Source organism: Roseovarius sp. MBR-154, from assembly GCF_053628595.1.
The window spans coordinates 1-113,010 of the sequence record NZ_JBRJGR010000001.1 but is presented as its reverse complement, the minus strand read 5'-3'; the positions used below and the strand labels follow the sequence as shown (position 1 = coordinate 113,010).

The following is a 113,010-nucleotide window of genomic DNA, read 5'->3' as shown; positions in this document are numbered from 1 at the left end:
CTCCCAATCCTCGATGGCGATCTGGTCGGTGATCCTCAGCATGGGGCGGTCCCGTTGATGACGTGTTGATCAGTGATAAGCGTGGCAATTCAAAAGGGCCGCCCCGGTTGGGAACGGCCCTCTAGAAGCTACGGAGGTGTGCCGGTTAGGCGCACCAATCCGGGTGGCTTTCGCCTCGGGGCTGCCCTAGACGGCGGCCTCCCGAACTGTTCCGACACCTCGCTCCAATACCTCTATAGACACTGGACCACCTCCTTTCGCTTTGTTGAACCTGAGCCAAGCCTGCCATATTTTTGCTTGTTGTCAAAACAAAATAATGTGGCGCATGAAGATTTTGACGCAGGATGCTGATTTATTGATCTTGCAGCACGGCCACGCATTGGCGTGGCAGGTCCTCCATCGTCAGCTCGCGGCGGGGCTTGGGCTTTGGTGCATCCGGGACGGGCGGCGGTGGGTTGAGGATGTTTCGCACCCACTGCTCCGCCTCGGCGCAGCCATCGCCGGGCGGGGGGGCGGCCTGCTCCACGCAGGCCCGGGCGTTGTCGGGGCAGTTCAGACGGACGTGGAAATGGTAGTGATGCCCCCACCATGGCCGGATCTTACGCAGCCATGTGCGGTCACCGGTCTCATCGCGGCACATCTGGGTCTTGGCCCCGGGAAAGATGAAGATGCGCGCGGTGCGCGGGTCTTGCGCGGCGGCCTTGACGATCTCGTGATGCGCGCGGGTCCAGTTGCCGTTGATATAGGCACCATTGGCCCGGCGCATGGAAATCGACGAGATATTCTCGCGCGCCGTGCGGCTGAGGGCGAGGTTATCGGCGGGGCGCAGCCAGATATCGGCGTCGAGGCCCATCTGGTGGCTGCGATGCCCCGACAGCATCGGGCCGCCGCGCGGCTGGCTGATATCGCCCACATAGATGCCGTTCCAGCCCGGTTGCGCTGCGGCCTTGCGCGAGAGTTTTTGCAGCAGGTCGATGGTCTCGGGGTGGCCCCAGTTGCGGTTGCGGCTGAGGCGCATGGCCTGCCATGTGGGCCCGGTCTCGGGCAGGGCCACGGCCCCCGCGATGCAGCCATTTGCATAGCTGCCAAAGGCGGCGGGCGCGTGTTCGGAGCCTTGCCCTTGCGCGCCGAAAAGCTGTTTGGCCTGCACGCCCTGCATCGCGGCAGGGATGCTCTGGCTGGAGACGATGCCGGTTGCCTCGGCCTCGGGCTTGGGTTGCATGCAGGCCCCGAGGCCCAGGCAAAGTGCGGCTGTTATGACGATCCGGCCCATTGATCCCTGTCCCCTTCCGTCTTGACCCAGCGTAGCAGCACAATGCCGATCAGGAAAAGGAAAATCACCGGTGAGATGCCGATCCGCGCGCTGCCCGAGAGCGAGGTCACAAGCCCGATAAGGGCCGGTGCAAGAAAAGCCGTGGCCCGCCCCGAGAGGCCGTAGAGGCCGAAGTTCTCTGTGGGGGTTTCGGGGTCGGTGTGGCGCACCATGAGCGTGCGGCTAGCGGCCTGAAGCGTGCCGCCAAGGCCCCCGATCAGCACGCCGCAGCCGAAGAAGATGGCGTCGGGAAGGGTGGAGCCGGGCGCCAGCGGGATGCCGAAGATCTGGCTGCGGTCCATGCCGACGACCATGATGCAGACCGCGATCAGACCCCAGATCGCCGTGATGATCACCGGCTTGGGGCCGAATCGGGTGTCGAGCCTGCCGCCGACCCAGCTGAACAGTGCCGCCGAGATCGCGCCGATGATGCCGAAGATCCCGACTGAGGTGATCGACCAGTTGAGCACGAGGATCGCATAGGTGCCGCCAAAGCCGTAAAGCCCATTGAGCGCATCGCGGTAGAACATCGAGGAGCCGAGATAGGTGGTGAGGCTGAGGCGGTGGCGCAGCCCCTTGACCGTCTTGACCAGCAGCCCGAGCGCATCGCCGATACCGCGCCCCGTGCCCGCAGGCCCGGTATCACGCACCCAGAGGAAATAGGGGATCATGAACACGGCGAACCAGAGGGCGGTGAACGGCCCGACAAAGCGCGTGCCCTCACGCGCGGCCGCGTCAAGGCCAAAGGCCGGGTCGAGACCGATCAGGGTCTTGCCGCTTGGCTGTTCGACAAAGAGCGCCAGCATGATGAGCAGCGACAGCACCCCGCCCGCATATCCGAAGGCAAAGCCCGAGCCGGAGAGCGCACCGACCTCATCGGCGGTGCCGAGCGAGGGCAGTTGCGAGTTGATGAAGATCAACGCGTATTCCGCCCCGATGAAGCCTATGCCGAAGGCCACCAGCCCGAACCACAGGTTCGCGCCGTCCGGTGTCATCCCCCAGATCGCCGCGGCCCCGGTCACATACATCAGTGAAAACACGATGATCCACGGCAGCCGCCGCCCGGTGGTGTCGGCAAAGGCCCCCATGATCGGCGCGCCGAGGCCGATGATCAGGCCGCTGATGGTCAGGCCGGTGGACCAGAGGGTCTGCGCGCGGGCGTCGGCGACGCCTTCGCTTAGCCCGGTGGAGATGAAGTGATCGGAAGCGACGGAGGCGAAATAGGGGCCGAAGATGAAGGTGATCAGCAGGGTGTGGTAGGGTTGGCTGGCCCAGTCGAAAAAGAACCAGCCCCAGATGCGTTTGCGTTTGGAAATGCCCTTCATACCTGCCTCGCTCAACCTTTGGGGGATATGAGCGCGGCAGGCGCGTGGGTGCAAGCTATTCCTGCACGACGTCCTGTACCGGGTCTTGCATCGGGGGCCAGGGGCGCGTGGCATCGGCCTCGATCCAGGCGCGAACCCAGTCGGGGTGTGGCGGCTGGGCGGCGTCGTGCCCGAGTTCCGCCAGCACAGTCGCGGGGGGCACGATCCCGCCCTTGCCGGTCACCGCCGCGCGGTAGAGGATGTGGTTGGCGCATTGGCCATCGGGCGTCCACATGGATTGTTCGAGATAGAGGAATTTCTCGTCCCAGCAGACCAGCCGTGAGCGCATCTCGATCCGTTCGAACATGCGGATGCGGCGGCGGTAGCGCACGCTTGCGCCTGCGATGGTCAGGCCCCAACGCTTGCGGCGCAGCACCTTGATCAGCCCGATGCGCCCGGCAAGCGGAATGCGCCCCAGATCGTAGAGCGTGAGCGTGCGCCCGTTGTTGAGTTCCATCCACAGGTCGATATCCCAGGGCAGGCAATAATGCTGCGACACATGCAGACCGGTGACCGGCAGGGCGGGGGAGTTGCGGTGTTTGTAAAGCTGCCAGATCAGGCGCAGGACGGGATACATGGCGGGTCTCCTTTGGCCCGCGCCTGCCACCCCTGACCGTCGCGGTCAACTGCGACTGCGCGTCAGGCTTGCGCTCGGGTACGGGCTTGCTTAGGTGGAAAGACGTTTCAGACCCAGAGGACCACTGCCCATGCAATCGCTTTTCCAGATCCTGATGCTGCTGCTCGACATCCTGTGGTTCTTCATCCTTGCGCATGTGATCATGTCTTGGCTGATCAATTTCCAGGTGCTGAACCTGCAACAGCAATTCGTGGCGCAGATCTGGTACGGGCTCAACCGCCTGTTGGAGCCGATCTATTCCCGCGTGCGTCAATTCCTGCCGCCGATGTCGGGCATCGACCTGGCGCCGCTGGTGGTGCTGGTGGCGGTCTATGCGCTACAGATCATTCTGCGAAACAACGCGGCGGCGTTTTACTGATCCGGGGTCTTGTTCACCGAATCTTGGTGTGAAACACTGACTGTAAGAGCAGATAAATAAAATCTTACAGGACTGCCATGCCGAGCGCTGCCACGCTTTTGCGCGATGTCTTCGGGTTCGATGCGTTTCGGCCCGGACAGGAAGAGATCGTGCACACTGTCGCCACCGGGTGCAACACGCTTGCGATCATGCCCACGGGGGGCGGTAAATCCCTGTGTTTCCAATTGCCTGCGCTCCTGCGGGATGGGGTGACGGTGGTCATCTCGCCGCTGATTGCGCTGATGCGCGATCAGGTGCGGGGGTTGCGTGCGGCGGGGGTCGAGGCGGGGGCGCTGACCTCGGGCAATACCGAAGAGGAAACGGCAGAGGTCTGGGCGGCGCTGGAGGCTGGGCGGCTCAAGCTGCTTTACATGGCACCCGAACGGTTGGCCTCGGGGGCCGCCCTCGGGATGCTGCGGCGGATCGGTGTGAGCCTGATTGCCGTGGACGAGGCACATTGCGTGAGCCAGTGGGGCCATGACTTTCGCCCCGATTACCTGCGCATCGGAGAGTTGCGCCGCGCGCTCAACGTGCCGCTCGCCGCCTTCACCGCCACTGCCGATGCGGAGACGCAGCAAGAGATCGTGGACAAGCTCTTTGACGGGCAGCCGCCGCAGATCTTCCTGCATGGGTTCGACCGGCCCAACATCCACCTCGCCTTTGCCGCCAAGGACGGGCCGCGCCAGCAGATCATGGGCTTTGCCGGGGCGCGCAAGGGGCAGTCGGGCATCGTCTATTGCGGCACCCGCGCCAAGACCGAGGGCCTCGCGCAGGCGCTTGATCAGGCGGGGCACAATGCCTGCGCCTATCATGGCGGCATGGAGGCAGAGGCGCGCCGTCAGGTGGAGCATCGCTTCAACAGTGAGGACGGGCTGATCGTTGTGGCGACGGTGGCCTTTGGCATGGGGGTGGACAAGCCCGATATCCGCTGGGTGGCGCATGCTGATCTGCCCAAGAGCATCGAGGCCTATTATCAGGAAATCGGCCGCGCGGGGCGCGATGGCGCGCCTGCCGAGACGCTGACCCTCTTTGGCCCAGACGATATCCGCCTGCGCCGTTCCCAGATCGACGAGGGGCTGGCCCCGCCGGAACGGCGGATGGCCGATCACGGGCGGCTTAACGCGCTGTTGGGTCTGGCCGAGGCGCTGGAGTGCCGCAGGGTGGCGCTGCTGCGCTATTTCGGCGAGGCGGCAGAGCCTTGCGGGAATTGCGATCTGTGCGAGATGCCGCCCGAAACCTTTGACGGGACGGAGGCGGTGCAAAAGGCGCTGTCGGCGATCCTGCGGACCGAGGAACGGTTTGGCGCGGGACATCTGATCGACATCCTGATGGGCAATGCGACCGAGAAAGTGCGCGCGCGCGGGCATGACAACCTGCCGACCTTTGGCGTGGGCCGCGACATGGACAAGCGCGGCTGGCAGGGCGTGTTCCGGCAGATGATGGGGCATGATCTGGTGCGCCCCGATCCTGAACGGCATGGTGCATTGGTGATGACCGAGGCCGCCCGCCCGATCCTGCGGGCGGAAACCCCGATCCGCCTGCGCCGCGAGGTGGCGCAGCGCACGCCGCGCCCTGCCGTCAAGGCACTGGTGTCGGAGGAGGACGCGCCACTGCTGTCGGCGCTCAAGGCCAAGCGTCGCGCGCTGGCCGAGGCGGCGGGGGTGCCTGCCTATATCGTCTTCAACGACCGCACTCTCATCGAGATGGCCGAGACGCGGCCCGCCAATCTGGATGCGATGGCGCGGGTCGGGGGAGTGGGGGCCACCAAGCTGGAACGCTATGGCGCGGATTTTCTGGAGGTGATCAACGGCGAGGCAGAGCAGCTCCATCCCACTCGGCGCAAGTTGGCGGGACGCGCGGCGGGCGAGGTCTATGACCAGCTGATCGAGGCGCAGGCGCGGCTCTCGCGCGGGCCCGAGGGCATCGACAAGCCGCTGAGTTGTTCGGCCTCGCTGCTGGCGCGGGTGGCGAGCCAGCGGCCGTGCGACAGTGATGCGCTGGCCCGGCTGATCGGCGAGAAATATGCCGAACGCTTTGGCCCGGCCTTTCTGGACGTTCTGCGCATGGCGGACTAAGTCTGCCGCAACGCTGTCACACAGGGATTTCGCGCATGCTGGTTGTCGTCTCGCCCGCCAAGAAGATGGATATGAGCCCGGTCGAGGGTATTGCGCCGACGCGGCCAGCCTTTCGCGCCGAGGCGGAGGATCTGGCGCAGGTGGCGCGGGGCCTCGATGTGGGCGATCTGCAAAAGCTGATGAAGATCAGTGAGAACCTTGCCCGGCTGAATGCCGACCGCTTTGCGGATTTCGGCACGATGGAGGAAAAGCCCGCCGCGCTCGCCTTTGCGGGGGACACCTATCAGGGGCTGGAGGCGGGGTCATTGGACGCGGAGGAAATGGCCTGGGCGCAGGATCATTTCCGCATTCTGTCGGGGCTTTACGGGCTGCTGCGCCCGCTTGATGCGATCGAGCCTTACCGGCTGGAAATGGGCAGTCGGCTGGCGACCGGCCGGGGCCGCACGCTCTATGACTATTGGGGCGACCGGATTTCCAAGGCGCTGAATGCACAGGCGCGCAAGATCGGCACCGAGACGTTGGTGAACTGCGCGAGCCAGGAATACTTCGGCGCGGTGGACCGCGCGGCGCTCGATCTGCGGGTGATCACGCCGGTTTTCATGGAGGAAAAGGCGGGCACGCCGAAGATCGTGAGCTTTTACGCCAAGAAGGCGCGCGGTGCGATGGCGCGGTTCGTGATTCAGAACCGGCTGACCGATCCGCAGGCGCTGAAAGACTTCGACACCGGCGGTTACCGCTACAGCGCCGAGATGTCGGAGGGTGACAGAATGGTGTTCCTGCGCGACTATCCGGCCTGAGCCGTTGTCGCCGCTGGCTGTGGCGCGCGGGCGTCGGGCGGGCAGGCATCTTGAATGCGGGCGAGGATGACATCCTTGCGCAAGGGTTTGGTCAGATAGTGATCCAGCCCTGCCGCGAGGATCTCGGTATCGTCGCCGGTCATCGCATGGGCGGTCAGGGCGACGATGGGCACGCGCCGCCCGGTTCCGGCTTCGAGCGCGCGGATCGCGCGCGTGGCCTCCTTGCCATCCATCTCCGGCATCGAGATGTCCATGAAGACCAGATCGGGCGCGAAGCTCTGGTAGAGTTCCACGGCCTCGCGGCCATTCTCGGCAAAGACCAACTCGATCTCCAGCGTCTGCACCATCTTGGAGAACACCAGCCGGTTGGTCTTGTTGTCCTCGGCGGCCAGAACCCGCATCAGACGATCCGGCGGTTCGTAAGCCCCTGACCCGCCCGAGCAAATCTCCGCGACGCTGCGCAGGAACTCCTGCCGGGCGACCGGCTTTTGCAGCACCGCATGAAGATACCTGCGGCCCGGCTCGGCCTCGGCCTGACCGGCAGTCTGGCTGAGCAGGAGGATGGGCATGTCATGACCGGCCTCGCGCAGCGCCTCGGCCAGTTCCAGCCCGTCCATTCCGGTCATTGAGTGCTCGGTCACGACGAGGCCGACGCCGTCCCCGGCGCGGTCGAGCGCCTCTGCCGGACTGCGGCAGGCGATCACGTCAAAGCCCAGTTGTCCAAGCTGGCGTTGCAAGAGCGCGCGACAGGCGTCCTGCGGCTCGACGATCAGGGCGCGGCCGGGGCTGCCCGGCAGGCGCGGTAACTCGCCTTCCGTCGGCTCCACGATGGGCAAGCGGAGCGAAAACCCGAACACCGAGCCTTCGCCCGGGGTCGATTCGACCCAGATCGTGCCGCCCATCAGGCGCACCAGCTTTTGCGAGATCGCAAGGCCGAGGCCGGTGCCCTCGAACTTGCGATTGCGCGCATCGTCGACCTGGTTGAACTCGCCGAACACGTGCTCGATCTTGTCGGGCGGGATGCCGATCCCGGTATCCTCGACCGTGACATGGATATCGGCCGCCTGCCCGGCCTCGTGCACCACGCCGGTGACCCGCACCAGCACGTGGCCCGATTGCGTGAATTTCACCGCATTGCCCAGAAGATTGGTCATGATCTGCCGGACCCGTCCCGCATCACCCCTGAATCGCGTCGGCAGGAACAGATCGTAATCCACCAGAAGATCGAGCCCCTTGCGGCGCCCATCGCTCTGCATCAGCGTGACAAGCTCTTGAATGCAACGCTCCAGATCAAAGGCATCCTCGACCAGCACCAGTTTCTCGGCCTCGATCTTGGAATAATCCAGCACGTCATTGATGATCACCAGCAGCGCCTCGCCGGAATTGCGGATAGTCGCGGCATAGAGCCGCTGTTCCTCGGTCAGTGGAGTGTCCATCAGCAGGTCTGCCATGCCGACGACCCCGTTCATCGGCGTGCGGATCTCATGGCTCATATTGGCAAGGAAGGCGGATTTCGCGCGATTTGCCGCCTCGGCACGGCGGCGGGCCTCTTTCAGTTCCTTTTCGTAGCGGATCGTGGCGGTGATGTTCTGTACCAGACTGACGATGTCCCCGCCCGATCCGCGCCGGTCGGTGACGCGGATGTAATGATCGTTCCACAGCCGCAGAACCTCGGTTTCGGGGGCCGGACTCTGCCAGCGGTCGAGCATATGCTCGCGCCACTGCGCCGGGGTCAGTTCGCCGATATTGATGATCCCTTCCTCGGTGACGATTTGCAGAATCTCGATATAACTCACCCCCGGTTTCACCACTTCGACACCGTCGAACACCGCCAACCAGGCGGCATTGGCGGCAATCATCCGGCTATCGGCGTCGAAGAAGGCGAATCCGTCCTCGATCGTCTGGATCGAGTGCCAGAGGCGGCGTTCGGCGATCTCGACCTTCTGATGCGCGACGGTGAGATCGGATTTCACGCGCAAGTTCTCTTCGCGCACGGTGCGCACCTCGGCGCGGGTCTCGTGCACCTCGTGCGACAGGGCGCGCGCGTGCTTGCCCAGCTTGCGGTTGGCGGCGTGCAGTTCCGCCTGCTTCTGTTCCAGCAAATGCTCGGCGGCGAGGCGCGCGCGCCGTTCCTCTGCCAGCTTGTTGGCAAGGCTCATGCCCATCCTCCGCCATGCCGGACCGTGATCGGCCACACAATCCGGCATCGTCGTGAAGATGGGGTTAAGACGGCTGTGCCAGTTTCGCATCGCACAGCGCGTGTGCGGGCAATCGCAGTTGCCAAACCCGCCGCACCGCCCCAGTTTGTCGCGGGAAACAATCCGACAGAAAAGGACACGAAGATGGCACATCCGAAACTGCTGACGATCTCGGGATCGTTGCGCAAGGGCTCCTACAACCGCATGCTGCTGGCTCAGGCAGCCGAGGCATTCGGCCCGGCGGAGGTGATCGAGGGCGATCTCGACCTGCCGCTTTACAATGGCGATCTGGAAGAGGCCGAAGGCGTGCCGGAAAAGGTGCAGCATCTCGTGCAACAGATCAAGGACGCGGATGCGATCGTGGTCGGTTCGCCGGAATACAACAAGGGTATCACCGGGGTGCTCAAGAACGGGCTCGACTGGATCAGCCAGGTGCCGGGATGGCCGATGAAGGACAAGCCGACAGTGGTCGTGTCGGCCTCGGCCGGGCGCACGGGGGGCGAGACGGCGCAATTCATGACGCTCTCGTGCCTCACTCAGCATCAGGCGCGGCTCATCCCCGGCACCGCCGTGCTGATCGCGGGCGCGATGAATGCCTTTGACGAGGATGGGCGGCTCAAAGACGAGACCTCGCAGAAGCTTTTGGCGGAACGCATGGAGAAGCTGCGCGCTGAGGTGGTTTAGGCGGGCCTGCGGGGAACAGGATCGGGCCTGATGGGCCGGAGCGGCCGCTGTGTTATGGCTGTTCCGGGTCACTCTCACAACTTCCGGAAACGTTGTGAAAAATACTCGACAAAACCGGATTATTAGTTATATTTATCCCATGAGTATCACAAGCCCCAATGCCCGCGCGCTGGCCGCCCTTGGTCATGACGCCCGCCTGTCGATCTTTCGCCTGCTGGTCAAGGCGGGGCATGACGGGCTGCGGGTCGGCGATATCGGCGCGCATCTGGGGCTCGCACCCTCGACGCTGGCGCATCACCTCTCGACACTGGTCGAGGCCGGGTTGGTGGTGCAGCGCAAGGAGGGGCGCGAGGTGTTCAACAGCGTGGATTACGCGGCGATGCAGCGCGTGCTGGGGTTTCTGACCTCGGAATGCTGTGCTGGTGTCACCCTGCAGGCCAAGGACGATGCGGCATGAGTTTTTTGCACCCTAAAATAACCAGAATTCTGGAGATATAGATATGACCGACACGAGCCTTTCCCCGACCGGCCCCGCCGCATGGGCCCGCACGCTTTGGCGGGATCACCGGGTGTGGCTGGCCTCGGCGCTGATCCTTGCGGTGGTTGCGCTGCTTGATCCGGCGCAGGCGCGCGACAGCCTTGGCTTTACCGCGCAATCGCTGCTGAATACCGCGCCCTTCCTGATCCTGTCGATCGGTGTGGCGGCCTGGGCCACGGCGACCGGGGCCGACAACCTGATCGCGCGCGCCTTTACCGGGGCGCCGGTGGTGATGATCGGGCTGGCGGCATTGGCCGGAGGACTCTCGCCGTTTTGTTCCTGCGGGGTGATCCCGCTGATCGCGGCATTGCTGGCAATGGGCGTGCCGCTCTCGGCGGTGATGGCGTTCTGGCTGGCCTCGCCGGTGATGGACCCGTCGATGTTCGTGCTGACCACGGGTGTTCTGGGACTGGAATTTGCGCTCGCCAAGACGCTGGCGGCGGTGGGGCTCGGCGTCTTTGGCGGCGCGGTGGTGCATGTCATATCCCGCGCGGGCGGGCTGAGCGATCCGCTGCGCGAGGGAATCGGCAATGGCGGCTGCGGCGGGGCCAAGCTGCGCGCGCCGAAGCCAGTGGTCTGGCGCTTCTGGCAGGAGCCCGAGCGGCGGGCCAAGTTTGGGCGCGAGGCGCTGAACGTGACGCTGTTCCTCACCAAATGGCTGACGCTGGCCTTTCTGCTCGAAAGCCTGATGCTGGCCTTTATTCCGGCGGAAACCGTCACCTCGGTTCTGGGCGGCAGCGGGCTAGGCCCGATTGCGCTTGGCACACTGGTTGGCGTGCCGGCCTATCTCAACGGCTATGCCGCGCTGCCGCTGGTCGGCGGGCTGATCGAGCAGGGCATGGCACAGGGTGCCGGACTGGCCTTTCTGGTGGCCGGTGGCGTGACCTCGCTGCCCGCCGCGTTTGCGGTCTGGGCGTTGGTCAAGCCGCGTGTCTTCGTGCTCTATATCGCCTTGTCGCTGAGCGGGGCGTTTGTCGCCGGTCTGTTGTTTCATCTGTGGACGCTCGCATGAGACGGCTTGAAATCGAGGTTGCCGGGCTGACCCCCGGCACCCGCCTGCTGGCTCCGGCAGGCATGAGCAGTCCGCATGACGCAGTGGCCCGGACGACCGTGAGCGGCGGTGAGGTATGTGCCGTGACACTGGAGGCGGAATTGGGGCTGGCGGCGCTGTGGGTCGAGGCGGCGGGCGGCGTGCTGACCCTGAGTCATGAGATCGCGCCTGCGCCGCAGGGGCAGGGATATCCGGAGGTGATGTTTGCCCCACGGGTCACGCCCTATACTGTCGCGGCCGAAGATTTGGCGCAAGCCAGCGAAGAGATGGCAACCCGCGAGGGCGGTGGCATGGCGGGCCTGCGCGCGCTGGTGGCCGAGGCCGAGGCGCGGTTCACCTACGCCCATCCCGAGATACGGTTCAACGACGGAACCGAAGCCGTGCCCTATCTCTCTTGTGGCACGACGCCCGGGTCCTGCGTGGACATCAACACCTATCTCGTGGCGAGCCTGCGCGCGGCGGGCTATGAGGCGGGTTATGTCTATGGCTATTTCTTTCCGGCGGAAAAGGGTGGCGTGACGGATGACGCGCATTGCTGGGTCGTCACGCGTCACGCGGGAGAGGTGCTGGAATGGGATATCGCGCATCATATCAAGGCGGGGCTTGGCCCGACGCAACCGGGGCTTGATCCGCACTCGGGCTGGCGTGTGGCGCTTGGACATTCCATGGGGCATGTCTATCGGCTGGACGACGGCACGGTCCGTTTCAAACTTCTGTCAGAGCCGATGCGGGAGGGGCTGGACGGCGCGTGGCTCCATGTACCGCTGATCGCAAGCCTGCCCGGACCGGTCCCTGCGCCGCGCGCGCCGGGGCATGCGGAATTCTTGTCCGTGCTGCCCGGAAATTAGGCGGGTGCCGCGCACCAACGCACGTTTTTTCGCGTGATCCGCGCAGCGCCCTGCATTCCCTGTTCAAAAACAGCCCCGTTGCGGTGTGAGAATATCGGTGTAAGCTGATCTTCTTTGGACGCGGGACTGTGGATGACGGACTGTTTTGACGAAATGTGGGGCAATGCGGGGACGATACGCGCGCCCTATCGCGGCTTTCACGACTGGTTTGCCGAGGAAGACCCCAAGCGTTTACGCGCCAAGCAGCGCGAGGCCGAGGAGATTTTCCGTCTGACCGGGATCACCTTCAACGTCTATGGCCGCGCCGAGGCCGAGGAACGGCTGATCCCGTTCGATATCGTGCCGCGCATCATGTCGGGAACCGAATGGCACCGCCTGTCGCGCGGCATCGAGCAGCGGGTGCGCGCGATCAACGCCTTTCTGCACGACATTTACCACAACCAAGAAATCGTGAAGGCCGGGCGCATCCCGCAGGAGATGATCGCCCGCAACGACGCCTTTCTGCCGCATATGATCGGGGTCGCGCCGCCGGGTGGGATCTATACCCATATCGTCGGCATCGACCTTGTCTGCACCGGCGAGGGCGAATTCTTCGTGCTCGAGGACAATGCGCGCACGCCCTCGGGGGTCAGCTACATGCTGGAAAACCGCGAGACGATGCTGCAGATGTTCCCGGAACTGTTCTCGCGCAACCGGGTGCAGCCGGTGCAGAATTATCCCAGTAACCTGCGCCGGTCGCTTGCAGCCTGCGCGCCGCCTGCGGCGGGGGTTGATCCGGTGGTTGCGGTGCTGACGCCGGGGATTTTCAATTCCGCCTATTTCGAACATGCCTTTTTGGCCGATCAGATGGGGGTGGAACTGGTCGAGGGGCATGATTTACGGGTCGTGGACGGGCGCGTCGCGATGCGCACCACCTGTGGCTACAAGGCCATCGACGTGCTCTATCGCCGCGTCGATGACGAGTTTCTCGACCCGCTCAACTTCAACCCCGAAAGCCAGCTTGGGGTGCCGGGCATCATGGATGTCTACCGTACCGGCGGCATCACGATCGCCAATGCGCCGGGCACCGGCATCGCGGATGACAAGGCCATCTATTCCTACATGCCCGAGATCGTCGAGTTCTATACCGGTGAGCGGCCGCTGTTGCAGAACGTGCCGACATGGCGCTGCTCGGACCCGGACTCGCTGGCCTATGTGCTCGACAATCTCGCCGATCTGGTGGTCAAGGAGGTGCATGGCTCTGGCGGTTACGGCATGCTGGTGGGGCCGACCGCGACCAAGACCGACATCGCGGCCTTCCGCCGCAAGCTCAAGGCGCGGCCCGGCAATTACATCGCGCAACCGACGCTGAGCCTGTCGACGGTGCCGATCTTTTCGCGCATGGGCCTGACGCCCCGACATGTCGATCTGCGGCCCTATGTTCTGGTCAGCCCGGATGGAATCCGGATCACGCCGGGGGGGCTGACGCGGGTCGCGCTGAAGAAGGGATCGCTCGTGGTCAACTCTTCTCAGGGGGGCGGCACCAAGGACACATGGGTGCTGGAGGACTGAGGCGATGCTGGGCAAGACCGCGAATGGAATCTTCTGGATGTATCGCCTGCTGGAGCGGGCCGAGAACACCGCGCGCCTGATCGAGACCGGCCAACGCATCGCACTGACCCGGCTGAATGAGCCCGACGCGGAATGGCGGCCGGTGCTGCAATCGGCCTCGGTGCTGGATGCCTATCTGACGGCCAACGAGACGGTGACCAAGGATGCCGCGATCGACTGGCTGCTGCGCTCGCGCGAGAACCCGTCGTCAGTGCTGTGCTGCATCGAATTAGCGCGGCAAAACGCGCGCATGGTGCGCACCGCCCTGACCGGCGATGTCTGGGAGGCGATCAACGCCGCCTACATGCACGCGCGCGACACCCTGGCGCGCAAGGTCGGGGAACGCGATCTGCCCAATGTGCTGCGCGCGCTGCGGCAACAGGCGGCGCTGGTGCGGGGCATGACCCACGGCACCATGATGCGCAACGAGATCTACGATTTCGCGCGGCTTGGCACCTTTATTGAGCGGGGCGACAACACCGCGCGCATTCTCGATGTGAAATACTATGTGCTGCTGCCCTCGACCGTCGCCGTGGGCAGTTCCATCGACAATGTGCAATGGGAAAGCATCCTGCGCTCGCTCTCGGCCAAGGGCGGGTTTCGGATGGAATACGGCTCCAAGCTGGCGCCGCGCGAGATCACGCATTTTCTGGTGCTGGACAAGCGGATGCCGCGCAGCCTTGCGTTCTGCACCTCCAAAATCCGCGACAACCTCAGTTATCTCAATCGCGGCAACCGCGAGCCGGGGCCGTCGCTGCGGCTGGTATCGCAGATCGAACAGCAGTATCTTTCGCATGACATAGACCAGATTTTCGAGTTTGGTCTGCACGAGATGATCACCGAATTGCTGGGCGCCTTCTCTGGCCTCGCCCGGCAGATCGAATTGGATTATCGCTTTTATGAGTGATTCATGCGCCTGACCATTCACCACGTGACCAGCTATCGCTTTGCCGAACCGGTGCGGTTCGGCCTGCAACAGGTGCGCAAGACGCCCAAGACCACGCCGCATCAGACCGTGATCAGTTGGCGCACTGCGATCACCGGCGGCAAGAAGGAACTGAGTTTCGAAGATCACCATCACAACACCACCGAACTGATCAGCCTTGATCGGGACACGCAGATCCTTGACGTTCTGAGCGAGGGCGAGATCGAGGTGAGTGACACCCACGGCATCGTCGGTCCACATCGCGGCCCTGCACCGCTCTGGCTCTATTGTCGCGCCACGCCGCGTACCGAGGCGCGCGAGCAGGTGCGCGGCCTTGCCCGCAGGCTGGACCCCGATAGCGATGTCGACCGGCTGCACGCGCTCTGCGGATTGATCCGCGAGGCGGTGGCCTATGAGACCGGGGCATCGGAACCCACCTGGAGCGCCGAGGACGCGCTGAGCGACGGGCGCGGGGTGTGTCAGGATCACGCCCATATCTTCATCGCCTGCGCACGGCATCTCGACTATCCGGCGCGCTATGTTTCGGGCTATCTGATGATGGACGACACCACCGACCAGACCGCGATGCATGCCTGGGCCGAGGCGTATATCGAAGGGCTGGGCTGGGTCGGGTTCGACGTCTCGAACGGGATTTCACCCGATGGGCGTTATGTGCGGGTGGCGACGGGGCTGGACTATTCCGATGCGTCTCCGATAACTGGCATGCGGATCGGCGGGCTGTCAGAAACGCTTGGCGTGCAGATCAAGGTTGTTCAGCAGTGAAGGCACATGATGACCTATTGTGTGGGCATGGCCCTGAAAACCGGCCTGATGTTCATGTCCGACACCCGCACCAATGCGGGGGTAGACAATATATCGACCTATCGGAAGATGGTGATCTGGGAGGTGCCGGGGCGGCTCTGCCTGACGCTTCTGTCCTCGGGTAACCTTGCGACCACGCAGGCGGTGATCAGCCAGCTGGATGAGCGGGCCAAGGCGCATGACGACCGCAATCCCGATCTGCTGTCGGCACCGTCTATGTTTCAGGCGGCAAGGATCGTCGCCGAGACCCTGCACGAGGTGGTGGCGGCGCATGAAACCGGCGGGATGAAGGCCGATTCGGCGTTTCACGCCACGCTGATCCTTGGCGGGCAGATCGCAGGCGGGCCGCCGCGCCTGTTCCTGATATATCCTGAGGGCAATTTCATCGAGACCACCGAGGATTCGCCGTTCTTCCAGATCGGCGAGACCAAATACGGCAAGCCTATCTTAGTGCGCGCCTATGATCCGGGGCTCAGCTTCGAGCAGGCGATGCGGTTGTTGCTGGTGAGTTTCGATTCAACGATGAAGGCCAATCTCGGGGTCGCGCCGCCGCTCGATTATCATTTCTATGCCACAGATAGCCTGAGCCGGGGGCGCCTGGGGCGCATTCAGGGGGATGATCCCTATTTTCACCATATCTCCGAAGCCTGGGGCGCGGCGCTGAAAGACGCGCTGAACAGCCTACCGGAATATTCCGAGCCCCCTGGCTAGAAAAACCGAACGGAGGATGCCCGCCACCTGGCCGACACCCTCCGTTCCCCCACGTGCTCCCTACGCACCACACGTGTAACCGATTGGGTCTCGGCCATCCTGGCCCTGACCTCTTGACCCTACTCAAAACGCGCGGCCTCTCAAAGCCGAGAGTGCTGGGCATTCGTTTCAAATTATCATTTGCCGCCCGAAGCGCATCGGCGTGGAGATCCTTGGGTCAAGCCCGAGGATGTCTCCCGCGTTTTGGCATCATCCGGCTTGATCGGATGATCTCACGTCAGGCGGCCTCTCTAGGGACCTGCGCCACCTCGGCTTCGATCAGCGCGCGGTGCAGTGCGGTGATGCCTGGCTCCATGTCCTTGGCCGAGAGCACGAATTGCACATCCACGCTTCGCGGCGTCTGATGCGCGGCGATCACCTCGATGCCCGCATTTTCCAGCGCAGAGAGCCCGCGACTGAGCACCTTGAGCCCGCTCAGATCGCGCCCGATGGGCGAGACCAGAGACAGGGTGCGCGCCGAGACGGTGGCCGATGTGAACTGCTCTTCCAGATCGCGCGCCACGCGGCGCACCACCTTGAGCGAGGCATGCACATAATGCGTGATCGTGTTGGCGTTCGAGGTCTTCGAGACAATCCAGACATTGTGGCGCTTGAGCGCCTCCAGTATGGCTGCGTCATAGCCCTTGACGCCGACCATATCCTGTTCGAACAGCTCTAGTGCGACGACCTTCAGCCCCGTCACGATCTCGACGCTAGCCGCATCCGCTGGCTGATCGTCGATCAGCGTGCCGGGATCGCCGGGATCGAAGGCGTTGGTCACCCGCAGCGGCACCTCGGCCTGACGCAGGGTCTTGGCCGCCTTGGGGTGGATCGCCTCCATCCCCAGATTGGACAGCTGATCGGCTACGTCGTAATTGGTGTGGCCCAGCTTGCGTACCGCATCCTCGCCCACCAGTTTCGGATCGGCTGAGGAGAGGTGGAATTCCTTGTGGATGATCGCCTCGGTCGCGCCGGTATAGGCCGCGATGCGGGCGAAGGTCACCTCGGAATAGCCGCGGTCGAATTCGCGCATCAGACCTTCGGTGCATTGTGCATAGCCGGTGACGATAGGCATCTCGGTGGCGAGGTCCACGTCGCCCAAGCCCTGCGCGATACGCTCCGAGAGGGTGTGCTCGGTCTCGTCGCGCCAGCCGCTGAGGTCGATGAAGCGGGCGTTCACACCTGCGCGCTGCAAGAGCAGCGTGGTGACAAAGGCGGAATGCGCCTCGCCCAGCCCCGAGAGCAATTCGCGGATGACCAGCATGTGATCGCTGAGGCGGAAATGCCCGTAGGAACACAGCCGCTGCAGATCGAACAGGCACGAGCGCGCCCCCTCGATCCGTTCGCGCACGAATTCATCGGCCATGCAGCGGTCGCCGGGATGCTCAAGGATGTCGCCATGCGCCTTGCGCATGGCATGGCCCACCTCGGTCAGCGCGTCGAGCCAGCCGTGATCGTCGTCATCATTGGCAAACAGGGCATAGACCCCCGGCGTGCCGGATTTCTTGTGTTCCAGCAGCTTGTTGGTGATCCCGCCAAAGGCCGAGACGACGAAGGCGCGATGATAGAGCGCCTCGCCCTCGCGGTCGCCGATGAAGAGCGTGTCCAGCAATTCAGCGACACGGCTCATGGATGTGCCGCCGATTTTCTCGACGGTATGGGTTGGAAACGTCATAGACCTCTTCCCGGGGGCGCACCCCCGAGCCTTTGTTAGCTGACTTCTAGCGCGTAGGAGCCGTCGGCCTGATGCACTTCCTTGCCGGTCACCGGCGGGTTGAAGCAGCAGGCCATCACAAGCTCTTCCTCGGCGCGCAGGATGTGGCGATCATGCTGATCGAGGGCGTACATCACGCCGGGCTTGATCTCATGGGTTTCGCCGGTGGCGAGATCAGTGATCGAGCCCTTGCCCTGCATGCAATAGACGCTCTCGAAGTGGTTCTTGTACTCGAACGTGTGCTCCGACCCCGGCTCGAGAAAGGTGATGTGGAAGGAAAACCCCATCCCGTCATCGGCGAGCAGCATCCGCACGCTCGACCATTGTGCATCCGAGACCACCCGGTTGCGTTCTTCCTCGATGATCTTGTTGAAGTCTCTGACGATCATTCGCGTTACTCCGCTGCGTATTTGGTTGTGGCCGTCACGTCGCGCGCGGCCTCGGTGAGAATGTCCAGCCCCTTGCGGAACGTGGCCTCGGGCGTAGTGAGCGGGGCCAGAACCTTGACCACCTCGTCATACGCGCCCGAGGTTTCGATGATGAGACCTTTTTCAAAGGCCCGCGCGCAAATCTCGCCCGCCAGATCGCCATTTCCGACATCGACACCCTGCATCATGCCCCGGCCTTTGAGACGGGCGCCGGGGATGTTGTCGGCAATCCGCTCCAGCGTTTCGCGCAGCATCTCGGCCTTGATCGCGATCTCCTTCTGGAAGGTGTCGTTTTTCCAGAACTTCTCCAGCGCGACGCGCGCCGTGACAAAGGCATGGGTGTTGCCCCGGAAGGTGCCGTTATGCTCGGCCGGGCCCCAGATATCGTGCTCAGGCTTGATCAGCAGCGCGGCGAAGGGCAGGCCCATGCCGGAAAAGCTCTTGGCCATTGGAATCATGTCCGGCTCGATGCCCATCTCTTCAAAGCTGAAGAAGGTGCCGGTGCGGCCGCAGCCCGCCTGAATATCATCGACGATGAAGAGCGCGCCGTGATCCTTGGCCAGCTTGGCGATGCCGCGCATGAAGTTGGGCGACGCGGCATTGAGCCCGCCCTCGCCCTGCACCGGCTCCATGATGAAGGCGGCGGGGGCGTCGACGCCGCTCGACGGGTTGGACAGCATCTCTTCGATGATCTTGAGGCTGTCCATGCCGTCGCCAAACGCGCCTTCAAACGGCATATGCGTGGTGCCGCAGAGCGGCCCGCCTCCGGCACCCGCCCGTTTGCCGGCATTGCCGGTGCAACTGAGCGCGCCCATGGTCATGCCGTGAAAGCCGTTGGTGAAGGCGATGATATTCTGACGACCCGTGACCTTGCGGGCAAGCTTCATCGCCGCCTCGACGGCATTGGTGCCGGTCGGGCCGGTCATCATCACCTTGTAGTCCATGTTGCGCGGTGTGAGGATGATGTCCTCGAATGCGGTCAGAAAGTCGGCCTTGGCCCCGCTGTGCATATCAAGGCCGTGGGTGATCCCGTCGGCATTGAGATGCTCGATCAGTGCGGCTTTCATGTCCGGGTCGTTGTGACCGTAGTTGAGCGACGAGCACCCGGCGAGAAAGTCGATATAGGTACGGCCCGACGCATCGGTAAGCTCCGAGCCCTGCGCCTTGACGAAGGACGTTGGGAAGCTGCGGCAATAGCTGCGCGCCTGCGATTCGCGGCGTTCATAGATAGCGAGATCGGCTGACATGTCAGTCGGCATGATGTGTTCCTTTGTGTGATTTGGGATCAGGGCGGCGGGGGGCCTGAGGATCAGGCCGCCTTCTTCGTCCGCGCCTTCATGGTGATGGTCACCATGTATTCGGTGTCATGCTGTTCATTGAAGTGCTGTGACTTCGCGAAATAGGGCGTGCTCGACAGCTCGCCGTCGGTGTAATCGCTGAACTTGCGGAACAAGGCCCAACTGCCGGGATTGTCGCGCGTGATCGTGGTCTGAAGACGCTTAACGCCTTCGCAATTCTCACGCGAGAGCAGCCCGCGCAGCATCAGCGTTCCAAGCCCGGTGCCGCGCGCCTTTTCCGACACGGCAACCTGCCAGACAAAGAAGGTCTCTGGATCATCGGGCAGGATATAGCCCGACACCCAGCCAACGACCTCGCCATTCAGCTCGGCAACGATACAGGTATCGCGGAAATGATCACATTGGATCAGATTGCAATACATCGAGTTTTCGTCCAGCGGCTTGCACGCCTGGATCAGTTCCCAGATCGCTGCGCCATCCTCCGCGGCCGGCTTGCGCAGGGTTGGAAGGGCTTTGCGAAACATTTCCATCGCATGTCGCATAGGATCAATGACCTCTCTACTTGCTTTGGCTAACTAAATATATCACCCGCCCGGAAAAATCAACCTTGGACGAAAATTTGCCGTGCTAGGCGAAATTATGCCAAATAATCCTTAAAATTATGGTCAAACCACCCTATATATTTAATTAGCTAACTAAATTAGTTCGGCTCAGGAGGATTAAAAATTGCAATTGAGCGACAGCTTTGCGACCATTACTTCGATTACCGAAGGGACGAAAATGGATCGCACCGACCAAAGCCTTATCGCGCTGCGGCGCATTCTGCGTGCCACTGAAATATATGGGCGCAAACTGGCGAATGCCGCCGGGCTGACAGCCGTGCAGTTTCGCGTTCTGCAGATCGTGGCGGAACGCGGCAGTTGTACCGCGACCGAGATCGCGCATCAGATGCGGGTCAGCCAGGCGACGGTCACCGCGCTGGTGGACAAGCTGGTCAAGCATGGTGTCGTCACGCGCGAGAAATCGCAGGCCGACCGCCGTCAGACCAACATCATCGTCACGCGCGAGGGGCGCGACATCATCCGTCAGGCCCCCGATGCGCTGCAACAGCGATACGTTCGCAAGTTCGAGGCGCTGGAGGATTGGGAGCAGGCGCAGCTTGTCGCCTCGCTCGAACGGGTGGCGACCATGCTCGACGCCGAAGGCATCGACGCCTCACCGGTTCTCGACACGGGTGACCTGCGCAGCGCATGAGCCGCATAAGGAATCGCCTGTCAGATCGGGCGGGGGAGGTTAGTGCGGGTCGTGGGCCGATCAGCCGTAGGCCGATTCCCTGCCGAAATGCTTGGTCAGCATGTAGTAGACCACGGCGCGATACTTGTTGCGCTCGGACCGCCCGTAGGTCTCCAACACCTGGTTGATCGCATCCACCAAGGCGGGGCTGTCGGCGAGGCCCAGCTTCTTGATCAGGAAATTGTTCTTCACGGTCTCCAGCTCTTCCGGCTGACTGCCTGCCACGGTTGAGGCATCCGCGTTGTAGATTGCCGGGCCGCAGCCGATGGTCACCTTGGTCAACAGGTCCATATCCGGCTGCATGCCGCATTTGTTGCGCAGGTCATCCGCGTATTGTGCAATCAGATCGTCACGCTTTCCCATGAAGTCCTCCAGAATAGATGACCGTTTCACCGGTCTCGTGTTTCAGCCACGCCCCGAGAATGGCGCTTCCGGCACGATAGCGGCTGTCCTTACACGCTCAAAGGAAAAATTGCCCGTGCCCTCCCCCTAGGCGGAGCCATGGCGAAAAACGCCCGCCGACCATTGGCCAGCGGGCGCGATCATGCGCAAGGCGCGCTATTCAGTAGCGGTAATGCTCGGGCTTGAACGGGCCATCGGGGCTGACGCCGATATATGCCGCCTGATCGGGCATCAGCTCTGTCAGCTTCACGCCGATGCGATCAAGATGCAGGCGCGCGACCTTTTCATCAAGATGCTTGGGCAGGACATAGACCTGGTTCTCGTACTGATCGCCCTTGGTCCAGAGCTCGATCTGCGCCAGGACCTGGTTGGTGAAGGACGCGGACATCACGAAGGAGGGGTGGCCGGTGGCATTGCCGAGGTTCAGCAGACGCCCTTCGGACAGAAGGATGATGCGATTGCCCGACGGCATCTCGATCATGTCCACCTGGTCCTTGATGTTGGTCCACTTGTGGTTCTTGAGCGCGGCGACCTGAATTTCGTTGTCGAAATGGCCGATATTGCCGACGATGGCCATGTCCTTCATCGCGCGCATGTGCTCGATGCGGATCACGTCCTTGTTGCCGGTGGTGGTGATGAAGATATCGGCACTCTCGACCACATCCTCCAGCACCGTCACCTCGAACCCGTCCATCGCCGCCTGCAGCGCGCAAATGGGATCGACCTCGGTCACCTTGACGCGGGCACCGGCGCCGCGCAGCGACGCGGCAGAGCCTTTGCCGACATCGCCATAGCCCATCACGACCGCAACCTTGCCTGCCATCATCGTGTCGGTGGCGCGGCGGATACCGTCCACAAGCGATTCCTTGCAGCCATACTTGTTGTCAAATTTCGACTTGGTGACTGAGTCGTTGACGTTGATCGCCGGGAAGGGCAGCAGCCCTTTCTTGTGCAGATCATAGAGACGGTGCACGCCGGTGGTGGTTTCCTCGGACACGCCCTTGATCTGGTCGCGCACCTTTGTGAACCAGCCGGGGCTGGCCTTCATGCGCTTGGCGATTTGCGCCTTGATCGCTTCTTCCTCTTCCGAGGCAGGCACCGGGATGATCTCTTCTCCCGCCTCGGCGCGCGCGCCGAGCAGGATATAGAGCGTGGCATCGCCGCCATCGTCGAGGATCATGTTGGGGCCATCGTCGAACATGAAGGACTTGTCGAGATAATCCCAGTGCTCTTCAAGGCTCTGCCCCTTGATTGCAAAGACCGGTGTGCCACCTTCGGCGATTGCCGCCGCCGCATGATCCTGTGTGGAAAAGATGTTGCACGACGCCCAGCGCACATCCGCCCCCAGATCAACCAGCGTTTCGATCAGCACGGCCGTTTGAATGGTCATGTGAAGGCTGCCGACGATCCGCGCGCCCTTGAGCGGCTTGGCTTCGCCGTATTCCTTGCGCAGCGCCATCAGCCCCGGCATTTCGGTTTCCGCAATATCCAGTTCCTTGCGACCGTAAGCGGCGAGGCTGATGTCCTTGACGATGTAATCCTTTGCCATCTTGAAGTGGCTCCTTGCATGAGAAATTTGCAACGCAGATAGCACTCACCCCCCAATTCGGCAATGCACGATTACCCGGCCACGCCGTCAGGTCGAAATCTTGCTGCGCCGGTCCAGTTCTGGCCGGTCGCGAGGATGCAGCTCACACCGTTTGGGCGGGTCACGAAAACCGTGAAGCTGCCGCTCTCGTCCGAGGCCCAGACCTCCAGCAATTGTTGCGGGCTTTGCAGCCCGCCGCCTGCGGGATGCTCCCTGTAGCGGCCTTCCAGCCGTTCGACCAATTCTGCGCGCGGCAGGCAGGATATCGCCTGCGCCTGCACGGGGTGTGGTGGGGCAAGGGCGGCGGCACCGAAGATCATGGCGGTGGAGCAAAGACGTTTGAACATAGCGGTTCTCCCTGGGTCAGGGGCGCGGATGCGCTGGTTTCATGTCTTGAATCTGGGGCCTGAGCGCGCGCGCCGCATTAAAACTCCCGACACAAGCGCGTGTGGGGCATGTGTTTGGGGCTGGCACCGGCCGAGCATCGCCTCTACCTCTGCGAGAATGAATGACCACCGCCTGACCTTCACCGGCCCTGCCGCGAGGCTGCAATACATGCTCCTGATGGGGCTTTTCCGGCTGGCGGTGACACGCGCTCTCTATGGCCGGTTCGCGCGCGGACTGGGGCGGGTGTTCGGCCCGCATACGGCGGTGTTTCTGCACGAGGGGGGGGCGCCGCCCTACCGCATCGCCCTGAATGACGGTTACTGGACGCGCTTTGCGCTCTACCGCGCCCCCTACGAGCCCGAGGTTGCCCGCGTTCTGACGGCCGCCTCGGGCGCCACGCCGCTGTTTTGTGATCTGGGGGCGAACAAGGGGTACTGGACAACGCGCGCCGCGCCGCATTTCGAGCAGGTGATCGCGGTCGAGGCCTCGGCGAAGACCTTTGCGGAGCTGTCGGGAAATGCCCGCGACCTGCCCAATGTCACCCTGCACCGTGCTGCCATTCATGCCCGCTCGGGCGAGGAGATGCGTTTCGTCAACACCCATCTCAGCCACGCCTCGGCCCGGCTGGAAGCGGACATGCCTGCAGGTGGACTGGACCGTATAGAGCGGGTCGAGACGCTGGCGGTTGACGATCTGGTCCCTAAGGGTGTCGCCGCCCTGATCAAGCTCGATGTCGAGGGGGCCGAGATCGCCGCCATAGAGGGTGCCACCCGGACCATCGCGGATGGCGCGGTCCTGATCTACGAGGATCACGGCGACGATCTCGCCTGCACGGTCAGCGCGCATCTGCTCTCGGACCCCGACATGCGGCTCTATTCGATAGAGACCGGCCTGATCCCGATGTCAGATCTCGCCACGATTCGCGCCCGCAAGACTGACACTTACAAGGGTTACAATTTTCTTGCTGCGCGAGAGGATTCAAAGCTTCTGGCGCGGATCGCGCAGGGCTTTGCAAATCCCGCGCAGTCGCGCTAGTCAAAGCCACCACCTGATCCGGAGGCCGCATGACCACCCCCCGCGCCTGGCAAAAGATGCTCTCGGGCCGCAGGCTCGACCTGCTCGATCCCACACCGGTCGATATCGAGATCGAGGATATCGCCCACGGGCTCAGCTTTGTGGCGCGCTGGAATGGGCAGACCCTAGGTGATTTCGCCTATTCCGTGGCCGAGCACTCCTTGTTGGTCGAACGGCTCTATGCCCGCCTCAACCCGCGCGCGCCCGCCAAATGGCGGCTTGCGGCACTTTTGCACGATGCCCCCGAATACGTGATCGGAGACATGATATCGCCAGTCAAGAACGCCGTCGGGCCGGGCTATGATGAGCTCGACAAGCGGCTGGCGGCGGCGGTGCATATTCGCTTTGGCCTGCCTGCCACGATCCCCGCCAGTGTCAAAAAGCAGATCAAGCGCGCCGACAAGCTCAGCGCCTGGATGGAAGCCACCGAAATCGCAGGCTTTACCAAAGCCGAGGCGGATCGCTTCTTCGGCACGCCCGACCCCCAGACCATCCGCGACCTCACCATCACCCTGCGTCCGCCCACCGAGACACGTGCCGCCTATACCGCGCGGCATCATGCCCTGATGGCCGAAATGGGCTGAGCCGCAGACCCGTGGTCAGAGAGGTTTGCGCCGGGCGATCGCCAGGCCCCAGTCGATCTTCGACTGCACGCCGTTCAAGTCCTGATACACTGGCAGCCCCAGTTCCAGCCCGATCAGGTGCCCCTCGAGAACGCCCCGCCGGGGTGTCAGATCGGCGCCTGCGTAGAGCGTTACGTGATTGCCGCCATAATTGCACGTACCGGCCCCCAGCGACGGACCCATGATCTGTACGTCGCGCCCATGGATGCGGCCCTCGTGGCGCATTTCAGCCCGTCCTGAATAGCTGAGCCAAGGGGCAGCGCGATAGCTGAGCCAGCCGGAAAATGCCGCTTCGTGACCGCGTCGATAGCCCGCATCGTTGCGGTCGAGCCGGAGGGCGCCGCGCACCTGTCCGCCCCAGTTGACCGCACCGCGCCCGGTCTCCCATGTCAGGCTGGGATGCAGGTCGTAGGTGCCCGAGCCAAGCTGCATCGAATAGGCGAGCCGCATGGTGGGGGTGGTGCCCATCGGGCTGAGCATCTGGCCGGTTTCGGTGATCGAGCCGGTGGGAAGGCTGAGCCCGAGACCGAGTGCTGCGCGGCTGCGCCCGTCCTCGTGCAGCGACCAGAGCGCACCGAGCCGGATATCGCCCATACCGTCCGATGTCGTGGTGCTCTCGCCCAGCACCGTGGTGCCGATGGGCCCGGCATAGGTGCGCATGGTCATGGATTTGCGGATATAGGGCAGCATCCCCATCAGGCTAAGCCGCTCGCTCACGTCGTACATCGCGCCCAGCATGTGCATCTGGCCGGTCATCTCGACCGGGGAAACCCGGATGGTCAAGGGTTCGTTTGAGCATTGTGTCGTCCTTTGAGAACGGGCGCGCAGGGGCGGCCCGGTGATCTGTCATGATGGGGTCAGGGTCAGATCAGACGACGGGGGGCGCGCGGGGTCGGTGCGCAGGGGGCGTCGGCCGCGTGACGCGGGATGGATGGCCGACCTGGGGGATCAAGGCGACAAGCCGCCCGGTCGGGGCGGGAACGCCGAGATCGGGCAGATTCAGCGCGGCGGTGATGCCGAAGGTGGGGCAGGGATCGTGAGCGGCGCCCTCGACCGGGTCTGCCGGGCTGTCGCCGCCGATGGGGATATAGATGATTTCCGATCCGGTGCAGATCGCCCTCATGCCGGGGCCGGGGGCGGTGCCCGCTATCACCATCGGGAGGGCCGCCTCCCACGGGGCAAGGACCAGCGCCATCAGCACCGATATGCCGCCGCGCGCCCACGCTGTCCTGATGTGGGGACTAAACCGCGTGCCTGCCCGTCACTTTTGCGGGATAGTTATATGGATGAACACGAATTTGTGAAGTCGAAACCAGACCCTTGGTCCGATTTGCCGCAGGGCGGCGGGCTATGTGGCTGGCCCGTCAAGCGCCTGCAGAAATCCTGTTGAAAACGTGTCGGATGGAGTGGCCGTAGGGGGGCTGGCATGGGCCGTTCGGGCCAGTCATCCCGGGGCTCGCGACTGTCCGTCTGCCCGCTGGAGAGGGCGTCAGGGTCGAGAACCTGAATGGGGAAAGCCCGCACCGGATGTCCCGCTGGAGATGCATGCCGCCCCTGTGTGGGGGAACGGATGCACGGGTGGGCCCGTCAGGCGCGCATGCCAGTTATCCCTGGGCAGGCAGGGGCGGTGCGCGCGGGCTGTAGGCCGCGCAGGGGGGCTGCGCGGCGGCGCAGGGCACGTCAGTGCGCGCCGTGATGTAGGAAAAGGCGACAATCCTCGCCGCAAGGTCGACCACAATGTCGGTCAGCGCGGCGGGCGATTTGAAGAACGGGCAGGGCGTGCCGAGATGCGGGCCGTCGTGATCATGCGCCGCCTCGGTCGGGCCGGGCTCTGCGGTATGGTCCTCGACGAGGCACAGCTCTCCACCCAGTGCCAGCGCCTCGATGCGCAGCGCCTCTTGCGCGCGCTCGGCGGCGCGGGCGGCATCGGCCAGCTCGTGCTGACACTCGACGGCGGCGGCGGTTGCGACGCGCAGGCTGAGCAGCAGGATCAGAAGGGCCGGTGCGATACCGACCTTCCGCAAACCTGCCATGAGTGCGCCTATGCTCAACACATCAAATCCCCGGGCCTAATGGCCGGTCTGGTCCAAAATCAGGCGCGGGAGCGAGTAATGAAGTGACCGCGCAGGAAAAGGTTAGCCAGCGATGCGATTTTCGTCAAGCCTGCGGGTGCGGCGGCCTAGCCCTTTTGGCGTTGCCGCCAGAGGGTGAAGAGCCCCGCCCCCACGATCAGCGCCGTGCCGACTGCCACGTTGAGGCGGATGGTCTCGGAAAAGACCAGGATACCGAGGGTGCTGGCGAAGACCAGTTGCAGATAGGCGAAGGGCTGCACCGCGCTCGCCTCGGCCACCTCGTAGCATTTGATCAGCGTGTAATGCCCCGCCGCGCCGGTGATGCAGAGCGCCCCCATCCAGACCCAGTCGGGGCCGGTCATCGGTTCCCAGAACCAGGCGCCGACGGCGGTCATTGCGACCGAGCCCACTGTTCCGGTCCAGAAGAACGAGGTGGCTGCGCTGTCGCGCCTTGCCACGAACCGAGTGAGCAGCCCGTAGAGGGCGAACATCAGCGCCGCGATGAACGGCACTACGGCGGCGGGCTGGAACACGCCGAAGCCGGGCTCGAGTATGATGGTCACGCCGACAAAGCCGACGGCGATGGCGACCCATCTGCGCCAGCCAACGCGTTCGCCTAGCACTGGGCCGGAGAGGGCGGCGATGAGAAGCGGGTAGGCGGCAAACACCGCGTGGCTCTCGACCAGACCGAGGAGGGTGAAGCCGTAGATCATCACGCAGATCTCGGCCACCAGCAGCAGCGCGCGAAAGCCCTGCATCAGGGGCTGCGAGGTGGCGGCGGCGCTGCGCAGCCCGCCCGCCTTGCGCGTGGCGATGGTGATCACGAAGGCGGCGAAGAACCAGTAGCGGATCATCACCACCATGAAGACGTTGTACTCGCCTGCCAGATGCCGCGAGATGCCATCCTGCGCCGCGAAGATGAAGGTGGTCAGCACCATCAGCCAGATGCCGAGCCGGGTATTCTGGACTGTCATGCCTTGCCTTTCACCGCGACGGTCATGTGCCGTTTGCGACCATATCCCGCCTGACGGGTAACAGAAAGCCCCGCCGCCTCAAGCCCTCGGCGCACGAAACCCGCTGCCGTGTAGGTGGCCGCCGTGCCGCCGGGTGCCGTGTGGCGGGCGACTTCGGCCATCAGTTCGGGCTGCCAGAGTTCGGGGTTCTTGGCGGGGGAAAAGCCGTCGAGAAACCACGCATCCGCCGTGCCCGGCCAAGGCTTTAGCGTGTCGCGGGCATCGCCGGTGATCAGCGTGAAATGCAGGTCCGGCAGGGTGATTTCCTGCGTTTGGCCCTGCCAGCAGGGGGCAAGGTCCGCGGCGACCGGTGCAAGTTCCGCAAAGCGGCTTTGCGCGCGGCGCATGTCGTCAGGAGCCATCGGAAAGGCTTCGAAGGAGGTGAATTGCAGCCGTCCGGGGGCCTGAGCGGCGCGCCATGCCGCAAGTGTCGCAAGCAGGTTCAGCCCGGTGCCGAAGCCCAGTTCGGCGATATGGAAGCCGTCGCGGAACCGGGCCGGCAGGCCGTTGCCCTCAAGAAAGACATGGCGGGTCTCGGCGAGGCCATTTTCGAGACTGAAATAGGGATCGTCGAAGCGGGTCGAGACCGGCACATCGCCGTCACGCCAGGCAAGGTCAGCGGGATGGTCCTGCATGCGGCGATCCTCTAGAACGGGGGCGAATGCGCGCGACCATGGCGCGCGGCAAGGGGATTGGCAATGGTCGATATCACGGTCAGGGGTGCGGGAATTTTCGGGCTGTCGGTGGCCTGGTCCTGCGCGCGGCGGGGTGCGCGGGTGCGGGTGATCGACCCGTTTGGCCCCGGTGCCGGGGCCTCGGGCGGGGTGGTCGGCGCATTGGCCCCGCATGTGCCCGAGAACTGGAACGACAAGAAGGCGTTTCAATTCGAGAGCCTGATCATGGCCGGGCCGTTCTGGGCCGGGGTGGCCGAGGCCGGGGGCGTCTCGCCGGGCTATGCGCGGCTGGGCCGGGTGCAGCCGGTGATGGACGAGGCGGGGCTGGCGCTGGCCCGCGCGCGCGAGGCCAGCGCGGCGACGCTGTGGCAGGGGCAGGCGGAGTGGCGCGTGGAGGCGGCAGGCGGCGCGTGGTGCCCGGAGAGCCCCACCGGGTATGTGATCCGCGACACGCTAAGCGCGCGGCTGCATCCGCGCCGGGCCTGTGCAGCACTGGTGGCGGCGCTGCGCGCGCGCGGCTGCGAGGTGCTGCGCGAGGGGCCGGATGCGGGCCGGGTGCTCTGGGCCACGGGCGTCGCGGGGCTGGAGGCGTTGAACGCGGGGCATTCCCGGCAGGTGGGCAACGGCGTCAAGGGTCAGGGCGCGGTGCTGGATTTCGACGCGCGCGACCTGCCGCAGCTTTTCGCCGATACGGTGCATATCGTGCCGCATGAGGACGGGACCACGGCCGTCGGCTCGACCTCGGAGCGCGACTATGACGACGCCACAAGCACCGATGCGCAACTGGACGCGGTGATCGCGCGGGCCTGCGCGGCGGTGCCTGCGCTCGGCGGTGCGCGGGTGCTGGAGCGTTGGGCCGGCGCGCGGCCCCGGACACGCTCGCGCGCGCCGATGCTGGGGGTGCATCCGCTGCAGCCGGGCACGTTCATCGCCAATGGCGGCTTCAAGATCGGGTTCGGCATGGCACCCAAGGTGGGCGAGGTGATGGCCGACCTGGTGCTCGACGGGGTAGATCGCATCCCGGATGGGTTCAGACCGGAGGCGTCGCTGTGACGGTCGGACCGGCACGACCGAGCCTGAGCGCGCTGGATCATCTGGTGCTGACGGTGTCGGATATTGAGACCACGATCGCCTTTTACGAGCACATGCTCGGCATGCAGGCCGAGCGGTTTCAACCCGTGACCGGATCCGCCCGCTGGGCGCTGCGCTTCGGGCAGCAGAAGATCAACCTGCACCCCGCCGGAGCCGAGTTCGAGCCGAAGGCCGCCTGCGCCCTGCCCGGCACGGCGGACCTGTGTTTTCTCAGCGATGTGCCGTTGGTCGCGTGGCAGGCGCATCTGGCCGCGTGCGGTGTCACGGTCGAGGCGGGGCCGGTGCGCCGGACCGGGGCTACGGGGCCGATCCTGTCGCTCTACCTGCGCGACCCGGACGGCAACCTTATCGAGATCGCGACGCCGATTGCCGATCCGGTTCGGCCCTAGTTTTCCGCCGCGCCAATGCCGCGCCCCGCCAGTTCTTGGGAAAACGGCACCGGGAGGGCCGTCTTGCCCAGTCGGGCGCGATAGGCAGGCAGGCTTTCGGCCACGCGCATCACGTAATTGCGGGTCTCGCGGAAGGGGATATGCTCGATCCAGTCGACGATCTCATGCGCGCCCTTCCCGCGCGGATCGCCATAGGTCTCGATCCATTGCGCGGCGCGGCCCGGGCCTGCGTTATACCCCACCGACATCAGCACGATGTTGCCATCGAACCGCGCGGTAAGCTGTGCCAGATACCCCGCACCCAGCCGCGCGTTGTAGACTGGTTCGTTCAGCAGATCCGCCGGGTCGTAACCCAGCCCCAGGTCGCGCGCCATGTCGCGCGCGGTGCCGGGCATGAGTTGCATCAGGCCACGCGCCCCGGCGCCGCTGACCACCACCGGGTTGAATTCGCTTTCGCGCCGGGCGATGGCGAGGGCCAATTCCATGGGGGCGGGAAGGTCCATCCCGGTCATCGGGTGGAGCGCGTAATAGGGCGCCTCGACCACGATCCCGCGCTCTGCTGCCGCCTTGCCCAGCATCACCTGAAGGTGTGGCTGTTCCAGGTCGGCGAGCATCTGCCCCATCTGGCCGAGCCCGGTGCGGTCCTGACTGTTCGCCAGATGGATGAAGAAGCGCCGCGCCAGCTCAAGGTCGCCCATGCTGAGCGCAAGCGTGCCGATTTCGTGGAGATCGGTCCGGGCGAAGGCCGCATCGCGCCAGGGCGGAAACGCCTCGGTGCCGCGCAAATTGTCATCGACGGGCAGCCCCGCCTTCTCTGCCGCGAGCAACCCATAGAAGCTGGTCTGATAGGCCGCCCCCTCGGCATAGGTCAATTGCGCGGCCTCTGTGTCGCCCAAAGCCTCCTGCGCGCGGCCGATCCAATATCCGGCACGCCCCAGCGAGATCGGCGTGCCGACCGCCGCGCGGAACCGTTGAAAATGATCCAGCGCCAAATCCGGCGCGTCGAAATGGATCAGCGCGAGATAGCCCGACAGCCATTCGAGATCGGCGTAATTCGCCCCTTCGACCAGCTGATGCACGGCAGCGATATCATAGGCGACTTGTGGCTCGCCCGCGCGCATCTTCTGCCGGGCGAGCGCACGGCGCCAGCTGGCCCATCGCTCGGGTTCGCCCAGACCGTCCTCGATCCGGCTCTGGCGCAGCAGCACGGCAATCGCCTCCTCGGGCGCGTTGCTCAGATGCCGGGTAAAAAGCTCGAACGCGATGCCGGGGTTGCGGCGCTCTGCCTCGGTCAGCCCCTCCGTCTCGCCGCGTTTCACCGTGCCGCGCGTCTCGGCCAGCGCGCGGGTCTCGGCACTTACGAGCGGCAGCATGTCCTCGACATCGCGCAAACCTCGCCAGAGCGCCATCTCAAGCCGCGCGGCGTGATGCGGGCGCAAAAGATCACCGAACTCGCGCAGAAAATCGTCATGCTCCGCCGTGCTCAGATCGAGGGTGCGCCAGGCCAGAACCACGCCCACCTCGGCCTCGCCCTGCCGTCCGCGTGCCAGCAGGGCGCGTGCGAGGTTGAGCGCGCCGGTGCCGGTCTGCGGGCGGTAGCCATCATAAAACGTCAGCACGTCATCGAAACCGGCATGGGTCATCGCCTGCTCGCTCTGGCGGCGCAGGTAATCGAGGCCGGGCCAATGCGCGTTGCGCTCCAGAAAGGCGAGAATCTCGTCCGGCTCACCTTCGCCTGCGCGCAGGCGGTACCACTCGATCAGGTCTGCCGCTGCCCGACCGTCACGCGCCGCCAGCCGCGCCGCGACCGCCCACCGGTCGCCCTGCATCGCGTCGAGCGCACTGGCCAGCGGGCGTGGGGCGATGCGCGGCACATCCACCGCCTGAGCGGCGAAAACCGGGAAAACCAGCCCGAAAACCAGCGTGAGCGCGCGCAACATCTCTTGCATTTCCCGTCATGGCGAAGGATAGACGACGCCAGCCTAGAGGGCCTGCGCGCTCGCGTCCAATGATGATGCACGCGATACTGCGCGATACGCCGCCGATGGCCACCCGGATCACCGCTGACCGGGTCCGCAACCGAAGACGTAAGGAGCGTGTCATGTTCAAAGGATCTTTTCCTGCCCTGGTCACGCCGTTCAGGAACGGCGAGCTGGATCTGGACACGCTCAAGAAACTCGTCGAGTGGCATATTGGCGAAGGCAGCCACGGCCTTGTGCCCGTGGGCACCACGGGCGAGAGCCCGACGCTGACCCATAAAGAGCACGAGACCGTCGTCGAAGAGGTCGTGCGCGCTGCCGCGGGCCGTATTCCGGTGATTGCCGGGGCGGGGTCGAACAATACGCTCGAGGCGATCCGCTTCGTGCAGCATGCCGAAAAGGTCGGGGCCGATGCCGCCCTTGTCGTGACGCCCTATTACAACAAGCCCACGCAGGGCGGCATGATCGCGCATTTCACCGCGCTGCACGAGTGCTGTGATCTGCCGATCATCATCTACAACATTCCCGGTCGCTCAGCCGTGGACATGATGCCCGATACGATGGGAGAGTTGGCCAAGCTGCCGCGCATCATCGGCGTCAAGGATGCCACCGGCGATCTGGCAAGGGTCTGCGCACAGCGGCTGACCTGCGGCAAGGATTTCATCCAGATCTCCGGCGAGGACGCCACCGCGCACGGCTTCAACGCGCAGGGCGGTGTCGGTGTCATATCGGTGACCGCGAATGTCGCGCCGAAACTGGTGGCGCAGGTGCAGGAGGCGACGCTCGCGGGCGACTATGCCACTGCGCTCGAATTGCAGGACCGGCTGATGCCGCTGCATCGTGCGATCTTTACCGAGCCGGGGCTGGTCGGCGTGAAATACGCCATGTCGCGGCTCGGGCTGTGCAGCGAAGAGGTGCGCACGCCGCTGGTGGGCCTGAGCGATCCGGTCAAGGTGCTGGTCGAGGACGGCATGCGCCACGCCGGACTGATCAACTAGGCTCTCCCGTTGAGCGATCCCCTGCCTCTTCTGCGCGTGATGTTCGACCGGGCGGTGGCCGTGGCCGACCCGATGCAGAGCCTCGCCGCCCACCTGCCGCCGCGCCCCGAGGGGCGGCTCGTGGTGGTCGGCGCGGGCAAGGCGAGCGCGCGCATGGCCGAGGCGGTCGAGGCCGTCTATGGCCCCTGCGAGGGGCTGGTGATCACGCGCTACGGTTATGGGCGGCCCTGCAAGGGCATCGAGATCGTCGAGGCCGCGCATCCGGTGCCCGATGCGGCAGGCATGCAGGCCACAGCGCGGATGCTCGACCTCGTGGCGGGTCTTGGAGAGGCAGATATGGTGCTGGCGCTTATCTCCGGCGGGGCGTCGTCACTGCTGGTGCAGCCCGCGGGTACGATGACACTGGCCGAGAAACAGGCCGTCAACGCCGCCTTGCTGGCCTCGGGCGCGCCCATCGGCAAGATGAACCTGCTGCGCAAGCATCTCAGCCGGGTGAAGGGCGGGCAGCTGGCCGCCGCCGCCTATCCGGCCCGGATGCTGGCGCTGATGATCTCGGACGTGCCGGGCGACGACCCGGCGATGATAGGCTCCGGCCCCACCGTGGGCGAGGCCTCGACACCCGAAGACGCAAGGCAGATCGTGGCGACCTTCGGCATCGACCTGCCCGCCTCGGCGCAGGCGGTGCTGGATGCGCCCACCAGCGTGATCGCACCGGATGATCCGCGCCTGTCGCGGGTCGAGAACGTGATCTACGCCGCCCCCGCCCAATCGCTGGAGGCCGCCGCCGAAATCGCCCGCGAAGACGGCATCGAGGTGCGCAGCCTCGGCGACGCGCTGGAAGGCGAGGCCCGCGTTATTGCGCGTGCCCATGCCGCCGAAGCGCGCGCGGTTCAGGCTGCGCTCGCACCCGGTGCGGCCCCCGTGCTGCTCCTCTCCGGCGGTGAGTTGACGGTGACGCGGCGCGGCGACGGCGTGGGCGGACCCAACGCGGAATATGCGCTGGCACTGGCGCTGGCGCTCGATGGCGCACCGGGCATCCATGCCATCGCCTGCGATACCGACGGTGTCGACGGCGCGGCAGAGGTGGCGGGCGCGGTGATCCATCCCGAGACGCTGACCGAGGCCGCCAAACGCGGGGCCGATCCGCAGCTTGCGCTTGACCGGAACGACGCGCACAGCTTCTTTGCGACGCTTGACGATCAGGTCGTTCCCGGTCCGACCCTGACCAATGTGAACGACTTTCGCGCCATCCTGATTGCGCCTCTCTGACGCGAGGTCGGCGAAGGGATTCAAGTTTAGAGTCGCTATTAAGTCCGGAATTTGCGATACTTTCCTTTGTTTTGAAAGGAGTTTTCGCATGAAGCGCCGTTTCCTTCTTGCCACCATCGCCGCCGTGACGGTGGCCGCCGCCCTGCCCGCCCTCGCCGCCCCCACGCGGCTGAGCGCCTCTGAGATCGAAACGCTGTTGGCAGGCAACACGATTTCCGGCAGCTGGTCGGGCACCGCCTATCGCCAGTATTTCGCCACTGACGGGACGACCCTGTATGTCCCCGATGGCGGGGAAGGCGATGAGGGAAAATGGCGCGTGAACCCGGACACCAACGAGTATGAAAGCTGGTGGCGTAGCACCGGCTGGACGCCGTATGCCATGGTCCGCACCGACGAGGGCGGCTACGCTTGGGTGAATGGCGACCGGCTGGAGCCGTTCACGGTGCAGAAGGGACGGCAACTGGAATAGCGCCGCTCAAGGCTTGCAGGAGGCGCGGTCAGCCGCGCCGGATATCCGCACCAAGTGTCGCCATCAGCGGCTCGAAGATCGGGAAGGACGTGGCGATCGGACTGCCGTCATCGACGCTGACGGGGTGTTGCGTGGCCATGCCCATCACCATGAACGACATCGCGATGCGGTGATCGAGATGGCTGGCGCAGGTCTGACCACCGGGCACATTGCCGTGCCCCAAGCCATGCACGATCCACCAGTCGGGGCCATCCTCGACGGTCACACCTCCTGCGCGCAGCCCAGCCGCCATCGCCTCGATCCGGTCGCTTTCCTTGACGCGCAATTCCTTGACGCCGCGCATCACTGTCTGGCCGGTCGCAAAACCCGCCACCACCGACAGGACGGGATATTCGTCGATCATGCTCGCGGCGCGCTCGGGCGGCACCTCGACGCCCCGCAGATCGGGTGAAAACCGCGCGCGCAGGTCGGCCACCGGCTCGCCGCCTTCCTCGCGCAGGTTCTCATACTCCAGACCGGCCCCCATCTCGCGCAGCGTTGTGAAGAGGCCCGCGCGCGTCGGGTTGAGCCCGATATTGGGCACCAGCACATCAGAGCCGGGCGTGATGATCGCCGCGCAGACCGGAAACGCCGCCGACGAGGGATCGCGCGGCACGACGATGCTCTGCGGGCGCAACTCCGGCTGCCCGGTCAGGGTAATGACACGGCCCTCCTCGGTCTTTTCCGTGACGATCTTTGCCCCGAACCCGGCCAGCATGCGTTCGGTATGATCGCGGGTCGCTTCCTTTTCGATCACCACCGTTTCGCCCGGCGCGTTCAACCCGGCCAGCAATACGGCGGATTTCACCTGCGCCGAGGGCACAGGCACCTCGTAGCGCACCGGCACCGGCTCGGCGGCACCCACCACGGTCATCGGCAACCGGCCCCCCGCGCGCCCCACCGCCTGCGCGCCAAAGAGCGCCAGAGGGTCGGTCACGCGCGCCATCGGCCGTTTGTTGAGGCTCGCGTCGCCGGTGAAGGTGGCGCAGATCGGCGAGGTCGCCATCGCCCCCATGATCAGCCGCACCCCGGTGCCGGAATTGCCGCAGTCGATCACCTGTTCGGGCTCGGCAAAGCCCCCCACGCCGACGCCATGCACATGCCATGTGCCGCTCTCGTCACGCGTCACCCCTGCCCCAAAAGCGCGCATCGCCTTGGCGGTATCCAGAACGTCCTCGCCCTCCAGAAGCCCGGTGATCACCGTCTCGCCGACGCAGAGTGCGCCGAGGATAAGCGCGCGGTGCGAGATCGACTTGTCCCCCGGCACATCTGCCTGACCGCTGAGAGGCCCGGATCTGTGCGAAGTCATGGGAACGGGCGTGGCGTGGCCGGACATGGGCGGCGGTCTCCTGCAAAACGCGAAATCGCCTGCCTGATAGCGCAGGCAGGCGACCTCGTCCATCGCTCTTGGGTTTTGCTCAGCCCATGTCGAATTGCAGCGGGCGGATCTGCTGGAACTTCCCCGTCGCGTGCAGCGCCTTGATCGCGGTCTCGGGTACCGGCGCGTCGACATAAAGCAGCGCGATCGCCTCGCCGCCCGCATCAGATCGGCCGAGGGTGAAGTTGGCGATATTGACGCCGTGATCGCCCATGGTCTGGCCCAAGGTACCGATGATGCCCGGCACGTCCTCATTGGTGGTATAGAGCATGTGCTGCCCGATCTCGGCGTCGATATTGATGCCCTTGATCTGGATGAAGCGCGGTTTGCCATCGCTGAACACCGTGCCGCCGATCGACCGCTCGCGCTTGTCGGTGACCACGGTGATCTTGATATAGCCCTCAAAGGCACCCGACTTGTCCTGCTTGGTGGTGCTGATCTTGACCCCGCGCTCCTTGGCCACGACGGGGGCGGAAACCATGTTCACCTCGGGGTTCACCGATTTCATGATCCCCGCCACGGCGGCAGATGTCAGCGCGCCGAGGTTCATCTCGCTTGCCACACCATCGTAAAGGATGTTGATCGCCTTGATCGGCTCGTCGGTCATCTGGCCGATGAAATTGCCCAGGTGATCCGACAGCTTGATCCACGGCCCCATGACCTTGGCCTCTTCGGCTGTCACCGAGGGCATGTTGAGCGCGTTGGTCACAGCGCCCGTCAGCAGGTAATCCGACATCTGTTCGGCCACCTGCAGGGCGACGTTTTCCTGCGCCTCGGTGGTGGCCGCGCCCAGATGCGGGGTGCAGACCACGTTGGGCAGTCCGAAAAGCGGGTTTTCCGTCGCGGGTTCCTCGGCGAACACATCAAAGCCTGCGCCCCCCACATGGCCCGATTTCAAGAGATCGGCGAGGGCCTGCTCATCCACCAGCCCACCGCGCGCGCAGTTGATGACGCGGACGCCCTTCTTGGTCTTCTCCAGGTTCTCGCGGCTCAGGATATTGCGCGTCTGATCGGTGAGTGGAACATGCAGGGTGATGAAATCGGCACGCTTGAGCAGGTCTTCAAGCTCGACCTTCTCCACCCCCATCTTGTCGGCCTTTTCCTGACCGAGGAACGGGTCATAGGCCACCACCTTCATCTTCAGCCCGCGCGCGCGGTCGCAGACGATGCCGCCGATATTGCCTGCACCGATAACGCCCAGCGTCTTGCCGGTCAGTTCTACGCCCATGAATCGCGACTTTTCCCATTTTCCGGCCTGCGTGGAGGCTGACGCCTCGGGGATCTGCCGCGCGACGGCGAACATCATCGCGATGGCGTGCTCGGCGGTGGTGATCATGTTGCCGAAGGGCGTGTTCATCACGATCACGCCCTTTTTCGAGGCCGCCGCCTTGTCGATATTGTCGGTGCCGATGCCTGCCCGCGCGATCACCTTGAGCTTATGTGCATTGGCGAGGATCTTTTCCGTGACCTTGGTGGCGGAGCGGATCGCCAGGCCGTCATACTCGCCGATCACCTCGGCCAGCCTGTCCTTGTCCTTGCCGAGGTCGGGCTGGAAATCCACGTCGATGCCGCGATCGCGAAAGATCTGCACGGCGGTTTCAGAGAGTTTGTCGGAGACGAGAACCTTGGGAGCCATCTGTCTGGTCCTTTATGTTTGAAAATCGGGCATGTTGGGTTGGAACCCCACCCTACAGCGGATGCGTAGGGTGGGGCTTTACCCCACCTCAGGCGGTCGCGATTTCGGCTTCAAAAGCCCATTCGACCCACGGCATCAGCGCCGCCACATCGGCGGTCTCGACCGTGCCACCACACCAGATGCGCAGCCCCGGGGGCGCGTCGCGATAGGCGCCTATGTCATAGGCCACGCCCTCGGCCTCGAGCCGCTTGGCCACCGCCTTGGCAAAACCCGCGCCGTCCGTGATGCGCTCATCGGTGAATTTGAGGCACACCGAGGTGTTGGAGCGGATCGCCGGTTCATGCGCGAGAAAGGCCAGCCAGGGGTGCCCGGCGACAAACGCCTGCACGGCGGCGAGGTTGGCATAGGCCCGCTCGCGCAACCCGTCGAGCCCACCCACCGAGCGCGCCCAGTCGAGCGCCAGCAGGTAATCCTCGACCGCCAGCATCGACGGCGTATTGATCGTCTCGCCGACAAAGACGCCCTCGATCAGCTTGCCGCCCTTGGTCAGGCGGAAGATCTTGGGCAGCGGCCAGGGCGGCGTGTAGCTTTCCAGCCGCTCCACCGCGCGGGGGCTGAGGATGATCATGCCATGCGCGGCCTCGCCGCCCAGCACCTTCTGCCAAGAGAAGGTGGTGACATCCAGCTTGTCCCAGGGCAGGGCCTGCGCAAAGGCGGCGGACGTGGCGTCGCAGATCGTCAGACCTGCGCGGTCCGCCTTGATCCAGTCGCCATTGGGCACGCGCACGCCCGAGGTGGTGCCGTTCCATGTGAACACCACGTCATTGTCGGTATCGACCGCGTCGAGATCGACGATCTCGCCATAATCGGCGGTCTTGACCTCGGCCTCGAGTTTCAACTGCTTGACCGCGTCGGTGACCCAGCCCGCGCCAAAGCTTTCCCAGGCCAGCATCTCGACCTTACGCTCGCCCAGCAGGTTCCACATCGCCATTTCCACGGCCCCGGTATCCGAGGCGGGCACGATGCCGATGCGGTAGTCGTCGGGGATGACGAGAATGTCGCGGGTGCCCTCGATGGCGGCCTTGAGCTTGGCCTTGCCGACAGCGGCGCGATGGCTGCGGCCCAAGGGCGCATCCGACAGCTTGTTCAATTCGAAAACGGGGGGTTTGGCGCAGGGGCCAGAGGAAAAACGCGGATTGGCCGGCCGCGTCGCCGGTTGTTCAATAGCCATTGCTGCTATCCTTCCAGATAAGCGCCCCTCGTTGGGGAGGGGTGTCCCACCTGCGGGATTACGGCTGCGCGGAGCGTTTCGCAAGTGCAGAAATGACGCAGGAGCGAAAAAGACGGTCGTTTTCGGCGCAGTGACATCGCCCGCGTTTCTCATCGGAACGCGCCGCATCTGATGGGATCAGCGCAGGCCCGGGAACCGGGCCACCGACACATCCGCCGCTTCAAGCTCCGCGCGCAGCCCGCGCGCGATGTCGACCGCCTCGGGCGTGTCGCCATGCAGGCAGATCGTGTCGATCCGGGTGGCGATATGCTTACCGCTTTCGGCGATGATCGCGCCCGCGCGAATCATCTCGAGGATACGGGCGGCGGCGCAGGCCGGATCATGAATCACCGCGCCCGGCTTGCGCCGGTCGACCAGCGTGCAATCGTCGTTATAGGCGCGGTCGGCAAAGATCTCGCAGGCCATGCGCGCGCCGAGATCGCGGGCGGCAACCTCCTGCGCAGTGCCGGCAAGCACCATCACGATGATCTCGGGATCGACCGAAAGTGCTGCGGCATAGGCGGCGCGGGCAAGTTCCGCGTCCTCGGAGGCCATGTTGGCGAGCGCGCCGTGCAGTTTCAGGTGGCGCACCGCGCCCCCCGCCGCCCGCGCCATCGCCTGTGCTGCCCCCAACTGATAGCGCACGAGATTGCCGAGCGTCTCATGCGCCAGGTCGATGCGGCGGCGACCAAAGCCTTGCAGGTCAGCAAAGCCGGGATGCGCGCCGATGCCCACGTCACGCGCAACGGCGCCCGCCATGGTCCGTGCCATCACGTCCGGATCGCCCGCGTGAAAGCCGCAGGCGATATTGGCGGAACTGACCACCTCCAGCAGGGCGGCATCGTCGCCCATGGTCCAGGGACCAAAGCTCTCGCTCATGTCTGCATTCAGATCGACGCTTGCTTGCATGGGTCAGGTCTCCTCGTCTTGGCCTGCGGTGACACCGCTGATGAGTTGATAGGACAGCAGATCGCGGATGTCATTGGGGTCGCGCACAAGATGGTCGAGTTTTGACCGCAACCCCTTGCGGGTGGTCTCGGCGGCGCGTTCGGCCGCGAGACCCTCCTCGGGCGTGACAAAACGAAACCGCAACTGCGCGCCCGGTTGCGCCTGCGCCACGCGCGGCAGGTCGCAGGGCAGGACCGACCCGATGCGCGGATAGCCACCCGTGGTCTGGCATTCAGCCATCAGCACGAATGGCGCGCCGTCGCCGGTGATCTGGATATCGCCCGGCACGATCACCTCGGACAGGACCGACAGCCCGGCCACACTGGCAAAGCCTTCACCGTCGGGATCGAAGCGCACGCCCATCCGGTTGCCGCGCGCGGCGCGGGTGAACTGCGTGGCCTCAAAGCGGGTAATCTCCTCATCTGGGAAAAACCCGGTCTGAAAGCCCGGCACGACCCGCACCGTGCCCCCATCGAACCGGTCATCCGTGGGCAGGACAAGTCCGGTCTCGCCCCCGGTCCGATCCTCACCCAAAGGCAGATCGTCGCCCGCCGCGATCAGCGCGCCAAGCCCCGCCGCAAGATGCGCCGAGCGCGCGCCGAGACGCTCGGGCGTGGCGATGCCGCCGCCCAGATGCAGGTAGCCATAGACGCCGCGCGTCGCCGCCCCGATGCTGAGGCGGCTACCCGCATGCAACAGATGCGAGGCGTTCCAGGCCAGCGGCGCGCCATCCACGCTTGCCCGCATCGGCACGCCGGTCAGGGCGATGCGGGTATCGTGGCTGACCTCGAAACTGCCGCCCATGCCCGCCATTTCCAGCGCCGCCAGCCCCTCGGGCTGATGCAAGAGCGCCGCGCCCTCGGCCATGGCGAGCCGGTCCGCTGCGCCGCCACGCGAGAGGCCAAAGGCGAGGTATCCGGGCCGGCCAAGGTCCTGCACGCTGATACCGGGCCCCGCGTCATGCACGATCAGGCGGCGGGTCATCGGATCACCTCGGACCGCGCGCCGCCATCGGGGCCATCCTCGCACAGGCGGTCATATGTCTCGCGGTCGGTCGCCTCAAAGATCACCTCATCGCCCGGGCGTAGGACAAAGGGCGTGTCCGAATCTGGCCGAAACAGGCGAAAGGCGGTCTGCCCGATATGCCGCCAGCCGGTGGGCGTGGTGACCGAAAAGAGCACCAACTGCCGGATCGCCACGGTCAGCGCGCCAATCGGCACCCGGTCGGTGAGCGCGGTCTGACGGGGGATGTCCCACGCCTCCGGCAATTCGCCCAGATAGGGCTGGCCGGGGGCGAATCCGATGGTCTGCACGCGCACGCGGCTGCTGGCGATTTCCTGCGCCGCAGCCTGCTCTGTCAGCCCTGCCGCTTCTGCCGCCTCGGCCAGTTGCGGAGCCAAATCGGTGCCGTAGACGGTGGGAATGCGCCAGAACCTGCGCCCCTCGGGAAGATCGGCGGCATACCAGTCGCGGCTGTCGAGCAGCGTCTGGAGATCACCGCGCAGATCCTCTGTGTCCACTCGCAGCGCATCGAAGCGCAGGAAGGTCGAGACCAGAGAGGTGGTGCTTTCTTCGACGCCTTTGGGCGTGGCCTGCTCCACCGCCGCGCGAAAGGCGAGGGCTGCGCGGTTGGCTGGCTCGCTCAACGTCTCACCGAAGGAGACGAGCAGACCATCGAACCCCACCCGCCCGATCCGGGGATAGGGTGCATCGGCGCACATGTCTTGATCCGTCTCGCTCACGGGGCGGTGTCCTCGGCTCTCGTGCACGCCTCAAGGTCTATTGGACAGCTTGCGGCAGGAAAAGGGCAATCTGCGGAAAGGCGATGAGCAGACCGGCCATGACCAGCATGGTCGCCGCATAGGGTGCCGCCCCGAGCATCACCTCGGACATCCGCCCGCCCTGCCGCGCGCCCTGAACCACATAGAGGTTGAGGCCCACTGGGGGCGTGATCAGCGCCATCTCGATCAGCACGATCATCAGGATGCCGAACCAGATCGGGTCATAGCCCTGCGCCACCACCAGCGGCACCACGATGGGAATTGTGACCACCATCAGCGACAGCGTCTCGATGAAGAAGCCCAGCACGATATAGATGCCGACCACGACCATGATCGTGCCAAGCGGCGACAGGCCGAGACCACCCAAGAGGGTTTCGAGTTCACGGCCCAGCCCGGCAGAGGCCAGCGTGAAGTTGAGGAACGACGCGCCGATCACCACCAGCATGATCATCGCGGTGATCTTGACGGTGCCAAGCAGGCTCTGGCGCAGCACATCGAAATTCACGGTGCCAAAGAGCGCGGCGATGACAAACGCCCCGAAGACGCCCACCGAGGCGGCCTCGGTCGGGGTCGCCCAGCCCTTGTAGATCGAGCCGATGATGACGGTGAAGAGCAGGATGATCGGGATCAGTTGCAAAAGCGCGCGCAGCATTTGCACCAGCGGAAACACCCGCCGCTCGCCGCCCAGATCGGGGCGGATCATGCAGATGATCACGGTGACAACCATGAAGGCGAGCGCAAGGCCGATGCCCGGCACGAGGCCCGCGAGAAACAGCTTGGGGATCGAGCTTTGGGTGAGAAAGCCGTAGACGATCAGGTTGATCGAGGGCGGGATCATGATGCCGAGCGTGCCGCCCGCCGCGATCGCGCCCGAGAACAATTTGGGGTCGTAGCCCAGCTTTTCCGCCTGCGGCATGGCGACGGTGGCGACGGTCGCGGCGGTGGCCACGGAACTTCCCGAGGTGGCCGAGAACATCGTCGCGGTGGCGACATTGGCATGAACAAGGCCGCCGGGCAGCCAGCTGACCCAGTGATCAAGCGCGGCATAGGTGCGCGTGGCGATGCCGGAGCGCACAAGGATTTCTCCCAGAAGCACGAAGAACGGAATCGCGATGAGCGTGGGATTGTTGGAGGTGGACCACACAAGGTTTCCAAGCCCCCGGATCAGGGGAAAGGGACTGAAAAAGAGGTCGAGCCCGAAGCCCAGAAGAAAGAGCACGATGCCCACGGGGATCGACAGGCCCAGCAGAAACAGCAGGCCAAAGGTTGCATAGGCGATCATTCCGTGGCCTCCGCTTCGCCAAGCGCGCCGATGGCCTGATCGGCCCGGTCATAGTCGCGCCGCAGCACCAGCAGCGCCGCCGCCGTCAGCGTCAGCCACGATACCAGTGCAAACCACACCCAGCCCGCGAACCATGGAATCTGCACCAGTGCCAGCGGCGTTTCCAGCGGCGTGTTCGCCCGCGACGCATTGTTCAGGGAGCGTTCCACCACCGGCCAGGACCACCACGCGACCAACGTGACCGTGCCCGCCAGCGTGGCGAGCGCGAAAAGATCGAAAAGCGCCCGCGTCACCGCACCGCCGCGCGAGCGGATGAGGTCGATGCGCACATGGCCCAGTTCCATCAGCGCATAACCCATGCCCCAGGATGTGGCGATGGCCATGACATAGCCGCTGATTTCATCGGTGCCGCCGAACGATGCCTCGACCTGCCGCAGCAGGATATCGCTGAGCACGAAGGCGGCACAGGCCAGCAGGAAAAGGCCAACGGCAATCGCCACCCCCCTGTTGATCCTGCGCAGCGCGTCGAGCAGCGCCACGGCAGTCGAGGCCCCTGTCGTCATGCTCAGTTCACCCCGTCGATGGTGACGCCGACGGTGGCGCCTACGGTTTCGTTCCAGCGCTTGGCCCAGTCGTCGCCCGCGCGCTCGGCCCAGTCGGGCAGCACGGTATTGACCAGAACCTCGCGGGCGCGCTCGAAATCGGCGTCTGACACCTCGACCAGCGTCATGTCGCGCGCCTCGCCTGCGGGGCAGTCGCCATTGCCGGTGAGGCAGGCGATATCATTGACCAGAGCGTCCTGTGCGGTGGCCCAGGCGGGGTCTTCGAACTCGGTCTTGATCTGTGTCTCAATGAGCGATTGCGTGCTCTCGTCGAGGCTGTTCCAGCGGTCGAGGTTCATAGCCGTCACCACGCTGTCCCAACCGCCGAGCGGGATGGGCAGAAGGTGGGTGGAGACCTCCCACCAGCCCGCCGAATAGCCGGAACCGGCCCCGGTCACGGCGCAATCCACCACGCCGTTCTGCAGCGCGCCCGGCACCTCGCCGAAGCTGACATTGATGCCCTCGGCGCCCAAAGCCTCCAGGAACTGCGCGGTCATGCGGCCAGAGGCGCGCACCTTTAGTCCTTCAAGATCAGAGAGTTCCGTGACCGGCGCGTTGCAAAATACCACCTGCGGCGGATAGGGCGCGATGGCCAGAACATGGCTGTTGAACCGGTCGTTGAAGATATCCTCGACCATCGGACGCGCGGCATCGACCATCGCGCGGGCCTCGTCGGCGGTGAGCGCCACCAGAGGCACGTCGAGTCCTTCGAGTTCGGGCGCGTCGGCCACGGCGTAATCGGCCACGGTCATCGCCACATCATAGACCCCGTCGCCGAGCAGGCGGTAGACGTCACCCACCCCGAGATTCATTTGGTTATGCGTGGTCAGCGAGACGTTGATCTTGCCATCCGAGGCGGCGGGCAGGGTCTCGGTCCAGAACGGGGCCTCGTATTGCTTGTGCAGGGGCAGGCTTGACCAGCTGCCCACCACCGAGAGGTCCTGCGCCGCGAGCGGTGCGGCGAGGATGGTGGAGGCGGCAAGAATTGCGGTGAATTTCATGGGTCTTTCTCCTTGTCGGTTTCGTGTCGGTATTCCGTCGGTATTGCGTCGGTGGCTTGAGGTTACGCGGCCTGCGGGGCCAGCACGGGCACTTCGGCCTCTTCGGGAACATCCGTGATCAGCATATGACCGGGCTTGTGGGTGATACAGAGCGGCGGCGCGGCGGCCTCGATCGCCACTTGTGGCGTCACCCCGCACGCCCAGAAAACGGGCACCTGCCCCTCGGCCAGCGGCATCGGATCGCCCCAGTCGGGGCGGGTGATGTCGGTGATCCCGATCTCCTCGGGTGCGCCGTGATGGATCGGTGCGCCATGTGCGAGCGGGTAGCGGCGGGAAATCTGTTCGGCCTCGCTCAGGCGTGCCGGGTCTATGGCCCGCATGCTGACGACCATCCGCGCGCGGAACGGACCGGCGGGCGCGCAGTCGATATTGGTGCGGAACATCGGCACGGTGGTGTCGTTCTCGACATGCCAGAGCGAGATGCCCGTCAGCATCAGCGCATGCTCGAAGGTGAACGAACAGCCAAGCGCGAAGGCCACCATGTCACCCGTCCACAGATCGCGGATATCGGGGGCAGAGCCCTCAAGCCGCCCGTGGCGGTAGATGTTATAGGCGGGCACATCGCTGCGAATGTCGATGTCGCGGCCAAGCGTGTGCATCATCGGATTGCCGGTATCCGAGACGCCCACCAGCGGGCAAGGTTTCGGATTGCGCTGGCAAAACCGCATGAAGTCGAGCGCCAGCGCCTCGGGGAGGATCACGATATTGGCCTGAAGATACCCGGACCCCAGCCCGGCGGTATGGCCCGCATAGCGCCCGGCGCGAATCTCGGCGCGCAGGCTGGGCAGGTCGGCATCTCTCAGGCGGTCGAAATCGGTGGTCACGGGCAGCCCCTTGATTGCATGCCCCAGCGTGACCGGGACGCACTATAAAATCAAATCGAATAAATTTGTCGCTTGATATCGAAATTATTTATCGCCCAGATGGGCGCGATACTCCTGCGCCACGTCCCGCGCCGCGCGGGCCGCGAATTCGACCACGTGACTGCGCGGCTCGGCCACCCATGACGCGGTAAAGCGCAGCGGCGGCGGCACCCAGCCGGGATCGAACTGCCGGATGCGCCCCGCCGCCACGTATTCCGCCCCCAAGGCGCGCGGCAGGGCGGCGATGCCCAGATCGGCCTCGACCAGCCGGAAACAGGCCGAGAGCGACGAGGAGGGAAAGATCGACACATCCGGGCCCACATGCTCGAACAGCAACTCGCGCAGGTCGCGGTAAGGCCGGGTGTTGCGGGCATAGGTCAGCACCGGGCGGCTGAGATAGGCCGCCGGGTCATTCTCGACGGGTGCCTCGCCAGCGACATACCACGCCAGATCGAACCCCGGCAGGTCGATATTGTCGACCGTATATTCCGAGATCGGCCCGAGCAGGATCGCAAGGTCGATCTCGCGCCCCAGCAGACGCTCGCGCAGGTCGAGCGAGATATCGACGTTGAACTCGATCTGCAGCTTGGGAAAGTTGCGGTGCAGCCGGGCGATGAGATCGGGCAGCCAGCATTGCGCGATGGTCTCCGAGACGCCGATGCGCAGATGCCGCTCCAGCCCCTTTGGGTCGATCACGTCCTTCTCGATCATCTCCTGCAACCGCTCGAATTTCTCGGCGTAAAGCAGCAGCCGCTCGCCGCGCTTGGTCAGGGTCATGCCGCCCGCGTCCCGGTCAAAGAGCGTGCCTTGCAGCGTGTCTTCGAGGTTACGGATGCGGGCAGTGACGGCGGGTTGGGTGAGGTTCAGGCTCACGGCGGCCTTGCGCACGCCGCCGGTGCGGACGACCGCGAGAAAGGTGCGCAGATGGGCAAGGTTGAGTTGAGCCATACCCGAGCCTAGCGCAACACCATGCGCAGGGCCATCGCCTCACGCGCGGCTGTGCATCTCGTAGCCCGGCGGGGCGAGGGCCGTGACGGTGGTGATCGGATCGCTGCCGTTCCAGGTGCTGCGGGCGATGCCAAAGAGCGCGTCACCTTCCTCGGCCCCCAGAAGAGCGGCGTCATCGGCAGCGGCCTTCATCGCGAAAAACCGCAGGTCGCAGCGGCTGTAGGGGCGGTGCTGCAACAGCCATTCATTGGCGTTCTCGCGGCTGAGATCGACATCGAGGATCTCGGGCACAGTGTCGAGGCAGATCCAGCGATCCTCGAAAAGATAGGGCCGCTGATTGGCCAGATGCAGGGCGCGGACATGCAGCATGCGGGCGGGGGCGCGCATCTCGAGCGCGGCGGCAACGGCGCGCGGCGCGTCGGCCTCTTCGCGAGAGACGAGTTGATAGCCGTAGCGCGCGCCGGTTGCCTCGACCTCCAGCCGGGCGACGGGGATGTGAAAGGTCGCGCGGGTGGCGGGCAGGCGCAGCACATGCGTGCCGCCCTTGCGCTTGCGCTCGATCAATCCTTCGTCGGCCAGCGCGCGCATGGCGCGTTGCACCGTGGCGCGGGCGCAGCCGAGATCGAGCGCGATATCCTCGTCGCGTGGCAGGCGGGTGCCGGGGCGGTAGGTCGCGTCGAGGATACGCCCCTGTATGGTGTCGTAGACATCCCGCCAGGTCAGCCGCTCCGCTATCGTCATGTCTCGTCCTGCAATTGCGCCATGGTGGCCCTGAACCGCCTGCATATCGCGTCGCGGTCGCGATGGCGACCATGCTGCACCACATGGCGGCCCGCGCTCCAGACATCGGTGATGCATTGCGCGCCGTGACCGCCGAAGATCAGCATATCGAGCGCCACGTCACCCGCACGGTCGCAGAGCCACTCGTTGTCTGTGGAAATCCCCACCAGATCGGCGAGATATCCGTGCGCGAGCGCGCCGCATTTCCGCCCCGCCGCCTGCGCGCCCCCGGCGAGCGTCGTGTCGATCAGGCGACGCCCGGTGGAGCGCGCCTGCGTCGCCAGCACCGCGCGGGCACGGTCACGCAGGCGTTGCGAATATTCCAGCGTCCTGAGTTCGTCGAAATACGCGATGTGGATGTTGGAATCCGACCCCACCCCGATGCGGCCCTCTGCCCCAAGATAGGCTGCGCCGTTGAAGATCCCGTCACCCAGGCTCGATTCGGTGATCGGGCAGAGACCAGCCACGGCACCGGTGGCGGCAAGCGCGCGGGTCTCGGCCCCGGTCATCTGCGTGCAATGGATCAGGCACCAGCGCGAATCGACCGCGTGGGTGTCAAGCAGCCACGCCACCGGCCGCGCGCCAAGATGCGCCTCGACCTCCGAGACCTCGGCCTGTTGCTCGGCCAGATGCATGTGGACGGGGCCATCGGGGCAGAGCGCGAGCGCCGCCTCCAGCCCCGCCGCCTCCACCGCGCGCAGCGAATGCGGCGCTGTTCCGATGCGGTCGTCGGCGTGGCCGTGCTCGGCCAGCACCCGCGCGGCCCCGGCATGCAGGCGCGCGAATCGCTCCGGGTCGTTGCCGAAGCGTAATTGCCCGCCTGCAAGGGGCCGCGCATCGCAGCCGCCCCATTGATAGAGCACCGGCAAGAGCGTGAGGCCGATGCCCGCCTGCTGCGCGGCGGCCACGATGCGCGCGCTGAGTTCGGCGATATCGTCATAGCCCTGCCCCTCTGCGGCGTGATGCAGGTAGTGAAACTCCGCCACCGCGCCATATCCGGCCTCCAGCATCTCTATGAAGACCATCGCCGCGATGGCCTCGATCTGATCGGGATCAAGCCGGTCGAGAAAGCGGTACATCTGCCGCCGCCATGTCCAGAAACTGTCCGCCGGGTCCGGCCCCCGCGCCTCGGTCAGTCCGGCCATGGCGCGCTGAAAGCTGTGGCTGTGCAGGTTTACCGGGGCCGGGATCACCACGTCGAGATGGGTGGGCGCACGGGCGGTCATCGGCCCGAGCGATTCGATCCGGCCCTGCGCATCGAGGGTGATCTGCACATCGCGCGCCCAGCCTTGGGGGGTAAGTGCCTGACTGGCGGTGATGATTTGCATGACGCGACTCCGTTGACATATTATGTACATACATATTAATATTAAGCTTGAATGAAATCAAGGACAGCACGATGCCCGACCGCCTGCTTCTGACCGATCTGACTGCTGCGACGATGACCCCTGGCACGGTGGCCTATGGGCTGATCGAGGGGGCCGCGATCTGCCTGGAAGGGGCGGAGATCCGCTGGGTCGGGCCTGCGGACGAGGTGCCGGAGGCGTTCCGCGATGCGCCCGTGCGGTCGCTGGACGGACGGCTGGTCACGCCCGCGCTGATCGACTGCCACACCCATATCGTGCATGGCGGCCACCGCGCCCGCGAATTCGAAATGCGGCTGGAGGGGGCGAGCTACGAGGAGATCGCGCGCGCCGGGGGCGGGATCGTCGCCACGGTGAGTGCAACCCGGGCGGCAGATGAGGAGACGTTGCTTGCGGATGCGCTGCCCCGGGTCGATGCGCTGATCGCCGAGGGGGTGGGGTGCATCGAGATCAAATCGGGCTATGGACTTGATCTTGAAACGGAACTGCGAATGCTGCGGGCGGCGCGGCGGATCGGCGAGATGCGGCCAGTGAGCGTGGTCACAGGCTTTCTGGGGGCGCATGCGGTGCCCGCCGGAGAGGATGCCGACCGCTATATCGACGATATTTGCCTGCCCGCGCTGGAGGCGGCGCATGCCGAGGGGCTGGTCGATGCGGTGGACGGGTTTTGCGAGGGGATCGCCTTTGATACTGCGCAGATCGCGCGGGTGTTCGAGCAGGCGCGGGCGCTGGGCCTGCCGGTGAAGCTGCATGCCGAACAGTTGAGCCATCTGGGTGGCACGGCGCTCGCGGCGCGATATGGCGCGCTCTCGGCGGATCATGTGGAATACGCGACGGAGGAGGACGCCCGCGCACTGGCGCAAGCGGGCAGCGTCGCCGTGCTCTTGCCGGGTGCGTTCTATACCCTGCGCGAGACGCAAGCCCCCCCGGTGCAGGCGTTTCGCGACGCGGGCGTGGCGATGGCGGTGGCCACCGATCTCAACCCCGGATCGTCGCCGCTCGGCTCGCTCCTGCTGGCGATGAACATGGGCTGCACGCTGTTTCGCCTGACGCCGGAGGAGGCGCTGGCGGGCACGACGCGCCACGCCGCGCGCGCACTCGGGCTGACGGACCGGGGCGAGATCCGCGCCGGGCTGCGCGCCGACCTGGCGGTGTGGAATGTCGAGACGCCGGCGGAACTCTCCTACCGGATCGGCACCAACCCGCTTCATTCCCGCATTTTCGGAGGACACTCGTGACTGAAACGCTCATCCCCGGGGCCACGTCGCTGGCGCAACTGGAAACGCTGTGGCGGGAGGGGGCGGCCGCGCGGCTCGACCCGTCTGCGCGGGACGGGATCGAGCAGGCGGCGGCGCTTGTCGAACGGGCCGCGGATGGTGAGGCGGCGGTTTACGGCGTCAACACGGGCTTTGGCAAGCTGGCCTCGGTCAAGATCGCGGGAAAGGATACCGCGCAATTGCAGCGCAACCTGATCCTGTCGCATTGCTGCGGCGTGGGCGAGGCGCTGGATGCGACCTCCACGCGGCTGATGATGGCGCTGAAGCTGCTGAGCCTCGGGCGCGGCGCGTCGGGCGTGCGGTGGGAGATCTGCGCGCTGATCGAGGACATGCTGGCCGCCGGTGTGGTGCCGGTCATTCCGGCACAGGGATCGGTGGGGGCGTCGGGTGATCTGGCCCCCTTGGCGCATATGGCGGCGGTGATGATCGGCGAGGGCGAGGCCGTGTATCAGGGCGAGACCCGGGCAGGCGGCGAGGCGCTGGCGCGCGCGGGGCTCACGCCCGTCGTGCTCGGCCCCAAGGAGGGGCTGGCGCTGATCAACGGCACGCAATTTTCCACCGCCTGTGCGCTGGGTGGCCTGTTCGAGACCATGACGCTGGTGCGCGGCGCGGTGGTGACATCGGCGCTCTCGACCGACGCGATCATGGGCTCGACCGCGCCCTTGCATCCGATGATCCACGACCTGCGCGGGCATCAGGGGCAGATTGACGTGGCCGCCGCGATGGTCGCGCTGATGGAGGGCAGCGCGATCCGCGAGAGCCACCGCGAGGGCGATGCCCGCGTTCAGGACCCGTATTGCATCCGTTGTCAGCCGCAGGTGACGGGCGCGGCGCTCGACCTCATCCGCTGGGCGGCGCGCACGCTGGAGGTGGAGGCGAACGCGGTGACGGACAATCCGCTGGTGCTGGTCGAGGATGGCGCGATCCTGTCGGGCGGGAATTTCCATGCCGAGCCGGTGGGCTTTGCCGCCGATACGCTGGCGATGGCGATTTCCGAGGTTGGGGCGATTGCGCAGCGGCGGGTGGCGCTGATGGTCGATCCGACGCTGTCGTTTGACCTGCCCCCCTTTCTGACGCCCGATCCGGGGCTGAATTCGGGGCTGATGATCGCCGAGGTGACGACGGCGGCGTTGATGAGCGAAAACAAGCACATGGCGCATCCCTGCACCATCGACAGCACGCCCACCTCGGCCAATCAGGAGGATCACGTGAGCATGGCGGCGCATGCGGCCTATCGCCTGCGGCGGATGACACGGAACCTGTCGGTGATCCTCGGGGTCGAGGCGATCTGTGCCGCGCAGGGCATCGAGGCGCGCGCGCCGCTGGAGACATCGGGGCCGTTGCGCGATGCTGTGGCGCGTCTGCGGGAGGTGGTGCCGAGCCTCGGGGCGGATCGCTATATGGCGCCCGATCTGGAGGCCGCCGCCGCGCTGATGCGCGACGGTGCGCTGGTGCGCGCGGCGGGGCTGGAGCTGGCGTTATGATCGAGGTGGTGCAGGGAGGCGGGCCGCTGGTGCTGGGCCTGCCGCATACGGGAACGTATGTGCCGCCGGAGGTCATGGCGCGGCTGAACGCGACGGGGCGCGCGCTGGCCGATACCGATTGGCATCTCGAGCGGCTGTATGACGGGCTGGTCAGCGATGTGACCACGGTGCGCACGCCGGTGCATCGTTACGTGATCGACGTGAACCGCGCGCCTGATGGCGAGAGCCTTTATCCGGGGCAGAACACCACGGGTTTGATTCCGTTGACAGATTTCGACGGCGTGCCGATCTGGCGCGACGGGGAAGCGCCGGACGCAGCAGAGGTGGAGGCGCGGCGTGTCGCGTATCACGCGCCCTATCATGCGGCGCTGGCAGAGGAACTGGAGCGGGTACGGGCGCGGCACGGGTTTGCGATCCTGTATGATTGCCATTCCATACGCTCGCGTATCCCATTCCTCTTCGACGGCGTTTTGCCTGATCTGAACATCGGCACCAATGGTGGTGCGACCTGCGCGCCGGGGATCGCGGCGGCGGTGGAGGATGTCTGTGCGGCGAGCGGATATTCCACCGTCACCAATGGCCGCTTCAAGGGCGGCTGGACGACGCGCCATTATGGCCGCCGCGATGAAGGGCTGCACGCGATCCAGATGGAGCTTTCGCAGGCCACCTATCTCGCCGCCGAGGCCCCGCCCTGGACCTATGACACTGCCCGCGCGGAGCATCTGCGCGCCCTGCTGCGCCCGATCCTTGAAACCCTGTCCGCATGGAGACCGTGATGACCGATCCCCGCAAGAACACCCGCGACGTTTATCCCTCCACCGGCCCGGAGTTGAACGCCAAGAGCTGGCAGACCGAGGCACCGCTGCGGATGCTGATGAACAACCTGCATCCGGACGTGGCCGAGAACCCGCATGAGCTGGTTGTCTATGGCGGCATCGGGCGGGCGGCGCGGACCTGGGCGGATTTCGATTGCATCGTCGAGAGCCTGAAGGACCTGGAGGCCGACGAGACGCTGGTGGTGCAGTCGGGCAAGCCGATTGCCATCGTGAAGACGCATAGCGATGCGCCCCGCGTGCTGATCGCCAACTCGAACCTCGTGCCGCATTGGGCCACCTGGGACCATTTCAGCGAGTTGGATCGCAAGGGGCTGATGATGTATGGCCAGATGACCGCCGGGTCGTGGATCTATATCGGCTCACAAGGCATCGTGCAGGGCACCTACGAAACCTTTGCCGAGGCCGGGCGGCAGCATTACGGTGGCGACCTGACCGGCAAGTGGATACTGACCGGGGGCCTTGGCGGGATGGGCGGCGCGCAGCCGCTGGCGGCGGTGATGGCCGGGGCGTGCTGTCTGGCGGTAGAGTGCAACCCCGACAGCATAGATTTCCGCCTGCGCACGCGGTATGTGGACGAACGCGCCGAGAGCCTTGATGAAGCGCTTGCCATGATCGAGCGCTGGACGGCGGCGGGCGAGGCGAAGTCGGTGGGCCTTCTGGGCAATGCCGCCGATATCTTTCCCGAGATTTACCGGCGCGGCATCCGACCCGACATGGTTACCGATCAGACCAGCGCGCATGACCCGGTGAACGGCTACCTGCCGCAGGGCTGGAGCATGGCGGAGTGGCGCGAGAAGCGCGAGAGCGATCCCAAGGCGGTGGAGCGCGCGGCGCGGGCGAGCATGAAAACCCATGTCGCGGCGATGGTGGATTTCTGGAACGCGGGCGTGCCGACGCTCGATTACGGCAACAATATCAGGCAGGTGGCGCTGGATGAGGGGCTGGAAAATGCCTTTGCCTTTCCCGGCTTCGTGCCCGCCTATATCCGGCCGCTGTTCTGCCGGGGGATCGGTCCGTTCCGGTGGTGCGCGCTGTCGGGCGACCCGGAGGATATCTACCGCACCGACGCCAAGATGAAGGAGTTGTTTCCCGACAACATCAAGCTGCACAACTGGCTCGACATGGCGCGCGAACGGATTGCCTTTCAGGGGCTGCCCGCGCGGATATGCTGGATCGGGCTCGGGGATCGGCATCGCGCGGGGCTGGCGTTCAACGAGATGGTGGCGAGTGGCGAGTTGAAGGCGCCTGTGGTGATCGGGCGCGACCATCTGGACAGCGGTTCGGTCGCCAGCCCGAACCGCGAGACCGAGGCGATGAAGGATGGCAGCGACGCGGTGAGCGACTGGCCGCTGCTCAATGCCTTGGTCAATACCGCCTCGGGGGCGACATGGGTCAGCCTGCATCACGGCGGCGGCGTTGGCATGGGGTTCTCGCAGCACGCGGGCGTGGTGATTTGCGCCGATGGTACGCCCGAGGCCGCCAAACGGCTGGAGCGGGTGCTGTGGAACGACCCGGCAAGCGGGGTCTGGCGGCACGCGGATGCGGGCTATGAGGAGGCGCTCGATTGCGCCCGCGCGCACGGGCTGCGCTTGCCGCGTATTCTGGGGTGAGGCCTCAGCGTGCTTGCAGCCGTGCGTACGAGACAGCCGGTCGATCTTGCGAGACACTGAACCGGCTGCGCAAGAACTCGAATACGCCATAGTCAGAGGTTGTCCGACATTGAAACACCAACTTAGCGATATTATTTATCGTTGCAAATCAACTGCTTGATAAATTTTTCGACACTCTGAAAACAAACTTGCCGACACCCCTATACCAACTTCCGACATCGCCATACCAACTGATCTTCATCCGATAGGAAGCGTGAATCGAAAAAGGCCGCCCGAAGGCAGCCGACATACAGGCTTCAAAATAGGGCTTTCGCTCATTGAGCTGGGCGACGCTTCCTGCCGTCCAGCCTGGCCGGTAGCGAGCCCATTTCAATTCGAACGTCAGGAAAAGCCGTTCGATAGTTCCGCGCAGTTCCGGGACACCGGTGACCGCATTCAGGAACGATCCTGTCAATCGCCTCACTGCTTCGCAAAACAGCGCGCCACCGAAAGGCGTTGAATGCAGAAGCTGTTCAGCTCGAGCCATGAAATGCTGGTTGACTTGAGACAAGACCTATGACCGCTGGGTCGGCACTTTCTACACGTCTTCAGATGTGGATATTGGCACGCTTGCCATTCAATTCTTGGGGTGCGGGAAATTCATGATACGCTTTCCTTGGAAATGGCAAATCTAAGATTGGAGCAATGCGTGCCTACGGCCAAGGGTTCACCTCGGAATGTCTCATTGCGCGACCAACTGCGCGCGCATACGCATCAACAACACGAGCGGTTACACGAGCACGCTTGTTTTCAGGCACTGTTCAACCAGACTCTTGGCCTCGTTGATTACCGGGGTTTGATCTTGCGGCTTTACGGGTTTTACCAGCCGCTTGACCTGGCGATTGGGCGCGCGATTTCATGTGGAGCGGCATGCACTGCCGGTTACGATTACGCGGACCGAGCCGGGTATCTGGCGCAAGACCTGGCGGATCTGGGATGGAGCGCCGAGGCCATTGAAGAGAGCCCGCGATGCAGCGAGGCGTTTGACATCGTGTCTCCCGCGTCGCTGGGCGGAATACTCTACGTGGTCGAGGGCGCGACACTCGGGGGGGCGCGCATCGACCGCGCCGCGCGCCGGTTGCTTGAGCGCGAAGACGAAGCGGGTCGGCGGTTCTGGTCATGGTGCCGGGCGGTGGGTGGCCACCGTTGGCCGATGACCAACGCATACCTCGAGGGGCTGGAGGTCGAGGGGGCCGCCGTCAGTGACCTGAGACAGGGTGCTCACGACACGTTCCGGCTGCTGGCAGACTGGCTTGCGCCGCTGGACCATTCAACCCCTCTTGCCGTTGCGAGGGTGCCGTGACGCTGGATACCGTCAACCTCGAAACCTGCGACCGGGAGCCGATCCACCTGATCGGCGCGGTCCAGCCGCATGGCGCCCTGATTGCAATCGACGGGGAGCGATTCACCGTCGAATTCGCGAGCAGAAATGCGGCCTCTTTCATCGGGCTCGGGCCCGAGCAGATCCTCGGGAAGGATGTTGCCAGGCTCATCGGTGAGACCAATGCGCGGCATTTGCGGAGCCTGACGCTGGGACTGTCGACCCCGGACCTTCTAAGCCCGTGGTTCATAAGTTTTCCGGGGCCCTACGGCACGCGGATAGATCTGGAATGCCTGCCACATCGAAGCAACGGTCATATCGTTCTCGAGCTGTTGCATCCCGAGCCGACGCCGGCGCGCGTTTGGGAAGATGAATATCTGCGCCGGGAGTTCATCTCGGAACTTGTCACGCCGGGCGCGCTCGAGGATCTTGCCAATGCAAGCGCGCGGATCATCCGCGATGTGACCGGGTTCGACCGGGTGATGATCTACCGGTTCGCCGAGGACAAGCATGGCGAGGTCATCGCCGAGAGCACCAATCGCCCCGACAGTTTTCTCGGGCTGCACTATCCCGCGTCCGACATTCCCGATCCGGCGCGGCGGCATTTCCTGCTGAACGTCGTGCGGGCGATCCCCGACATCAACAGCGAGCGGGTGCCGATCATCAGCCGCAAGGGGGGCGTCGCCGACGCGCAATCCGCGTCTCCGCTGGATCTGACGTTTTCCAAGCTTCGCGCCGTCGCCCCGGTGCATGTCGAGTATCTCAACAACATGGGCGTAGCGGCAAGCCTGTCTATTTCACTGGTCACCAACAACCAGCTCTGGGGGCTGGTCGCCTGCCACAATTACGAGCCGCGCGAGATATCTTCGAGCCGGTTGCGTTTTGCCGAACTCCTGGGGAGCACCACCTCTGCGCTGCTGCAAAGTATCGAGAGCACCAACCAGCTCCAGAAGAGCATCACCGCCGAGAAGACGGCCTTTCGCATAGAACAACAGGCGCGTGGCGGCACGTCGCTGGGGTCGCTCATAAACGACTGGGCCCCGGTGCTTATGCAATTGATCGAGGCGCAGGGGATGTTGCTCTTTCGGGGCGATGGCGTCGTCACGTTCGGCGCGGTGCCGGACAAGCCTCTGGATTTTTCCGGTCTTTGCAAGCTGCAGACGGACGGCGTTGCAACGACCGCGCAGTTGTCGGACCATATCGACATGGACGCGGAGCAATTGACGGTTGCCGCCGGTGCCGCGCTTCTTGATCTGTCCGAAGATGGCCGGGATTATCTGGTCTTTCTGCGCAGCGATTTCGAACAGACGATCCGCTGGGCCGGAAAGCCCGACAAGGTCGAGACCACCACGGAAGGCGGGGTCACGCGCCTGTCGCCGCGTGGCTCCTTCGCGCTTTGGCGCGAGGAGCGACGCGGCCAGAGCCGTCCCTTTTCGGCGATGGACCGTGATGCGCTGCGCATCCTGCGCCGGGCGCTTTTCGCCTTGAACAGTCTGGAGCACGAGCGTGCCGCACGCGAGGCGCAAAAGACTGCGGAGGAGACGGAAACCCGCTTGCGGCACGCGCTTCTCGATGCCTCGCGGGCCAGCTCGATGGGTGAGCTTGCCTCGGCGATCGCGCATGAGCTGAACCAGCCCCTGTCGGCGATTTCCAATTACATCAGCGCGTGCCGCCAGGAATTAAGGAACGCCGACGTCGAAATCCCGGACCGGGTGGCGCAACTCATCGACGAAGCCGTCGCCGAAACGACACGGGCCGGTGACCTGATGCGCCGCATGCGCAATTTCATATCTGCGGGCGACCTGAACGCAGAATATATCGACCTCAACAAGGCCATCCAGCAGGGCATCGACCTTGCGCTCGCGTATGTCGATCTGCCAAGGCTTCAGGTCAATCTGCTGCTGGATCAGGGCATCCCACGGGTTCTTGCCGACCCGGTACAGATCGGTCAGGTCATGCTGAACCTGGCGCGCAACAGTATCGCGGCGATGCAGGGGGCAAGGGTCCAGAAACTGACCGTCGAAGTGATAAGATCAGGCCAGTGGGTCAAAGTATATGTCCGTGATACCGGGCACGGGATACCAACGGAACAGCGCAAGTACCTGTTTGAGCCGTTCAACACATCGACCACCCAGGGCATGGGCATAGGTCTTTCTTTGTGCCGCTCAATCATCGAGGCACATGAGGGCCGGATCTGGGCCGAACCCGCAAAGACCGGCTCGGTATTCGTGTTTCAACTGCCGATAGAGGGGGCAAATGGCGAACAGGCCTGATCAGGACTTTCCGGTCTATGTCGTCGAAGACGACGAGTCCGTGCGGAACTCCTTCTGCGCGCTGTTGAACGCGCATGGCTATGCGACAATGCCTTGCGCGTCGGCGGAAAGCTTCCTCAAGACGTTCGACCCGGCGCAGAAGGCGTGCATGCTGCTCGACGTTCGGCTGCCGGGAATGAGTGGCGCGCAATTGCAGGCTCAGCTTGCCGAGATGGGCATAGATATTCCGATCATCGTTGTCACCGCACATGGCGACGTTCCCATCGCGGTGCAGGTCATGCGCAACGGGGCCATCGACTTTATCGAGAAGCCGACAGAGGCTGGTCGGCTTCTCGAAGCGATCGAATTGGCCGGGGGGTTGCTGGCCAACCGGGCCCCCGCCCAGCTTTCCAAGAAGATCATTGCCGACCGCCTGACTAAACTGACCGACCGGGAGAAAGAAGTGCTCCGCCACATGCTCGAGGGAAAGCTCAACAAGGAAATCGCCGCAGAGCTTGGGATTAGCCGCCGGACCATCGAGGTTCACCGCTGGCGTATCCGCGAGAAAATGCAGGTGCGCGGCATCGCCGATCTGATCCGGATACTGGGCTAATTCCGTCGCCAGGCAAATTACGTATAAGTACGTAGTGGCAATTCCCAACTATCCCGGTGACACCCTATCCCCCTAAGCTCAATTGTCTCGACGGGGATCTTGAGACATCTGGATGGGCTTGATCTTGGGCAGTCGAACGTGAGGGATGACCATCCTCGACGCAATATGAATGTCGGGAGGGGAACGTTTGTATACAGCAGCACCGCTACTGATCCACCCAGGCGCCGGAAACGACGACTCGGTCCCGCACGACGCCGCGCGCATCAACGGCCAACCGCCTTTGCACCTGCTGGCAGGCTTGGCCCACGAAGTCGTTCGCCGCATTGCCTATCGGGAGAGGGACGCCGATGCTCTGCCTCACTCACCCTCCCCAGAGGACGTTGAGGACCTCTGCATGGCCCTGCTTTCGAAAGAGGGCAGGGCATCGGCGGAGGAGATGATAAGCACCCTCGCCAAGAACACCACGACAGAGGTGATTTACCTCAAATACCTTGCCGCCGCAGCGCGCATGCTGGGTGACTGGTGGACCGAAGATCGGGTGAGTTTTACCGACGTGACCGCTGCGACCGGGCGCATTTTCGAATTGCTGCGGAAAATCACCATCGCCGCGCATCCCGGCTCAAACAAGCAGGATCTGACGGTTGTCTTTGCCTCGGTTCCGGGCGAACACCATACCCTCGGCATCCGTATGGCCGCAGATCTTTTTCGCGACGACGGATGGGAGATCGCTCTCAAGATCGGCCTGAGCGAGGCGGAACTGGTCGCCGAGATCAAGAAGCTGCCGCGCTGCATTGTCGGGCTGTCCATTGGCGGGCAGCACTCGCTCGACAGGCTGGCCGGTCTCGTAGAGGCGCTGCACAAGCATTGTCCCCGGGCCGTCATTGTCGTGAGTGGACAAGACGTAGGCGGCCTCAGACCGCGCCTGTCCGCAATGGGCATTGACCATGTCGCCGCTGAGATCAACGAGGCGAAAGAACATATTTCGGCGCTGTGGGACCGCGAAATGGCGAGAGATGCCTGTCCTTCGGTGTACGATGGCGAGCCTGAAGACCGGCTCTCCTGACGGAGCAGACGGCACCGGGATCGAACCGATCTCCACACCCGGTCAGCGCGAATATACGGCGCGCAGTTCAGGCTTCACGGTGTGGGTGTACCTCCAGCAGTTAAAGCCCATTCCCCATAAGCCGGGATCTCCGGGGCAGCGAGCGGTGGGACACAACGGGCACGAATGACCGGTCTGGCGAAGCCGCAACGCAGCGACGATGCCTGTTGAGCGACGGCTGGTTCGGGCCGTCCGTGAAGACGGCCCTCTCGATTAGATTTCTATGGCTTCGGAGATAGCCAATGCATCTTCAAGCTCAACGCCGAGATACCTGACGGTGCTATCCATCTTCGTATGCCCCAACAGCAATTGGACTGCGCGGAGATTGCCTGTGTTCTTATAGATCTGCGTCACCTTTGTTCGTCGCAAAGAATGTGAGCCGTATGCGCTCGCCTCGACTGCAGTCTTCGCCGATAACGACAGCCCTGATCAAAGCTGCCGTTTTAAAAGCCAATTTTGCCTGTGCCGTTGAACACGGTGTGGAACTGGATGACACCCATTGAATGCGGATGGTGACAGATCTGCCTGAACCTTGACAACCTCGTCCCTGCCACAAACTGGATGCAAAGGTACGAGTTCTGTATTCTGCCGGTGTGCCTTTTCGGGCCCCGCTTCAATAGATAGCTGTTTTTGGCTCGCCGCCGTCTTCCACGCACCCGCGATACATCCCTTCGCAGTTGAATGGCATGGTCAGGGCCCCATCACGGTCGATACAGATCAATCCGCCCGATCCGCCGATGGCGGTCAGGTCGCCCAAGATGATCTGGCGTGCCGCCTCGGTCATCGGTTGTTTAGCCAGCCGCATGCGCGCGTCGATTTCATGCGCGACCGAGAGGCGAATAAAGGCTTCGCCGTCGCCGGTGGCCGAAACGGCGCAGGTGGCATCGTCGGCGAAGGTTCCGGCACCGATGATCGGGCTGTCGCCGATACGGCCCCTGCGCTTGGCCGTCATGCCGCCTGTTGATGTTGCTGCGGCGAGGTTGCCCGCGCGGTCCAGCGCGACGGCCCCCACTGTGCCATGACGCCGGGCCGGGTCATCGTCGAGCGTGCCGTCAGCTTCCATCTTCAGAGTGCTTTGCAGACTGTCCCAACGTTCTTGCGTGAAGAAATAGGAATCATCCTCAAAGGCCAGCCCCGCGTCCCGTGCGATTTCGAGCGCGCCGTCGCCGACCATAAGCACGTGATCGGTCCGTTCCATGACGGCGCGTGCAAGGCGCACTGGATTGCGCACGCCGGAAATGCCGGCGACCGCCCCGGCCATGCGCCCACGCCCGTCCATGATCGCGGCATCCATTTCGTGCGTGCCATCCCGAGTGAATACTGCGCCACGACCAGCATTGAAGAGAGGTTCGTTCTCAAGCGCCTCGACCGCGATGGTGACCGCATCTAGGGCCGTGCCGTTGCGCGACAAGACCGCCTCTCCGGCAGCCAGGACGCGCGCGAGGGCGGCGTGGCAGGCCGCCTCACGTTCGTGAGACATCTCGGGGCGAGGCAAGACACCGGCGCCCCCGTGAATGGCGAGCACGAAACCTTTGGCCATGGGACACCTTTCCTTGATTCATTGACACGTGCCGTTGCACAGGTGCCATCGACTTTCTGGTACCATACTGCCCGAGTAAACCTGCTTGAAAGTGTGACAAGCTTGTTACGTTGCGACGCATTGCATACTGACGTCGTTTATCTGGTAACAAACATGTTTGTGGAGTGATAATTTCCACAATATGTAGGTCTTGTCTACCGCAGACTGGAGGTCCGTTCATGGACATGTCGATTCGTCCTGTGCCCAGAGGGAAACTTGTCGCCATCGGCGGCGCAGAAGATAAAGCCTCGAACACCGAGATCCTGAGGCAGGTCGTGGCGTTGAGCCAGACTGAGGCGCCGGTCGTCGGGGTCATCACCACGGCCAGCAGTATCCCTGACGACGTGTTCGCCGATTACCGTCAGGTGTTCGAGAGGCTGGGTGCCAGCGAGGTGCTGGACGTGCGCATACGCGAGCGCACCGATGCGGCTGCCCCCGCTTTGCTCGACATGCTGTCGCGCAGTGATGTGATATTCATTTCCGGCGGCGACCAGATGCGCCTGACCAGTATCCTGGGTGCGTCTGCTGCCCTTTCGATGATCCGCAAGCGCTATGACGAGGGCGCTGTCATAGCGGGGACAAGCGCGGGCGCGGCGTGCCAGTCGACCACGATGGTGTATGGCGGCAATGCGACGGATTCTCTTCGCAAGGGCGCTGTCAAGATGTCTGCGGGCTTTGGCCTGATCGAGGGCGTAATCATTGATACGCATTTCCTTGAACGGGGGAGATTCTCGCGTCTGATGGAAGTCGGGGCGACGAATCCCGAGTATCTCGGCGTTGGCCTCGGAGAAGATGCGGCAGTTCTCTTCGAGAACGACAACATTTACGCTTTTGGCCCCGGTCACGTCATCCTCGTTGACAGTTCGGCCATAACCAGTTCCAATGTATTCGATCTTTCTGACGGTGAGGCGGTGAGCGTCCACAACGTCATTATGCATGCGCTGGTCGACGGGAACGGGTACAGTTTCACGGATCGGCGGGTACTTGGGCCGAAAGAGCTCGGGACCGGCAGTCTGGAGCAAAGGAATGCGTATACTTGAGCACCGCGCGCTGCGCGGGCCGAATTATTACAGCCGCTATCAAGCTATCTACATGCGGCTTGATATCGAAGACCTCGAAGACCGCCCAAGCGACAAGGTGCCCGGCATAGCGGAAAAGCTCGAAGCCATTTTTCCCAGTATATACGAACATCGCTGTTCGATCGGAGAGCCTGGCGGGTTCCTGCAACGGGTGCGTAACGGTACCTATGCCGGGCATATGGTCGAACACCTTGCCATCGAGTTGCAGAATTTGGTCGGGTTCTCGGTGGGCTATGGCAAAAGCGTCGACAGCTATGAGCGCGGCGTCTACAACGTCGTCTACCGCTACCGCGACGAAGCCACCGGCCTTGCCGCGGGCGAGGCTGCGGTCGAGATTGTGCGCAAGCTCTACGATGGCGGCCATGTCGATCTTGACCCGGTCATCGAACATCTCAAAGAAGTTCGCGACGCCAATGCGCTCGGCCCTTCGACGGGGTCGATCGTCGACGCTGCCAAGGCCCGCAACATACCCTGGACCAATCTGACTGAGGGGACCAGCTATACGCAACTGGGGCATGGCGTGAAACAACGCCGGTTCCAGGCCACGGTGACCGACGAGTCGGGCATCATCGGCCACTCCATCGCCGACGACAAGGACTGGACCAAGCAGATACTGGGCGATGCCGGGATCGCGGTGCCGCAGGGCTACACCTGCTATTCCTGGGACGAGATCAAGGAGGCCGCCGAATGGATCGGCTGGCCAGTGGTGACCAAGCCGCTGGCGGGCAATCACGGGCGCGGCGTGACCACCGATATCGACAATCTCGACGACCTGAAATCGGGCTACGACGCGGCGCTTGCGCGGGTGCGCGACGACTCCGGTGCCGTGATCGTCGAGAGCTACATCAAGGGCGAGGATCACCGGATGCTGGTGATCGGCGGCAAGCTGGTGGCGGCCGCGCGCCGCCGCCCGGCACATGTCACCGGCGATGGAAACTCTACGATCCAGGCGCTGATCGACAAGGCCAATGAAGATCCGCGCCGCGGCGTGGGCCACGAGAACGTGCTGACCCAGATCCACGTGGACGCGCAGACCCACCGGGTTCTCGAACAGGCGGGGCTGACGCTGGACAGCGTGCCCGGCGATGGCGAGATGGTGTTCCTGAAATCGACGGCCAATATCTCGACCGGCGGGACGGCCACCGATCTGACCGACGAGGTGCATCCTGATATCAGGTTTTCGATGGAGCGGATCGCGCGGCATGTCGGGCTCGACGTCATCGGGATCGACCTGCTGGCCGAGACGTTGACCAAGCCGCTCGATCAGCAATCGGCGGGCGTGGTCGAGGTCAATGCCGGGCCCGGTTTCCGGATGCACATGGCGCCGACACATGGCACGCCGCGCCCGGTGGGCGAGCATGTCGTCGACATGCTGTTTCCCGATCCAACCGACAATGGCCGTATTCCGATCACCGCGATCACCGGCACAAACGGCAAGACCACGACGACCCGCCTGACCACGCATATCCTGCGCCAATCGGGGTATTCGGTGGGCATGGGCTGCACCGGAACGGTCGAGATCGACAATCATGTGATCCTGCGGGGCGACTATTCCGGCCCGGCGGCCGCACAGGCCGTGCTGCGGGAGCCCACGGTCGAGCATGCCGTGCTCGAGGTTGCGCGCGGCGGCATCATGCGGCGCGGTCTGGGCTTTGATGAATGCGATGTGGGTGTATTGCTCAACATCGCGTCGGATCATCTGGGCGAGCGGGACATCCACACGCTGGAAGACCTGGCTCGCTGCAAGACGGTGGTCGTCGATTCGGTCAAGAAGGACGGCGGCTATTGCGTGCTCAATGCCGATGATCCTCTGGTGATGGAGCATGGCACGTACTGGGCTCGGGGCGAAATCATTTATTTCACGATGGACCCGGAAAACCCCGCACTGCAGGAGCACCTGAGCGAACGACGCATGGTCGTCACGGTCAAGAACGGGCGCATCGTGTTGCTGCGCGGCAAGGTTCTGGTCGATGTGGTGGATGTGAACGACGTGCCGATCGCCTTCGAGGGGCACGCGCCCTTCAACGTGCAGAACGCGATGGCCGCCGCTGCAGTGGCACTGGCCCATGGCATCGAGATCGACGATATCCGCGCCGGTTTGCTGACCTTCCACCCGACCCCGGCGCAGATGCCCGGGCGCACCAATTATTTCGAGGCCGACGGCGTCTATTGCCTGATCGACTACGGTCACAACGTGCCGGCGCTGGTCGCGTTGGAGCCGCTGGTGAACGGCCTTGGACAACAGCGCAAGATCGGCGTGTCGACCGCGCCGGGCAATCGCCGTGATGAAGACCTCGCCGCTTTGGGCGCGCAACTCGCCAAGATGTGCGACGTGCTTTACGTCTACGAATCCGACGCACGCGGTCGCGCCGAAGGCGAGACCGCAGACCTGATACGGAAGGGGGCAGCCGACGCCGGATCGGACTGCGCGGTCGAGGTCATCATGAAGGAAAAAGACGCCGTTGACCGGGCCATGGCGGATGCCGTGCCGGGCGATTTTCTGCTGTTGCTGGTGGATGACATCACCGGCACCACGGAGCGGCTCAAGGGACGGAGTTTTCCGGTTCAGTCCGATCTCGCGCAGGTCTGAGGACAAACTGCACCCATCCGGTGCGTCAGCCTCACTGGTGCGCACGCCCTGATCAGGAAGGACCAACACCATGACCAAGAATGTCTTCGTCGTCGGATTGAACGCGATGAATGCCGAGCGACTGACCCGGCTGCGGGGGGTCGAGGATGTCGTCTTTCACCCGCTGCTGACCTCCGAGGCGGTGTCGGACACCCAGGAATTCGACATCCCCGCAATGCTGCGCGAGGCCGAGGCGACGCTCGACGCCTTTGACGGCTCGATCGACGCCATCGTGGGGTATATCGACTTTCCGGTTTCCACCATGTTGCCGCTGCTCTGCGCGAAATACGGCACCCGCAACGCCTCGCTGGAATCCTTGCTGAAATGCGAGCATAAATTCTGGTCGCGTAAGGTGATGGCTGAGGTGATCCCCGAGCACGTCCCGAAATTCACCGCCTTCGACCCGTTCGACGACAACGCATTGTCAACGATCGGCGCGGCGGATCTGCGCTTTCCGTTCTTCGTCAAGCCGATCAAGTCATCCGGCTCTCGTCTTGGCTTTCGCATCGACAGCCCCGAGGATTTCGACTACGCGGTCGCCGCCTTCCGCGCCGAGATCGGCCAGATTTCAGAGCCGTTCAACTATGTGCTGGATCAGGCCGACCTGCCCGACGACATCAAGGCGATCGAAGGGCATTACTGCATGGCCGAACAGGTGATCGGCGGGCGACAATGCACCGTCGAGGGCTATGTCCACGAGGGCGAAGTCGTGCCTTACGGCACGGTCGATTCGATCCGCTATCCGCAGGTTCTCAGCTTTTTCTACTATCTCTACCCCTCGACCCTGCCGCGCCGCGTGCAGGACGAGATGAACGAGATCACCTGCAAGGTGATGGCACATATCGGATATGACAATGCCGGCTTCAACGTGGAGTATTACTGGGACGAGGTGCAGAACAAGATCTGGTTGCTGGAAATCAACACCCGTATCGCGCAATCGCATTGCGACCTCTTTGAAATGGTTGACGGGGTGAGCCACCAGCAGGTGACGGTCGATCTGGGCCTCGGGCGCAAGCCTGACATGCCCCGGGGCGAGGGGCCGGAAAACGTCGCCGCAGAGTTCTTTTACCGGGTGTTCTTCAACGACGCGACCCTCGCGCGGGTGCCCTCGCGCGCCGAGTTGGAGGTGGCCTCCGAGCAGGTCGAGGGCACGCGCATTGCCTCCTATGTAAAACGCGGCATGCGGCTGTCGGAACTGCCCGAACAGGACGCCTACAGCTATGCCGTGGCGTCGATCTGGATGGGGGCAAACAAGCAATCCAAGCTGTTGTGGAATTACGAGCAGGTCATGAAGAAGCTGAATTACGAGTTCAGCGACATCGAGGAATAGGCCAACGGCCGCGCTGGACTTTGTCGGTCGGGGGCGCGATACGGTGGCCGCATCGCTGCGCCGGTAATTCAGGATGAACGTCATGAAAATCGACCACCCGCTTCCCGTCACCGTTCGGGAAATCGAGCACCTCGAGATTCCGATGCCGGACGGCACCAGCCTGGCGGCACGTATCTGGATGCCGGACGGGGCGGAGCGACAGGCCGTGCCCGCGATCCTCGAATACATCCCCTATCGCAAGAACGACAAGACGCTCGAACGCGACCATGCCCGCGCGCCCTGGATGGCGGCGCAGGGCTATGCCTATGTCCGGGTCGATCTGCGCGGTACGGGCGAATCCGAGGGGGTGATGACCGACGAATATACCGAGATCGAGCTTCAGGACGGCTGTGATGTCATCGCCTGGATCGCCGATCAGCCCTGGTGCGATGGCGGTGTCGGGATCGTGGGCATTTCCTGGGGCGGGTTCAACGGCCTGCAACTCGCCGCCCTGCGCCCGCCTGCGCTCAAGGCCGTGGTGTCGATCTGTTCGACCGATGACCGCTATGCAGACGACATTCATTACATGGGCGGCACCATGTTGTGCGATCACCTGTCCTGGGCGTCGGTGATGTTCGGGATCAACACCCTGCCGCCGGATCCCGCGCATGTCGGCGATCGCTGGCGCGAGATCTGGGAAGAACGGCTCGACGGGTCGGGCTTCTGGCTCGAGACATGGATGGAACACCAGACGCGCGATGCGTTCTGGAAGCACGGATCGGTCTGCGAAAATTTCGACGATATCGAGGTGCCCGTCTATGCCGTAAGCGGATGGGCCGACGGCTACTGCCGCTCAGTCTTTCGGCTGGTCGAGAACCTCAAGGGTCCGACAAAGGGAATCATCGGCCCTTGGTCGCATCGCTATCCGCATGTCGGGGCACCGGGCCCGGCGATCGACTGGCTGAGCGAAGAAACCCGGTGGTGGGATCAGTGGCTCAAGGGTATCGATACCGGCATTGCCGATGAGCCGCCGTTGCGGGTCTATCTTCAGGATCACGCCGCACCCAGAACCCATTACGAGCACCGGGACGGGCACTGGATCACCGAGCCGTCATGGCCCTCGCCGAATGTCACCCCGACCGAATTCGCCCTGGGGTCCGACGGGCGGCTATCGCGGTCGGAGGAGGGGCCCGGCGGCTGGTTGACCATCGCCTCGCCACTCTGGGTCGGGTTTCAGGGCGGCAAGTGGTGCTCCTACGCGCTGCCCGGCGATCAGCCGGGCGATCAGCGGCGGGACGATGCGGGCAGCCTGTGCTTCGAGACCCCGCCGCTTGCCGAGCCCCTGCACATGGTGGGCGACGCGCGCCTGACACTGACATTCACTTCGGACCGGCCTGTCGCGCAGGCCGCCGTGCGCCTGATGGACGTGGCCCCCGACGGGGCCGCGACCCGGGTCAGCTACGGGTTGCTCAATCTCACCCACCGAGACGGGCACGAGCATCCGGAGCCCCTGACGCCGGGGCAGACCTACACGGTCGAGGTGCCGATGAAGCACGTCGCCCAAACCTTTCGCGCGGGGCATCGCATCCGGCTGGCCCTGTCGACCAGCTACTTTCCGATCGCCTGGCCCGCGCCAGAGCCGGTAGAACTGCGGGTTCTGACCGGGCAGAGCACGCTCACCTTGCCGTTGCGGGACGATGATCACAGCGATGCGGCGCCGTTCGGCCCGCCGCGCGCAGCGGTGCCCCTGGAGCAGGCGGTCGAGACGCCCGCGACCGCGGACTGGACCGTGACGGAGGATCGGGCCACCGGGCGCGTGACCGCCGATATCCGCGTCCACGAGGGCGAAGCCCGTATCATCCAGCAAGGTCTGACGCATTCCGCCGAGTGCACCGAGCGCTATTCCATCCTGCCGGGCGATCCCACGTCCGCCGAAGGAGAGGTCGCTTGGATTCACGAGATGCGGCGCGACGAGTGGGTCGTGCGGACGGTAACGCACACCCACCTGTCTTGCGACAGCACGCATTTCCATCTCCGCGCGCGGATGCAAGCATTCGTCGGAGACGCATCGGTGCGCGACAAAACCTATACAGCGAGCATTCCGAGACAGGCAGTGTGACGCGCAAGCATCGGTCGCGGGCAGGCTAAGCTGGCTTTGAGAGCAGCCAGTGAGTTGCCGACATCGTGTCAATCCGCATTCAAAACTGGCCCAATGCGATCATTCCAATCGGACCACCCAAAGGGGTATGCCAGTGGAGAAAAATTGTTGGCTTCTGGAGTGACGTACAGATTGGCCAGTTGGACTAAGGTGTTGATGACTCGTGGTGCATAAGTCTTGGTCGCCCTCGCGTCGCCATTCATCGCTTCAGGGCTATTTTGATAATTTATAGCTCTAGGGCTATATTGACAAAAAATCGCCTTTGAGCTATCAGGCCTAATGGACACCTTGCCCGCATACCCCATCCGAAGCCTCCGCCAAGCCGGAGCTGCGCTGAAGGCGCGGCGAGCGGCGCGGAAGATCAGCCAGAAGCAGCTTGGCGAGATGACAGGCACCGCCCAATCTACGATTTCCGACATCGAAAACGGTGTCGTTTCCGTTAGCCTTGACGTCTACCTGCGCCTCTTGGAAGCCCTCGGCGCAGAACTGTCCGCGACGGATCGTATAGCCGACTCCGGTCAGCCCTGAGATGGCACGGATCGCCCGCACAGGCCGCCGCACACGCCAAAGCAAGACCGCCGTCTGGTACGAAAGGGCGAGGGTGGGCGCGCTGACTCGCGCGACGGATGGTGCCATCGCCTTCACCTACGATCCTGACTGGCTTGCGTCCGAGTCCGCTTTTCCGGTTGCCAGTGCCCTTCCGCTGACCAAGCTCAAATGGCAGGGCGATCCTGTTGTCGCCGCCTTCGACAACCTCTTGCCCGATGCCGAAGGCGAGCTGCGCGAGAAAATTGCCGCGCGCGTAGGCGCACAGGGCAAGGATGTGTTCTCTCTGTTGTCCGTGCTGGGGCGCGACTGTGTCGGCGCGCTGCAATTTCTGCCGGTGAATGAGGCTCCGTCCGAACAGGACATGCAGTATCGCGTCATTTCGGAAGAGGAGATGGTCGCCGACCTTAAGAACCTCGCCGCGGCGCCGCTCGCCCTGGGTGACGACGAGGATTTCCGGATTTCCATCGCCGGCGCGCAGGAGAAGACGGCCTATCTGCTTATCGACGGGCAGTGGGCCAAGCCGCGAGGCATCACGCCGACCAGCCATATCTTCAAGACGCCCATGGGCCTCATTCCTGGCCCCGAGCAGATCGACCTGAGCGACAGCGTCGAGAACGAGCTGTTCTGCATGACCTTGGCGCGCGAAATCGGCCTGCCCGTCGCGCATGTCGAGAAGCTCACCTTGTCCGGGCAGGTCGCGCTGTCGGTCGAGCGGTTTGATCGCGTCTGGCAGGGCGACACGCTGAAACGCCTGCCGCAAGAGGATATCTGCCAGTCGCTGGGCTACGCCTCCTCGATGAAATACCAGAGGCTGGGCGGCCCCGGTGTCGCGCAGATCATGGAGCTTCTGCGTGAATCCGACACGCCCATCGAGGATCGGGAGACGTTCTTCCGGGCGCAGATCTTCTTCTTCCTGATCGGGGCCTCGGACGGGCACGCCAAGAACTTCAGCCTGCGTCTGGGCCGCCGGGCGCGGTTCACGCTCGCGCCCCTCTATGACATCCTGAGCATCGCTCCAGTCGTGCGCGCCGGACGCTTACAGCGCAAGCGCTACCGTCTCGCCATGTCGATTGATGGCCACTACGGCATCGACGAAATCGTGCCCCGCCACTTCGAATCTGAGGGCCGCGCGGCGGGTCTGCCCAAGCGCCGCGCCTTGGATCTGCTACAGGACATGACCGATCGGCTGGGCCCTGCGCTTGAGCGGACGCTTCTGGCGGTGGGCGATCAGGTCCCGGCGGCGGTCAGCGAGCCGGTCACAAGCGATGCGATGCAGCGGGCGGCGCAGGTGCAGGACCTGCTTTAGGACTCCGGTGCCTCTGCGGCCAACCCCTCCAGCGCCTTGTCGACCTCGCGCGTCTTTGCGGCCAGCTGTTCCTCCCACAGGATGCGGAACCCCTCGGCGAATTCGATCAGGCCCCCGGCGAGGGTGCGGATCGTGGTCATGTCATCGTCGGTAAACGGGATCGGGCGGCCGCGCAGTTTGGCCTCATTCAGCTTGCGGGCGATATGGTTGACTGCGGTGCCTTCGGTCGCGACCTGCGCGCCCCAGGCTTGCAGATGGTCGCGCACGACCGGATCGACCGGGCGCAGCAGGATGTCGGCAGCCCCCATCAGGCGGCGCAGGGCGGCGGGGTGATCGGTGATGCTGCGGCGCTCAAGCGCTGCCTGGAACCCTGCCAGCTGGCGCGCGCTCAGGCGGGTGCTGATCGTTTTTGTCGAAGCAGAGCGTGTGCCTTTGGCCCGGCTCAGCGTGTTGTGGATCGTCCTGGTCGAGACGCCGAAGCGGCGGGCCAGAGCGGCGGCAGGGGTGCCCTCGGCGCGGGCCTCGATGATCTGGCGGCGTTCGTCGTCGGTCAGTTTGCGATGGTGGCGCATGTGAAGTTTACGTTCCTATTTCTTGCCAACTTCCTCCAAGCCACCCGCCTCCCAGCGTCAGCGGAGGCGGGTCAGGGGCTTGGAGTCCGTTTCGGTGGGTTTGCTTGGTTGGACGGGGTGCAGTGGACGCGATGCGGGAAACGCGATGCGCAAAGCACGGGGCAGGAAACGCGGCACAAAAGACGCGATGCGCGATGCGGAAGGCGCAGCGCAAAGGACGCGGGACAGGAAGCACGCTCCAAAAAGCGCGATGCACGGGACGCGATGCACGATGCATCTTGCGGAGAACGCGCCGCTCATCCCGCCAACCCCGCCGCGCGAAGCTGGCCATCGGTCACCAGCCCCGCAGCCACCAGCGCCGTCACCTGCGGGGCGGTGATGTGTTTGCACATCGGGCTGCGGTCGCGAACCCACGTGGCTAGACGGGCGTGGTGATCAGCGGCCAGCGCCTTCTGCGCCTGCCGTTCCTCGGCCATCACCTCAAGGAAACGCTGCCAGCGCCGCGACTGGAACCAGTTGTCCGAGAAACAGACCTTGGACCTTGTGAAGCCCGCGCTCTCGGTGGCATAGGCCTGCACGGCGCGCTGCAAGTCGTCGGGGTCGATCCCCTCTTGCACGGCCTCCGCGATCCGGGCGAGACACGCCGCTTTGCCGCGCTGCCGGTCCTTTGGGTACGCTGCCCAGATCTTCTCAAACCTTTCATCCTCAACCGCCGCCGCTTCCGCGCGCTTGCGCGTAGGTGGTTTATGGATGGTTTTAGGGTGGTTTGGGGTCCACCCTGGACCCCGTACCCCGTCCATGGTGGACCCCGTACCGGGTTCAGGCTGGACGGGGTCCACTGTGACCCCCGTCCCGTCATCGGGTTCGGCAGTCGATTCCAGCGCCATCACGCGGGCCAGAACGATGCGATAGATCACGGTGAAACCGTTCTTGCAGGGGCGGCGTCCGGTCTCGATCAGGATGCCCTCTTTCAGGAATTCACTGATCGTCCGCTTGACGGTGCTTTCGCCCAGCTCGGTGTGGCGCTGGATCGTGCCTTTGGAGCACCAGATGCCCGAGCCGTCGTCGCTCGCCTTGTCAGCCAGGAACATGATGATCTGTTTGCGCGCGGCGCTGCCGAAGCGGCGTTCGGCGCATTCGTTCGCGACACGCCAGCTCATAGTCGCGCCCCGCGAGGGCCTAAACCGGCCTCAACTTGTACAGGTTTTGTACAGAAATCCTGTCTGCCGCCCCAGATTTCCCCGGGAATCAAACGGGCGTTTCTGCAGACACCTCTGCAAGCCTCTGACAAAAAGCCATATTTTATTGGGTTTTTTGGTGACCCCGGCAGGATTCGAACCTGCAACCTGCCCCTTAGGAGGGGGCTGCTCTATCCAGTTGAGCCACGGGGCCGCGCGGGGTCTGATTACCCGGCGAGGGTCGATTTGTCATCGGTTGATTTCATATGCGCGGCGATTCCGTTCTTGTCCGCCATGCGCAGGCCGCTTGATCCGGCTTGCCTGTTCGCGGTAACACTTGATCAACGCCTTTTCTGGACAATGCCCGTGACCAATCAAGATCGCCACCCCCTGACCCTGCGTGACGTGTCCGAGGCGGCGGGGGTGTCCGAAATGACCGTCAGCCGCGTGTTGCGCAACAAGGGCGACGTGTCGGACGGCACCCGGCAGCGGGTGCTGGAGGCGGCCAAGCGGCTGGGCTATGTGCCCAACAAGATCGCGGGGGCGCTGGCCAGCCAGCGGGTGAACCTCGTGGCGGTGATCATCCCGTCGATGTCGAACATGGTGTTTCCCGAGGTGATGACCGGGATCAGCCAGGTGCTGGAGGAAACCAGCCTGCAACCGGTTGTGGGGCTGACCGGCTATCGCCCCGAGAAGGAGGAAAAGGTCCTTTACGAGATGCTCTCGTGGCGGCCCTCGGGCGTGATTATCGCCGGGCTGGAGCACTCGGATGCGAGCCGCGCGATGCTGCGGGCGAGCGGCATTCCGGTGGTCGAGATCATGGATGTGGATGGCACGCCGATTGATTCCGTCGTGGGCATTTCGCATCGGCGCGCAGGCCAGCAGATGGCGCAGGCGATCGTTCGGGCGGGCTATCGCCGGATCGGCTTCATGGGCACCAAGATGCCGCTCGATCACCGGGCGCGCAAACGCTTTGAGGGATTCACCGAGGCTCTGGCCAAGGCCGGGATCGAGATGGCCGATCACGAATTTTACTCGGGCGGCTCGGCGCTGCTCAAGGGGCGCGAGATGACCGCCGAGATGCTGCGGCGCACGCCGGATCTGGATTTCCTTTATTATTCCAATGATATGATCGGCGCGGGCGGGTTGCTCTACCTGCTGGAGCAGGGCGTGGATATTCCCGGCGAGGTGGGGCTGGCGGGGTTCAACGGGGTGGAGTTGTTGCAGGGGTTGCCGCGTGAGCTGGCCACCATGGATGCCTGCCGTCTGGAGATCGGACGCCGCGCCGCCGAGATCATCGCTGCCCGCGCGGATCACCCCGAGACCGCCGAGCCGGTGCGCATTGCGCTGGAACCGACGATCAGCCTGGGCGATACGCTGCGCCGCGGCTAAGGCGGTTTTTACACCCAGTGGGCGTTTCCCTTTTGCATTTGCGCCGCGAATCGCAAAAGGCTGTGCCGAGCCGTCTTGAGAACGGTGCAAGGAACAGGGACGTATTCCATGAAAATCGGCTTTATCGGTCTGGGCAATGTCGGTGGCAAACTGTCCGGCAGCCTGCTGCGCAATGGCCACGACCTGACGGTCTATGACCTCAACGGCGATCTGGTGCAGGGCTTTGTCGCGCGCGGGGCCAAGGCGGGCGAGAGCCCCGCGCAACTGATGCGCGACAGCGAGGTGGTGATCACCTGCCTGCCGTCACCCGCCGCGTCGGACGCGGTGATGATGCAGATGCTGCCAGAGATCGGGCCGGGCAAGATCTGGCTGGAGATGTCGACCACCGACGCAGGCGAAATCCGTCGGCTGGCCGGGATGGTCGAGACGCGCGGTGGCGTGGCGGTGGATTGTCCCGTTTCGGGCGGCTGTCACCGGGCCGATACCGGCAATATCGCGATTTTCGCAGGCTGCGCGCGCGAGACCTTCGAGCGGGTGCTGCCGCTTTTGACGACGATGGGACGGCGGGTGCTGCATACCGGAGAGACCGGCAGCGCCTCGGTGCTCAAGGTGATCACCAATTACCTCGCCACCGCCAATCTGCTGAGTTGCTGCGAGGCGCTGGTCACCGCCAAGGCGGCGGGCATGGATCTGGCGACCGCCTACGAGGCGATCAAGATCAGTTCCGGCACCTCCTTCGTGCATGAGACCGAAAGCCAGGTGATCCTCAATGGCAGCCGCGACATTTCCTTCACGATGGATCTGGTGAAGAAGGATATCGGCCTCTTTCAGAAGATCGCCGACGAGGCGGGCGTGCCGCTGGAACTGTCGCCGCTGCTGATCTCGATCTTCGATGACGGCATCGCGCGCTATGGTGAGCGGGAACTGTCGCCCAACATCATCCGACGGCTGGAGGATGCCACGGGCCTCGATATCCGCGCGCCGGGCTTTCCGGCGCAGATGGTGGATGACGAGCCCGAAGAGCCGGGCTATGAGGTGCGCCCCGCCTCGCGTTAACCATTGCGGGGCTTTCCCCTTGCCACGACTCGCGTGCCGTAGTCTCATTCCGTGGGGTCGTGGCGGGTATTCGTGATGATGTTGGTTGCAGGTCTGTTGGGAATGATGGCCGTCGGCGCGTCGGCCTTTGTCGGTTTGGGAGGCGGGGCTGACGACACCCCTGAACCCGACGCCGCACCTGATGACGGCCAGCAGGACAGCGGGACGGATTTGCTGGATGCGCTTGCGCAAGATCCGGACGAGGCGGCGCAGCCGGTCTGGCAGGTGATCGTCGGGCAAGACGAGGCCGAGGTGATTGCAGGGACCGACGGTCAGGATCAGATCAACGGCGCTCAGGGTGACGACACGATTTCCGGCGGGGCCGGTGCGGATGTGCTGCATGGTGGTGCCGGGCAGGATCTTGTGCTGGGTGAGGGTGGCGGTGACACGCTGCACGGAGGGGACGGTGCCGACGATCTGCGCGGCGGCACTGGCGACGATACGCTCTTCGGTCACAACGACGATGACCGGCTGTCTGGCGGGGTCGGCGATGACAGTCTTGTCGGCAGTGCCGGGGATGACATGCTTGCGGGCGGGCAGGGCGCGGATGCGCTGCATGGCGATATCGGCAATGACCATCTGACCGGCGATCTGGGGCAGGACACGCTCTTTGGCGGCATCGGCGACGACACGCTGAACGGCGTGGTGGACGATCCCGACACTGCGGCGCGCGAGGATCTCGACGGGCTGGATTACCTGAATGGCGGGGCGGGCGATGACGTAATCCTTGCCGGGCAGGAGGACGTGGTCAGTACCGGACCGGGGGCCGACAGGGTGATTCTCGGTGATTGGCTGACAGCCGGGCATCAGGCGGAGATCCTCGATTTCTCGGTGGCGGAGGATTCGCTGCTCGTGGTCTATGACGATGCGGTGGGCGAGGCCCCCGAGATCGGGCTGGTGTCTGATCCCGTGACCCCCGAGGCACAGCATCTTGTGGTCAACGGCGTTCAGTTGGCGACGATTGCCAATGCGGCGGGGCTGACGCTGGACCATGTCACGCTGCTGCCGCAGAGCGGGCTTGCCGGGTTGGTCGGGTCCTGACGCGCGGACCGTATTTCCGCTTTCATTTCGCGTCGAATCCTCCTATACGCGCCTATCCTTCGGGCCCGGCCCAAAGGCATATCTCATGGACCTTGCTGGACGACATCCCGGCTTGTGCCCGAAACCCTGAATCACAAGGAGATCCCGATGTCGATCACTGTTGAAGAAAAGCACCGCCTGATCAAGGAATTCGGCACCAAGGACGGCGACACCGGTTCGCCCGAAGTGCAGGTGGCCATCCTGACCTCGCGCATCACCACGCTGACCGAACATTTCAAGACCCACAAAAAGGACAATCACGGTCGCCGTGGCCTCTTGATGATGGTCGCGCAGCGCCGCAAGCTTCTCGACTACCTCAAGGGCAAGGAAGAGGCGCGTTACACCGACCTCATCAAGCGCCTCGGCATTCGCCGTTAAGCGCATCCCGCCAGACAGGTATTCGAACGCCCGCCTTTGACATGGCGGGCGTTTCGCGTTGTCACAGGCGCGGCGCGGTCATCTGACCCAGACCTCGACCCGGCGGTTGACCTGGCGGCCCCAGGCGGTGTCGTCGCAGGCCATGGGCATCGCTTCGCCAAAGGCCTCGACGCCTATGTCGACCTCGTCGAGCCGCGCGGTCTCTGCGGCGCGCGTCACCGCGCGGCGCACTGTTTCTGCCCGGCGCAGCGCGATTTCCCGGTTCGTGCCTGCCGCTCCGTCGCCATCGGAAAACCCGACAAAGACGAGGCGGCGGTTGTCGTAGAGCCCCATCTCCAGTGCCTGTGCGAGTTGTTCGGCGTTGGAGCGCGACTGCGCATCCAGCCGGACCGACCCGGTCTCGAACCGGAAGGACGTGGTCAGCCGCTTCAGTGGCGCCAGTGTGCGGACCATGCGCTGCAATTCCTCGAGGCCAAGCTCTTCGCCCGCCCGGACGATCGCATTGGCGAAGCGGTCCCCCTGCGCGTTGATCTCAATCGCTTCGGGGGTCTGATCCACGAACCCCGCGCGCCGGATCACCAGTTGCGCCGACGGGTCGCGCAGATAGGCCATGAACTCACGCCCCAGCTTGGGCAGGCGGCGCGCGGGCAGGTAGAGAAAGAGCGGCGCGGTGAGCGGGTAATCCTCGGTCTTGACCGCGCGCCGCGTGGCGCGCAGGGCAAAGCCGCAGGCTCCGGTAATCGCCAGTTCCCAGGTATTGCCCTGCTCTGACCGCGTCGTCAGCCCCAGGGCGAAGGGATCCTGCGACACCGCGTCGGCGAAAGCTTCGCCGTTGGCGTGGCGTTTGACGCGGTCCATTAGCTGGCGCCCCGCAGGGGTCAGCACCTGATCGACACTGGCCTGCCCGATCCCCGTCTCGGCGGCCCAGAGGTGAATGTCGATCGGTGCATCGGGCCCGCCCAGATCGGCCCAATTGGTGATTTCACCTGCCAGGGCGCGCGATAGCTGAGTCAGACTGACCCCCTGCACCGGGTTGCTGGGGGCGACGACCGGGATGAGCGCATCGAGCGCCAGAATGCGCGCGCGCCCCGGGGCGGAAAGATCACCAAGCCCGGCCTCGCGCGCGCGTTCCAGCTCGTGCTGGCGGATCTCGCGCAGGGTCATCGCGATGTCGGCCTCGTTGGCGAGCAGATCGGCAAAGCCCTCGTCGGTATTGGTCAGGCGAAAGGTGAATTCTCCGATGAGCGGCCCACCTGAGGCGGCGTGCAGCTCAAAGCGCAGCTCGGTTGGCGTCTCGGCGGCGCGGATCAGCTCGTATTCGCCGCGAATGGCAAAGGCTTCGAGCAGGGCAGGCAAGAGCAGCCGCCCCACGGTGGGTGCGCCAGAAAACACCAGCCGGGCGACATAGGCCTCCAGATTGGGGCAGCCCGGCCCCTCGCAGGCCACGCCCGAGCCATCGACGGTCAATTCGCCATAGATCGTGTTGACGCGATAGAATTCACCGTCAAAGCCCAGGAGATTTCCGGAAATCTCGACATTGCCATCATGCGACCGCAGGGTCACATCCTGCGCTGCCGCAGGTGCCGACATGACCCAAAGGGAAAGTGCGGCGAGGATCGCCGCACGCAATGCTGTCATGTCCTGCCCCCCTGAAGATCGCGGTTCTAGTTGCCCGCGATCTTCAAGTCATTGAACAGGTTTTTCAACACAAGAAACTCTCCGACCGCCGTACAATCGGGCATGGCGAGCACGACATCCTGTACCTTCAGGCCGCCTGGTCCGGTGGCGATGGTCTGCGCCTCGAGCTCCCGCCCGCAATTGGCGGCACCGACCTCGGCCTCGACACGAAGCGCCACGTCGCCGCGGCGCAGGGCGTTTTTGGTGGGGAAGGTATAGATTTGGGCCATCAGGGCACGATCGTTTCCGGGTAGACCCAGACGGGTGAGAAACCCGCCCTCGCCTGCGATGCCGCGGGCCTTATCACGACCGTCGCGGGCCCAGACATGGCCGGCATCGCCGAAATCCGCCCCGTATTCGAGCGCATGCAGCGCGAGGCTGTCCGCATCCCCACGCCATTGCAGCACGAAGCGGTCATAGAGCGCGAGAGTGTCGACCGTCGCGGTCGCGAGTGCGCCATTGCCATCCGGGAAGGAGGCGATGAAGACCGCGTTCTCGGCGAGGGCCGGCACCTCGAACACCGCCTGGCCCGAGGCGTCGGTGACGGCGCTGAACATCATGCCGTTGTGGTGCAGCGTGAACCCTTCGTTGAGGCGGCAGGGGGCGGAGAGGGTCAGTTCGACCATCGCGGCCTTGCGCGGTGCGGCCTGCATCCCGTACTCGCAATCAAATGCAGGGGCCGCTTCCTCCCGCGGGAGTGCGTCATGTGCGGCGGCAACCTCGGCCACCGCAAGCTTGACCGGCATGGCCGGAAGCGCGACCGGTCCGGGCATCGCGGCGGGCGGTGCTGGAGCAGCTGCGGCCGATGTCAGTTCGATCTGAGAGATTTCGACCGGTTTGTCGAACACGGGCAGGGCGGTGGTCTGCGCGGCTGTGATGCCACTGAACGGAACCTGCGCCTGCATGAAAAACCCGATCCCGAGCGCGCAGGCAAAGGTGGCGCTGGTCATGATGTAACGTCGAACCTTGGACATAGCCGTCTCCATACCAATACACGGTTGGCATAGAGGCTAGTGGTTAATAATGGCCTCCCGAAGGCGCGGAAAAGGTCTCATTCTGACAGCGAGGTCAGGCCAACCGTCCGTGGCAATGCTTGAACTTCTTGCCTGATCCGCAAGGGCAGGGGTCGTTCCGGCCCGGAGTGCCCCAGGTCGAGGGATCGCTTTCGACAAAGCCGGAGGAGGCGTCGGCGGCGGGTTCGGCTGGCGTGTCGGGCTGGGCGGCGGCCTCCATCGCGGCGCGTTGCTGCTGCAATTCGCGCATCAATGTCTGCTGTTCCTCTTCCGTCATCGGGCGAATCTGCGCCAGCTTCTTGGTCACGTCCATACGCAAGCTGTCGAGCATGGTCTCGAAGAGCTGGAACGACTCGTTCTTGTACTCGTTCAGCGGGTCGCGTTGCGCGTAGCCGCGAAAGCCCACGACGCTGCGCAGATGTTCGAGCGTCAGAAGATGCTCGCGCCACTTGCCGTCGATGGTCTGCAAGAGCACCTGTTTCTCGATCATGCGCATGCTCTCGGGGCCGAATTGCGCGGCCTTGGCGGCCATCATCTCGTCGGCGGCCTTGTCGAGCCGTTCGATGATCTCGTCGTCATCTACGCCTTCCTCGTTGGCCCAGTCGATCACCGGTACATCCATGCCGAGTTGCTCGATCACCGCGGCATAGAGCCCTTCGGTATCCCATTGGTCGGCATAGGTTTTGGGCGGCATGTACTGATCGACCAGATCGGTAATCACCTCGGCGCGCATGTCGCGGATGATTTCGCTCAGGTCCTCGGCCTTCATGATGTCGAGGCGCTGCTTGAAGATCACCTTGCGCTGCTCGTTCATCACGTCGTCGAACTTCAGCAGTTGCTTGCGGATGTCGAAATTGCGCCCTTCGACCTTGGCCTGCGCGCGTTCCAGCGACTTGTTGACCCAGGGGTGAATGATCGCCTCGCCTTCCTTCATGCCAAGCGTCGAGAGCACCTTTTCCAGCCGCTCGGAGCCGAAGATACGCATCAGGTCATCATCGAGGCTGAGGAAAAAGGCCGACCGGCCCGGATCGCCTTGACGGCCCGAGCGGCCGCGGAGCTGGTTGTCGATGCGGCGGCTTTCATGGCGTTCGGTGGCCAGCACGAAAAGACCGCCTGCGGCCTTCACGGCCTCTTCGTCGGCGGTGTGCTCGGCTTCGATGCGGTGGCGGATTGCCTCGGGGTCGCCCTCGGGATCGGCGGCGATGGCCTCCATGATCTGGAAATCGAGATTGCCGCCGAGTTTGATGTCGGTGCCGCGCCCGGCCATGTTGGTGGCGATGGTCACAGCATTCAGCTTGCCCGCATCGGCGATGATCTGCGCCTCTTTCTCGTGCTGGCGCGCATTGAGCACGTTATGCGTGATGCCTGCCTTGGTCAGCAGGGCGCTCAGCATTTCGGATTTCTCGATCGAGGTGGTGCCAACCAGGATCGGCTGGCCCTTGCCATGCGCCTCGCGGATTTCCTCGACAATGGCGTCGTATTTTTCCTGTTGGGTGCGATAGACGGCATCGTCCTGATCGACCCGCGCGATCGGCTGGTTGGTGGGCACCTCGACCACGCCGAGACCGTAGATTTCCGCGAATTCCTCGGCCTCGGTGATGGCAGTGCCGGTCATGCCCGAGAGTTTGTCATAGAGCCGGAAGTAATTCTGGAAGGTGACGCTGGCGAGGGTCACGTTCTCGGGCTGGATCTGGCAGCCTTCCTTGGCCTCGATGGCCTGATGCAGACCATCGGACAGGCGTCGCCCGGCCATCATGCGGCCGGTGAATTCATCGACCAGAACCACCTCGCTGTTGCGCACGATGTAATCCTTGTCCTTGTTGAACAGCTTGTGCGCGCGCAGACCCTGATTGATGTGATGCACGATGGTCGTGCTCTCGGGATCATAGAGGGACTGTTCCTCGGGCAGGATGCCGCGCGCCTTGAGCAGGTTCTCCAGGTATTCGTTGCCCTCGTCGGTGAAGGTCACGTTGCGGGTCTTTTCGTCGAGCGAATAGTGATCGTCGCTCAGTTCCGGGATCAGCGCGTCGATGGTCTGGTAGAGTTCGCTTCGGTCCTGGCTGGGGCCGGAAATGATCAGTGGCGTGCGCGCCTCGTCGATCAGGATGCTGTCGACCTCGTCCACCACGGCAAAGTTGTGGCCGCGCTGGTTCATTTCCTCGAGCGAGGCTTTCATGTTGTCGCGCAGGTAGTCAAAACCCAGTTCGTTATTGGTGGCATAGGTGACATCCGCCGCATAGGCCACCTTTTTCTCGGCCTCGGGCTGTTGCGGATAGACGACACCCGTGGTCATGCCGAGCGCGGCAAAGACCTTGCCCATCCACTCTGCGTCGCGCTTGGCGAGGTAGTCGTTCACGGTGACCACATGCACGCCCAGGCCCGAGAGTGCGTTGAGATAGCAGGGGAAGGTGGCGACAAGCGTCTTGCCCTCGCCGGTCTTCATCTCGGAAATGTTGCCCTGATGCAGAAAGATGCCGCCCATCAACTGTACATCGAAGGCGCGCAGACCAAGCGCCCGGCGCGCCGCCTCGCGGCAGTTGGCAAAGGCCTCTGGCAAGAGCGCATCAAGGCTTTCGCCCTCGGCGATCCGCTTGCGGAATTCGTCTGTCTTGGCGATCAGCCCCTCATCGCTCAGAGCCTCGAACTCGGGTTCCAGTGCGTTGATCTTTTCGACCAGCGGCCGCGTCGCCTTGATCTTGCGGTCATTCGGTGTCCCGAAGATCTTGCGCGCGACCGTTCCAATACCCAACATGTTTTATCCGTTCCGGTGTTTTGACTGTCCGTGACAGGCAATCGCTTGCCCCGCTCGCCTACGCGCCCTAAAACGGGCGCAAGTTGTCGGCTCGCACCTTGGTTACAAGGCGATGTAAGGGGCTGCCGGAAAAGTGTCAACGTCGCGCGCTGTCCCATCCGGTGCCGCGTCACGCAATAAAGGGATGTTTCCATGTTTCGCTATCTGATGACCTCGACCGCGCTTGTCGCCGGGCTGGCGCTGAGCACGCCGCTTGTGGCGCAGGATACGCCGAGCGCCGAGACCGTCGTTGCCACCGTGGGCGATACCGAGATCACGCTGGGGCACATGCTTGCGCTGCGCGCGGGCCTGCCGCAGCAATACGATCAGGTGCCGCCGGAGGTGCTGTTCAAGGGCGTGCTGGATCAACTGGTGCAGCAGACGCTATTGATGCAGTCGCATGAGGGAGAGCCGTCGCTGGCCGCGCAGATGCAGCTCGACAACGAGCGGCGCGCGATCCTTGCCGCGGATGTGGCCGACGATGTTCTCAATGACGCGCTGACCGACGAGGCGCTGCAAGAGGCCTATGAGGCGCGCTATGCCGATGCGGACCCCGAGACCGAGTACAAGGCCGCGCATATCCTCGTGGAAACCGAGGAAGAGGCGAAAAAGCTGATCGAGGAGATCGAGGGCGGGGCAAATTTCGCGGCCCTCGCGCAGGAGCACTCCACCGGCCCCTCGGGCCCCTCGGGCGGTGATCTGGGCTGGTTCGGCGATGGCGTCATGGTGCCCGAGTTCTTCGACGCGGTGGCGGCCCTCGGCGAAGGCGGGGTTTCGGCCCCGGTGCAGACGCAATTCGGCTGGCATGTGATCCAGCTCAAGGAGACCCGGGTCAAGGAACGCCCCGAGCTTGACGCGGTGCGCGACGAGTTGGCGGGCGAGCTGCGCCAGGCGGCGTTTGACGCCTATATCTCGGAGCTTGAGGCCGAAAGCAGTGTCGCGCGTGACGCGGGCGACGCGCTTGACCCCGCGTTGATCAACCAGACCGATCTTCTGGAGAACTGAGCCATGGGCGCCAAACCGCCGCTTTCCCCGCTGGCCCCGGCGGGCTTTCCCGAATTGCCCGAGATCGCCGGGGTGAGCTTTGCGACCACGGCGGCGGGGGTGCGCTACAAGGACCGCACCGACGTGATGCTGGCCAGCCTTGCGCCGGGGACGGCGGTGGCGGGGGTGTTCACCCGCTCGGCCACGCGGTCGGCGGCGGTGCTGGATTGCCAGGCCAAGATCGGCGGCGCGCCCGAGGGCGGGGCCGCGATCCTCGTCAATTCCGGCAACGCCAATGCCTTTACCGGGCGTCGCGGGGCCGATTCGGTCAGCGCGGTGACGGGGGCGGTGGCCGAGACGCTGGGCATCCCGGCGGCGCGGGTGTTTTCCTCCTCAACCGGCGTGATCGGCGAGCCGCTGCCGCATGAGCGCATCACCGCCTGCCTCGCGGATCTGAAAGCCGCACTGTCGCCGCATGCGATCGAGACCGCGGCGCATGCGATCATGACGACCGATACCTTTCCAAAAGGATCGGGCACCACGATTACCATCGACGAGCAGACGGTGCATATCGCGGGCATCGCCAAGGGGTCGGGTATGATCGCGCCTGACATGGCGACGATGCTGGTCTATATCTTCACCGATGCTGCGATGGAGCAGGATGTGCTTCAGGACATGGTCAGCGCGCTCAACCGCACGACCTTCAACTGCATCACCGTGGACAGCGATACCTCGACCTCCGACACGCTTCTGGTGGCGGCGACCGGGGCCTCGGGCATCCGCGTGACCGAGACCGATGTCGGCTTCATGGAGGGGCTGCGGCGCGTCATGCTCGATCTGGCGCATCAGGTGGTGCGTGACGGCGAGGGTGCCACGAAATTCGTCGAGGTCTCGGTGACTGGCGGGGCCTCGGATGCCGAGGCCCATGTGCATGCCAAGGCCATCGCCAATTCGCCGCTGATCAAGACGGCGGTGGCGGGTGAGGACCCGAATTGGGGCCGCGTCGTGATGGCGGTGGGAAAATCCGGCGCGCGGGCAGATCGCGACCGGTTGTCGATCTGGTTCGGCGAGCTGGAGGTGGCGCGCGACGGCTTTGTCAGCCCCGACTATGACGAGGCGAAGGCGGCGGCCTATATGAAGAACCAGGAGATCGTGATCCATGTCGATCTGGGTCTTGGCGGCGGTACCGCGCGCGTCTGGACCTGCGATCTGACGCATGGCTATATCGACATCAACGCGGATTACCGGTCTTGAGAACGGTTCTGGTTTCGGCCGTGGCGCTGATCGACGTGGATGGGCGTATCCTGCTGACGCAGCGGCCCGAGGGCAAATCCATGGCCGGGCTGTGGGAATTTCCCGGCGGCAAGGTTGAGCCCGGCGAGACGCCCGAGCATGCGCTGATTCGCGAATTGCAAGAGGAGTTGGGCATCGACACATGGGCGTCGTGCCTGGCGCCGCTGACCTTTGCCAGCCATTCCTACGCCGAGTTTCACCTGCTGATGCCGCTCTTTGCCTGCCGTAAATGGCAGGGAATCCCGCAGGGCCGCGAAGGGCAGGCCCTCAAATGGGTGCGCGCGGGTGACCTCAAATCCTATCCGATGCCGCCCGCGGACATTCCGCTGATCCCGATCCTGCGCGATTGGCTCTGATGGCGCCGGGTTGGGACGGGTCATCGCAAGCTATCGAAATATACCCGGTAACATTGCTTTGATCACTGGGCGAAAAGACGAGGATTCAGAATACTTCCGTGCAATGATGGCAATGGTTGTGCCACAGCGCGCACCGTAGAAGGAAGATGAGGAATGCTCCGCACGATACAACTTGGTTCCTGCACCTTGGTTCAGGGTCTCTTTGTCCGACTTCTTGCGAACGGCTTCATGCAGGTGCGCGTCGGCGACCGGCTCTATGCGGGGCGTCCGGTATCAAGCCGAACGTGACGACGGCGACGGACAGAAAAAAGGCGGCTCCGAGAGCCGCCTTTTTCGTTTGACTGACCTCAGGCCAATGTGCGGGTGACTTCCTCGCGTTCGAAAATCTCGATCACATCGCCTTCGCGGATGTCGTCGTAACTCTCGAAGGCCATGCCGCATTCCTGACCGGATTGCACCTCGGCAACCTCGTCCTTGAACCGCTTGAGCGTCTTGAGCGTGCCTTCGTGGACCACCACGTCGTCGCGCAGCAGGCGCACACCGGCAGAGCGGCGGGCGACGCCTTCGGTGACCAGACAGCCCGCGACGCGGCCTACGCCGGTGACCTTGAAGACTTCCCGAATTTCGGCATAGCCGATGAACTTCTCGCGAATTTCCGCGCCCAGAAGACCGCTCGCCGCCGCTTTCACATCGTCCACCAGATCGTAGATCACCGAGTAGTAGCGGATCTCCACGCCTTTCTGGTTTGCGCTGTTGCGCGCAGGCGCATTGGCCCGGACGTTGAAGCCCAGAACCGGTGCGCCCGAGGCCTCGGCCAGGCCGATATCGGATTCGGTGATGGCACCGACGCCCGAGTGGAGCACGCGCACGCGCACCTCCTCGTTGCCGATCTTCTCCATCGCCTGCACGATCGCCTCGGCAGAGCCTTGCACGTCGGCCTTGACCACGATGGGCAGTTCCTTGACGTTCTCGTCTTCCTTGGCCTTGGCCAGAAGCTGCTCCAGAGAGGTGCCCGCCCCGGCGGTGGCACGCTTTTCCTTGGCGGCATTGGCGCGGTACTCTGCGATCTCGCGGGCCTGTCCCTCGGTCTCGACGACGTTGAGCACGTCACCGGCCTCGGGGGTGCCATTGAGGCCAAGAACCTCGACCGGCACCGACGGCCCGGCCTCCTTGACGCGCTCGCCACGGTCGTTGATCAGCGCGCGGACCTTGCCGAATTGCTCGCCCACGACAAAGATGTCGCCCTGCCGCAGCGTGCCTTTCTGTACCAGCACCGTGGCCACGGGGCCACGGCCCACGTCAAGCTGCGCCTCGATCACGGCCCCTTCGGCGGCGCGATTCGGGTTGGCCTTGAGTTCGAGAATCTCGGCCTGCAACGCGATTGCCTCGAGCAACTCGTCCAGACCCTGGCCCGTGACCGCCGAGACTTCGACATCCTGGACATCGCCCGACATCGCCTCGACCACCACTTCGTGGCGCAGGAGATCGGAGCGCACCTTGTCGGGATCGGCGGCGGGCAGGTCGACCTTGTTGATCGCCACGATCATCGGCACCTTGGCAGCCTTGGCGTGATTGATCGCCTCGACGGTCTGTGGCATCACCGCGTCATCGGCGGCCACCACAAGTACGACGATATCCGTCACCTGCGCCCCGCGCGAGCGCATCGAGGTAAAGGCCGCGTGGCCCGGCGTGTCAAGGAAGCTGAGCACCGCACCATTCTCGGTGGTGACCTGATAGGCGCCGATATGTTGGGTGATGCCGCCCGCCTCTCCGGCGACGACCTTGGCGTCGCGGATCGCATCCAGAAGCGAGGTCTTGCCGTGGTCGACATGGCCCATGATGGTGATCACCGGCGGACGCGGCTGCATATCCTCAGGCTTGTCCTCGACCGTGGCGATCACGTCCTCGACATCCGAATCGCTGACGCGCACCACACGGTGGCCGAATTCCTCGATGATGAGTTCTGCCGTATCGGCGTCGATCGACTGGTTCTGTGTGACCATCATGCCGTTCTGCATCAGCGCCTTGACCACATCGCCCACGCGTTCGGCCATGCGGTTGGCGAGTTCGGAGACGACGATCACCTCTGGCAGTTGCACATCGCGCACGACCTTTTCACGCTCTTGCGCGCCGCCCATGGCCTTTTGCCGGGCGCGCTCCTGCTTGCGCTTCATCGCGGCCATCGACTTCTGGCGTCCGCCTTCGCCGCCCGAAAGCGCCTGGTTGAGCGTCAGCTTGCCGGACCGGCGGACATCGTCGCCGCCACGGCCCTTGCCGCGGCGCACGCCCTTGTCATCCTCTTCGCGCTTGCGCGCGGCGGCGGCGGGTTTGGCTGGGGCCGCGCGCGCGGGGCCGGGGGTAACCTCGGGCTCGGACGGGGCCGCGGCCGGGGAGGCGGCGGCCTGTTCGGCCTCGCGTTTCTTGCGCTCGTCTTCCTCGGCCTTGGCGCGGGCGCGCTCTTCGGCCTCGCGCTGATCGCGCTCCTTGGCCTCGGCCTCTTCCCGGCGGCGCAGGCGCTCTTCCTCGCGGGCCTTTTCCTCGGCCTCGCGCTTGGCGGCATCGTCGGCCTCGCGCGCCTTGGCGGCGGCGAGCGCCTTCATCCGGCGATCCATCTCGGCGTCGGAAATCCCGGCAGGGCGCTTGGCGGAGCTTGCCTGGCCTGCGGATTTCTGTGCCGCGCCCGCAGCGCCGGGCGCGGCGCTCGGCTTGGGCACGACCACGCGCTTGCGCTTGGTTTCCACCACGACGTTCTTGGTCCGGCCATGGCTGAAGCTTTGCTTCACGTTGCCGGGCCGGGACCCGCCGCCACGCACACCCAAAGGTTTCTTTCCGTCGTTGTCGCTCATATTCTCTTACTTTCCTTTCCGGCGCGCAGTCTCGCCGTCCGAGACGCGCAGACCCTTCAGTCTTGCCGCCTCCTCTACAACACGTTTGCACAAACCTCCAGCACCCAGTGCCGCGTGAATCGTGCTTTGACGCCCGAAGGCCTGACCCAGTTCATCGGCGGTCAGCCAGCCGATGAAAGAGCCGCCATAGGGCGTGCTCAATTTCGATTTTCCGCGCTCCGAGCCGTCGCTGGCCTGGATCAGAACCTCGGCCTCGTCCTTCGCCAGCCAGTCCTTGACCCGTTCATAGCCCGAGGTCGCGGCCCCGCCCTTGCGCATGAGGCTGATCAGGTTCAGCACCCGTTGCGCCAGCAGCGTCTCGACCTGATCCACCAGATCCTCGGGCACCTTCACCGGCTGCCGTGCGGCGCGGGCGAACAGCCCTTTCTTGGCGGCCTTGGCCAGTGCTGCACGATCCGCCGAGACCCAGATGCCGCGCCCCGGCAGCTTTTCGGCCAGGTCGGGGGCGATCTGGCCCTCGGGGCCGATCACGAAACGGATCAGCCCATGCTTCGGCTGCACCTCGCCCGTGGCGATGCATTTACGCTCTGGACCGTCGGTCCGGTCTTTGGGTTGCCCGCCGCGCCCCATCAGGTGCCTCTGAGGCCTGATAAATCAGGCCTCAGCCTCCATGTCATTGCCGTCGGTCTCATCGACCCCGGGCTCCAGATCCGCAGGATCGACCCAGCCAAGCATGACGCGTGCCGTCATGACCATATTTTGCGCCTCTTCGAGCGAGACGTCAAACTTCTCCAGAATACCTTCGTCCTTGACACGTTCACCGTTCACCGTGGTCCAGCCGCCTGCCAGTTCCCAGTCGGCGCAGGTGGCGAAATCCTCGAGCGATTTGACGTCATCCTCGGCCAGAGCCTGCACCATCTGGGGTGTCAGACCCTCGAATTCAACAAGGCTGTCCTCAACCCCGAGTTCGCGGGCCTTGGCGAGTGCCGCCGCGGTCTGCGCCTCGAGCACGTCACGCGCCCGCGCCTGAAGCTCGCCGGCGGTGGCCTCATCGACCCCGTCGATCACCAGAAGCTCGTCGAGCTCCACATAGGCGACCTCTTCCAGCGTGGTGAACCCTTCGGCCACCAGAAGCTGCGCGAAGAATTCGTCGAGATCGAGCGTGTCCATGAAGAGCTTGGTGCGCTCCTCGAATTCCTTCTGACGGCGCTCGCTGTCCTCGGCCTCGGTCATGATGTCGATGTCGAGCCCGGTCAGCTGGCTGGCGAGACGCACGTTCTGCCCGCGCCGTCCGATGGCGAGTGAGAGCTGCTCTTCGGGCACCACGACCTCGATGCGCTGTGCGTCCTCGTCGATCACCACCTTGCTGACCTCGGCGGGCTGCAACGCGTTGACAAGGAAGGTCGCCTGATCCTCGTTCCACGGGATGATGTCGATCTTCTCGCCCTGAAGCTCGTTGACCACGGCCTGCACGCGGCTGCCGCGCATGCCGACGCAGGCCCCGACCGGGTCGATCGAGCTGTCATAGGAGATCACGGCAATCTTGGCGCGGCTGCCGGGGTCGCGGGCCACGGCCTTGATCTCGATGATGCCATCGTAGATTTCCGGCACTTCCATCTTGAACAGTTCGGCCATGAATTGCGGCTCGGTCCGGCTGAGGAAAATCTGCGGGCCGCGCTGTTCGCGGCGCACGTCCTTGACGTAGCAGCGGATGCGGTCGCCGGGGCGGTACGCCTCGCGCCCGATCTTTTCGTTGCGGCGCAGGATGCCCTCGCCCGCGCCCACATCGACGATGACGTTGCCATATTCCTCGCGCTTGACGACACCGTTGATGATGGTGCCCGCGCGGTCCTTGAATTCCTCGTATTGACGGTCGCGCTCGGCTTCGCGCACCTTTTGCAGGATCACCTGCTTGGCGCTTTGCGCCGCGATGCGGCCCATCTCTACGGGCGGCACTTCCTCGACCAGGGTGTCTCCGACCTTGGGGTCCTCGAGATGCTGCCTGGCCTGTTCGACGGTCATCTCGGCCTGATAATTCTCGAGCGCGTCATCCTCGACCACGGTGCGCACGCGGGTGAACCGGGCGCGACCGGTCTTGCGGTCGATATTCACGCGGATATCCATCTCGCTGCCGTAGCGGCTCTTGGCGGCGCGGGCGAGGCTCTCTTCCATCGCCTCGACCACGAGGCCCGGGTCGATCATCTTCTCTCGCGCCACCGCTTCTGCGGTCTGCAACAGCTCAAGCTGGTTGGCCGATGTGATTGCCATGGTCTCAGTCCTCCTCAGAACCGCTGTCGGTTTCGATCTCGTCAAATTGGTCTTCGTTGATGGTGCCCGCGGCCTTGCGCTGTCGCAGCATCTCGCGGATCAGCTCTTCGGTCAGCACCAGCTTGGCGTCAGACAGCCAGTCGAAATCGAGCCCGATGGTGCCCTCCTCGACATTGATCAGCACCTCGTTGCCTTCGATACCGGCCAGCATGCCCTTGAAGCGCTTGCGCCCGTCGATCATCTCTGAGGTCTCGATCTTGGCCTCGTAGCCCTCGAACGCCTCGAAATCCTTGAGCCGGGTCAGCGGTCGGTCGATGCCGGGGCTCGACACTTCCAGCGTATAGGCGTCGAGGATCGGGTCCTCGACATCAAGAATGGCGCTGACGGCGGTGCTGATCTCGGCGCAGTCATCCACCTCGATCCCGCCCTCGGGCTTGTCGGCCATGATTTGAAGGGTATGCGTCTTGCCGCCCATCAGTCGGACGCGCACCAGCTCATAGCCCATGTCCTCGATCACCGGGGTGATGATCTCGGCCAGTCGGCGATCAATCGCGGCTTTGGCAATCAGGTCGTTGGTCATTGTATCCAGACACAAAAAAACGGGCGCGCGGCCCGTCACACTTTCCGGTGGAGCCTTCGGAGTGGACCCGAAAGCGCCGCTGTTGACGGGGATATAGGCCGCTTGGCGCGGATTTGCAAGCAGGCTTTTCGGCGCTAGCGCAGCGCCCGTCGCAGGCGGCGCCCGATTTGCGTGACATCGCGCAGGACCGGCAGTCGGTCGAACCAGCGCAACTCGTGAATATCCGTGCGCGAGGCGCGTTGCACCCCCAATGTAGGCGAGACTGCCAGCGTCACCATCGCGGGATGATCTGCCCGGAAATGCGAATAGGCGCCGTCGACATGCATCGGCCCGCCCGCAGGATCGCCCACCTCGCGCTGCGTGATCGCGGTCAGGTAGGGCACCAGCGCCTCGATGGCGGCTCTGCGGAAGGCCATGAAGTGACAGCATAAAACCGGTAGCGCCGGGTCGAGGCGCAGCAGCCCGTCATCGGCCGCAAGACCGTGGGCCGCAGCATCGAACCCACCATAGAAGATATCCCAGTCGCGCGTGCTCAGCGCCGCCAGCACCGCCGGGGCGCGGCGCTCGAAATCGGAGCTGAAGTCGAGATCGTCCTCGCACAGGATGAACCCCGGCAGGCCATCGTCGCGCGCCTGCCGCAGCACGTCAAGCTGGCTGAGGAAGCAGCCGCGCGTGCCAAGCGTGGGAAAGCCGGCAAGGCTGTCGGGCCGGATCGCATCGAAGATCGCGACCTGCGGATGATCGAAGCCGAGCCCGATTCGCGCCAGTTGTGCGTTGAATTCGCGGCGTCGATCCGGCCGCGAGGCAAGGTTGATGACGCGGATCGGGCCGAGGCATTCTGTCATGCGGGATCCGACAGAGGTCATCGGTGCGGCCTTTCGTGATCTGGCTTCTGACAATGACCATATGGTGCGTCAGTTTCCCGCACAAGCGGTGCCACCGAAGCGCTGCTGCCATGAGGGGAGCAGGTCCCCGGGCAGGCTGCGCGCGCTGAACACCGCGCGCGCGATCGCCCGCGCCATGACACAGGCCGCGGCATGGCCCAGCATCACCTGCCCCGCCAGATCGGGGGCAGGCCGCGCGCCGGTCGCGGCGGCAAAAATCAGGTCGCCATCCATCAGCGTGTGCGACGGCACCAACGCGCGGGCAAAGCCGTCATGCGCAGCGGTGGCCAGCCGCGTGCACTGCGCCTGTGTCAGCGTCGCATCGGTGGCGACGATGCCGATGGTGGTGTTGGCGTGCTGTGCCAGCTTGGTAGGGGCCAGCATTGGATCGGCATAGCCGCGCGCTGTGCCCAAGCCGCCAAATTCGTGCCCCAGTTCGAACGGGGCCGCCCAGAATTCCGGCCCATCGCCCACCGTGGCAGAGCCAAGCGCATTCACGGCCACCAGCGCGCCTACAGTCGTGCCACCCGGTAGAACGACCGAGGCCGAGCCAAGCCCGCCCTTGAGCGTCGCCGTGGCGGCTCCGGTGCCTGCGCCTGCGCTGCCGATCTCGAATGTCTCTGACGCGACCCAAAGCGCTGTGCGGCCAAGCGCCTTGTAGGGGTTGTCGGACCAGTCCTTTTCCCCCCCGTTCAACAGATCGAACAGGATCGCCCCCGGCACGATCGGTACGCGCACATCCCCCACGGCAAAGCCGCGCTCCATATCGCGCAACCCGTCCGCCACGCCCGAAGCGGCATCGAGGCCAAAGGCCGACCCGCCCGACAGCACCAAAGCATCGACCTGCTCGACCACCCGGTCGGGGGCCAGCAGATCCGTCTCGCGCGTGCCCGGCGCGCCGCCCATGACATGCACGCCCGCGGTAAAGGGCGCATCGGCCACCAGCACCGTCACGCCCGAGCGCAAACCCATGTCCTGCGCATTGCCCACACGCAGCCCCGCAACATCGGTGATCAGATTTCGCGCGCGTGCCTGCGTTTTCATGCCGCAAATCTCCCTTTGGGTCGTAAATGATCTTGCCAGAGCGCGCGGGATAGGCAAGGACAGGTGTCAGGCCCGGGCGATGGCGTCGCTCCGACCAGGGCCTTTCCCAACAGTCCTGAACGCCGGGACCTTCTTTTGCAAGGAGGGTCACTATGACTGCACGTCCTGAATTTTATCGTTTCCACAATGGCGAAAAGGCCCCGCTGCCCTTTACCGTGGCAGAATACGAGGCGCGGGTCGCGGGCCTGCGCAGCATCATGGAGGCGGCGGGGGCAAGCGCCGTCGTCCTCACCTCGATGCACAACATCGCCTATTACTCGGGCTTTCTCTATTGTTCCTTTGGCCGCCCCTATGGCCTTGTCGTGACTGAAACCGCCTGCGTCACGATCAGCGCGGGCATCGACGCGGGGCAGCCGTGGCGGCGGTGCTTTTGCGACAACATCACCTATACCGACTGGCAGCGCGACAATTTCTGGCGCGCGGTGCGCGAGGTGGCAGGCGAGGGCGGTGTCATCGGCTACGAGGGCGATCACCTGACGCTGATGCAGCGCGACCGGCTGGAGGATTTCCTGAGGCCCCTGACGATGGTGGATCTCGCCCCGGCCACGATGCGCCAGCGGATGCGCAAATCGGGGGCCGAGATCGCGCTCATCCGGTCCTGCGCGCAGGTGGCGGATGTGGGCGGCTACGCCATCCGCGACGCCGTCAAGGTGGGTGCCCGCGAGATCGACGTGGCCATGGCGGGGCGCGACGCGATGGAAGCGGAGATCGCGCTGCGCTTTCCCGACGCCGAGTATCGCGACACATGGGTGTGGTTTCAGTCGGGTATCAACACCGACGGCGCGCATAACCCGGTGACGGCGCGGGCCATCGAGCGTGGCGATATCCTGTCGCTCAACACCTTTCCGATGGTCTCGGGTTATTACGTGGCGCTGGAACGCACCATGTTCGCGGGCGAGGTGGGCGCCGCCAGCCGCGCGATCTGGGAGGCGAATGTCGCCGCCCATGAATACGGCATGTCGCTCCTGAAACCGGGGGTGAGTTGCGCCGAGGTCACGCATCAGATCAACGCGTTTCTAGAGGCGCGCGACCTGCTGCAATACCGCACCTTCGGCTACGGCCACAGCTTCGGCATCCTGAGCCACTACTATGGCCGCGAGGCGGGGCTGGAACTGCGCGAGGATATCGACACGGTGCTGGAGCCGGGCATGGTCATCTCGATGGAGCCGATGCTGACGCTTGGCGCGGGGCAGCCCGGAGCGGGCGGCTACCGCGAGCACGACATTCTCGTGATCACCGAAGACGGCAACGAGAACATCACCGGCTATCCCTACGGCCCGGAGTTCAACGTGGTCGGCTGAGCCGGGGCGGGGCGGCACTGCGCCGCCCCGCAGGCCATCAGGCGAGGTGATCCACCACCTGCAAATGCTGCGCGAGGTGGCCCACCTCATCCAGATAGCGCGCGAGCAGTTTCGGGTCATGCGGTGCCGGGCTGACGCCTGCCGGTATCTCGCGGTTGAGCACCGATTCGACTGCCAGTGACACAGGGATGGACACCAGCCGCGCCATCGCCGTGCCGCGCGCATCGCCCCAGGCATCCATCACGTAGGTCTTGTGCCAGACCGGTTGCCCGGCCTTTTCCGCCTTGAGATCGACGCAGAGCACGACGCGATCCGCCTCGCCCTCGTCATACGCATGCTCTTGCCAGAACTGATCCGACATTTCCTTGAGCCGGGCCTCGCCCGCTTCGCCCTCCAGCGTCTCGATCTCTGCAAAGACGTCCTTCCACGCCTCGGACCAGCCACCCAGCCGTAGCGTGCCGCGCACGAAATCCTTGATCCGCCAGTCGGAATCGAACCGGTAATCGGCGATGAAGGGGATCGAATCGCGGTTGGGATAGACCTCGAAGGTTTCAGGGCGTGGCAGCGGCGCGTCATAGGTCGAGAGCGCATCCCAGGGCCGCGCGACGTTGAGTTCCGAGAAATCGCGGATCGAGCGCGACGGTGAGCGCAGCGCCTTGAGCACGCCCAAGGGGGACCAGCTGAACTTGTAGCGGAAGGGGTTCGGTACTTTCGGAACACCGCCGCAATAGGAGGTGAACGACAGGTCGTTGCCCGGATCGAACGCCTCGGATGCGCGATACTCGGCCACCAGGTGATGCGCCATCAGGTGGTCGATGCCGGGATCGAGACCGATCTCGTTGACGAGGCACAGCCCCTTGTCGCGTGCGGTGGCGTCCAGCGCCCGCATCTCGGGGGCGATGTAGGAGGACGAGACGAAATGCGCATCCTTGGACAGGCACAGCTCCGCCAGCGGCACATGCCAGTCGCCGGGCAGCATCGAGACGACGATATCGCCGGGCTTTAGCGCCGCGGCGAGCGCGTCCTTGTCAAAGGCGTTGATCCGGTCGGTCAGGTCGCCCACGGCCGCCTCTGCCTTGTCGGTCGAGCGGTTCCAGACGGTCACGTCATGGCCCGCCTGGATCAGTCGCCGCAGACCGGGAATGGCCGAAAGGCCGGTGCCGCACCAATGGATTGTCATGTCTCAGACCTCCTTCATATGTATTGTGTAAGTGTCCTCGGCCCGCGCCCAGACCCCTTGATCGAGCGCGTCGAGGGTCAGCAGGGATGGCAGTAATTGCCCTGCGTAATCCTGCGAGGATTCCACCGGCAGGAGCGAGGGCAGGTTGTCGATGGCCATCACGTCGAGCGGCGGTGCATCGTGGACGCGCAGCGCCGGTTCGGCCCAAGTGGTGGCGCGGTCATAGACCGGCACGGGGTTGTAATCGCTGTCGGGGTCGCAGGCGACATCGCCGATCACGGTCAGGCGGCGGGGCTGATCAAGCGCGGATTTCGGCACGAAGACCGGCGTGCCGGGGCGTGCGAAGATGCAGTTGAGGAAAATGTCGTGGTCGAGGATTTCGGGGAAGGGCCCGCCCTTGGCCGTTTCAGCCATGTCCCAACGGGTGACGGTCACGCCCATGGCCTCGCACAGATCCGCAGCACCCGTGCCGACGCGGCCAAGCGCGCCGATGACGATGGCCGTGGGACGGTCCTTGCCCGCTCTATCAAGTTGCGTGCCGAGCGCCGCGAGCAGTGCATCGCGCGCCGGGTAGGTCGCGACCGGCGGGCAGGTGCCGCCGCCCTGTTGCGCCGCCCATGTCATCAGCGACACGGCGGCCCCCGCATAGCCCGCCCAATAGCCGAAGGCGGCGACGCGCCGCCCGTCCTCGTCCACCAGATATTCCAGATCGTAGAGCGTGCCGCCGCCGGCCTTGAACCGTTCAAGCAGGCGCTTGCCCGCATGCTGCCCTTTGAAGGCATGGCCGAACATGATGTGGCGATGCGGAAGGGGCGTGCCATCCTCGGGCAGTTCCTTCAGCCCGAAGATGATCGCGTCGGCCGGGGCGGAGGGCCAGCTGTTCTCGGCCGCGATCTCGCAGCCCGCCGCCCGGTAGCCGTCAATCGGAATGGCGCGGGTGTGGCTGTCCTCCACTGTCACGCGGATGCCCTTGGCGATCAGTTGCGCGGCCCCCTCGGGCGTCAGCCCGACGCGTTCCTCGTTGGGCCGCTGTTCGGCCCGGACCCAGAGATGTGTCATGCGGCAGCCCTCAGATCATGTCGTCGGCAATGACCTGCGCAACCGAGGCGCGGGCGCGCATCGCCTCGATGAAGGCCACGATCTTGGGGTAATCGGCGACGGTCACACCGTCGCCCTCAAGCCAGTTGCAGGCAACATAAAGGTAGGGATCGGCCAGCGAGAACGTTTCGCCCAGCACATACGGCCCCTTGAGCACGTGATTTTCCACGTGATCGGCGCTGTCGGTCATGGTCTGCACCGCCTTGGCCTTCATGTCGTCGAACGAGCTTTGCTGATCGGCCCAGCGGTGGCCGCGCATCCTGTGGGCGTGGTTCACATGCATGGTCGAGGCGAGGTAGCACATCGCCTCGCGCACCTTGGCGGTCTCATAGGGGTCCGAAGGGCGCAGCCCGGCGGCGGGCGCGATATCGGCGATGTAGTCGAGGATCGCGCCGGTTTCGGTCAAAACGCCGTCATCCGTCACCAGCGCCGGGACGCGGCCCTTGGGGTTGATCGCCTGATACTCCGGCCCGGTCTGCTCGCCGGCGCGGAAATCGAGACGGACCGGCTCGAAATCGAGCCCCGCCTCGTGCAATGCGATGGCCGTCGCAATGGCGATGGTGCCTTTGGCGTAATAGAGTTTCATGGCGCGTTTCCTGTTGTTCAGATGAAGGTACGGGCATGCGCCCGGTCGGGTGTGTCGAGATGGGGGGTGGCATTGAACGTGCCCAGCATCAGCATATCGTGGACATGTTCAAGCCGGTGTAATGAGCTGTTCATCACCTGCAGCATGACCTTGGACATGCCGGGAATATCCAAGCCCAGCGTGTGGCGCATCACCATGCCGATCACGCCCCCTGAGGTGACGATCAGGACACGCCCCGGATGATGGCAGATATCGTCGATCAGGCCCGTGATGCGGGTGGTGAAATGCTCGAACGTCTCGGGCACATCCGCGAGATCGCCGCGCGCCCAGTGCTCGATCACCTGCGGCAGGTAGCGGGCGAATTCGGTGGCGTCGGCGGGCGCGGGGATGCCGTGTTGCGCCTCGATAGCCTGCGCGAGGGCGAAATAGCTCAGCTCATCAAGCCGCGAATCCTGTTCGGTGATGTCATATCCCATGGCACGCGCGGTTCCGGTCTGTCGGTGCAGCGTGCCGGTGATCACGTGGTCGAAATGCGGATTGGTGCCGCGCAGATGCGCGCCCAGCCATTCCGCCTGCTGCACGCCGAGCGGCGACAGCCGGTCATAGCCCGCCTCGTCGGTCGCATGGCTGTTCGCCTGCCCGTGCCGTACCAGAATGAGTTCTGCCAAGATGTCGCCTCCGCGTTTGATCGTGACGTTAACGCCGCGCGGCAGCGGGTGAAAGATGGCACAAGGGAAAATAATGAACACCCGGGTGGACCTGCGGTTGACGCCTATAGGAAATCCATCCCTGCGCCTCGCCGCAAAAATGCGGTGACGTGTCGGGATTGCCGGGTACACAGCGACCGTGGTGCGTGGTATACCATGGTCGTCAAGAGGAGTCGCGCGCATGTCTGAAACGATCAAGATCACACTGGATGGCACCGAGGTCGAGGCCGAGGCGGGCCAGACGCTTTGGGAGGTGGCCAATGGTCGCGGGCTCAAGATCCCGCATCTGTGCCACAAACCGAGCCCCGGTTATCGTCCCGACGGCAACTGCCGCGCCTGCATGGTCGAGGTCGAGGGCGAGCGCACGCTCGTGGCCTCCTGCATCCGCGAGGCAAGGGACGGCATGGTTGTCACCACCAATTCGCATCGCGCGGAAAGCGCGCGCAAAATGGTGGTCGAAATGCTGCTCGCCGACCAGCCCGAGCGCGACACCTCGCACGATGCCTCCAGCCACCTGTGGGACATGGCCGATGCCAATGGCGTGACCTATAGCCGCTTTCCGAAACTGGAAAAGCCGCGCGTGCCGCTTCTGGATGACAGCCACGTGGCGATGCGCGTCAATCTGGATGCCTGCATTCAGTGCAACCTGTGCGTCCGTGCCTGCCGCGATGTGCAGGTCAATGACGTGATCGGCATGGCCGGGCGCGGTCACGATGCCTATCCGGTCTTCGATTTCGACGACCCGATGGGTGAGAGCACCTGCGTGGCCTGCGGCGAATGCGTGCAGGCGTGTCCCACCGGTGCGCTGATGCCCGCCTCGGTGATGGACGACGCGCAGCAGGGCGACAGCGCCGATTACGACGAGGAGGTGCAGAGCGTCTGCCCGTTCTGCGGTGTCGGCTGTCAGGTGTCGCTCAAGGTCAAGGACGGCAAGGTCAAGTATGTCGAGGGTATCAATGGCCCGGCAAACGAGGGGCGGCTCTGCGTCAAGGGGCGGTTCGGCTACGACTATATCCACCACCCGCACCGCCTGACCAAGCCGCTCATCCGGCGCGAGGATGCACCGCCCAAGGGCCTCAATGTCGATCCCGGCAACTGGCACGAATTCTTCCGCGAGGCGGAGTGGGAAGAGGCGCTCGACCTGACGGCGGGTGAGTTGAAGCGGCTCAAGGACGCCCATGGCGGTGCTACTGTTGCGGGATTTGGCAGCGCCAAATGCACCAATGAAGAGGCGTATCTCTTTCAGAAATTCATCCGGCAGGGCTTTGGTCATAACAACGTCGATCACTGCACGCGGCTGTGCCATGCCTCCTCGGTGGCGGCATTGATCGAGAATGTCGGCTCGGGGGCCGTGACCGCCACGTTCAACGAGATCGAGAACGCGGATGTGGCGATCATCATCGGGGCCAACCCGATCGAGAATCATCCCGTGGCGGCGACCTATTTCAAGCAGTTCACCAAGCGCGGCGGCAAGCTCATCGTGATGGACCCGCGCGGGGTGGGCATGCGCCGGTTTGCGACGCATATGTTGCAGTTCAAGCCCGGCGCGGATGTCTCGATGCTGAACGCGATCTGCCATGTGATCGTCGAGGAAGGGCTGTACGACCAGCAATATATCGAAGCCTTCACCGAAAACTGGGAGGCCGAAAAGGCGCATCTGGCGCAATTCCCGCCAGAGAAGATGGAGGCGATCTGCGGCATACCCGCCGAGACGCTGCGCGAGGTGGCCCGCGAATTCGCCGGCGCCAAGGCGGGCATGATCTTTTGGGGCATGGGGATTTCCCAGCACATCCACGGCACCGACAATTCGCGCTGCCTGATCTCTCTGGCGCTGATGTGCGGCCATGTCGGCCGCCCCGGCACCGGGCTGCATCCGTTGCGCGGGCAGAACAACGTGCAGGGGGCATCCGATGCGGGGCTCGTGCCGATGTTCCTGCCGGATTACCAGACCGTGACCGATGACGGAGTGCGCAATGCCTTTACCGAGGTCTGGAAATCGGGCGATTTCTCGAACCAGAAGGGCCTCACCGTGACCGAGATCATGGATGCGGTCCACGAGGACAAGATCAAGGGCATGTATATCCTGGGCGAAAACCCGGCGATGTCCGACCCGGACGTGGAGCATGCCCGCGATGCGCTCGCCAAGCTGGAGCATCTGGTGGTGCAGGACATCTTCATCACCGAAACGGCGAACTATGCCGATGTGATCCTGCCCGCCTCGGCCTTCTACGAGAAATCGGGCACTGTCACGAACACCAACCGTCAGGTGCAGATCGGGCGGCGCGCGGTCAGCCCGCCGGGCGAGGCGCGCGAGGACTGGCGCATCACGGTCGAACTGGCCAACCGGATGGGGCTGCAATGGCACTATGACAGCCCGGCGGATGTCTTTGCCGAGATGAAGATCAACATGCGCTCGCTCGACAATATCACCTGGGAACGGCTGGAGCGCGAGAACGCCGTGACCTATCCCTGCAAGACGCCCGACGGCCCGGGCGAGGCGGTGGTCTTTGGCGACGGGTTCCCGCGCCCCGAGGGGCGGGCGCGCTTTACCCCCGCGTCTATCATCCCGCCCGATGACGTGCCGGACGCCGAGTACCCGATGGTCCTGACCACCGGTCGGCAGCTGGAGCACTGGCATACCGGTTCGATGACGCGCCGCGCCAGCGTGCTCGACGCGGTGGAGCCCGAGGCCAACTGCTCGATGCATCCCGCGACCCTGCGCAAGATGGGGGTGGAGCCGGGTGGCATGGTGCGGCTGACGACGAAACGCGGCTCGATCAGCATCATGGCCCGCGCCGACCGGGCGGTCGCGCCCGACATGGTGTTCCTGCCCTTCGCCTATGTTGAGGCGGCGGCCAATATCCTCACCAATCCCGCGATCGACCCCTATGGCAAGATCCCCGAGTTCAAATACTCGGCGGTCCGGGTCGAGGCGGTGGAGATGGCGGCGGAATAAAGCTAAGGGGGCGGTCCGAAAACCGCCCCCTCAATTTACCGTTCCTGAAAATACTCATGCCGCAGCGGCTTGGGCAGAATCACCGATTGGGCAGAATCACGATCTCGACCCGGCGGTTCTGCTGCTTGCCCTCGGCGGTGAGGTTCGAGGCCACCGGCTGATCCTCGCCGCGGCCAAAGGCGTTGACGCGGCCATAGGGCACGCCGCCACTCATCAGCACATCGGCCACCGCATTGGCGCGGCGCTGCGACAGTTGTTGATTGTAGCTGGCCGCGCCGTCGCTGTCGGTATGGCCCACCACCTGCACGGTGGTGTCGGGATATCTCTGCAGGCTGTCGGCCACCTTGAACAGGTCGTCCCGCAAGACCGGTCGCACGGTGGCGCTGTCCACATCGAAGAGAATATCCTGCGGCATGGTCAGGATCAGCCGGTCGCCGGTATTGACGATCTGCACGTCATCGTCGAGTTGCCGGCGCAGTTCGGCCTCCTGCCGGTCGAGCGACGTGCCAAGCGCCGCACCGCCCGCCGCGCCAAGGATGCCGCCGATGATCGCGCCCTTGGCGTCGTTATCGGCGATGACCGCCCCGGTGCCCGCACCGATCAGGCCGCCCATGATCGCACCGGTCTTGGCGTTGCGGTTCGGATCGCTGCCCGGAACGTAGTTCGGATCGGTGCAGGCCGTGGCCAGCAGGAGCGATGCGCCGGAAAGAAGGAGAAGGGGATTGCGTGCTCGGATCATGGAATGTCGCCTTTGTTGTTTGACCAGCCCGATGCATCGGGTCTGTCGCGATGATATGCAATAACACCGGCCACCCCAAGGGCCGGACAGGCGGCAAGACATGTAAAACCGGGCGGGTTTCCGCCTATCCCTCGGCGCGCGCGCTTTCCCATGCGAGGATCGCGCGCTTGACCGGCAGGCCCCAGTGATAGCCGCCAAGCCCGCCCGATTTGCGCAGGGCGCGGTGGCAGGGGATGAGAAAGCTGACCGGATTGCGCCCCACGGCGGTGCCGACGGCGCGCACGGCGCGCGGGTTGCCGATGGCCTGCGCGATCTCGGAATAGGTGGTGACATGGCCCGAGGGAATGGCGAGCAGCGCCTCCCACACCTTGATCTGAAACGGCGCGCCGATCATGTGGAGCGCGGCCTCGCCGCGCCCGTCGAAGGCGGCACAGACCCAGGGGGTGATCCTTTCCGGGGCCTCGACATAGCTCGCCTCCGGCCAGCGGGCGCGCATGTCGGCCATGGTCACATCATGCCCGAATTCCCCGGCAAAGGCCAACCCGCACAGGCCTCGCTCCGTGCCCATGGCGAGCGCGTCGCCGAACGGGCTGTCAAACCAGCCGTAATGGATGGTCAGCCCCGCCCCCTTGCGCGCGAATTCACCCGGGCTCATCGCCTCCCATCTCAGAAACAGATCATGCAGCCGCCCCGACCCCGACAGCCCCGCGGCATCTGCCGCCTCGAGCGTGGTATGACGCTGTGCCAGCAGGTCCTTGGCGTGGCCGAGCGTCAGGTATTGCTGGTAGCGCTTGGGCGACACCCCCACCCATTGCGAGAAAAGCCGCTGGAAATGCGCCGCACTCATGCCCATCTCGGCGGCCAGCGTCTCCAGCGGGAGCGCCTCGCCGCCCTGATCTATCAGGTCAATGGCGCGGCGCATGACGTTGTAGTGATAACTTTGTTCCAGATCGGTCATCGGCATATCCTGACAGCTTTGCCACAAGATAGGCCGAGCGCGCATGGCCCGCGACCCGAATGTTGCGCATCCCGCCAAATCCCGGCATAGAACGCCCATGGCGCGCCAACTCGATTATCACACGATCCGCGAGATCTTTACCCGGTTTGAGGCCGCAGAGCCCGAACCCAAGGGCGAATTGGAGCATGTCAACGCCTACACCCTGGTGGTGGCCGTCGCGCTTTCGGCACAGGCGACCGATGTGGGCGTGAACCGCGCCACGCGAGAGCTGTTCAAGATCGCCGACACGCCGCAGAAGATGCTCGAGCTGGGCGAAGAGGGGCTGACCCAGCATATCAAGACGATCGGCCTTTACCGCAATAAGGCCAAGAACGTGATGAAGCTGAGCCGCATCCTTGTCGAGGACTATGGTGGCGAGGTGCCCAACAGCCGCGCCGCCCTGCAATCGCTGCCCGGCGTCGGGCGCAAGACCGCCAATGTTGTGCTCAACATGTGGTGGCACTACCCGGCGCAGGCGGTGGATACGCATATCTTCCGTGTCGGCAACCGCAGCGGCATCTGCCCCGGCAAGAATGTCGACGCCGTCGAACGCGCCATCGAGGACAACGTGCCGGTGGATTTCCAGCGCCACGCGCATCACTGGCTCATCCTGCATGGCCGCTACATATGCCGCGCGCGCAAACCCGCCTGCGGCACCTGCCTTATTCGTGATCTCTGTTTATTCGAGGACAAGACCCTATGACAAAATATCAGGCCGTCGGCATCGGCAATGCCGTGGTGGACGTGATCAGCCAATGCGACGATGCCTTTCTTGCCCGGATGGGCATCGACAAGGGTGTCATGCAACTGATCGAGACCGAGCGCGCCGAATTTCTCTACGAGAACATGACCGACCGCTGGCAGGCGCCCGGCGGCTCGGTGGCCAATACCATCGCGGGACTGGGCGCGCTCGGCCTCTCGACAGGCTTCATCGGCCGGGTGAGCGATGACGAATTGGGCCACTATTACGCAGCGGCCATGGCCGAGGTCGGCACCAAATTCGTTAACGCCCCGCGCGGCGATGGCGCGCTGCCCACCTCGCGCTCGATGATCTTCGTCTCGCCGGATGGCGAGCGGTCGATGAACACCTATCTGGGGGTTTCCACGGAACTCGACGAGGGCGATGTGCCCGAAGAGGTGGCGGGGCAGGCGGGGCTCTTGTTCCTCGAGGGCTATCTCTTCGACAAGCCCAAGGGCAAGGCGGCGTTCGAGCGCGCGGCGCGCGCGGCGCGGGCCGGTGGCGGCAAGGCGGGGATCACGCTGTCCGACCCGTTCTGCGTCGAGCGCCACCGCGCCGATTTCCGCAGGCTGCTGCGTGAACTCGACTACGTGATCGGCAACGAGCATGAATGGTGCGCGCTCTACGAGACCGAGGATCTGGGCGCGGCGCTGGAACAGGCGGCGCTGGAAAGCGGGCTGATCGTCTGCACCCGCTCAGGTCATGACGTGGTGCTGGTCGAGGGCGCAGAGACGGTGACGGTGCCTGTGCAGCGTGTCGCGCCGGTGGACACCACCGGCGCGGGCGATCAATTCGCCGCCGGGTTGCTCTACGGCCTTGCGACAGAGCGTCCGCTGGAGGTGGCCGGGCGCATGGGCTGCATCGCGGCGGCCGAGGTGATCGGGCATTACGGCGCGCGCCCAAAGGCCGACGTCAAGGCGCTCTTTGCCGCCGAAGGGCTGATCTGAGAGGCGTGCAGACCGTGGCAGGGTCCGGGTTCGAGTATTTTTGCCATAAAGAAACAAAAGGGTTTGTTAACCCTGACATGTCATGTTCGAGTTGCGGTACAGGCTGGAGAGCCGATGACCGTCCATGAAGAAGCCGCGCCCGGGTGTTGCGTGTGTCAAATCCGGGCGCGCATTCTCACGTTTCTTTATGTTTCCAATACTCCGGGGTGAATTGGCCGCAGGCCAAGAGGGGCAGCGCCCCTCACGCCGCAGACAGGCTCACTTGTCGCGGAATTGTGCCTCGCGTTTTTCGGCGAAGGCGGCCATGCCCTCTTTCTGGTCCTCGGTGGCGAACAGCGAGTGGAACACGCGGCGCTCGAACAACAGCCCCTCGCGCAGCGTGGTCTCGTAGGAGCGGTTGACCGCCTCCTTGGCCGCCATCACGGAGATCTGCGATTTCTCGGCGATCTTCTGGGCTGCCGACATCGCCTCTTCCATCAGTTTCTTGGCGGGCACCACGCGGCTCACCAGACCCGCGCGCTCGGCCTCTTCGGCATCCATGAAACGGCCCGTCAGGTTCATGTCCATCGCCTTGGACTTGCCCACCAGGCGGGTCAGGCGCTGCGTGCCGCCAAGCCCCGCGATGACGCCGAGATTGATCTCGGGCTGGCCGAACTTGGCGGTGTCCGAACAGATGATGAAATCGCACATCATCGCCAGTTCGCAACCGCCCCCAAGGGCATAGCCAGAGACAGCAGCGATGATCGGCTTGCGCACACGGGCTATCGCGTCGCTGTCCTCGGTGAAGAGATCCTCGAGGAAGACATCGACGAATCCCTTGCCGCTCATCATCTTGATGTCGGCCCCCGCCGCAAACGCCTTTTCCGAGCCGGTGAGCAGGATGCAGCGCACCTTGTCGTTCTTTTGCGCCTCGCCAAGCGCCTGCGCCAGCTCCGACATGAGCTGATCGTTGAGCGCGTTAAGGGCGTCGGGGCGGTTGAGTTTGATGAGGGCGACGTGGTCTTCTATTTCGACGATGATCGTCTCATAGGCCATGAAATCAGCTTTCATTTGTTTCCATCAGACCGATTCATTACCACTGTTGGCCGCGCGTTCAACCTATCTTTGACACCGCGGGCAATAGAAGCTGGAGCGACCGGATTGCACGACGCGCCGGATGACGCCCTCGCAGCCCTCCGTCCGGCAGGGTTCGCCCTCGCGCCCGTAGACGTCGAACCTGTGCTGGAAATAGCCCAATTCGCCATCCGCCTGCCGAAAATCCCGCAGCGAGGAGCCGCCTGCGGTGATCGCGTCTGTCAGCACGTCGCGGATGATCGGCACCAGCCCGCCCGCGCGCCAACCCGAGATGTTCCCGGCACGCCTGCGCGGCGAGATGCGCGCGCGAAAGAGCGTCTCGCAGACATAGATATTACCCAGGCCTGCCACGATCCGCTGATCGAGCAGCGCGGATTTGACCGGCGTATTGCGTCCCTTGAGCATTGCGGCGAGATAGGGCGCGTTGAAGTCGTTGCCCAAGGGCTCCGGCCCCAGCTTTGCCAGTAACGGATGCGCCTCAGCCCGATCCGTCGGCATCAGGTCCATTGCCCCAAATCGGCGCGGGTCGTTGAAGGTGATCCGTGCGCCGTTCTCCATGTCGAGCACCACGTGATCGTGCTTTTCCGGCGCGGGGTGCTCATGCACGAAGCGCCCCAGCGGATCGCCCGAGACCAGCATGCGCCCCGACATGCCGAGATGGATGAGCAGCGTCTCGCCCGAGGCAAGATCGGCGAGGATGTATTTCGAGCGTCGCCGCAGCATCAGCACCCGCTGCCCGGTCAGCCGCGCGACCATGTCGGGCGGAAACGGCCAGCGCAGATCAGGGCGGTTGACGGTCGCGCGCGCGATCAGCTGCCCCTCCATCACCGGCGCAAGGCCGCGGCGGACTGTCTCAACCTCTGGCAATTCGGGCAATTGGCACCTCGCTCGGCGCAAGGGGCGCATTGTAACCCCCCGCTTGCGCCCTATAAGAAGGGCAAGACACAAGAGCGGCAAGGCCCATGAACGAGAAAACCACCCATTTCGGATTTCAGGATGTGCCCGAGTCGGAAAAGGCCGGGCGCGTGCGCGGGGTCTTTGGCAGCGTGGCCGGCAAATACGACGTGATGAACGATGCGATGAGCATGGGGATTCACCGCATCTGGAAGGATGCGATGATGGATTGGCTGGCGCCGCGCGCGGGCCAGCGCCTGCTTGATGTGGCGGGCGGCACCGGCGATATCAGCTTTCGCTTTCTCAAGCGCGCCGGGCATGGCCATGCCACCGTGCTCGACCTGACCGAGCCGATGCTGGTCGAGGGGCGCAAGCGCGCCGAAGCGGAGCAGATGGCCGACAGCCTCGATTGGGTGGTGGGCGATGCGATGGCGCTGCCGTTCGAGGATGCGAGCTTTGACGTCTACACGATCAGCTTTGGCATCCGTAACGTGACCCGCCCGCAAGAGGCGCTGAACGAGGCATTTCGCGTGCTCAGGCCCGGCGGGCGGCTGATGGTGCTCGAATTCAGCCAGATCCCCAATGAGTTGATGCAGAAGGTCTATGACCTTTACAGTTTCAACATCATCCCACGCCTGGGGCAGATGATCGCCAATGATCGCGACAGCTATCAGTATCTGGTCGAATCGATCCGCAAGTTTCCTGATCAGGAGACGTTTCTGGGGATGGTCCGGCAGGCAGGGTTCGAGAACGCCAAATATCGCAATCTGAGCATGGGCATCGCCTGTCTGCATTCCGGCTGGAAGATCTGATGCGCGGGCCGCACAACATCCTGCGCCTGATCCGCACCGGTGCGACGCTGGAGCGTACCGGGGCGATGGGCCTGATCATGGATGCGTTCGAGGCACCGCCGCTGGTGCGCGGCACGATGCGGTTTCTGGCCTGGCCGTTCCAGTGGCTTGGCTACAAGGGCGACGAGACCAGCCCGCCCGCGCCCCGCGCGCTGACGGCATTGGGCCCGGCCTATATCAAGTTCGGCCAGATTCTCAGCACCCGCCCCGATCTGGTGGGTGAGGAGCTGGCCGGGCAGTTGCGGGTCTTGCAGGACAAGCTGCCGCCGTTCTCGGTGGATGTGGCCAAGGCGAGCATCACCCATGAGCTGGGGCATCTCGTCGAAGAGATGTTCGACGATTTCAGCCCGCCCGTTGCCGCCGCCTCGATCGCGCAGGTCCACAAGGCACGGCTGCGCGACACCGGCGAGGCGGTGGCCATCAAGGTGCTGCGCCCCGGCATCGAGAAGGCGTTTCGCCGCGACATCGACGCGTTTTACTTCGCCGCGCGCATGGTCGAGTTGCTGGCCCCCGGCGCGCGCCGCCTGCGGCCCACGGACGTGATCGTGCATTTCGAAGGCGTGGTGATGGGCGAACTCGATCTGCGGCTCGAAGCCTCCTCGGCCTCCGAATTTGCTGCAAACACATCCGAGGATGCCGGTTTTCAGCTGCCCTCCGTGCAATGGCATCTGTCATCGCGCCGGGTGATGACGATGGGCTGGGCCGACGGCCTGCCGCTCGGCGACAATGCGGCGCTCGATGCGGCGGGCCATGACCGGGCCGAACTGGGCGAGCGGGTGCTGCAACTTTTTCTCAACCATGCGCTGCGCGACGGGTATTTTCACGCCGACATGCATCAGGGCAATCTCAAGGTGGCCGGCAATGGCGATATCATCGCCTATGATTTCGGCATCATGGGCCATATCGACGAATATACCCGTCGGGTCTATGCCGAGATTCTCTATGGCTTCATCAAGCGCGATTACCGGCGCGTCGCCGAGGTGCATTTCGAGGCGGGTTATGTGCCCGCCGACCGAGATGTCGACGCTTTCGCCCGTGCCCTGCGCGCGGTGGGCGAGCCGATCTTCGGCATGGATGCCAGCCGCATCTCGATGGGCAGCCTGCTCAGCTATCTCTTTGAGGTGACCGAGCGGTTCGGGATGGAGACGCGCACCGAACTCATCCTGTTGCAGCGCACCATGGTGGTGGTCGAGGGCGTTGCCCGGAGCCTCAATCCGCAGATCAATATCTGGCAGGTCGCCCGTCCCGTGGTCGAGGATTACATCAAGACCACCATCGGACCGCGCGCGGCATTGCGCGATTTCGGGCGTACCGCCGCCGTGCTGTCGCGCTACGGCCCGCGCCTGCCCGGTCTGGTCGAGGCCGCGCTGATTCGCCAATCGGTGCCACACACACCCGTGCCCCCGTCGCCCTGGCCGATGCGCATCGCCTTTGCCGGGATCGGCGCAACCCTGGGCGCGGGCGGCGCGGCCCTGGCTCTGGCCCTTATGTAACATCTCACACTCCGGTCTCTGGCGCGCGCAGTCCAAGCACTGCACTGGCTGCCACGGTCTGACGGTTCGCGAGCACGAGCCGGGTTTCTCCCGCCTCCTGACGCGCTTCGATGATGCGGCTGTGAACATGCGTGTCGTGACGCGCGATCACCTCACCCCCGGCAAGGGACTGCACCGAAACCTCGTAGATTCCGCTTTGCAGCGGCAGACCGGCAGGATCCTGCCCCGCCCATGTGATGCGGCCACTTTGCGGGGCGATATCCTGCCGTTGCACGATAATGCCCGCAGCGTTTGTGACCACCAGCTGCGCGGCATCTGCCAGCGGATCGACCGTCGCTGTCAGCGGCACCGGTGCTCCGTCAAAGGCGACCGGCGTTTTCGCCTCTGCCTCAAGCCCAATCCAGCCCGAAAGCTGACCGAGACCGAGCGCGCCCATCTGCGCGCCGAGCCCGATGAGCAGATCATTGGTGCGCACCTGTTGCTCGACCGTCGAGAAGGTTGCCAATTGCACCGCGAAATCGGAGGAATCGACCGGGTTCAGGGGATCCTGATTGCGCATCTGGGTGGTCAGCATCTTGAGGAAGGTTTCGAAATCCGCGCTGATCGTGCCACCGCTTTGGGTGGCTTCTGCAGTTGCGGCACGGGTCGCTGTGGTTTGGCCGGTCGCTTGTGCGAGGTCGGTGATGTCCATGTTCAGACCTTTCTAGAGACGAATATCGAGGCGATCCCCGAGATGGATCGCGGTGGCTCGGGGAGGAGCGTTGTCCGCGTCCGAGGTCGGCCCGATGTGCAGAGCAGCGTCAGTGTTGTCACGTCGGTCACCGGGGGCGGGATTCTCGCGCCCGAAAGTGAACTCTGCGGACTCGTAGCCGATATCCAGGAAATCCCGGGCCAGCAGGTCGATGTTGCGACGCAGGAGATCCAGCGTTTCGGGTCGCTCCGCAAAGATCGCGACGGCAAGACCATCGTCGGTTTGGCGCAGGCTGAGACGGACCGATCCCAGTTCTTCGGGGCTGAGTGTGAGGTTGATCAGCCGGTCCCCCGTCGGCGCTGCGCGCCCGGTGGCGGTAGCGATCTGCATCGCGATCTGCTGCGGCAGATCTGCGCGAAGGGCTGTGTGCGAGGTGTGCGGTGACTGCACCTGGCCGCTTCCGGTGCGTGTCTCGACAACGATCTGAGCCTCGGTTTCCCGGTCGCTTGTAGCAAGATCTGCAGGAGGTGCTTGAGGCACGGGTTGGACCATTTGCACAGCGAGCGTGGGTCGCGTGACGGTGGCAACAGGCGGCGACAACGTGTGCGACGGTCGCCCTGTCCGAGCGGAAGGGTGTTCGCGCAGGGGGGACGCCTCCGTTTTATGATGATCCGACCCAAGACCGGTTTCCACCGGACGGGACGTTACGGCCTGCATCGTCGTTTCGGCGCGTGGCTGGCCCGGGACCGGCGTCGCCTGCGAAAGAGATGCGGAGGCCGCGCCGGTCGCGGTGCCACCGGAAGGGTGTTCGCGCAGGGGGGACGCCTCCGTTTCATGACGACCCGACCCAAGACCGGTTTCCACCAGACGGGACGTTACGACCTGCATCGTCGTTTCGGCGCGTGGCTGGCCCGGGACCGGCGTCGCCTGCGAAAGAGGTTCGGAGGCAGGCTCGATCGCGGTGCCACTGGTCTCTGGTCGCTGCATATGCGACGTAGGTCCGTCCCGCATAGGCTGTGCGGTCGTTTCATTATGGTCCACCGCAGGCGCGGCCTCGGGGGCACCGGGCATCACCTCCTGACTTGTCGTTTCGGAGGCTGCATGGCGCGGCCCGGGTGTCGCCGCCTGGGGGCGGGACGTAAAGGCCGAGATGGTCATTGCGTCAATGGTTTGCGCATGCTCCGGTCGGGCTGTTGGCCCACCGGGCCCTGTACCCTGGCGGACCGTGTGCGTCGCCGTCGGCGTTCCTACAACGGGTGCCCCTGCGAAGCCCGCGGACCCATCCCGAGCGGAGCCATTCTCGCTCCGGGCGGCGGCGTGCAGGCGGGGCAGGGCGTGCAGGCCTGACGCGGTCGAGACGGTCTGTGCCGCGCCGGATGCCCTATCCGGCAGAGCTTCGGCGCGCCGGTCATGCGGACGGTCCGGTCCGCGTTGCGGCGGGCCCGCGAGATCGAACGCTGTTCTGCCATCGGCGCCCGATGAGTGCCCTGGTGTTGGCTGCGCGGGGCCCTGATGCGCTACGGCTGCGTCGGGCGTCGATATCGAAGGAGAGGTATCCGCCATGTCCTGTTCGGTCAGGGACGGTTGCCGGGCCGATCCAGACGGGTCGGGCTTGGTGACCGGCGCTTTCGCGATTGCCGCCTGCGCCGGAAGGGCAGGTTCCGCCGCTGCGCCCTCGCGGCTCTGGGCCTTGGCATTGAAAAACGCGCCGAAACTGGAGACGGGCCGGGCGGCTTGAGCGATGTCACCGGACGCTGGCTTGGTCGCCGGGAAGATTGCGTTCGGATTGGGGGGCCGACCCTCGGTCAGCGGATGTGGCAGCTGCATGCGTGGTTCCGACTTGCGGTTTCGTTGGGGGAATATTGCCAGAAGCTAGTTACCGCTTCTTTACCGCTTTGCTGTCTGATGCGGGTTAGTTCGATCAATTGGAGGTAATCCGGTGACAGAGTCTTTACCCATATTCCCGACCGCATTCCGCATGTCGGCCGCAATGCCGGGCGCAACGGTGCGCGACGCGGCGGAGCAACTGGAGGCGAGCTTTCTCGCGGAAATGCTCAAGTCCGCCGGTTTCGGTGCGCAAGGGCACAGCCTTGGGGGTGGTATCGGAGAGGAACAATTCGCCTCCTTTCACCGCGACATGCTCGCGCGAGAAATGGTGCGCGCCGGTGGTATCGGCCTTGCCGACATCTTCGCCGCCAAGCTGATGGAAGGAACACGCAATGACTGATCATCCGGACCGGCTCGCCGCGCAGCTCGATGCGTTGCTCGAAACCGAACGCGCCGCCTTGCTGAGGGGCGATCTCGGGGCGATCGCCGCGGGTGTCGCGGAAAAGGAACGGCTGATCGCGGCGTTCGAGGCGCTTGGCCCCCGGCATGTCGGCCTTGCCGACCTGCAAGCCAAGGTGATCCGCAATCAGGCGCTTTTCGACGGGGCATTGCAGGGGATCCGGTCTGTCGCCCTGCGGATCGCCAATTTTCGCCGAATCCGCAAATCGATGGAGACCTATGACCAGCAGGGCCGCAAACAGACCATCCCCGGCGATATCGTGCGCACGGTGGAGAAGCGCGCATGAGAATTTGTTTCAAATGCCGCGCACATGACCTGGCGCGCTTAGCACTCCCTTAGGGTTTCGCCGTCATCCTGGCGTTGCATCCGGAAACGGGTGGCGCGCTCGGGGCGACAATGACCCGGTCGCAGCTGTCAGAACGACACTGCCATCATCCGCCGTCCGGGCGGACCGTCAAACCGGCGTGAAGCGCCGCAGTCAAAGGAAAAAACTATGTCCAGCATTCTGACGAACAACAGCGCCATGGTGGCGCTGCAAACCCTGCAATCGGTCAACTCAAACCTGGCCAAGACGCAGGACGCGATCTCCACCGGCAAGGATATCGCGACGGCCAAGGACAATTCGGCCATTTTTGCGATCTCGAAGATCATGGAATCCGATATCTCAGGCTTCAAGGCCATTTCGGACAGCCTTTCCCTGGGCGAGGCCACGGTTGCGGTGGCCTCTTCCGCCGCCGAACAGATCGTCGAGGAACTCAACGGTATCAAGGAACTGATCGTCTCGGCGCAAAGCGAGAATGTCGATCACGAAACGATCCAGAACGACATCGCGCAGCGGACCGCGCAGGTCGCATCAATCATCGGGGCCGCCCAGTTCAATGGCGCCAACCTGCTGGCCACCGATGTCGATGGCAATGGCGCGACCGGGCTGAGCGTGCTGTCGTCGCTCGACCGCGTGGGCACCGGCGCGCCCACCGCTTCCACCATCGACGTGGCGACGGTGGATTTCGAGGCCAATCTCGACCTCGCCACGAACCTGACCGCGATCACGGATACCGCCACCGCGACGACGGCGCTCGGCGAGATCGAAACCTTCATCCAGACGGCGGTCGACGGTGCTGCGGCGCTCGGTGCGGCCTCGAGTCGGCTTGAGAGCCAGAGTTCCTTTGTCTCCAAACTCACCGATGCGCTGACCTCCGGGGTAGGCGCGCTCGTCGATGCCGATCTGGAGGAAACATCGGCCCGGCTGCAGGCGCTTCAGGTGCAGCAGCAGCTGGCGACGCAGTCACTGTCGATCGCCAACCAGGCACCGCAGGCGATCCTGTCGCTGTTCCGGAACTAACCCTTTCAGGGGCGTCCCCGGGACGCCCCTGATCCTCCGGTTTCCTGACCGACACGACAGATTTGGAAAGGACATGACGTGAACGCGATCTTGCAGGCAAAGGCCGCCTACCGCGCCCAGGCCCGGACTATCCGGACCGAGCGCGGCCTGGAATACGATGCGCTTGCGCGCATCACACACCGTCTCAAATCCGCAGCCGAGGAGCCCGGGGCCATTGGCCCGCTGGCCTCTGCGGTGCATGACAACCGGCGTCTCTGGACGATCTTCGCCACCGACGCGGCAGACCGTGCCAATTCCTTGCCGGTCGAACTGCGCGCGCGAATCATCTCGCTGGCCGAGTTCACCCGGCAGCACAGTGGCAGGGTGCTGCGCGATGGCGCGGATGTGACGCCGCTCATCGAGATCAATCTCGCGATCATGCGCGGGCTCAATGGTGACGGTGGCGCGGCATGAGTGGCCTTGTCCTCAAGCTCGGCCCCAAGGAGCGCGTGCTCATAAACGGGGCCGTCATCGAGAATGGCGACCGGCGCGCGCGTCTCTTCATCGTCACGCCGGATGCCAATATCCTGAGGTTGCGCGATGCGATCCATCCCGAGGAGGCGACGACCCCGGTCAGGCGTGTCTGCTATGCCATGCAGCTTGTCCTGTCGGGCGATTGCGACCCCGACAGCGTGCGCCTCCAGATCCTGCGACGCATCGAGGAATTGAGCCAGATCCTGCGCGACCCTGACAGCCGGGCGCAGCTTACCCGCGCGACCGAGGCTATCCTGTCGGACCAGTACTACCAGGGGCTCAAGGCGCTGCGCGCGCTCCTGCCGCGCGAGGCCCGACTGCTAGTTCAGGGGCGTGGCCGGTGACCTTCGATCCGGTCCTGCCGCTCGGCGGCCTGCCCGGCTGGGTGCTGCTCAACCGGACGCTGGAGCGGCAGACGGAGCTGTTCAACGCCTCTCCCGAAATCGTCCGGGACACAGATTATTTCGAACAGAATATCGGCGCTGTTCAAACTGCCGACGACCTGGTTTCGGACCGGCGTTTGCTGCGCGTCGCACTTGGGGCGTTCGGGTTGCAGGAGGATATCGACAGCCGTGCCTTTATCCGCAAGGTCCTGGAGGAAGGCACGGCACGCGACGATGCCTTTGCCAATCGTCTGACCGACGACCGCTACAAGAAGCTGGCGGATGCCTTCGGGTTTGCCGATGGCACCGTGCCGCGCACGCAGGATCCGGGATTCGGCGCGACGATTACCGCGCAGTTTCGCCGACAGTCTTTCGAGATCGCGGTGGGCGATCAGGACGACGCATTGCGCCTCGCGCTCAACGCCCAGCGTGGCTTTGCGGAGATTGTTGCTGACGATGCGTCGGAGACGACCCGGTGGCTGCGGATTCTGGGTGATCCGCCCTTGCGCCGTGTGTTCGAGGTTGCCCTCGGACTGCCCGAGAGCTTCGCCCAGCTCGATCTCGACCGGCAATTGACCGAGATACGCGCGCGCGCCGACCGGCAACTCGATATCGCCAGTCTCTCGGATTTGAGTGATGCGACTCTGCAGGAGGCGATGATCCGCCGTTTCCTGATCCGTGATCAACTGGGGGATATTAACGCATTGTCGTCACAGTCCATTGCCCTGACCTTGCTGCAAGCGGCACCGCGCGCGTTCTGACCCCGTGCGGGCCGGGAAGTGACCGACAGGGACACTCGGGGGCAGTGTCCCAACGGTTGGTGTAAGAGGCCGCGCGCGGAGCCCCCGGCGTAGCGCAGCGCGCGGCCGGTGGTGACTGTGGCGGCCACCGTCGAT

The 113,010-nt window shown here is 64.4% G+C and carries 106 protein-coding genes, 1 tRNA gene and 1 pseudogene (1 of these 108 only partly in view); 52 read left to right on the top strand and 56 right to left on the bottom strand.

Features of this window, described 5'->3' with window-relative positions; all coding sequences use genetic code 11:
- The 4 genes from arfB to ACSSV4_RS00525 form a co-directional block, all read right to left on the bottom strand.
- Positions 1 to 42: the start of an alternative ribosome rescue aminoacyl-tRNA hydrolase ArfB gene (gene arfB / locus ACSSV4_RS00540; RefSeq protein ID WP_454272716.1), read on the bottom strand. It extends 381 nt beyond the left edge of the window; the window shows 42 of its 423 coding nt (coding positions 1–42); the start codon lies at positions 40 to 42; its stop codon lies off the left edge, out of view.
- Between the two features lie 310 nt (positions 43 to 352).
- Positions 353 to 1,273: a penicillin-insensitive murein endopeptidase gene (gene mepA / locus ACSSV4_RS00535; RefSeq protein ID WP_454272714.1), complete on the bottom strand. Its 921-nt coding sequence runs from the start codon at positions 1,271 to 1,273 to the stop codon at positions 353 to 355.
- On the bottom strand, positions 1,255 to 2,637 hold the full coding sequence (locus tag ACSSV4_RS00530; protein WP_454272713.1) for an MFS transporter: 1,383 nt from the start codon (positions 2,635 to 2,637) through the stop codon (positions 1,255 to 1,257). The genes mepA and ACSSV4_RS00530 overlap by 19 nt, the downstream gene beginning before the upstream one ends.
- A gap of 55 nt (positions 2,638 to 2,692) precedes the next feature.
- On the bottom strand, positions 2,693 to 3,253 hold the full coding sequence (locus ACSSV4_RS00525; RefSeq protein ID WP_454272711.1) for an acyl-CoA thioesterase: 561 nt from the start codon (positions 3,251 to 3,253) through the stop codon (positions 2,693 to 2,695).
- Between the two features lie 130 nt (positions 3,254 to 3,383).
- Between ACSSV4_RS00525 and ACSSV4_RS00520 the strand changes: the two genes are divergently transcribed.
- From ACSSV4_RS00520 to yaaA, 3 genes are all read left to right on the top strand, one after another.
- The gene (locus ACSSV4_RS00520; protein WP_454272709.1) at positions 3,384 to 3,671 is read left to right on the top strand and encodes a YggT family protein; all 288 of its coding nucleotides are present in this window, start codon (positions 3,384 to 3,386) and stop codon (positions 3,669 to 3,671) included.
- 77 nt (positions 3,672 to 3,748) lie between these two features.
- Positions 3,749 to 5,785: a DNA helicase RecQ gene (gene recQ / locus ACSSV4_RS00515; protein ID WP_454272707.1), complete on the top strand. Its 2,037-nt coding sequence runs from the start codon at positions 3,749 to 3,751 to the stop codon at positions 5,783 to 5,785.
- 35 nt (positions 5,786 to 5,820) lie between these two features.
- Entirely contained in the window at positions 5,821 to 6,582 is a 762-nt protein-coding gene (gene yaaA, locus ACSSV4_RS00510) for a peroxide stress protein YaaA (protein WP_454272705.1), read from the top strand.
- Here the strand turns inward: yaaA and ACSSV4_RS00505 are convergent.
- Positions 6,570 to 8,741, bottom strand: coding sequence for a response regulator (locus tag ACSSV4_RS00505; RefSeq protein ID WP_454272704.1), 2,172 nt, complete (start codon positions 8,739 to 8,741; stop codon positions 6,570 to 6,572). The two genes, yaaA and ACSSV4_RS00505, sit on opposite strands and share 13 nt — an antisense overlap.
- Positions 8,742 to 8,924: 183 nt before the next feature.
- Between ACSSV4_RS00505 and ACSSV4_RS00500 the strand changes: the two genes are divergently transcribed.
- The 8 genes from ACSSV4_RS00500 to ACSSV4_RS00465 all read left to right on the top strand — a co-directional run bounded on the left by ACSSV4_RS00500 (position 8,925) and on the right by ACSSV4_RS00465 (position 15,949).
- Positions 8,925 to 9,464, top strand: a complete 540-nt coding sequence (locus tag ACSSV4_RS00500; protein WP_454272702.1) for an NADPH-dependent FMN reductase — start codon at positions 8,925 to 8,927, stop codon at positions 9,462 to 9,464.
- Between the two features lie 139 nt (positions 9,465 to 9,603).
- The gene (locus ACSSV4_RS00495; RefSeq protein ID WP_454272700.1) at positions 9,604 to 9,921 is read left to right on the top strand and encodes an ArsR/SmtB family transcription factor; all 318 of its coding nucleotides are present in this window, start codon (positions 9,604 to 9,606) and stop codon (positions 9,919 to 9,921) included.
- 43 nt (positions 9,922 to 9,964) lie between these two features.
- Complete coding sequence (locus ACSSV4_RS00490; protein WP_454272698.1) at positions 9,965 to 11,014, top strand: permease; 1,050 nt, start codon at positions 9,965 to 9,967, stop codon at positions 11,012 to 11,014.
- Entirely contained in the window at positions 11,011 to 11,901 is an 891-nt protein-coding gene (locus ACSSV4_RS00485) for a transglutaminase domain-containing protein (RefSeq protein WP_454272696.1), read from the top strand. Before ACSSV4_RS00490 ends, ACSSV4_RS00485 begins: the two co-directional genes overlap by 4 nt.
- A 132-nt stretch (positions 11,902 to 12,033) precedes the next feature.
- The gene (locus ACSSV4_RS00480) at positions 12,034 to 13,452 is read left to right on the top strand and encodes a circularly permuted type 2 ATP-grasp protein (RefSeq protein WP_454272694.1); all 1,419 of its coding nucleotides are present in this window, start codon (positions 12,034 to 12,036) and stop codon (positions 13,450 to 13,452) included.
- A 4-nt stretch (positions 13,453 to 13,456) separates the two neighbouring features.
- Positions 13,457 to 14,398, top strand: a complete 942-nt coding sequence (locus ACSSV4_RS00475) for an alpha-E domain-containing protein (protein ID WP_454272692.1) — start codon at positions 13,457 to 13,459, stop codon at positions 14,396 to 14,398.
- 3 nt (positions 14,399 to 14,401) lie between these two features.
- Positions 14,402 to 15,199, top strand: a complete 798-nt coding sequence (locus tag ACSSV4_RS00470; RefSeq protein ID WP_454272690.1) for a transglutaminase family protein — start codon at positions 14,402 to 14,404, stop codon at positions 15,197 to 15,199.
- Positions 15,200 to 15,226: 27 nt separating this feature from the next.
- On the top strand, positions 15,227 to 15,949 hold the full coding sequence (locus ACSSV4_RS00465) for a peptidase (protein ID WP_454272688.1): 723 nt from the start codon (positions 15,227 to 15,229) through the stop codon (positions 15,947 to 15,949).
- Between the two features lie 277 nt (positions 15,950 to 16,226).
- On the opposite strand, the gene ACSSV4_RS00460 is transcribed toward ACSSV4_RS00465, so the two are convergent.
- From ACSSV4_RS00460 to ectA, 4 genes are read right to left on the bottom strand one after another with little or no spacing between them, the layout of a single operon-like run.
- A complete protein-coding gene (locus ACSSV4_RS00460; protein WP_454272686.1) occupies positions 16,227 to 17,663 on the bottom strand; it encodes an aspartate kinase in 1,437 nt (478 codons plus the stop codon).
- 35 nt (positions 17,664 to 17,698) lie between these two features.
- Positions 17,699 to 18,091 (bottom strand): ectoine synthase, encoded by a 393-nt coding sequence (locus ACSSV4_RS00455; protein ID WP_454272684.1) that lies wholly within the window; start codon positions 18,089 to 18,091, stop codon positions 17,699 to 17,701.
- A gap of 5 nt (positions 18,092 to 18,096) precedes the next feature.
- A complete protein-coding gene (gene ectB / locus ACSSV4_RS00450; protein WP_454272682.1) occupies positions 18,097 to 19,389 on the bottom strand; it encodes a diaminobutyrate--2-oxoglutarate transaminase in 1,293 nt (430 codons plus the stop codon).
- Positions 19,390 to 19,439: 50 nt separating this feature from the next.
- Entirely contained in the window at positions 19,440 to 19,958 is a 519-nt protein-coding gene (ectA, locus tag ACSSV4_RS00445; RefSeq protein ID WP_454272681.1) for a diaminobutyrate acetyltransferase, read from the bottom strand.
- 250 nt (positions 19,959 to 20,208) lie between these two features.
- Here ectA and ACSSV4_RS00440 point away from each other — a divergent pair, with 250 nt between their 5' ends.
- A complete protein-coding gene (locus ACSSV4_RS00440; protein ID WP_454272679.1) occupies positions 20,209 to 20,682 on the top strand; it encodes a MarR family winged helix-turn-helix transcriptional regulator in 474 nt (157 codons plus the stop codon).
- Positions 20,683 to 20,742: 60 nt separating this feature from the next.
- Here ACSSV4_RS00440 and ACSSV4_RS00435 read toward each other — a convergent pair whose 3' ends face one another.
- The 3 genes from ACSSV4_RS00435 to ACSSV4_RS00425 form a co-directional block, all read right to left on the bottom strand.
- A complete protein-coding gene (locus tag ACSSV4_RS00435) occupies positions 20,743 to 21,084 on the bottom strand; it encodes a DUF2853 family protein (protein ID WP_454272677.1) in 342 nt (113 codons plus the stop codon).
- A gap of 199 nt (positions 21,085 to 21,283) precedes the next feature.
- A complete protein-coding gene (gene ahcY / locus ACSSV4_RS00430) occupies positions 21,284 to 22,672 on the bottom strand; it encodes an adenosylhomocysteinase (protein ID WP_454272676.1) in 1,389 nt (462 codons plus the stop codon).
- Positions 22,673 to 22,743: 71 nt separating this feature from the next.
- Positions 22,744 to 23,058, bottom strand: a complete 315-nt coding sequence (locus tag ACSSV4_RS00425) for a hypothetical protein (protein WP_454272674.1) — start codon at positions 23,056 to 23,058, stop codon at positions 22,744 to 22,746.
- A gap of 157 nt (positions 23,059 to 23,215) precedes the next feature.
- On the opposite strand from ACSSV4_RS00425, the gene ACSSV4_RS00420 reads away from it, so the two are divergent.
- Positions 23,216 to 24,133: an FkbM family methyltransferase gene (locus ACSSV4_RS00420; protein ID WP_454272672.1), complete on the top strand. Its 918-nt coding sequence runs from the start codon at positions 23,216 to 23,218 to the stop codon at positions 24,131 to 24,133.
- 29 nt (positions 24,134 to 24,162) lie between these two features.
- Positions 24,163 to 24,756 (top strand): HD domain-containing protein, encoded by a 594-nt coding sequence (locus ACSSV4_RS00415; protein ID WP_454272670.1) that lies wholly within the window; start codon positions 24,163 to 24,165, stop codon positions 24,754 to 24,756.
- Between the two features lie 15 nt (positions 24,757 to 24,771).
- On the opposite strand, the gene ACSSV4_RS00410 is transcribed toward ACSSV4_RS00415, so the two are convergent.
- The 5 genes from ACSSV4_RS00410 to mnmD all read right to left on the bottom strand — a co-directional run bounded on the left by ACSSV4_RS00410 (position 24,772) and on the right by mnmD (position 28,515).
- Positions 24,772 to 25,551: a transporter gene (locus tag ACSSV4_RS00410; protein ID WP_454272668.1), complete on the bottom strand. Its 780-nt coding sequence runs from the start codon at positions 25,549 to 25,551 to the stop codon at positions 24,772 to 24,774.
- 112 nt (positions 25,552 to 25,663) lie between these two features.
- Positions 25,664 to 25,990: a hypothetical protein gene (locus ACSSV4_RS00405; RefSeq protein ID WP_454272667.1), complete on the bottom strand. Its 327-nt coding sequence runs from the start codon at positions 25,988 to 25,990 to the stop codon at positions 25,664 to 25,666.
- A gap of 409 nt (positions 25,991 to 26,399) precedes the next feature.
- A complete protein-coding gene (locus tag ACSSV4_RS00400) occupies positions 26,400 to 26,828 on the bottom strand; it encodes a hypothetical protein (protein ID WP_454272665.1) in 429 nt (142 codons plus the stop codon).
- Between the two features lie 146 nt (positions 26,829 to 26,974).
- Complete coding sequence (locus ACSSV4_RS00395; RefSeq protein WP_454272663.1) at positions 26,975 to 27,841, bottom strand: DMT family transporter; 867 nt, start codon at positions 27,839 to 27,841, stop codon at positions 26,975 to 26,977.
- Positions 27,838 to 28,515 carry a tRNA (5-methylaminomethyl-2-thiouridine)(34)-methyltransferase MnmD gene (mnmD, locus tag ACSSV4_RS00390; protein ID WP_454272661.1) on the bottom strand — a complete coding sequence of 226 codons (678 nt, stop codon included), beginning with the start codon at positions 28,513 to 28,515 and terminating at the stop codon, positions 27,838 to 27,840. Before mnmD ends, ACSSV4_RS00395 begins: the two co-directional genes overlap by 4 nt.
- A 63-nt stretch (positions 28,516 to 28,578) precedes the next feature.
- Here mnmD and ACSSV4_RS00385 point away from each other — a divergent pair, with 63 nt between their 5' ends.
- Together ACSSV4_RS00385 and ACSSV4_RS00380 are read left to right on the top strand one after the other, a co-directional pair.
- The gene (locus ACSSV4_RS00385) at positions 28,579 to 29,607 is read left to right on the top strand and encodes an NAD(P)/FAD-dependent oxidoreductase (RefSeq protein WP_454272659.1); all 1,029 of its coding nucleotides are present in this window, start codon (positions 28,579 to 28,581) and stop codon (positions 29,605 to 29,607) included.
- Positions 29,604 to 30,035 carry a VOC family protein gene (locus tag ACSSV4_RS00380; RefSeq protein WP_454272657.1) on the top strand — a complete coding sequence of 144 codons (432 nt, stop codon included), beginning with the start codon at positions 29,604 to 29,606 and terminating at the stop codon, positions 30,033 to 30,035. The genes ACSSV4_RS00385 and ACSSV4_RS00380 overlap by 4 nt, the downstream gene beginning before the upstream one ends.
- On the opposite strand, the gene ACSSV4_RS00375 is transcribed toward ACSSV4_RS00380, so the two are convergent.
- The gene (locus ACSSV4_RS00375; protein WP_454272656.1) at positions 30,032 to 31,984 is read right to left on the bottom strand and encodes a transglycosylase SLT domain-containing protein; all 1,953 of its coding nucleotides are present in this window, start codon (positions 31,982 to 31,984) and stop codon (positions 30,032 to 30,034) included. The two genes, ACSSV4_RS00380 and ACSSV4_RS00375, sit on opposite strands and share 4 nt — an antisense overlap.
- Before the next feature lie 152 nt (positions 31,985 to 32,136).
- On the opposite strand from ACSSV4_RS00375, the gene dapA reads away from it, so the two are divergent.
- The 3 genes from dapA (at position 32,137) to ACSSV4_RS00360 (ending at position 34,750) form a co-directional block, all read left to right on the top strand.
- On the top strand, positions 32,137 to 33,012 hold the full coding sequence (gene dapA / locus ACSSV4_RS00370) for a 4-hydroxy-tetrahydrodipicolinate synthase (RefSeq protein WP_454272654.1): 876 nt from the start codon (positions 32,137 to 32,139) through the stop codon (positions 33,010 to 33,012).
- Between the two features lie 39 nt (positions 33,013 to 33,051).
- Complete coding sequence (locus tag ACSSV4_RS00365) at positions 33,052 to 34,281, top strand: glycerate kinase type-2 family protein (protein WP_454273373.1); 1,230 nt, start codon at positions 33,052 to 33,054, stop codon at positions 34,279 to 34,281.
- 88 nt (positions 34,282 to 34,369) lie between these two features.
- A complete protein-coding gene (locus tag ACSSV4_RS00360) occupies positions 34,370 to 34,750 on the top strand; it encodes a hypothetical protein (RefSeq protein ID WP_454272652.1) in 381 nt (126 codons plus the stop codon).
- Between the two features lie 28 nt (positions 34,751 to 34,778).
- Here the strand turns inward: ACSSV4_RS00360 and aroA are convergent, their stop codons facing one another.
- From aroA to ACSSV4_RS00295, 13 genes are all read right to left on the bottom strand, one after another.
- Positions 34,779 to 36,125 (bottom strand): 3-phosphoshikimate 1-carboxyvinyltransferase, encoded by a 1,347-nt coding sequence (gene aroA / locus ACSSV4_RS00355; RefSeq protein WP_454272650.1) that lies wholly within the window; start codon positions 36,123 to 36,125, stop codon positions 34,779 to 34,781.
- 82 nt (positions 36,126 to 36,207) lie between these two features.
- Complete coding sequence (serA, locus tag ACSSV4_RS00350; RefSeq protein WP_454272649.1) at positions 36,208 to 37,803, bottom strand: phosphoglycerate dehydrogenase; 1,596 nt, start codon at positions 37,801 to 37,803, stop codon at positions 36,208 to 36,210.
- Between the two features lie 88 nt (positions 37,804 to 37,891).
- Positions 37,892 to 39,034: a phosphoserine transaminase gene (locus tag ACSSV4_RS00345; protein WP_454272647.1), complete on the bottom strand. Its 1,143-nt coding sequence runs from the start codon at positions 39,032 to 39,034 to the stop codon at positions 37,892 to 37,894.
- Between the two features lie 177 nt (positions 39,035 to 39,211).
- Positions 39,212 to 39,982: a LamB/YcsF family protein gene (locus tag ACSSV4_RS00340; protein WP_454272645.1), complete on the bottom strand. Its 771-nt coding sequence runs from the start codon at positions 39,980 to 39,982 to the stop codon at positions 39,212 to 39,214.
- 3 nt (positions 39,983 to 39,985) lie between these two features.
- Entirely contained in the window at positions 39,986 to 41,005 is a 1,020-nt protein-coding gene (locus ACSSV4_RS00335; protein ID WP_454272644.1) for a 5-oxoprolinase subunit C family protein, read from the bottom strand.
- Complete coding sequence (locus ACSSV4_RS00330; protein WP_454273372.1) at positions 41,002 to 41,742, bottom strand: 5-oxoprolinase subunit B family protein; 741 nt, start codon at positions 41,740 to 41,742, stop codon at positions 41,002 to 41,004. Before ACSSV4_RS00330 ends, ACSSV4_RS00335 begins: the two co-directional genes overlap by 4 nt.
- 58 nt (positions 41,743 to 41,800) lie before the next feature.
- Positions 41,801 to 43,084: a TRAP transporter large permease gene (locus tag ACSSV4_RS00325; RefSeq protein WP_454272642.1), complete on the bottom strand. Its 1,284-nt coding sequence runs from the start codon at positions 43,082 to 43,084 to the stop codon at positions 41,801 to 41,803.
- Complete coding sequence (locus ACSSV4_RS00320) at positions 43,081 to 43,647, bottom strand: TRAP transporter small permease subunit (RefSeq protein ID WP_454272641.1); 567 nt, start codon at positions 43,645 to 43,647, stop codon at positions 43,081 to 43,083. The genes ACSSV4_RS00325 and ACSSV4_RS00320 overlap by 4 nt, the downstream gene beginning before the upstream one ends.
- A 2-nt stretch (positions 43,648 to 43,649) precedes the next feature.
- Positions 43,650 to 44,687 carry a TRAP transporter substrate-binding protein gene (locus tag ACSSV4_RS00315; RefSeq protein WP_454272639.1) on the bottom strand — a complete coding sequence of 346 codons (1,038 nt, stop codon included), beginning with the start codon at positions 44,685 to 44,687 and terminating at the stop codon, positions 43,650 to 43,652.
- Positions 44,688 to 44,749: 62 nt separating this feature from the next.
- The gene (locus ACSSV4_RS00310; RefSeq protein ID WP_454272638.1) at positions 44,750 to 45,571 is read right to left on the bottom strand and encodes a putative hydro-lyase; all 822 of its coding nucleotides are present in this window, start codon (positions 45,569 to 45,571) and stop codon (positions 44,750 to 44,752) included.
- A gap of 84 nt (positions 45,572 to 45,655) precedes the next feature.
- Entirely contained in the window at positions 45,656 to 46,558 is a 903-nt protein-coding gene (locus ACSSV4_RS00305; protein WP_454272637.1) for a LysR family transcriptional regulator, read from the bottom strand.
- Positions 46,559 to 46,597: 39 nt separating this feature from the next.
- On the bottom strand, positions 46,598 to 47,299 hold the full coding sequence (locus ACSSV4_RS00300; protein ID WP_454272635.1) for a GntR family transcriptional regulator: 702 nt from the start codon (positions 47,297 to 47,299) through the stop codon (positions 46,598 to 46,600).
- Positions 47,296 to 48,666 (bottom strand): formimidoylglutamate deiminase, encoded by a 1,371-nt coding sequence (locus ACSSV4_RS00295; RefSeq protein WP_454272633.1) that lies wholly within the window; start codon positions 48,664 to 48,666, stop codon positions 47,296 to 47,298. The genes ACSSV4_RS00300 and ACSSV4_RS00295 overlap by 4 nt, the downstream gene beginning before the upstream one ends.
- A 113-nt stretch (positions 48,667 to 48,779) precedes the next feature.
- Between ACSSV4_RS00295 and hutI the strand changes: the two genes are divergently transcribed.
- From hutI to hutU, 4 genes are read left to right on the top strand one after another with little or no spacing between them, the layout of a single operon-like run.
- Entirely contained in the window at positions 48,780 to 49,940 is a 1,161-nt protein-coding gene (hutI, locus tag ACSSV4_RS00290; RefSeq protein ID WP_454273371.1) for an imidazolonepropionase, read from the top strand.
- Positions 49,937 to 51,463, top strand: a complete 1,527-nt coding sequence (gene hutH / locus ACSSV4_RS00285; protein WP_454272632.1) for a histidine ammonia-lyase — start codon at positions 49,937 to 49,939, stop codon at positions 51,461 to 51,463. Before hutI ends, hutH begins: the two co-directional genes overlap by 4 nt.
- Complete coding sequence (hutG, locus tag ACSSV4_RS00280; protein WP_454272631.1) at positions 51,460 to 52,239, top strand: N-formylglutamate deformylase; 780 nt, start codon at positions 51,460 to 51,462, stop codon at positions 52,237 to 52,239. Before hutH ends, hutG begins: the two co-directional genes overlap by 4 nt.
- Positions 52,239 to 53,909: a urocanate hydratase gene (gene hutU, locus ACSSV4_RS00275; protein ID WP_454272629.1), complete on the top strand. Its 1,671-nt coding sequence runs from the start codon at positions 52,239 to 52,241 to the stop codon at positions 53,907 to 53,909. The genes hutG and hutU overlap by 1 nt, the downstream gene beginning before the upstream one ends.
- Positions 53,910 to 54,057: 148 nt before the next feature.
- On the opposite strand, the gene ACSSV4_RS00270 is transcribed toward hutU, so the two are convergent.
- A complete protein-coding gene (locus ACSSV4_RS00270) occupies positions 54,058 to 54,435 on the bottom strand; it encodes a hypothetical protein (RefSeq protein ID WP_454272627.1) in 378 nt (125 codons plus the stop codon).
- A gap of 135 nt (positions 54,436 to 54,570) precedes the next feature.
- Here ACSSV4_RS00270 and ACSSV4_RS00265 point away from each other — a divergent pair, with 135 nt between their 5' ends.
- The 4 genes from ACSSV4_RS00265 (at position 54,571) to ACSSV4_RS00250 (ending at position 59,197) form a co-directional block, all read left to right on the top strand.
- Positions 54,571 to 55,251 carry a biliverdin-producing heme oxygenase gene (locus ACSSV4_RS00265; RefSeq protein WP_454272626.1) on the top strand — a complete coding sequence of 227 codons (681 nt, stop codon included), beginning with the start codon at positions 54,571 to 54,573 and terminating at the stop codon, positions 55,249 to 55,251.
- Positions 55,248 to 57,542, top strand: a complete 2,295-nt coding sequence (locus ACSSV4_RS00260; RefSeq protein ID WP_454272624.1) for an ATP-binding protein — start codon at positions 55,248 to 55,250, stop codon at positions 57,540 to 57,542. The genes ACSSV4_RS00265 and ACSSV4_RS00260 overlap by 4 nt, the downstream gene beginning before the upstream one ends.
- Positions 57,526 to 58,134 (top strand): response regulator transcription factor, encoded by a 609-nt coding sequence (locus ACSSV4_RS00255; RefSeq protein ID WP_454272622.1) that lies wholly within the window; start codon positions 57,526 to 57,528, stop codon positions 58,132 to 58,134. The genes ACSSV4_RS00260 and ACSSV4_RS00255 overlap by 17 nt, the downstream gene beginning before the upstream one ends.
- A 187-nt stretch (positions 58,135 to 58,321) precedes the next feature.
- Positions 58,322 to 59,197, top strand: coding sequence for a cobalamin B12-binding domain-containing protein (locus ACSSV4_RS00250; protein ID WP_454272620.1), 876 nt, complete (start codon positions 58,322 to 58,324; stop codon positions 59,195 to 59,197).
- Positions 59,198 to 59,449: 252 nt separating this feature from the next.
- Here ACSSV4_RS00250 and ACSSV4_RS00245 read toward each other — a convergent pair.
- A pseudogene (locus ACSSV4_RS00245) lies at positions 59,450 to 59,635 on the bottom strand (tyrosine-type recombinase/integrase); the annotation flags it as partial.
- 214 nt (positions 59,636 to 59,849) lie between these two features.
- On the bottom strand, positions 59,850 to 60,776 hold the full coding sequence (locus tag ACSSV4_RS00240) for an isoaspartyl peptidase/L-asparaginase family protein (protein ID WP_454272618.1): 927 nt from the start codon (positions 60,774 to 60,776) through the stop codon (positions 59,850 to 59,852).
- Positions 60,777 to 60,994: 218 nt separating this feature from the next.
- Here ACSSV4_RS00240 and ACSSV4_RS00235 point away from each other — a divergent pair, with 218 nt between their 5' ends.
- From ACSSV4_RS00235 to ACSSV4_RS00210, 6 genes are all read left to right on the top strand, one after another.
- The gene (locus ACSSV4_RS00235; protein WP_454272616.1) at positions 60,995 to 61,855 is read left to right on the top strand and encodes a cyanophycinase; all 861 of its coding nucleotides are present in this window, start codon (positions 60,995 to 60,997) and stop codon (positions 61,853 to 61,855) included.
- Positions 61,842 to 64,484 (top strand): cyanophycin synthetase, encoded by a 2,643-nt coding sequence (cphA, locus tag ACSSV4_RS00230; RefSeq protein ID WP_454272614.1) that lies wholly within the window; start codon positions 61,842 to 61,844, stop codon positions 64,482 to 64,484. The genes ACSSV4_RS00235 and cphA overlap by 14 nt, the downstream gene beginning before the upstream one ends.
- A gap of 70 nt (positions 64,485 to 64,554) precedes the next feature.
- Positions 64,555 to 65,853 carry an ATP-grasp domain-containing protein gene (locus tag ACSSV4_RS00225; RefSeq protein WP_454272612.1) on the top strand — a complete coding sequence of 433 codons (1,299 nt, stop codon included), beginning with the start codon at positions 64,555 to 64,557 and terminating at the stop codon, positions 65,851 to 65,853.
- A gap of 82 nt (positions 65,854 to 65,935) precedes the next feature.
- Complete coding sequence (locus ACSSV4_RS00220) at positions 65,936 to 67,951, top strand: CocE/NonD family hydrolase (RefSeq protein ID WP_454272610.1); 2,016 nt, start codon at positions 65,936 to 65,938, stop codon at positions 67,949 to 67,951.
- 318 nt (positions 67,952 to 68,269) lie between these two features.
- The gene (locus tag ACSSV4_RS00215; RefSeq protein WP_454272608.1) at positions 68,270 to 68,518 is read left to right on the top strand and encodes a helix-turn-helix domain-containing protein; all 249 of its coding nucleotides are present in this window, start codon (positions 68,270 to 68,272) and stop codon (positions 68,516 to 68,518) included.
- 1 nt (position 68,519) lies between these two features.
- Positions 68,520 to 69,845 carry a type II toxin-antitoxin system HipA family toxin gene (locus tag ACSSV4_RS00210; RefSeq protein ID WP_454272606.1) on the top strand — a complete coding sequence of 442 codons (1,326 nt, stop codon included), beginning with the start codon at positions 68,520 to 68,522 and terminating at the stop codon, positions 69,843 to 69,845.
- Here the strand turns inward: ACSSV4_RS00210 and ACSSV4_RS00205 are convergent.
- From ACSSV4_RS00205 to ACSSV4_RS00195, 3 genes are all read right to left on the bottom strand, one after another.
- Positions 69,842 to 70,417: a helix-turn-helix domain-containing protein gene (locus tag ACSSV4_RS00205; RefSeq protein WP_454272604.1), complete on the bottom strand. Its 576-nt coding sequence runs from the start codon at positions 70,415 to 70,417 to the stop codon at positions 69,842 to 69,844. The genes ACSSV4_RS00210 and ACSSV4_RS00205 overlap by 4 nt on opposite strands.
- A gap of 296 nt (positions 70,418 to 70,713) precedes the next feature.
- Entirely contained in the window at positions 70,714 to 71,577 is an 864-nt protein-coding gene (locus ACSSV4_RS00200; RefSeq protein ID WP_454272602.1) for a hypothetical protein, read from the bottom strand.
- A gap of 155 nt (positions 71,578 to 71,732) precedes the next feature.
- Positions 71,733 to 71,809: transfer RNA gene (locus ACSSV4_RS00195), tRNA-Arg, on the bottom strand.
- Positions 71,810 to 71,961: 152 nt separating this feature from the next.
- Here ACSSV4_RS00195 and ACSSV4_RS00190 point away from each other — a divergent pair.
- The 4 genes from ACSSV4_RS00190 (at position 71,962) to rpsO (ending at position 75,540) form a co-directional block, all read left to right on the top strand.
- Positions 71,962 to 72,987, top strand: a complete 1,026-nt coding sequence (locus tag ACSSV4_RS00190; RefSeq protein WP_454272600.1) for a LacI family DNA-binding transcriptional regulator — start codon at positions 71,962 to 71,964, stop codon at positions 72,985 to 72,987.
- Between the two features lie 108 nt (positions 72,988 to 73,095).
- The gene (locus ACSSV4_RS00185) at positions 73,096 to 74,043 is read left to right on the top strand and encodes an NAD(P)-dependent oxidoreductase (RefSeq protein WP_454272598.1); all 948 of its coding nucleotides are present in this window, start codon (positions 73,096 to 73,098) and stop codon (positions 74,041 to 74,043) included.
- 75 nt (positions 74,044 to 74,118) lie between these two features.
- Complete coding sequence (locus tag ACSSV4_RS00180; RefSeq protein WP_454272596.1) at positions 74,119 to 75,123, top strand: calcium-binding protein; 1,005 nt, start codon at positions 74,119 to 74,121, stop codon at positions 75,121 to 75,123.
- A 147-nt stretch (positions 75,124 to 75,270) separates the two neighbouring features.
- Complete coding sequence (rpsO, locus tag ACSSV4_RS00175; protein WP_454272595.1) at positions 75,271 to 75,540, top strand: 30S ribosomal protein S15; 270 nt, start codon at positions 75,271 to 75,273, stop codon at positions 75,538 to 75,540.
- 78 nt (positions 75,541 to 75,618) lie between these two features.
- Here the strand turns inward: rpsO and ACSSV4_RS00170 are convergent, their stop codons facing one another.
- From ACSSV4_RS00170 to secA, 3 genes are all read right to left on the bottom strand, one after another.
- On the bottom strand, positions 75,619 to 77,178 hold the full coding sequence (locus ACSSV4_RS00170) for a phosphate ABC transporter substrate-binding/OmpA family protein (protein WP_454272593.1): 1,560 nt from the start codon (positions 77,176 to 77,178) through the stop codon (positions 75,619 to 75,621).
- A gap of 26 nt (positions 77,179 to 77,204) precedes the next feature.
- Positions 77,205 to 78,191 carry a hypothetical protein gene (locus ACSSV4_RS00165; RefSeq protein WP_454272591.1) on the bottom strand — a complete coding sequence of 329 codons (987 nt, stop codon included), beginning with the start codon at positions 78,189 to 78,191 and terminating at the stop codon, positions 77,205 to 77,207.
- Between the two features lie 94 nt (positions 78,192 to 78,285).
- Positions 78,286 to 80,982 carry a preprotein translocase subunit SecA gene (gene secA / locus ACSSV4_RS00160; RefSeq protein ID WP_454272589.1) on the bottom strand — a complete coding sequence of 899 codons (2,697 nt, stop codon included), beginning with the start codon at positions 80,980 to 80,982 and terminating at the stop codon, positions 78,286 to 78,288.
- A 192-nt stretch (positions 80,983 to 81,174) separates the two neighbouring features.
- On the opposite strand from secA, the gene ACSSV4_RS00155 reads away from it, so the two are divergent.
- From ACSSV4_RS00155 to mutT, 3 genes are read left to right on the top strand one after another with little or no spacing between them, the layout of a single operon-like run.
- A complete protein-coding gene (locus ACSSV4_RS00155; RefSeq protein WP_454272587.1) occupies positions 81,175 to 82,026 on the top strand; it encodes a peptidylprolyl isomerase in 852 nt (283 codons plus the stop codon).
- Between the two features lie 3 nt (positions 82,027 to 82,029).
- Entirely contained in the window at positions 82,030 to 83,259 is a 1,230-nt protein-coding gene (argJ, locus tag ACSSV4_RS00150) for a bifunctional glutamate N-acetyltransferase/amino-acid acetyltransferase ArgJ (RefSeq protein ID WP_454272586.1), read from the top strand.
- The gene (mutT, locus tag ACSSV4_RS00145; RefSeq protein WP_454272584.1) at positions 83,256 to 83,654 is read left to right on the top strand and encodes an 8-oxo-dGTP diphosphatase MutT; all 399 of its coding nucleotides are present in this window, start codon (positions 83,256 to 83,258) and stop codon (positions 83,652 to 83,654) included. Before argJ ends, mutT begins: the two co-directional genes overlap by 4 nt.
- A gap of 347 nt (positions 83,655 to 84,001) precedes the next feature.
- On the opposite strand, the gene infB is transcribed toward mutT, so the two are convergent.
- The 6 genes from infB to ACSSV4_RS00115 all read right to left on the bottom strand — a co-directional run bounded on the left by infB (position 84,002) and on the right by ACSSV4_RS00115 (position 91,276).
- On the bottom strand, positions 84,002 to 86,500 hold the full coding sequence (infB, locus tag ACSSV4_RS00140) for a translation initiation factor IF-2 (protein WP_454272582.1): 2,499 nt from the start codon (positions 86,498 to 86,500) through the stop codon (positions 84,002 to 84,004).
- Between the two features lie 6 nt (positions 86,501 to 86,506).
- Positions 86,507 to 87,130: an RNA-binding protein gene (locus ACSSV4_RS00135; protein WP_454272580.1), complete on the bottom strand. Its 624-nt coding sequence runs from the start codon at positions 87,128 to 87,130 to the stop codon at positions 86,507 to 86,509.
- 24 nt (positions 87,131 to 87,154) lie between these two features.
- The gene (nusA, locus tag ACSSV4_RS00130) at positions 87,155 to 88,768 is read right to left on the bottom strand and encodes a transcription termination factor NusA (RefSeq protein WP_454272578.1); all 1,614 of its coding nucleotides are present in this window, start codon (positions 88,766 to 88,768) and stop codon (positions 87,155 to 87,157) included.
- A gap of 4 nt (positions 88,769 to 88,772) precedes the next feature.
- A complete protein-coding gene (gene rimP / locus ACSSV4_RS00125; RefSeq protein WP_454272576.1) occupies positions 88,773 to 89,348 on the bottom strand; it encodes a ribosome maturation factor RimP in 576 nt (191 codons plus the stop codon).
- 134 nt (positions 89,349 to 89,482) lie between these two features.
- A complete protein-coding gene (locus ACSSV4_RS00120) occupies positions 89,483 to 90,193 on the bottom strand; it encodes a hypothetical protein (protein ID WP_454272574.1) in 711 nt (236 codons plus the stop codon).
- A 69-nt stretch (positions 90,194 to 90,262) separates the two neighbouring features.
- Positions 90,263 to 91,276: a P1 family peptidase gene (locus tag ACSSV4_RS00115; RefSeq protein ID WP_454272572.1), complete on the bottom strand. Its 1,014-nt coding sequence runs from the start codon at positions 91,274 to 91,276 to the stop codon at positions 90,263 to 90,265.
- 152 nt (positions 91,277 to 91,428) lie between these two features.
- On the opposite strand from ACSSV4_RS00115, the gene ACSSV4_RS00110 reads away from it, so the two are divergent.
- Complete coding sequence (locus tag ACSSV4_RS00110) at positions 91,429 to 92,637, top strand: aminopeptidase P family protein (RefSeq protein WP_454272570.1); 1,209 nt, start codon at positions 91,429 to 91,431, stop codon at positions 92,635 to 92,637.
- Between the two features lie 37 nt (positions 92,638 to 92,674).
- Here ACSSV4_RS00110 and ACSSV4_RS00105 read toward each other — a convergent pair whose 3' ends face one another.
- From ACSSV4_RS00105 to ACSSV4_RS00090, 4 genes are read right to left on the bottom strand one after another with little or no spacing between them, the layout of a single operon-like run.
- Positions 92,675 to 93,817, bottom strand: coding sequence for a saccharopine dehydrogenase family protein (locus ACSSV4_RS00105; protein ID WP_454272568.1), 1,143 nt, complete (start codon positions 93,815 to 93,817; stop codon positions 92,675 to 92,677).
- Positions 93,818 to 93,820: 3 nt separating this feature from the next.
- The gene (locus tag ACSSV4_RS00100; RefSeq protein WP_454272566.1) at positions 93,821 to 94,876 is read right to left on the bottom strand and encodes a saccharopine dehydrogenase; all 1,056 of its coding nucleotides are present in this window, start codon (positions 94,874 to 94,876) and stop codon (positions 93,821 to 93,823) included.
- 10 nt (positions 94,877 to 94,886) lie between these two features.
- Positions 94,887 to 95,501: a glutathione S-transferase family protein gene (locus ACSSV4_RS00095; protein ID WP_454272564.1), complete on the bottom strand. Its 615-nt coding sequence runs from the start codon at positions 95,499 to 95,501 to the stop codon at positions 94,887 to 94,889.
- A 17-nt stretch (positions 95,502 to 95,518) separates the two neighbouring features.
- A complete protein-coding gene (locus ACSSV4_RS00090) occupies positions 95,519 to 96,169 on the bottom strand; it encodes a histidine phosphatase family protein (protein WP_454272563.1) in 651 nt (216 codons plus the stop codon).
- 220 nt (positions 96,170 to 96,389) lie between these two features.
- On the opposite strand from ACSSV4_RS00090, the gene fdhF reads away from it, so the two are divergent.
- A complete protein-coding gene (fdhF, locus tag ACSSV4_RS00085; protein ID WP_454272561.1) occupies positions 96,390 to 99,164 on the top strand; it encodes a formate dehydrogenase subunit alpha in 2,775 nt (924 codons plus the stop codon).
- Positions 99,165 to 99,243: 79 nt separating this feature from the next.
- On the opposite strand, the gene ACSSV4_RS00080 is transcribed toward fdhF, so the two are convergent.
- Together ACSSV4_RS00080 and ACSSV4_RS00075 are read right to left on the bottom strand one after the other, a co-directional pair.
- Positions 99,244 to 99,903: an OmpA family protein gene (locus tag ACSSV4_RS00080; RefSeq protein WP_454272559.1), complete on the bottom strand. Its 660-nt coding sequence runs from the start codon at positions 99,901 to 99,903 to the stop codon at positions 99,244 to 99,246.
- 124 nt (positions 99,904 to 100,027) lie between these two features.
- Positions 100,028 to 100,861 (bottom strand): methylated-DNA--[protein]-cysteine S-methyltransferase, encoded by an 834-nt coding sequence (locus ACSSV4_RS00075; protein WP_454272557.1) that lies wholly within the window; start codon positions 100,859 to 100,861, stop codon positions 100,028 to 100,030.
- A gap of 97 nt (positions 100,862 to 100,958) precedes the next feature.
- Between ACSSV4_RS00075 and nth the strand changes: the two genes are divergently transcribed.
- The gene (gene nth / locus ACSSV4_RS00070; RefSeq protein WP_454272555.1) at positions 100,959 to 101,603 is read left to right on the top strand and encodes an endonuclease III; all 645 of its coding nucleotides are present in this window, start codon (positions 100,959 to 100,961) and stop codon (positions 101,601 to 101,603) included.
- On the top strand, positions 101,600 to 102,586 hold the full coding sequence (locus tag ACSSV4_RS00065; RefSeq protein ID WP_454272553.1) for an adenosine kinase: 987 nt from the start codon (positions 101,600 to 101,602) through the stop codon (positions 102,584 to 102,586). Before nth ends, ACSSV4_RS00065 begins: the two co-directional genes overlap by 4 nt.
- Before the next feature lie 258 nt (positions 102,587 to 102,844).
- Here ACSSV4_RS00065 and ACSSV4_RS00060 read toward each other — a convergent pair whose 3' ends face one another.
- The gene (locus tag ACSSV4_RS00060; RefSeq protein ID WP_454273370.1) at positions 102,845 to 103,621 is read right to left on the bottom strand and encodes an enoyl-CoA hydratase; all 777 of its coding nucleotides are present in this window, start codon (positions 103,619 to 103,621) and stop codon (positions 102,845 to 102,847) included.
- Positions 103,622 to 103,684: 63 nt separating this feature from the next.
- On the bottom strand, positions 103,685 to 104,536 hold the full coding sequence (mutM, locus tag ACSSV4_RS00055; RefSeq protein ID WP_454272551.1) for a bifunctional DNA-formamidopyrimidine glycosylase/DNA-(apurinic or apyrimidinic site) lyase: 852 nt from the start codon (positions 104,534 to 104,536) through the stop codon (positions 103,685 to 103,687).
- Positions 104,537 to 104,622: 86 nt separating this feature from the next.
- Here mutM and ubiE point away from each other — a divergent pair, with 86 nt between their 5' ends.
- Positions 104,623 to 105,366 carry a bifunctional demethylmenaquinone methyltransferase/2-methoxy-6-polyprenyl-1,4-benzoquinol methylase UbiE gene (gene ubiE, locus ACSSV4_RS00050; protein ID WP_454272549.1) on the top strand — a complete coding sequence of 248 codons (744 nt, stop codon included), beginning with the start codon at positions 104,623 to 104,625 and terminating at the stop codon, positions 105,364 to 105,366.
- Positions 105,366 to 106,898, top strand: coding sequence for a 2-polyprenylphenol 6-hydroxylase (gene ubiB, locus ACSSV4_RS00045; protein WP_454272547.1), 1,533 nt, complete (start codon positions 105,366 to 105,368; stop codon positions 106,896 to 106,898). The genes ubiE and ubiB overlap by 1 nt, the downstream gene beginning before the upstream one ends.
- 4 nt (positions 106,899 to 106,902) lie before the next feature.
- On the opposite strand, the gene ACSSV4_RS00040 is transcribed toward ubiB, so the two are convergent.
- On the bottom strand, positions 106,903 to 107,589 hold the full coding sequence (locus ACSSV4_RS00040; protein WP_454272545.1) for a flagellar hook capping FlgD N-terminal domain-containing protein: 687 nt from the start codon (positions 107,587 to 107,589) through the stop codon (positions 106,903 to 106,905).
- Between the two features lie 12 nt (positions 107,590 to 107,601).
- Positions 107,602 to 108,141, bottom strand: coding sequence for a flagellar hook-length control protein FliK (locus tag ACSSV4_RS00035; protein WP_454272544.1), 540 nt, complete (start codon positions 108,139 to 108,141; stop codon positions 107,602 to 107,604).
- Between the two features lie 1,426 nt (positions 108,142 to 109,567).
- Here ACSSV4_RS00035 and ACSSV4_RS00030 point away from each other — a divergent pair.
- The 6 genes from ACSSV4_RS00030 (at position 109,568) to ACSSV4_RS00005 (ending at position 112,875) form a co-directional block, all read left to right on the top strand.
- Positions 109,568 to 109,816 (top strand): rod-binding protein, encoded by a 249-nt coding sequence (locus ACSSV4_RS00030; RefSeq protein ID WP_454272543.1) that lies wholly within the window; start codon positions 109,568 to 109,570, stop codon positions 109,814 to 109,816.
- Positions 109,809 to 110,162 (top strand): flagellar protein FlgN, encoded by a 354-nt coding sequence (locus ACSSV4_RS00025; RefSeq protein ID WP_454272542.1) that lies wholly within the window; start codon positions 109,809 to 109,811, stop codon positions 110,160 to 110,162. Before ACSSV4_RS00030 ends, ACSSV4_RS00025 begins: the two co-directional genes overlap by 8 nt.
- Positions 110,163 to 110,369: 207 nt before the next feature.
- Positions 110,370 to 111,218, top strand: a complete 849-nt coding sequence (locus ACSSV4_RS00020) for a flagellin N-terminal helical domain-containing protein (RefSeq protein ID WP_454272541.1) — start codon at positions 110,370 to 110,372, stop codon at positions 111,216 to 111,218.
- 78 nt (positions 111,219 to 111,296) lie between these two features.
- Positions 111,297 to 111,671, top strand: a complete 375-nt coding sequence (gene flaF, locus ACSSV4_RS00015; RefSeq protein WP_454272540.1) for a flagellar biosynthesis regulator FlaF — start codon at positions 111,297 to 111,299, stop codon at positions 111,669 to 111,671.
- Positions 111,668 to 112,075, top strand: coding sequence for a flagellar biosynthesis repressor FlbT (gene flbT / locus ACSSV4_RS00010; RefSeq protein WP_454272539.1), 408 nt, complete (start codon positions 111,668 to 111,670; stop codon positions 112,073 to 112,075). Before flaF ends, flbT begins: the two co-directional genes overlap by 4 nt.
- On the top strand, positions 112,072 to 112,875 hold the full coding sequence (locus tag ACSSV4_RS00005; RefSeq protein ID WP_454272538.1) for a DUF1217 domain-containing protein: 804 nt from the start codon (positions 112,072 to 112,074) through the stop codon (positions 112,873 to 112,875). Before flbT ends, ACSSV4_RS00005 begins: the two co-directional genes overlap by 4 nt.
- Positions 112,876 to 113,010: the final 135 nt, after the last annotated feature.

Coding starts and splice junctions, on each gene's coding strand:
- ACSSV4_RS00410 (WP_454272668.1), bottom strand. CDS start 25,551: ATGACCGGCCAGATGCACATGCTGGGCGCGATGTACGACGTGAGCGAG.
- ACSSV4_RS00330 (WP_454273372.1), bottom strand. CDS start 41,742: ATGTGCGCCGATGCACCCTATCCCCGGATCGGGCGGGTGGGGTTCGAT.
- ectA (WP_454272681.1), bottom strand. CDS start 19,958: ATGGAAATGTTTCGCAAAGCCCTTCCAACCCTGCGCAAGCCGGCCGCG.
- ubiE (WP_454272549.1), top strand. CDS start 104,623: ATGAACGAGAAAACCACCCATTTCGGATTTCAGGATGTGCCCGAGTCG.
- rimP (WP_454272576.1), bottom strand. CDS start 89,348: ATGACCAACGACCTGATTGCCAAAGCCGCGATTGATCGCCGACTGGCC.
- hutU (WP_454272629.1), top strand. CDS start 52,239: ATGACCGATCCCCGCAAGAACACCCGCGACGTTTATCCCTCCACCGGC.
- ACSSV4_RS00065 (WP_454272553.1), top strand. CDS start 101,600: ATGACAAAATATCAGGCCGTCGGCATCGGCAATGCCGTGGTGGACGTG.
- ACSSV4_RS00520 (WP_454272709.1), top strand. CDS start 3,384: ATGCAATCGCTTTTCCAGATCCTGATGCTGCTGCTCGACATCCTGTGG.
- ACSSV4_RS00470 (WP_454272690.1), top strand. CDS start 14,402: ATGCGCCTGACCATTCACCACGTGACCAGCTATCGCTTTGCCGAACCG.
- ACSSV4_RS00155 (WP_454272587.1), top strand. CDS start 81,175: ATGTTTCGCTATCTGATGACCTCGACCGCGCTTGTCGCCGGGCTGGCG.
- ACSSV4_RS00365 (WP_454273373.1), top strand. CDS start 33,052: ATGTTCGACCGGGCGGTGGCCGTGGCCGACCCGATGCAGAGCCTCGCC.
- ACSSV4_RS00265 (WP_454272626.1), top strand. CDS start 54,571: ATGGCAAATCTAAGATTGGAGCAATGCGTGCCTACGGCCAAGGGTTCA.
- ACSSV4_RS00100 (WP_454272566.1), bottom strand. CDS start 94,876: ATGACACATCTCTGGGTCCGGGCCGAACAGCGGCCCAACGAGGAACGC.
- mepA (WP_454272714.1), bottom strand. CDS start 1,273: ATGGGCCGGATCGTCATAACAGCCGCACTTTGCCTGGGCCTCGGGGCC.
- ACSSV4_RS00395 (WP_454272663.1), bottom strand. CDS start 27,841: ATGACAGTCCAGAATACCCGGCTCGGCATCTGGCTGATGGTGCTGACC.
- ACSSV4_RS00180 (WP_454272596.1), top strand. CDS start 74,119: ATGATGTTGGTTGCAGGTCTGTTGGGAATGATGGCCGTCGGCGCGTCG.
- ACSSV4_RS00220 (WP_454272610.1), top strand. CDS start 65,936: ATGAAAATCGACCACCCGCTTCCCGTCACCGTTCGGGAAATCGAGCAC.
- ACSSV4_RS00295 (WP_454272633.1), bottom strand. CDS start 48,666: ATGCAAATCATCACCGCCAGTCAGGCACTTACCCCCCAAGGCTGGGCG.
- ACSSV4_RS00465 (WP_454272688.1), top strand. CDS start 15,227: ATGGCCCTGAAAACCGGCCTGATGTTCATGTCCGACACCCGCACCAAT.
- mnmD (WP_454272661.1), bottom strand. CDS start 28,515: ATGCAGGACCATCCCGCTGACCTTGCCTGGCGTGACGGCGATGTGCCG.
- ACSSV4_RS00485 (WP_454272696.1), top strand. CDS start 11,011: ATGAGACGGCTTGAAATCGAGGTTGCCGGGCTGACCCCCGGCACCCGC.
- ectB (WP_454272682.1), bottom strand. CDS start 19,389: ATGCCGACTGACATGTCAGCCGATCTCGCTATCTATGAACGCCGCGAA.
- ACSSV4_RS00165 (WP_454272591.1), bottom strand. CDS start 78,191: ATGTCCAAGGTTCGACGTTACATCATGACCAGCGCCACCTTTGCCTGC.
- ACSSV4_RS00030 (WP_454272543.1), top strand. CDS start 109,568: ATGTCGGCCGCAATGCCGGGCGCAACGGTGCGCGACGCGGCGGAGCAA.
- ACSSV4_RS00455 (WP_454272684.1), bottom strand. CDS start 18,091: ATGATCGTCAGAGACTTCAACAAGATCATCGAGGAAGAACGCAACCGG.
- ACSSV4_RS00035 (WP_454272544.1), bottom strand. CDS start 108,141: ATGGTCCAACCCGTGCCTCAAGCACCTCCTGCAGATCTTGCTACAAGC.
- ACSSV4_RS00490 (WP_454272698.1), top strand. CDS start 9,965: ATGACCGACACGAGCCTTTCCCCGACCGGCCCCGCCGCATGGGCCCGC.
- ACSSV4_RS00170 (WP_454272593.1), bottom strand. CDS start 77,178: ATGACAGCATTGCGTGCGGCGATCCTCGCCGCACTTTCCCTTTGGGTC.
- fdhF (WP_454272561.1), top strand. CDS start 96,390: ATGTCTGAAACGATCAAGATCACACTGGATGGCACCGAGGTCGAGGCC.
- secA (WP_454272589.1), bottom strand. CDS start 80,982: ATGTTGGGTATTGGAACGGTCGCGCGCAAGATCTTCGGGACACCGAAT.
- ACSSV4_RS00205 (WP_454272604.1), bottom strand. CDS start 70,417: ATGCGCCACCATCGCAAACTGACCGACGACGAACGCCGCCAGATCATC.
- ACSSV4_RS00340 (WP_454272645.1), bottom strand. CDS start 39,982: ATGCAAGCAAGCGTCGATCTGAATGCAGACATGAGCGAGAGCTTTGGT.
- ACSSV4_RS00095 (WP_454272564.1), bottom strand. CDS start 95,501: ATGAAACTCTATTACGCCAAAGGCACCATCGCCATTGCGACGGCCATC.
- ACSSV4_RS00440 (WP_454272679.1), top strand. CDS start 20,209: ATGGATCGCACCGACCAAAGCCTTATCGCGCTGCGGCGCATTCTGCGT.
- ACSSV4_RS00115 (WP_454272572.1), bottom strand. CDS start 91,276: ATGAAAACGCAGGCACGCGCGCGAAATCTGATCACCGATGTTGCGGGG.
- ACSSV4_RS00040 (WP_454272545.1), bottom strand. CDS start 107,589: ATGGACATCACCGACCTCGCACAAGCGACCGGCCAAACCACAGCGACC.
- ACSSV4_RS00495 (WP_454272700.1), top strand. CDS start 9,604: ATGAGTATCACAAGCCCCAATGCCCGCGCGCTGGCCGCCCTTGGTCAT.
- ACSSV4_RS00240 (WP_454272618.1), bottom strand. CDS start 60,776: ATGGCCAAAGGTTTCGTGCTCGCCATTCACGGGGGCGCCGGTGTCTTG.
- ACSSV4_RS00345 (WP_454272647.1), bottom strand. CDS start 39,034: ATGGCTATTGAACAACCGGCGACGCGGCCGGCCAATCCGCGTTTTTCC.
- ACSSV4_RS00375 (WP_454272656.1), bottom strand. CDS start 31,984: ATGCAAGAGATGTTGCGCGCGCTCACGCTGGTTTTCGGGCTGGTTTTC.
- ACSSV4_RS00235 (WP_454272616.1), top strand. CDS start 60,995: ATGGACATGTCGATTCGTCCTGTGCCCAGAGGGAAACTTGTCGCCATC.
- nusA (WP_454272578.1), bottom strand. CDS start 88,768: ATGGCAATCACATCGGCCAACCAGCTTGAGCTGTTGCAGACCGCAGAA.
- ACSSV4_RS00475 (WP_454272692.1), top strand. CDS start 13,457: ATGCTGGGCAAGACCGCGAATGGAATCTTCTGGATGTATCGCCTGCTG.
- ACSSV4_RS00215 (WP_454272608.1), top strand. CDS start 68,270: ATGGACACCTTGCCCGCATACCCCATCCGAAGCCTCCGCCAAGCCGGA.
- nth (WP_454272555.1), top strand. CDS start 100,959: ATGGCGCGCCAACTCGATTATCACACGATCCGCGAGATCTTTACCCGG.
- ACSSV4_RS00200 (WP_454272602.1), bottom strand. CDS start 71,577: ATGAGCTGGCGTGTCGCGAACGAATGCGCCGAACGCCGCTTCGGCAGC.
- ACSSV4_RS00315 (WP_454272639.1), bottom strand. CDS start 44,687: ATGAAATTCACCGCAATTCTTGCCGCCTCCACCATCCTCGCCGCACCG.
- ACSSV4_RS00060 (WP_454273370.1), bottom strand. CDS start 103,621: ATGGCCTATGAGACGATCATCGTCGAAATAGAAGACCACGTCGCCCTC.
- recQ (WP_454272707.1), top strand. CDS start 3,749: ATGCCGAGCGCTGCCACGCTTTTGCGCGATGTCTTCGGGTTCGATGCG.
- serA (WP_454272649.1), bottom strand. CDS start 37,803: ATGGCTCCCAAGGTTCTCGTCTCCGACAAACTCTCTGAAACCGCCGTG.
- yaaA (WP_454272705.1), top strand. CDS start 5,821: ATGCTGGTTGTCGTCTCGCCCGCCAAGAAGATGGATATGAGCCCGGTC.
- infB (WP_454272582.1), bottom strand. CDS start 86,500: ATGAGCGACAACGACGGAAAGAAACCTTTGGGTGTGCGTGGCGGCGGG.
- dapA (WP_454272654.1), top strand. CDS start 32,137: ATGTTCAAAGGATCTTTTCCTGCCCTGGTCACGCCGTTCAGGAACGGC.
- ACSSV4_RS00385 (WP_454272659.1), top strand. CDS start 28,579: ATGGTCGATATCACGGTCAGGGGTGCGGGAATTTTCGGGCTGTCGGTG.
- ACSSV4_RS00425 (WP_454272674.1), bottom strand. CDS start 23,058: ATGTTCAAACGTCTTTGCTCCACCGCCATGATCTTCGGTGCCGCCGCC.
- ACSSV4_RS00325 (WP_454272642.1), bottom strand. CDS start 43,084: ATGATCGCCTATGCAACCTTTGGCCTGCTGTTTCTGCTGGGCCTGTCG.
- ACSSV4_RS00020 (WP_454272541.1), top strand. CDS start 110,370: ATGTCCAGCATTCTGACGAACAACAGCGCCATGGTGGCGCTGCAAACC.
- ACSSV4_RS00135 (WP_454272580.1), bottom strand. CDS start 87,130: ATGGGGCGCGGCGGGCAACCCAAAGACCGGACCGACGGTCCAGAGCGT.
- ACSSV4_RS00500 (WP_454272702.1), top strand. CDS start 8,925: ATGGCACATCCGAAACTGCTGACGATCTCGGGATCGTTGCGCAAGGGC.
- ACSSV4_RS00255 (WP_454272622.1), top strand. CDS start 57,526: ATGGCGAACAGGCCTGATCAGGACTTTCCGGTCTATGTCGTCGAAGAC.
- ACSSV4_RS00110 (WP_454272570.1), top strand. CDS start 91,429: ATGACTGCACGTCCTGAATTTTATCGTTTCCACAATGGCGAAAAGGCC.
- ubiB (WP_454272547.1), top strand. CDS start 105,366: ATGCGCGGGCCGCACAACATCCTGCGCCTGATCCGCACCGGTGCGACG.
- ACSSV4_RS00080 (WP_454272559.1), bottom strand. CDS start 99,903: ATGATCCGAGCACGCAATCCCCTTCTCCTTCTTTCCGGCGCATCGCTC.
- ACSSV4_RS00400 (WP_454272665.1), bottom strand. CDS start 26,828: ATGGCAGGTTTGCGGAAGGTCGGTATCGCACCGGCCCTTCTGATCCTG.
- flbT (WP_454272539.1), top strand. CDS start 111,668: ATGAGTGGCCTTGTCCTCAAGCTCGGCCCCAAGGAGCGCGTGCTCATA.
- cphA (WP_454272614.1), top strand. CDS start 61,842: ATGCGTATACTTGAGCACCGCGCGCTGCGCGGGCCGAATTATTACAGC.
- ACSSV4_RS00415 (WP_454272670.1), top strand. CDS start 24,163: ATGACCACCCCCCGCGCCTGGCAAAAGATGCTCTCGGGCCGCAGGCTC.
- ACSSV4_RS00300 (WP_454272635.1), bottom strand. CDS start 47,299: ATGACGATAGCGGAGCGGCTGACCTGGCGGGATGTCTACGACACCATA.
- ACSSV4_RS00335 (WP_454272644.1), bottom strand. CDS start 41,005: ATGACCCGCCGCCTGATCGTGCATGACGCGGGGCCCGGTATCAGCGTG.
- hutI (WP_454273371.1), top strand. CDS start 48,780: ATGACCCCTGGCACGGTGGCCTATGGGCTGATCGAGGGGGCCGCGATC.
- ACSSV4_RS00120 (WP_454272574.1), bottom strand. CDS start 90,193: ATGACAGAATGCCTCGGCCCGATCCGCGTCATCAACCTTGCCTCGCGG.
- ACSSV4_RS00185 (WP_454272598.1), top strand. CDS start 73,096: ATGAAAATCGGCTTTATCGGTCTGGGCAATGTCGGTGGCAAACTGTCC.
- ACSSV4_RS00225 (WP_454272612.1), top strand. CDS start 64,555: ATGACCAAGAATGTCTTCGTCGTCGGATTGAACGCGATGAATGCCGAG.
- ahcY (WP_454272676.1), bottom strand. CDS start 22,672: ATGGCAAAGGATTACATCGTCAAGGACATCAGCCTCGCCGCTTACGGT.
- ACSSV4_RS00405 (WP_454272667.1), bottom strand. CDS start 25,990: ATGGCGCTGGTCCTTGCCCCGTGGGAGGCGGCCCTCCCGATGGTGATA.
- ACSSV4_RS00525 (WP_454272711.1), bottom strand. CDS start 3,253: ATGTATCCCGTCCTGCGCCTGATCTGGCAGCTTTACAAACACCGCAAC.
- ACSSV4_RS00435 (WP_454272677.1), bottom strand. CDS start 21,084: ATGGGAAAGCGTGACGATCTGATTGCACAATACGCGGATGACCTGCGC.
- ACSSV4_RS00270 (WP_454272627.1), bottom strand. CDS start 54,435: ATGGCTCGAGCTGAACAGCTTCTGCATTCAACGCCTTTCGGTGGCGCG.
- ACSSV4_RS00025 (WP_454272542.1), top strand. CDS start 109,809: ATGACTGATCATCCGGACCGGCTCGCCGCGCAGCTCGATGCGTTGCTC.
- ACSSV4_RS00320 (WP_454272641.1), bottom strand. CDS start 43,647: ATGACGACAGGGGCCTCGACTGCCGTGGCGCTGCTCGACGCGCTGCGC.
- rpsO (WP_454272595.1), top strand. CDS start 75,271: ATGTCGATCACTGTTGAAGAAAAGCACCGCCTGATCAAGGAATTCGGC.
- hutG (WP_454272631.1), top strand. CDS start 51,460: ATGATCGAGGTGGTGCAGGGAGGCGGGCCGCTGGTGCTGGGCCTGCCG.
- ACSSV4_RS00105 (WP_454272568.1), bottom strand. CDS start 93,817: ATGACAATCCATTGGTGCGGCACCGGCCTTTCGGCCATTCCCGGTCTG.
- ACSSV4_RS00480 (WP_454272694.1), top strand. CDS start 12,034: ATGACGGACTGTTTTGACGAAATGTGGGGCAATGCGGGGACGATACGC.
- ACSSV4_RS00530 (WP_454272713.1), bottom strand. CDS start 2,637: ATGAAGGGCATTTCCAAACGCAAACGCATCTGGGGCTGGTTCTTTTTC.
- argJ (WP_454272586.1), top strand. CDS start 82,030: ATGGGCGCCAAACCGCCGCTTTCCCCGCTGGCCCCGGCGGGCTTTCCC.
- ACSSV4_RS00420 (WP_454272672.1), top strand. CDS start 23,216: ATGAATGACCACCGCCTGACCTTCACCGGCCCTGCCGCGAGGCTGCAA.
- ACSSV4_RS00505 (WP_454272704.1), bottom strand. CDS start 8,741: ATGAGCCTTGCCAACAAGCTGGCAGAGGAACGGCGCGCGCGCCTCGCC.
- ACSSV4_RS00360 (WP_454272652.1), top strand. CDS start 34,370: ATGAAGCGCCGTTTCCTTCTTGCCACCATCGCCGCCGTGACGGTGGCC.
- ACSSV4_RS00305 (WP_454272637.1), bottom strand. CDS start 46,558: ATGGCTCAACTCAACCTTGCCCATCTGCGCACCTTTCTCGCGGTCGTC.
- ACSSV4_RS00075 (WP_454272557.1), bottom strand. CDS start 100,861: ATGACCGATCTGGAACAAAGTTATCACTACAACGTCATGCGCCGCGCC.
- aroA (WP_454272650.1), bottom strand. CDS start 36,125: ATGTCCGGCCACGCCACGCCCGTTCCCATGACTTCGCACAGATCCGGG.
- ACSSV4_RS00210 (WP_454272606.1), top strand. CDS start 68,520: ATGGCACGGATCGCCCGCACAGGCCGCCGCACACGCCAAAGCAAGACC.
- ACSSV4_RS00460 (WP_454272686.1), bottom strand. CDS start 17,663: ATGACGTTTCCAACCCATACCGTCGAGAAAATCGGCGGCACATCCATG.